The 115,343-nt window shown below is 41.9% G+C and carries 130 protein-coding genes and 1 riboswitch; of the genes, 29 read left to right on the plus strand and 101 right to left on the minus strand.

What is annotated here, in order from left to right; translation table 11 throughout:
* Positions 1-46: 46 nt before the first annotated feature.
* The 3 genes from SLH55_RS09690 to SLH55_RS09700 all read right to left on the minus strand — a co-directional run bounded on the left by SLH55_RS09690 (position 47) and on the right by SLH55_RS09700 (position 3,329).
* Positions 47-1,543 (minus strand): FAD-dependent oxidoreductase, encoded by a 1,497-nt coding sequence (locus SLH55_RS09690; RefSeq protein ID WP_219168187.1) that lies wholly within the window; start codon positions 1,541-1,543, stop codon positions 47-49.
* Positions 1,544-1,621: 78 nt separating this feature from the next.
* On the minus strand, positions 1,622-3,061 hold the full coding sequence (gene panF / locus SLH55_RS09695; RefSeq protein WP_219168188.1) for a sodium/pantothenate symporter: 1,440 nt from the start codon (positions 3,059-3,061) through the stop codon (positions 1,622-1,624).
* Complete coding sequence (locus SLH55_RS09700) at positions 3,054-3,329, minus strand: YhdT family protein (protein ID WP_219168189.1); 276 nt, start codon at positions 3,327-3,329, stop codon at positions 3,054-3,056. Before SLH55_RS09700 ends, panF begins: the two co-directional genes overlap by 8 nt.
* A gap of 336 nt (positions 3,330-3,665) precedes the next feature.
* Here SLH55_RS09700 and SLH55_RS09705 point away from each other — a divergent pair, with 336 nt between their 5' ends.
* Positions 3,666-5,216, plus strand: coding sequence for a hypothetical protein (locus SLH55_RS09705; protein ID WP_219168190.1), 1,551 nt, complete (start codon positions 3,666-3,668; stop codon positions 5,214-5,216).
* A gap of 43 nt (positions 5,217-5,259) precedes the next feature.
* Here the strand turns inward: SLH55_RS09705 and SLH55_RS09710 are convergent, their stop codons facing one another.
* Both SLH55_RS09710 and SLH55_RS09715 read right to left on the minus strand, forming a co-directional pair.
* Positions 5,260-5,925, minus strand: coding sequence for a phosphatase PAP2 family protein (locus SLH55_RS09710; RefSeq protein ID WP_219168191.1), 666 nt, complete (start codon positions 5,923-5,925; stop codon positions 5,260-5,262).
* A 34-nt stretch (positions 5,926-5,959) separates the two neighbouring features.
* Positions 5,960-6,790 (minus strand): Ku protein, encoded by an 831-nt coding sequence (locus tag SLH55_RS09715; protein ID WP_219168192.1) that lies wholly within the window; start codon positions 6,788-6,790, stop codon positions 5,960-5,962.
* 140 nt (positions 6,791-6,930) lie between these two features.
* Here SLH55_RS09715 and SLH55_RS09720 point away from each other — a divergent pair, with 140 nt between their 5' ends.
* Positions 6,931-8,769 (plus strand): DNA ligase D, encoded by a 1,839-nt coding sequence (locus SLH55_RS09720; protein WP_320323308.1) that lies wholly within the window; start codon positions 6,931-6,933, stop codon positions 8,767-8,769.
* Between the two features lie 53 nt (positions 8,770-8,822).
* Here the strand turns inward: SLH55_RS09720 and dapF are convergent, their stop codons facing one another.
* The gene (dapF, locus tag SLH55_RS09725; protein ID WP_320323309.1) at positions 8,823-9,818 is read right to left on the minus strand and encodes a diaminopimelate epimerase; all 996 of its coding nucleotides are present in this window, start codon (positions 9,816-9,818) and stop codon (positions 8,823-8,825) included.
* Between the two features lie 112 nt (positions 9,819-9,930).
* Between dapF and SLH55_RS09730 the strand changes: the two genes are divergently transcribed.
* Positions 9,931-10,287: a hypothetical protein gene (locus SLH55_RS09730; protein WP_320323310.1), complete on the plus strand. Its 357-nt coding sequence runs from the start codon at positions 9,931-9,933 to the stop codon at positions 10,285-10,287.
* Position 10,288: 1 nt separating this feature from the next.
* Here the strand turns inward: SLH55_RS09730 and SLH55_RS09735 are convergent, their stop codons facing one another.
* The 7 genes from SLH55_RS09735 to SLH55_RS09765 form a co-directional block, all read right to left on the minus strand.
* On the minus strand, positions 10,289-11,536 hold the full coding sequence (locus SLH55_RS09735) for an EAL and HDOD domain-containing protein (RefSeq protein WP_219168196.1): 1,248 nt from the start codon (positions 11,534-11,536) through the stop codon (positions 10,289-10,291).
* 333 nt (positions 11,537-11,869) lie between these two features.
* Positions 11,870-13,159: an NCS2 family permease gene (locus SLH55_RS09740; protein ID WP_320323311.1), complete on the minus strand. Its 1,290-nt coding sequence runs from the start codon at positions 13,157-13,159 to the stop codon at positions 11,870-11,872.
* Positions 13,160-13,615: 456 nt separating this feature from the next.
* Positions 13,616-14,086 carry a 6,7-dimethyl-8-ribityllumazine synthase gene (gene ribE / locus SLH55_RS09745; protein WP_219168198.1) on the minus strand — a complete coding sequence of 157 codons (471 nt, stop codon included), beginning with the start codon at positions 14,084-14,086 and terminating at the stop codon, positions 13,616-13,618.
* Between the two features lie 12 nt (positions 14,087-14,098).
* On the minus strand, positions 14,099-15,292 hold the full coding sequence (locus SLH55_RS09750) for a bifunctional 3,4-dihydroxy-2-butanone-4-phosphate synthase/GTP cyclohydrolase II (protein ID WP_320323312.1): 1,194 nt from the start codon (positions 15,290-15,292) through the stop codon (positions 14,099-14,101).
* 16 nt (positions 15,293-15,308) lie between these two features.
* Positions 15,309-15,965 carry a riboflavin synthase gene (ribE, locus tag SLH55_RS09755; RefSeq protein ID WP_320323313.1) on the minus strand — a complete coding sequence of 219 codons (657 nt, stop codon included), beginning with the start codon at positions 15,963-15,965 and terminating at the stop codon, positions 15,309-15,311.
* Positions 15,966-15,988: 23 nt separating this feature from the next.
* Positions 15,989-17,074: a bifunctional diaminohydroxyphosphoribosylaminopyrimidine deaminase/5-amino-6-(5-phosphoribosylamino)uracil reductase RibD gene (ribD, locus tag SLH55_RS09760; protein ID WP_320323314.1), complete on the minus strand. Its 1,086-nt coding sequence runs from the start codon at positions 17,072-17,074 to the stop codon at positions 15,989-15,991.
* A gap of 173 nt (positions 17,075-17,247) precedes the next feature.
* A riboswitch (FMN riboswitch) is annotated at positions 17,248-17,391 on the minus strand.
* A 149-nt stretch (positions 17,392-17,540) separates the two neighbouring features.
* Positions 17,541-17,702, minus strand: a complete 162-nt coding sequence (locus SLH55_RS09765) for a four-helix bundle copper-binding protein (RefSeq protein ID WP_320323353.1) — start codon at positions 17,700-17,702, stop codon at positions 17,541-17,543.
* Here SLH55_RS09765 and SLH55_RS09770 point away from each other — a divergent pair.
* Positions 17,676-17,828 carry a hypothetical protein gene (locus SLH55_RS09770; protein WP_320323356.1) on the plus strand — a complete coding sequence of 51 codons (153 nt, stop codon included), beginning with the start codon at positions 17,676-17,678 and terminating at the stop codon, positions 17,826-17,828. The two genes, SLH55_RS09765 and SLH55_RS09770, sit on opposite strands and share 27 nt — an antisense overlap.
* Before the next feature lie 89 nt (positions 17,829-17,917).
* Here the strand turns inward: SLH55_RS09770 and SLH55_RS09775 are convergent, their stop codons facing one another.
* From SLH55_RS09775 to SLH55_RS09815, 9 genes are all read right to left on the minus strand, one after another.
* Positions 17,918-18,613, minus strand: coding sequence for a hypothetical protein (locus tag SLH55_RS09775; protein ID WP_320323315.1), 696 nt, complete (start codon positions 18,611-18,613; stop codon positions 17,918-17,920).
* Positions 18,614-18,750: 137 nt separating this feature from the next.
* Positions 18,751-19,623 (minus strand): patatin family protein, encoded by an 873-nt coding sequence (locus tag SLH55_RS09780; protein WP_320323354.1) that lies wholly within the window; start codon positions 19,621-19,623, stop codon positions 18,751-18,753.
* A complete protein-coding gene (locus SLH55_RS09785) occupies positions 19,595-20,029 on the minus strand; it encodes an NUDIX domain-containing protein (protein ID WP_219168203.1) in 435 nt (144 codons plus the stop codon). Before SLH55_RS09785 ends, SLH55_RS09780 begins: the two co-directional genes overlap by 29 nt.
* Positions 20,026-20,904 carry a GNAT family N-acetyltransferase gene (locus SLH55_RS09790; RefSeq protein ID WP_320323316.1) on the minus strand — a complete coding sequence of 293 codons (879 nt, stop codon included), beginning with the start codon at positions 20,902-20,904 and terminating at the stop codon, positions 20,026-20,028. The genes SLH55_RS09785 and SLH55_RS09790 overlap by 4 nt, the downstream gene beginning before the upstream one ends.
* A 102-nt stretch (positions 20,905-21,006) precedes the next feature.
* Positions 21,007-21,783, minus strand: a complete 777-nt coding sequence (locus tag SLH55_RS09795) for an ABC transporter permease (protein ID WP_320323317.1) — start codon at positions 21,781-21,783, stop codon at positions 21,007-21,009.
* On the minus strand, positions 21,780-22,682 hold the full coding sequence (locus tag SLH55_RS09800; RefSeq protein ID WP_320323318.1) for an ABC transporter ATP-binding protein: 903 nt from the start codon (positions 22,680-22,682) through the stop codon (positions 21,780-21,782). The genes SLH55_RS09795 and SLH55_RS09800 overlap by 4 nt, the downstream gene beginning before the upstream one ends.
* The gene (locus tag SLH55_RS09805; RefSeq protein ID WP_219168207.1) at positions 22,679-22,894 is read right to left on the minus strand and encodes a PLDc N-terminal domain-containing protein; all 216 of its coding nucleotides are present in this window, start codon (positions 22,892-22,894) and stop codon (positions 22,679-22,681) included. Before SLH55_RS09805 ends, SLH55_RS09800 begins: the two co-directional genes overlap by 4 nt.
* Positions 22,895-23,008: 114 nt before the next feature.
* The gene (locus SLH55_RS09810) at positions 23,009-24,007 is read right to left on the minus strand and encodes a helix-turn-helix transcriptional regulator (protein WP_219168208.1); all 999 of its coding nucleotides are present in this window, start codon (positions 24,005-24,007) and stop codon (positions 23,009-23,011) included.
* Between the two features lie 126 nt (positions 24,008-24,133).
* A complete protein-coding gene (locus SLH55_RS09815) occupies positions 24,134-24,457 on the minus strand; it encodes a DUF4870 domain-containing protein (RefSeq protein WP_320323319.1) in 324 nt (107 codons plus the stop codon).
* Positions 24,458-24,669: 212 nt separating this feature from the next.
* On the opposite strand from SLH55_RS09815, the gene SLH55_RS09820 reads away from it, so the two are divergent.
* The 4 genes from SLH55_RS09820 to SLH55_RS09835 all read left to right on the plus strand — a co-directional run bounded on the left by SLH55_RS09820 (position 24,670) and on the right by SLH55_RS09835 (position 28,095).
* The gene (locus SLH55_RS09820) at positions 24,670-25,449 is read left to right on the plus strand and encodes an undecaprenyl-diphosphate phosphatase (RefSeq protein WP_320323320.1); all 780 of its coding nucleotides are present in this window, start codon (positions 24,670-24,672) and stop codon (positions 25,447-25,449) included.
* A gap of 10 nt (positions 25,450-25,459) precedes the next feature.
* Positions 25,460-26,059, plus strand: a complete 600-nt coding sequence (locus SLH55_RS09825; RefSeq protein WP_320323321.1) for a DedA family protein — start codon at positions 25,460-25,462, stop codon at positions 26,057-26,059.
* 63 nt (positions 26,060-26,122) lie between these two features.
* Complete coding sequence (locus SLH55_RS09830; RefSeq protein WP_320323322.1) at positions 26,123-27,253, plus strand: amidohydrolase family protein; 1,131 nt, start codon at positions 26,123-26,125, stop codon at positions 27,251-27,253.
* Positions 27,254-27,537: 284 nt separating this feature from the next.
* The gene (locus SLH55_RS09835; RefSeq protein ID WP_219168213.1) at positions 27,538-28,095 is read left to right on the plus strand and encodes a GNAT family N-acetyltransferase; all 558 of its coding nucleotides are present in this window, start codon (positions 27,538-27,540) and stop codon (positions 28,093-28,095) included.
* Positions 28,096-28,157: 62 nt separating this feature from the next.
* On the opposite strand, the gene SLH55_RS09840 is transcribed toward SLH55_RS09835, so the two are convergent.
* From SLH55_RS09840 to SLH55_RS09870, 7 genes are all read right to left on the minus strand, one after another.
* Entirely contained in the window at positions 28,158-28,733 is a 576-nt protein-coding gene (locus SLH55_RS09840; protein WP_219168214.1) for a hypothetical protein, read from the minus strand.
* A gap of 260 nt (positions 28,734-28,993) precedes the next feature.
* Positions 28,994-29,143, minus strand: coding sequence for a DUF2639 domain-containing protein (locus tag SLH55_RS09845; RefSeq protein WP_206848948.1), 150 nt, complete (start codon positions 29,141-29,143; stop codon positions 28,994-28,996).
* A gap of 72 nt (positions 29,144-29,215) precedes the next feature.
* Positions 29,216-30,286 carry an undecaprenyldiphospho-muramoylpentapeptide beta-N-acetylglucosaminyltransferase gene (locus SLH55_RS09850; RefSeq protein WP_219168215.1) on the minus strand — a complete coding sequence of 357 codons (1,071 nt, stop codon included), beginning with the start codon at positions 30,284-30,286 and terminating at the stop codon, positions 29,216-29,218.
* Between the two features lie 119 nt (positions 30,287-30,405).
* Entirely contained in the window at positions 30,406-31,887 is a 1,482-nt protein-coding gene (locus SLH55_RS09855) for a phytoene desaturase family protein (protein WP_320323323.1), read from the minus strand.
* Positions 31,884-32,978, minus strand: coding sequence for a glycosyltransferase (locus tag SLH55_RS09860; protein ID WP_219168217.1), 1,095 nt, complete (start codon positions 32,976-32,978; stop codon positions 31,884-31,886). The genes SLH55_RS09855 and SLH55_RS09860 overlap by 4 nt, the downstream gene beginning before the upstream one ends.
* Before the next feature lie 13 nt (positions 32,979-32,991).
* A complete protein-coding gene (locus SLH55_RS09865; protein ID WP_219168218.1) occupies positions 32,992-33,702 on the minus strand; it encodes a lysophospholipid acyltransferase family protein in 711 nt (236 codons plus the stop codon).
* On the minus strand, positions 33,699-34,466 hold the full coding sequence (locus SLH55_RS09870; protein WP_320323324.1) for a carotenoid biosynthesis protein: 768 nt from the start codon (positions 34,464-34,466) through the stop codon (positions 33,699-33,701). The genes SLH55_RS09865 and SLH55_RS09870 overlap by 4 nt, the downstream gene beginning before the upstream one ends.
* A 153-nt stretch (positions 34,467-34,619) precedes the next feature.
* Between SLH55_RS09870 and SLH55_RS09875 the strand changes: the two genes are divergently transcribed.
* Positions 34,620-35,981 carry an MATE family efflux transporter gene (locus SLH55_RS09875; protein WP_219168220.1) on the plus strand — a complete coding sequence of 454 codons (1,362 nt, stop codon included), beginning with the start codon at positions 34,620-34,622 and terminating at the stop codon, positions 35,979-35,981.
* A 37-nt stretch (positions 35,982-36,018) separates the two neighbouring features.
* On the opposite strand, the gene SLH55_RS09880 is transcribed toward SLH55_RS09875, so the two are convergent.
* From SLH55_RS09880 to SLH55_RS09895, 4 genes are all read right to left on the minus strand, one after another.
* Entirely contained in the window at positions 36,019-36,792 is a 774-nt protein-coding gene (locus SLH55_RS09880; RefSeq protein WP_219168221.1) for an SDR family oxidoreductase, read from the minus strand.
* A 334-nt stretch (positions 36,793-37,126) separates the two neighbouring features.
* The gene (locus SLH55_RS09885) at positions 37,127-37,924 is read right to left on the minus strand and encodes a CAP domain-containing protein (RefSeq protein ID WP_320323325.1); all 798 of its coding nucleotides are present in this window, start codon (positions 37,922-37,924) and stop codon (positions 37,127-37,129) included.
* A gap of 318 nt (positions 37,925-38,242) precedes the next feature.
* Positions 38,243-38,602 (minus strand): hypothetical protein, encoded by a 360-nt coding sequence (locus SLH55_RS09890; RefSeq protein ID WP_219168223.1) that lies wholly within the window; start codon positions 38,600-38,602, stop codon positions 38,243-38,245.
* An 85-nt stretch (positions 38,603-38,687) separates the two neighbouring features.
* Entirely contained in the window at positions 38,688-38,975 is a 288-nt protein-coding gene (locus SLH55_RS09895; RefSeq protein WP_320323326.1) for a hypothetical protein, read from the minus strand.
* Between the two features lie 70 nt (positions 38,976-39,045).
* Between SLH55_RS09895 and SLH55_RS09900 the strand changes: the two genes are divergently transcribed.
* A complete protein-coding gene (locus SLH55_RS09900; protein ID WP_219168225.1) occupies positions 39,046-39,291 on the plus strand; it encodes a DNA alkylation repair protein in 246 nt (81 codons plus the stop codon).
* A gap of 48 nt (positions 39,292-39,339) precedes the next feature.
* Here the strand turns inward: SLH55_RS09900 and SLH55_RS09905 are convergent, their stop codons facing one another.
* The 4 genes from SLH55_RS09905 to SLH55_RS09920 form a co-directional block, all read right to left on the minus strand.
* Positions 39,340-40,959: an MDR family MFS transporter gene (locus SLH55_RS09905; RefSeq protein ID WP_219168226.1), complete on the minus strand. Its 1,620-nt coding sequence runs from the start codon at positions 40,957-40,959 to the stop codon at positions 39,340-39,342.
* A gap of 153 nt (positions 40,960-41,112) precedes the next feature.
* Positions 41,113-41,538, minus strand: a complete 426-nt coding sequence (locus SLH55_RS09910) for a MarR family winged helix-turn-helix transcriptional regulator (RefSeq protein WP_308807568.1) — start codon at positions 41,536-41,538, stop codon at positions 41,113-41,115.
* A gap of 78 nt (positions 41,539-41,616) precedes the next feature.
* The gene (locus tag SLH55_RS09915; protein ID WP_219168227.1) at positions 41,617-41,985 is read right to left on the minus strand and encodes a DUF2085 domain-containing protein; all 369 of its coding nucleotides are present in this window, start codon (positions 41,983-41,985) and stop codon (positions 41,617-41,619) included.
* Positions 41,986-42,313: 328 nt separating this feature from the next.
* A complete protein-coding gene (locus SLH55_RS09920) occupies positions 42,314-43,234 on the minus strand; it encodes a CobW family GTP-binding protein (protein ID WP_219168228.1) in 921 nt (306 codons plus the stop codon).
* Between the two features lie 232 nt (positions 43,235-43,466).
* Between SLH55_RS09920 and SLH55_RS09925 the strand changes: the two genes are divergently transcribed.
* Positions 43,467-44,192 (plus strand): ATP-binding protein, encoded by a 726-nt coding sequence (locus SLH55_RS09925; protein ID WP_320323327.1) that lies wholly within the window; start codon positions 43,467-43,469, stop codon positions 44,190-44,192.
* Here SLH55_RS09925 and SLH55_RS09930 read toward each other — a convergent pair.
* The 5 genes from SLH55_RS09930 to deoD all read right to left on the minus strand — a co-directional run bounded on the left by SLH55_RS09930 (position 44,180) and on the right by deoD (position 49,264).
* Positions 44,180-45,106 (minus strand): LCP family protein, encoded by a 927-nt coding sequence (locus SLH55_RS09930; protein WP_219168230.1) that lies wholly within the window; start codon positions 45,104-45,106, stop codon positions 44,180-44,182. The two genes, SLH55_RS09925 and SLH55_RS09930, sit on opposite strands and share 13 nt — an antisense overlap.
* Positions 45,107-45,234: 128 nt before the next feature.
* A complete protein-coding gene (locus tag SLH55_RS09935; protein ID WP_257475070.1) occupies positions 45,235-46,695 on the minus strand; it encodes a S41 family peptidase in 1,461 nt (486 codons plus the stop codon).
* A 117-nt stretch (positions 46,696-46,812) separates the two neighbouring features.
* A complete protein-coding gene (locus SLH55_RS09940) occupies positions 46,813-47,400 on the minus strand; it encodes a YitT family protein (protein ID WP_219168231.1) in 588 nt (195 codons plus the stop codon).
* A gap of 170 nt (positions 47,401-47,570) precedes the next feature.
* Positions 47,571-48,410 (minus strand): D-alanyl-D-alanine carboxypeptidase family protein, encoded by an 840-nt coding sequence (locus SLH55_RS09945; RefSeq protein ID WP_219168232.1) that lies wholly within the window; start codon positions 48,408-48,410, stop codon positions 47,571-47,573.
* 149 nt (positions 48,411-48,559) lie between these two features.
* On the minus strand, positions 48,560-49,264 hold the full coding sequence (deoD, locus tag SLH55_RS09950; RefSeq protein WP_219168233.1) for a purine-nucleoside phosphorylase: 705 nt from the start codon (positions 49,262-49,264) through the stop codon (positions 48,560-48,562).
* A 131-nt stretch (positions 49,265-49,395) separates the two neighbouring features.
* On the opposite strand from deoD, the gene SLH55_RS09955 reads away from it, so the two are divergent.
* Positions 49,396-49,518 (plus strand): hypothetical protein, encoded by a 123-nt coding sequence (locus SLH55_RS09955; protein ID WP_257475071.1) that lies wholly within the window; start codon positions 49,396-49,398, stop codon positions 49,516-49,518.
* Between the two features lie 17 nt (positions 49,519-49,535).
* On the plus strand, positions 49,536-49,679 hold the full coding sequence (locus SLH55_RS09960) for a hypothetical protein (RefSeq protein ID WP_320323328.1): 144 nt from the start codon (positions 49,536-49,538) through the stop codon (positions 49,677-49,679).
* Between the two features lie 69 nt (positions 49,680-49,748).
* Here the strand turns inward: SLH55_RS09960 and SLH55_RS09965 are convergent, their stop codons facing one another.
* From SLH55_RS09965 to SLH55_RS09975, 3 genes are all read right to left on the minus strand, one after another.
* Entirely contained in the window at positions 49,749-50,069 is a 321-nt protein-coding gene (locus tag SLH55_RS09965) for a YodL domain-containing protein (protein ID WP_219168235.1), read from the minus strand.
* Positions 50,070-50,165: 96 nt separating this feature from the next.
* Positions 50,166-50,936 carry a sporulation protein gene (locus SLH55_RS09970; protein WP_219168236.1) on the minus strand — a complete coding sequence of 257 codons (771 nt, stop codon included), beginning with the start codon at positions 50,934-50,936 and terminating at the stop codon, positions 50,166-50,168.
* A 16-nt stretch (positions 50,937-50,952) separates the two neighbouring features.
* Positions 50,953-51,750, minus strand: coding sequence for a protein kinase family protein (locus SLH55_RS09975; protein ID WP_320323329.1), 798 nt, complete (start codon positions 51,748-51,750; stop codon positions 50,953-50,955).
* 301 nt (positions 51,751-52,051) lie between these two features.
* Between SLH55_RS09975 and SLH55_RS09980 the strand changes: the two genes are divergently transcribed.
* Positions 52,052-53,143: a DUF2515 family protein gene (locus SLH55_RS09980; protein ID WP_320323330.1), complete on the plus strand. Its 1,092-nt coding sequence runs from the start codon at positions 52,052-52,054 to the stop codon at positions 53,141-53,143.
* Between the two features lie 119 nt (positions 53,144-53,262).
* On the opposite strand, the gene SLH55_RS09985 is transcribed toward SLH55_RS09980, so the two are convergent.
* A complete protein-coding gene (locus SLH55_RS09985) occupies positions 53,263-53,439 on the minus strand; it encodes a YozD family protein (RefSeq protein ID WP_219168239.1) in 177 nt (58 codons plus the stop codon).
* A gap of 124 nt (positions 53,440-53,563) precedes the next feature.
* Here SLH55_RS09985 and SLH55_RS09990 point away from each other — a divergent pair, with 124 nt between their 5' ends.
* Positions 53,564-53,734 carry a hypothetical protein gene (locus SLH55_RS09990; protein ID WP_219168240.1) on the plus strand — a complete coding sequence of 57 codons (171 nt, stop codon included), beginning with the start codon at positions 53,564-53,566 and terminating at the stop codon, positions 53,732-53,734.
* On the opposite strand, the gene SLH55_RS09995 is transcribed toward SLH55_RS09990, so the two are convergent.
* From SLH55_RS09995 to SLH55_RS10035, 9 genes are all read right to left on the minus strand, one after another.
* Positions 53,718-54,377: a hypothetical protein gene (locus tag SLH55_RS09995; protein ID WP_219168241.1), complete on the minus strand. Its 660-nt coding sequence runs from the start codon at positions 54,375-54,377 to the stop codon at positions 53,718-53,720. The genes SLH55_RS09990 and SLH55_RS09995 overlap by 17 nt on opposite strands.
* A 257-nt stretch (positions 54,378-54,634) precedes the next feature.
* The gene (locus SLH55_RS10000; protein WP_206848990.1) at positions 54,635-54,859 is read right to left on the minus strand and encodes a YozE family protein; all 225 of its coding nucleotides are present in this window, start codon (positions 54,857-54,859) and stop codon (positions 54,635-54,637) included.
* Between the two features lie 102 nt (positions 54,860-54,961).
* On the minus strand, positions 54,962-55,246 hold the full coding sequence (locus SLH55_RS10005; RefSeq protein ID WP_219168242.1) for a YokU family protein: 285 nt from the start codon (positions 55,244-55,246) through the stop codon (positions 54,962-54,964).
* Positions 55,239-56,666: a lysine 2,3-aminomutase gene (ablA, locus tag SLH55_RS10010; protein WP_219168243.1), complete on the minus strand. Its 1,428-nt coding sequence runs from the start codon at positions 56,664-56,666 to the stop codon at positions 55,239-55,241. The genes SLH55_RS10005 and ablA overlap by 8 nt, the downstream gene beginning before the upstream one ends.
* Before the next feature lie 96 nt (positions 56,667-56,762).
* Complete coding sequence (ablB, locus tag SLH55_RS10015) at positions 56,763-57,596, minus strand: putative beta-lysine N-acetyltransferase (protein WP_219168244.1); 834 nt, start codon at positions 57,594-57,596, stop codon at positions 56,763-56,765.
* 208 nt (positions 57,597-57,804) lie between these two features.
* Positions 57,805-59,070 carry a peptidase gene (locus tag SLH55_RS10020; protein WP_320323331.1) on the minus strand — a complete coding sequence of 422 codons (1,266 nt, stop codon included), beginning with the start codon at positions 59,068-59,070 and terminating at the stop codon, positions 57,805-57,807.
* A 13-nt stretch (positions 59,071-59,083) separates the two neighbouring features.
* Entirely contained in the window at positions 59,084-59,746 is a 663-nt protein-coding gene (locus SLH55_RS10025) for a 3-oxoacid CoA-transferase subunit B (RefSeq protein WP_219168246.1), read from the minus strand.
* Entirely contained in the window at positions 59,725-60,423 is a 699-nt protein-coding gene (locus tag SLH55_RS10030) for a 3-oxoacid CoA-transferase subunit A (protein WP_219168247.1), read from the minus strand. The genes SLH55_RS10025 and SLH55_RS10030 overlap by 22 nt, the downstream gene beginning before the upstream one ends.
* Entirely contained in the window at positions 60,424-61,731 is a 1,308-nt protein-coding gene (locus SLH55_RS10035) for an aspartate aminotransferase family protein (protein WP_219168248.1), read from the minus strand.
* 340 nt (positions 61,732-62,071) lie between these two features.
* Between SLH55_RS10035 and SLH55_RS10040 the strand changes: the two genes are divergently transcribed.
* The gene (locus tag SLH55_RS10040) at positions 62,072-63,862 is read left to right on the plus strand and encodes a methyl-accepting chemotaxis protein (protein ID WP_219168249.1); all 1,791 of its coding nucleotides are present in this window, start codon (positions 62,072-62,074) and stop codon (positions 63,860-63,862) included.
* Between the two features lie 68 nt (positions 63,863-63,930).
* On the opposite strand, the gene SLH55_RS10045 is transcribed toward SLH55_RS10040, so the two are convergent.
* Entirely contained in the window at positions 63,931-64,080 is a 150-nt protein-coding gene (locus SLH55_RS10045; RefSeq protein ID WP_098350289.1) for a YjcZ family sporulation protein, read from the minus strand.
* Between the two features lie 165 nt (positions 64,081-64,245).
* Here SLH55_RS10045 and SLH55_RS10050 point away from each other — a divergent pair, with 165 nt between their 5' ends.
* Positions 64,246-64,827, plus strand: a complete 582-nt coding sequence (locus SLH55_RS10050; RefSeq protein ID WP_219168250.1) for a DUF502 domain-containing protein — start codon at positions 64,246-64,248, stop codon at positions 64,825-64,827.
* A gap of 261 nt (positions 64,828-65,088) precedes the next feature.
* Here the strand turns inward: SLH55_RS10050 and SLH55_RS10055 are convergent, their stop codons facing one another.
* The 4 genes from SLH55_RS10055 to rsgA all read right to left on the minus strand — a co-directional run bounded on the left by SLH55_RS10055 (position 65,089) and on the right by rsgA (position 67,836).
* Positions 65,089-65,589 (minus strand): PTS glucose transporter subunit IIA, encoded by a 501-nt coding sequence (locus SLH55_RS10055; protein WP_219168606.1) that lies wholly within the window; start codon positions 65,587-65,589, stop codon positions 65,089-65,091.
* A gap of 107 nt (positions 65,590-65,696) precedes the next feature.
* Entirely contained in the window at positions 65,697-66,119 is a 423-nt protein-coding gene (msrB, locus tag SLH55_RS10060; RefSeq protein WP_320323332.1) for a peptide-methionine (R)-S-oxide reductase MsrB, read from the minus strand.
* Positions 66,112-66,657 (minus strand): peptide-methionine (S)-S-oxide reductase MsrA, encoded by a 546-nt coding sequence (msrA, locus tag SLH55_RS10065; protein WP_320323333.1) that lies wholly within the window; start codon positions 66,655-66,657, stop codon positions 66,112-66,114. The genes msrB and msrA overlap by 8 nt, the downstream gene beginning before the upstream one ends.
* 180 nt (positions 66,658-66,837) lie before the next feature.
* A complete protein-coding gene (gene rsgA, locus SLH55_RS10070; protein ID WP_219168607.1) occupies positions 66,838-67,836 on the minus strand; it encodes a ribosome small subunit-dependent GTPase A in 999 nt (332 codons plus the stop codon).
* Between the two features lie 350 nt (positions 67,837-68,186).
* Here rsgA and SLH55_RS10075 point away from each other — a divergent pair, with 350 nt between their 5' ends.
* Positions 68,187-68,927: a DUF4397 domain-containing protein gene (locus SLH55_RS10075; RefSeq protein ID WP_219168253.1), complete on the plus strand. Its 741-nt coding sequence runs from the start codon at positions 68,187-68,189 to the stop codon at positions 68,925-68,927.
* Between the two features lie 54 nt (positions 68,928-68,981).
* Here SLH55_RS10075 and SLH55_RS10080 read toward each other — a convergent pair whose 3' ends face one another.
* The 3 genes from SLH55_RS10080 to SLH55_RS10090 all read right to left on the minus strand — a co-directional run bounded on the left by SLH55_RS10080 (position 68,982) and on the right by SLH55_RS10090 (position 71,558).
* Positions 68,982-69,569: a YpmS family protein gene (locus SLH55_RS10080; RefSeq protein ID WP_219168254.1), complete on the minus strand. Its 588-nt coding sequence runs from the start codon at positions 69,567-69,569 to the stop codon at positions 68,982-68,984.
* Positions 69,566-70,396 (minus strand): SGNH/GDSL hydrolase family protein, encoded by an 831-nt coding sequence (locus tag SLH55_RS10085; protein WP_219168255.1) that lies wholly within the window; start codon positions 70,394-70,396, stop codon positions 69,566-69,568. Before SLH55_RS10085 ends, SLH55_RS10080 begins: the two co-directional genes overlap by 4 nt.
* A 100-nt stretch (positions 70,397-70,496) precedes the next feature.
* Positions 70,497-71,558 (minus strand): nucleoside hydrolase, encoded by a 1,062-nt coding sequence (locus SLH55_RS10090; RefSeq protein ID WP_320323334.1) that lies wholly within the window; start codon positions 71,556-71,558, stop codon positions 70,497-70,499.
* Positions 71,559-71,699: 141 nt separating this feature from the next.
* Here SLH55_RS10090 and SLH55_RS10095 point away from each other — a divergent pair, with 141 nt between their 5' ends.
* Entirely contained in the window at positions 71,700-72,185 is a 486-nt protein-coding gene (locus SLH55_RS10095) for a PCYCGC motif-containing (lipo)protein (protein ID WP_320323335.1), read from the plus strand.
* Positions 72,186-72,264: 79 nt separating this feature from the next.
* On the opposite strand, the gene SLH55_RS10100 is transcribed toward SLH55_RS10095, so the two are convergent.
* The 3 genes from SLH55_RS10100 to SLH55_RS10110 form a co-directional block, all read right to left on the minus strand.
* Positions 72,265-73,107: a DegV family protein gene (locus SLH55_RS10100; protein WP_219168257.1), complete on the minus strand. Its 843-nt coding sequence runs from the start codon at positions 73,105-73,107 to the stop codon at positions 72,265-72,267.
* Positions 73,108-73,297: 190 nt separating this feature from the next.
* Positions 73,298-73,549 carry a DUF2535 family protein gene (locus SLH55_RS10105; RefSeq protein ID WP_219168258.1) on the minus strand — a complete coding sequence of 84 codons (252 nt, stop codon included), beginning with the start codon at positions 73,547-73,549 and terminating at the stop codon, positions 73,298-73,300.
* Between the two features lie 94 nt (positions 73,550-73,643).
* Positions 73,644-74,306, minus strand: coding sequence for an SOS response-associated peptidase (locus SLH55_RS10110; RefSeq protein WP_320323336.1), 663 nt, complete (start codon positions 74,304-74,306; stop codon positions 73,644-73,646).
* Positions 74,307-74,490: 184 nt separating this feature from the next.
* On the opposite strand from SLH55_RS10110, the gene trhA reads away from it, so the two are divergent.
* On the plus strand, positions 74,491-75,129 hold the full coding sequence (gene trhA / locus SLH55_RS10115) for a PAQR family membrane homeostasis protein TrhA (protein ID WP_219168260.1): 639 nt from the start codon (positions 74,491-74,493) through the stop codon (positions 75,127-75,129).
* Between the two features lie 50 nt (positions 75,130-75,179).
* Here trhA and SLH55_RS10120 read toward each other — a convergent pair whose 3' ends face one another.
* The 13 genes from SLH55_RS10120 to SLH55_RS10180 all read right to left on the minus strand — a co-directional run bounded on the left by SLH55_RS10120 (position 75,180) and on the right by SLH55_RS10180 (position 87,307).
* Entirely contained in the window at positions 75,180-75,902 is a 723-nt protein-coding gene (locus SLH55_RS10120) for a lysophospholipid acyltransferase family protein (protein WP_320323355.1), read from the minus strand.
* A 116-nt stretch (positions 75,903-76,018) separates the two neighbouring features.
* Positions 76,019-76,504, minus strand: coding sequence for a dihydrofolate reductase (locus tag SLH55_RS10125; RefSeq protein WP_219168262.1), 486 nt, complete (start codon positions 76,502-76,504; stop codon positions 76,019-76,021).
* On the minus strand, positions 76,501-77,295 hold the full coding sequence (locus tag SLH55_RS10130) for a thymidylate synthase (protein ID WP_219168263.1): 795 nt from the start codon (positions 77,293-77,295) through the stop codon (positions 76,501-76,503). Before SLH55_RS10130 ends, SLH55_RS10125 begins: the two co-directional genes overlap by 4 nt.
* A 22-nt stretch (positions 77,296-77,317) precedes the next feature.
* Positions 77,318-78,007, minus strand: coding sequence for an anthrax toxin lethal factor-related metalloendopeptidase (locus SLH55_RS10135; protein ID WP_320323337.1), 690 nt, complete (start codon positions 78,005-78,007; stop codon positions 77,318-77,320).
* Positions 78,008-78,166: 159 nt separating this feature from the next.
* A complete protein-coding gene (locus SLH55_RS10140; protein ID WP_320323338.1) occupies positions 78,167-78,757 on the minus strand; it encodes a YpjP family protein in 591 nt (196 codons plus the stop codon).
* A gap of 275 nt (positions 78,758-79,032) precedes the next feature.
* Complete coding sequence (locus tag SLH55_RS10145; RefSeq protein WP_226675198.1) at positions 79,033-79,809, minus strand: class I SAM-dependent methyltransferase; 777 nt, start codon at positions 79,807-79,809, stop codon at positions 79,033-79,035.
* 98 nt (positions 79,810-79,907) lie between these two features.
* Positions 79,908-80,342 carry a BrxA/BrxB family bacilliredoxin gene (locus SLH55_RS10150; RefSeq protein WP_219168267.1) on the minus strand — a complete coding sequence of 145 codons (435 nt, stop codon included), beginning with the start codon at positions 80,340-80,342 and terminating at the stop codon, positions 79,908-79,910.
* A 21-nt stretch (positions 80,343-80,363) separates the two neighbouring features.
* Positions 80,364-81,491, minus strand: a complete 1,128-nt coding sequence (locus SLH55_RS10155) for a conserved virulence factor C family protein (RefSeq protein WP_219168268.1) — start codon at positions 81,489-81,491, stop codon at positions 80,364-80,366.
* Between the two features lie 78 nt (positions 81,492-81,569).
* Positions 81,570-83,456, minus strand: a complete 1,887-nt coding sequence (locus SLH55_RS10160) for an ABC-F family ATP-binding cassette domain-containing protein (RefSeq protein ID WP_219168269.1) — start codon at positions 83,454-83,456, stop codon at positions 81,570-81,572.
* On the minus strand, positions 83,453-84,097 hold the full coding sequence (locus SLH55_RS10165) for an HD domain-containing protein (RefSeq protein ID WP_219168270.1): 645 nt from the start codon (positions 84,095-84,097) through the stop codon (positions 83,453-83,455). The genes SLH55_RS10160 and SLH55_RS10165 overlap by 4 nt, the downstream gene beginning before the upstream one ends.
* Positions 84,098-84,195: 98 nt before the next feature.
* Entirely contained in the window at positions 84,196-85,044 is an 849-nt protein-coding gene (locus SLH55_RS10170; protein ID WP_320323339.1) for a DegV family protein, read from the minus strand.
* Between the two features lie 45 nt (positions 85,045-85,089).
* On the minus strand, positions 85,090-85,587 hold the full coding sequence (locus SLH55_RS10175) for a hypothetical protein (RefSeq protein ID WP_219168271.1): 498 nt from the start codon (positions 85,585-85,587) through the stop codon (positions 85,090-85,092).
* Between the two features lie 28 nt (positions 85,588-85,615).
* Positions 85,616-87,307 (minus strand): formate--tetrahydrofolate ligase, encoded by a 1,692-nt coding sequence (locus tag SLH55_RS10180; RefSeq protein ID WP_320323340.1) that lies wholly within the window; start codon positions 87,305-87,307, stop codon positions 85,616-85,618.
* Positions 87,308-87,506: 199 nt separating this feature from the next.
* On the opposite strand from SLH55_RS10180, the gene SLH55_RS10185 reads away from it, so the two are divergent.
* A complete protein-coding gene (locus tag SLH55_RS10185) occupies positions 87,507-87,830 on the plus strand; it encodes a hypothetical protein (protein WP_219168272.1) in 324 nt (107 codons plus the stop codon).
* Positions 87,831-88,102: 272 nt separating this feature from the next.
* Here SLH55_RS10185 and SLH55_RS10190 read toward each other — a convergent pair whose 3' ends face one another.
* A complete protein-coding gene (locus SLH55_RS10190) occupies positions 88,103-88,777 on the minus strand; it encodes a class I SAM-dependent methyltransferase (protein ID WP_219168273.1) in 675 nt (224 codons plus the stop codon).
* 207 nt (positions 88,778-88,984) lie between these two features.
* On the opposite strand from SLH55_RS10190, the gene SLH55_RS10195 reads away from it, so the two are divergent.
* Complete coding sequence (locus SLH55_RS10195; protein WP_219168274.1) at positions 88,985-89,203, plus strand: DUF3892 domain-containing protein; 219 nt, start codon at positions 88,985-88,987, stop codon at positions 89,201-89,203.
* A gap of 82 nt (positions 89,204-89,285) precedes the next feature.
* Here the strand turns inward: SLH55_RS10195 and mntR are convergent, their stop codons facing one another.
* The 5 genes from mntR to SLH55_RS10220 form a co-directional block, all read right to left on the minus strand.
* Positions 89,286-89,702, minus strand: coding sequence for a transcriptional regulator MntR (gene mntR / locus SLH55_RS10200; RefSeq protein WP_219168275.1), 417 nt, complete (start codon positions 89,700-89,702; stop codon positions 89,286-89,288).
* A 79-nt stretch (positions 89,703-89,781) separates the two neighbouring features.
* Positions 89,782-90,657 carry a metal ABC transporter permease gene (locus SLH55_RS10205; protein WP_219168276.1) on the minus strand — a complete coding sequence of 292 codons (876 nt, stop codon included), beginning with the start codon at positions 90,655-90,657 and terminating at the stop codon, positions 89,782-89,784.
* Complete coding sequence (locus SLH55_RS10210; protein ID WP_219168611.1) at positions 90,654-91,946, minus strand: metal ABC transporter permease; 1,293 nt, start codon at positions 91,944-91,946, stop codon at positions 90,654-90,656. The genes SLH55_RS10205 and SLH55_RS10210 overlap by 4 nt, the downstream gene beginning before the upstream one ends.
* 15 nt (positions 91,947-91,961) lie before the next feature.
* Positions 91,962-92,708 (minus strand): metal ABC transporter ATP-binding protein, encoded by a 747-nt coding sequence (locus SLH55_RS10215; protein WP_226675229.1) that lies wholly within the window; start codon positions 92,706-92,708, stop codon positions 91,962-91,964.
* 18 nt (positions 92,709-92,726) lie between these two features.
* On the minus strand, positions 92,727-93,662 hold the full coding sequence (locus SLH55_RS10220) for a metal ABC transporter solute-binding protein, Zn/Mn family (protein ID WP_320323341.1): 936 nt from the start codon (positions 93,660-93,662) through the stop codon (positions 92,727-92,729).
* 361 nt (positions 93,663-94,023) lie between these two features.
* Between SLH55_RS10220 and cspD the strand changes: the two genes are divergently transcribed.
* Positions 94,024-94,224: a cold-shock protein CspD gene (gene cspD, locus SLH55_RS10225; RefSeq protein ID WP_219168279.1), complete on the plus strand. Its 201-nt coding sequence runs from the start codon at positions 94,024-94,026 to the stop codon at positions 94,222-94,224.
* Positions 94,225-94,275: 51 nt separating this feature from the next.
* Here the strand turns inward: cspD and SLH55_RS10230 are convergent, their stop codons facing one another.
* Positions 94,276-94,473 (minus strand): zinc-finger domain-containing protein, encoded by a 198-nt coding sequence (locus tag SLH55_RS10230; protein ID WP_219168280.1) that lies wholly within the window; start codon positions 94,471-94,473, stop codon positions 94,276-94,278.
* Between the two features lie 64 nt (positions 94,474-94,537).
* Entirely contained in the window at positions 94,538-95,194 is a 657-nt protein-coding gene (locus tag SLH55_RS10235; protein ID WP_219168281.1) for a reverse transcriptase-like protein, read from the minus strand.
* Between the two features lie 95 nt (positions 95,195-95,289).
* On the opposite strand from SLH55_RS10235, the gene SLH55_RS10240 reads away from it, so the two are divergent.
* Complete coding sequence (locus tag SLH55_RS10240) at positions 95,290-95,970, plus strand: queuosine precursor transporter (RefSeq protein ID WP_320323342.1); 681 nt, start codon at positions 95,290-95,292, stop codon at positions 95,968-95,970.
* A 54-nt stretch (positions 95,971-96,024) separates the two neighbouring features.
* The gene (locus SLH55_RS10245) at positions 96,025-96,411 is read left to right on the plus strand and encodes a reverse transcriptase-like protein (RefSeq protein WP_219168612.1); all 387 of its coding nucleotides are present in this window, start codon (positions 96,025-96,027) and stop codon (positions 96,409-96,411) included.
* Positions 96,412-96,536: 125 nt separating this feature from the next.
* Here SLH55_RS10245 and SLH55_RS10250 read toward each other — a convergent pair whose 3' ends face one another.
* Together SLH55_RS10250 and SLH55_RS10255 are read right to left on the minus strand one after the other, a co-directional pair.
* Positions 96,537-96,803: a DUF6123 family protein gene (locus tag SLH55_RS10250; RefSeq protein WP_320323343.1), complete on the minus strand. Its 267-nt coding sequence runs from the start codon at positions 96,801-96,803 to the stop codon at positions 96,537-96,539.
* A gap of 34 nt (positions 96,804-96,837) precedes the next feature.
* Positions 96,838-97,326, minus strand: coding sequence for a divergent PAP2 family protein (locus SLH55_RS10255; RefSeq protein ID WP_320323344.1), 489 nt, complete (start codon positions 97,324-97,326; stop codon positions 96,838-96,840).
* A gap of 108 nt (positions 97,327-97,434) precedes the next feature.
* Here SLH55_RS10255 and sspL point away from each other — a divergent pair, with 108 nt between their 5' ends.
* Positions 97,435-97,572 carry a small, acid-soluble spore protein L gene (gene sspL / locus SLH55_RS10260; protein ID WP_219168285.1) on the plus strand — a complete coding sequence of 46 codons (138 nt, stop codon included), beginning with the start codon at positions 97,435-97,437 and terminating at the stop codon, positions 97,570-97,572.
* 57 nt (positions 97,573-97,629) lie between these two features.
* Here the strand turns inward: sspL and SLH55_RS10265 are convergent, their stop codons facing one another.
* The 6 genes from SLH55_RS10265 to SLH55_RS10290 form a co-directional block, all read right to left on the minus strand.
* Positions 97,630-98,529, minus strand: coding sequence for a 5'-3' exonuclease (locus tag SLH55_RS10265; protein WP_320323345.1), 900 nt, complete (start codon positions 98,527-98,529; stop codon positions 97,630-97,632).
* A gap of 109 nt (positions 98,530-98,638) precedes the next feature.
* On the minus strand, positions 98,639-99,469 hold the full coding sequence (locus SLH55_RS10270; protein ID WP_320323346.1) for a sulfurtransferase: 831 nt from the start codon (positions 99,467-99,469) through the stop codon (positions 98,639-98,641).
* A complete protein-coding gene (locus tag SLH55_RS10275) occupies positions 99,466-99,645 on the minus strand; it encodes a hypothetical protein (protein ID WP_320323347.1) in 180 nt (59 codons plus the stop codon). Before SLH55_RS10275 ends, SLH55_RS10270 begins: the two co-directional genes overlap by 4 nt.
* A 23-nt stretch (positions 99,646-99,668) precedes the next feature.
* Positions 99,669-103,286 (minus strand): dynamin family protein, encoded by a 3,618-nt coding sequence (locus SLH55_RS10280; RefSeq protein ID WP_320323348.1) that lies wholly within the window; start codon positions 103,284-103,286, stop codon positions 99,669-99,671.
* A gap of 437 nt (positions 103,287-103,723) precedes the next feature.
* The gene (locus SLH55_RS10285) at positions 103,724-104,287 is read right to left on the minus strand and encodes an isoprenylcysteine carboxyl methyltransferase family protein (protein WP_413787088.1); all 564 of its coding nucleotides are present in this window, start codon (positions 104,285-104,287) and stop codon (positions 103,724-103,726) included.
* Positions 104,288-104,289: 2 nt separating this feature from the next.
* Positions 104,290-105,360, minus strand: a complete 1,071-nt coding sequence (locus SLH55_RS10290; RefSeq protein WP_320323350.1) for a type III polyketide synthase — start codon at positions 105,358-105,360, stop codon at positions 104,290-104,292.
* A gap of 188 nt (positions 105,361-105,548) precedes the next feature.
* On the opposite strand from SLH55_RS10290, the gene SLH55_RS10295 reads away from it, so the two are divergent.
* Positions 105,549-105,998, plus strand: a complete 450-nt coding sequence (locus SLH55_RS10295; protein ID WP_219168291.1) for a chemotaxis protein CheX — start codon at positions 105,549-105,551, stop codon at positions 105,996-105,998.
* A gap of 56 nt (positions 105,999-106,054) precedes the next feature.
* Here the strand turns inward: SLH55_RS10295 and SLH55_RS10300 are convergent, their stop codons facing one another.
* Positions 106,055-106,825 (minus strand): SDR family NAD(P)-dependent oxidoreductase, encoded by a 771-nt coding sequence (locus SLH55_RS10300; protein ID WP_219168292.1) that lies wholly within the window; start codon positions 106,823-106,825, stop codon positions 106,055-106,057.
* 588 nt (positions 106,826-107,413) lie between these two features.
* On the opposite strand from SLH55_RS10300, the gene SLH55_RS10305 reads away from it, so the two are divergent.
* Positions 107,414-107,890 carry a cytochrome c oxidase subunit II gene (locus SLH55_RS10305; RefSeq protein WP_219168293.1) on the plus strand — a complete coding sequence of 159 codons (477 nt, stop codon included), beginning with the start codon at positions 107,414-107,416 and terminating at the stop codon, positions 107,888-107,890.
* Positions 107,891-109,537 carry a b(o/a)3-type cytochrome-c oxidase subunit 1 gene (locus SLH55_RS10310; RefSeq protein WP_219168294.1) on the plus strand — a complete coding sequence of 549 codons (1,647 nt, stop codon included), beginning with the start codon at positions 107,891-107,893 and terminating at the stop codon, positions 109,535-109,537.
* A gap of 75 nt (positions 109,538-109,612) precedes the next feature.
* On the opposite strand, the gene SLH55_RS10315 is transcribed toward SLH55_RS10310, so the two are convergent.
* The 5 genes from SLH55_RS10315 to SLH55_RS10335 all read right to left on the minus strand — a co-directional run bounded on the left by SLH55_RS10315 (position 109,613) and on the right by SLH55_RS10335 (position 115,293).
* Entirely contained in the window at positions 109,613-110,080 is a 468-nt protein-coding gene (locus SLH55_RS10315; protein ID WP_219168295.1) for a GyrI-like domain-containing protein, read from the minus strand.
* Positions 110,081-110,102: 22 nt separating this feature from the next.
* Positions 110,103-111,617: a carboxypeptidase M32 gene (locus tag SLH55_RS10320; protein WP_219168296.1), complete on the minus strand. Its 1,515-nt coding sequence runs from the start codon at positions 111,615-111,617 to the stop codon at positions 110,103-110,105.
* A 172-nt stretch (positions 111,618-111,789) separates the two neighbouring features.
* Entirely contained in the window at positions 111,790-113,715 is a 1,926-nt protein-coding gene (locus SLH55_RS10325) for an ATP-dependent DNA helicase (protein WP_320323351.1), read from the minus strand.
* A 177-nt stretch (positions 113,716-113,892) separates the two neighbouring features.
* Complete coding sequence (locus SLH55_RS10330) at positions 113,893-114,060, minus strand: hypothetical protein (RefSeq protein ID WP_206849142.1); 168 nt, start codon at positions 114,058-114,060, stop codon at positions 113,893-113,895.
* Positions 114,061-114,156: 96 nt separating this feature from the next.
* Complete coding sequence (locus SLH55_RS10335; protein WP_219168298.1) at positions 114,157-115,293, minus strand: THUMP domain-containing class I SAM-dependent RNA methyltransferase; 1,137 nt, start codon at positions 115,291-115,293, stop codon at positions 114,157-114,159.
* Between the last annotated feature and the right edge of the window lie 50 nt (positions 115,294-115,343).

Here is a 115,343-nt window from a genome sequence, read left to right on the forward strand (position 1 = left end):
TATCACCCCAACACAACATTCGACATGTTCTATGATAATTCCTGCTTTATTCAGGAAGCTTTTTCCCGGTAATGGAGTGAAAGACATGGTAACCACTGACAGATACTCCGATGGTCCCTGCACCAGGAAACACGGAATCACCACAAACCCAGATGTTCTTAAGTGGCGTCCTGTGGGAAAGGCTCTTGAAGAGGGCATACTCATTGGTTTGGGGGAATCCACCAACAATTCCCCCGGGTCGACCTGTGAATCGTTCCCACGCCTTAGGCGCACCTGGGTAGAGTTCTACAATGCCTTTTCTGATAGAAGGTATGACCGCCTCTATTGAATCCAGCATCTTCTCTTGAAGCTGCTCCTTATAGCAATCATACTTCTCTTTCGTATTCCAATTGTTTAAACTCGTATGTGTGGAAACGGTCAAGGTCCTGAATCCTTCTGGGGCACGATTCCGATCTTCCGGATGCGACCATGACAAAAATAGATGGTCCCCTTCCGTCATATTCCCATTTTGAATAGTACAAACTTGTGAAAACAATGGAAGATCATCCGGCAGCACTTCTTCTTTCAGTAATATGTAAAGTGACATCGTCCCCCACACCGCTTCGAGATCTTTTCCTTTCAGATAGTTTTTCAATTTTGCACCATATTTTGAAGGAAACAGACTTTCAAGGGCTTGCACCGGTACGTTGCATATGACGTGTTTTGCCCTGTATTCATTGCCTCTATGATCACTTACTACCCACTGTTGATCTTGATCATCGCGGTCAATATCGACCACCTTCCTCCCCAAAGAAGCGTTGACACCGACAGATTCTGCTGCGTTGACAAGCTTATGGGCAATCTGGTAAAGCCCGCCTTCGAGGTAAAAGGCACCTTCATGATAGATATCCAGGGCCAGGCATCCCAACAACAATGAACAATGATCGCTCCCCACCTGCATACTGTCAATCAGCTGCCCATCAATAAAGTGTTTAAAGGAAGAATGATCATGTAGATTGTATTTCTTCAGTAAGTGAGACATCGATTCTTTAAAAAATGGAAGAAGGGTCAATGATCTTGGACGCAGACTTACAACGAGTTCCAACCATTCTCTCATTGTTTGAGGCGGTAAAGCCGGAAGCGCACCCATTAATTTCCGTATTTCCTTTGCAATCCTGTACACTTCCCTGAAAAAATGGCTGATTTGATTTGCTATTTCTGGGAATGCTTTCTTTAATTCATTCACATGAATTTCCCGGTTCCGATGAAAAGTCAGGGTATGATCAGGAAGATGGACTTCCATCACCCTCTCAAGCAGCAAATGAGGCGGGAATTCAATTCCCAGGTATGTAAAGATACGCTGATGAATACCCCCTTTTTCAAATCCCATGCCAAGGGTCGCCCCGACAGGAAACAGTGCTTTCCCCCGTTGGAACTTACCTGCACATCCTCCCCATTCCCGGGAGGCTTCAAGTAGTTGTACATGATAACCTGCACTTCCAAGGAGGGCTGCAGCGGTCAGCCCCCCAATCCCTCCTCCGACAACGACAACCGTGTTTTCCATCCTTCTTCACCCAATCCGTCATTTGTTACTATCCAATGTACTCTTTTGTCGTTGTAAACACAAAAACGGATGGGTCGGTTAAACCCATCCGTTTTTATGTTTCGATTGAGTGGCCAGAGATACCGATACGTACATGAAGAAGGAGATGATAATCGGAAAGATGACCGTATGCATATCCAGATAGTTCGGGGCAAAGCTATGGAATGAAACATATGCCAAAAGCCCGGAAATCATGGAAGAAAGCGCTCCCGGACCATTTCCCTTTTTCCAGTACAGGCCTAAAACAATTGGCCAGATGAACACCGCTTCAAGCCCCCCAAACGAAAACAAATTGAGCCAAATGATCAATTCAGGCGGACTTAATGCCATAAGAAAAACCAGAATCCCTGTTACACTCGTCACCCAGAAGCTAATTTTCTTAATCTTTTTCTCTTCTGCATCCCTATTGATGAAATTCATATATACATCTTTTACGATCGCTGACGATACAATCAATAGCAAAGAATCCACCGTCGACATGATCGCTGCCATTGGGGCTGCCAGTACAATCCCCGCAAGCCATGGTGGAAGCACTTCAAGCGCAAGTAGTGGCATGACTTTGTCCGCCACTTCAATTCCCGGCACGACCGCTCTTGCAAGTACACCGATGAGATGCATGCCAAGCATGATCGAACCAACGACAATCGTACCGATGATCAAAGCCCTGTGCAGGGAACGTGAATTTTTATAACTCATGGCCCTTACAGCTACTTGAGGAAGTCCAACGACACCCACTCCCACTAAAATCCAGAAGGAGGAAATATACCTGGCACTCAGTTCACCGTTCGGTCCATGAGGACTTAATAAATTTGGGTTTTCAGCCTGCAATTCAAGCATGATCTTTTCCATGCCCCCACCTGCCACGATGGTAGCAACGAGCAGGATGATGGTCCCTCCTAGCATGACAACTCCCTGGATTGCGTCAGTGATGGCAACTGCACGGAAACCGCCTATTATGACATACACAAGCACAGAAACAGCAAAAAGGAAAAGTGCCGCTTCATAGCTCAATCCCGTCAACGATTCAATAAGCCGTGCGCCCCCTACCCACTGGGCAATCATGGCTGAAAATAGAAATATGATGATACTGATTGCAGACAGGATCGTAATCTTATTACTCCCATACCGCCCCTGTAAATAATCGATTAATGTAACGGCTTTATACTTTCGTGACATGATGGCAAACTTTTTCCCCAGAATGAGGAGGACAAAGTATCCAGTCACCACCTGACTCATGGCAAGAAGCACCCATGATAAACCATATGTATATGCAGCGCCCGGACCACCGATGAAGCTAGAGGCACTTCCGTATGTGGCGATCATCGTCATCGCAAGGATGAATCCTCCGAGTTCACGGCTCCCAAGGAAATACTCCTGTACAAATGATTCTGATTTACTAACATTTCTTGCTGTATAGATTCCTACTATGAAAATCAAAATTAGAAAGGCAAATAAAGGTATCAAAGCCATACTATTCATGATCATCATCCTCCTCGTCAAAAGGAATATCAGTCAGAAGGAATTTAACGACAACGATCACCAATATGACCATAAGGAGAAATCCCATGATGCAGCTATAGAAGAACCATGCAGGCATACCAAGGATCCAATCGTAATCTGAAACAGGCTGCTCCCCGATCCCGAAAGCAAAGCCATACCACCATAAAAAATTTATAAGAACGAGTGCAATACCAATCAATGCTTCGTGGTTGGCAATCCGAAACCGTTTATCGTCTTTATCGTTCACTTCCCTTTTTCCCTCCTTTAAATAAACATCCTCTAACAATTTACGACAGGATTATAGGAAATGCAAGAAAAAGACAGGCCTGAAGCAACTGCTTCAGGCCTGTCTTTACGAACTAATAAAAGGGGGGTTTTCATGAACCATTCTCTCTAGTATGAAAGAGGGGGAACTCTTTTGTTCAATGAGAATGATTTTCAATATCATTGTAATGTCTGTATTATTAAAAGTCAACAAAAAAGAATGAATGTTTATAGGAAAATTCTGGTGAATTGCAAAAAGAATTGTGGTAAAATTCTAAATTGTACTCACTCTTAAAGAGATAGAAAAGGGGGAATCATTGTGAGAACAAAATTAAAAGCTTTTGGAATACCAATCGTCTTAGTTCTACTATGCATAGGAGCGCTTTTCTTCCATCAGCTGCAGAATGTCAAACAACAGCCGGATCCCGATTGGAGCAGGTCCATTCCATTGGACTACAGTTCCGAAGTGCGTCCGCTTACTTTTTTTGGTGAAGAAGGACTATTCCTTGCAAGCAACGGGGAGGTCGTTCAATATTCTTTCGATGAGAGTATGAACCCTAAGAAAGAAAGCACCCTTCACACCAGTGTAACCCGTGGTAAGCCGTTCTGGACAGACGGCCAAAAGGTTATACAAGTAAAAGGGGAAGAGTTAACTTCCATTGAGAACGGTAAAGCAAGAACCATTGATGAAGAAGTGACAGGAATCAGCACGTCACCTAATTCCATTCTTTACTGGAAGGGTGAGGTCCTTTATTCTCTTTCTCCTAAAGATCTAGCTACCAAGGAAGTTTTCAGGTTCAAAGGTGAGGTAAAGGATGCGTTTATTAATAATGGCGGAAGTGCCATCATACAGATCATGAAGGATGATACACACTCTCTCCTTTACTTCATGAACGAAGGATTACAATTGGTGAAGAGTCCCTTCTCCTTAGTCAATTCAGCAACGAACCAACATATGACTGGCCTGTCTTTTTCAACGGCAGATGATCAATTAATCGTTTTATACAATGAAGAGATGAGGTCTCAAGGAACTCTTTCCTATAAGATCTTTAAATTGAAAACACCGATTGAGGAAATTGGAACTTCGATGATCAAGCCTTCAAAACTGGAATTCACGAACGAACAATCAGGATTTAAGTTGCAAAGCCCGAGATCGGTACAGTTCGCTTCCATTGATGAAAAGCCATCCATCCTCTTTACATCCGAGAGTCATAGGGTCGGAGGGCAGAATGCCATCAGCCTATATGTAGCTCCATTCAACGATTCTACTGAAATTGTGGCTTCGCCAGTCAGTACAACCAAGCATTTTACCTATTCACCCATCCAACTGTCAGACGAGAGTATCTCATGGCTGGACTATGACGGTGATTATTACGAGTTATTCGGTGCATCAAAAAATGAACAAGCGATAGCCAAGAGTACGGAGTGGTCAAAACGAAGTGTCAAAGAAGCGATAAATAATGCTGTACTTATGCTATTCAGCAGCTTGATCACCGTTTTGGTTTCGTTTTATTGGGTTCTTCCTTCCCTTTTTGTACTGATTCTTCTTTATATGTTCAAACCGAATATTTTTGAAAAGGAAGAAATCAATTGGGTGGAATATGCTTCCATCATCCTTTTCATTCTCATGCCTTTGACGTTCATCAGTAAAGCCATGGGGGATTATTTCTATTTTTCTGCTCCGGCTTACCTCACCTTCTCTGGAAGTGAGTACGTTCTGTTATTGGTCATAAGCGTCCTCACTGCGCTGCTTTGGAAGGTGGGGAGAGACCCTGATTGGGGGACATTCGGAGGTGTCTTTTACTTTATGGGGATTTATATTCTCCTTTATGTAACCTCCATCGGACCATATATTTTTAATTTGTTTTAATAGTAAAACGCTCAGGTATAGGAATCCTGAGCGTTTTTACGTTCTATTCTTCTTCTCTCCAATGTTTCCGTTTGTAGAAGTACATATAGATCGTGATGCATAAAGTCAACCATGCACCCCCGGCAGTGAATCCTCCAAGTATATCGCTCGGGTAATGGACTCCAAGATACACCCTGCTCAGTCCTATTAATAAGACGAGGATCGCCACGACGATCACACTTACCCATTTGTATCGTTTACGATCAAAGGCACGGAACAGAATGAATGCAAGTGAGCCATAGAAGATAAATGAGCTCATGGAATGCCCACTTGGAAAGCTGTATCCTCCCTGTTGGATCAACGCCTCGATATCAGGTCGATCCCGTTTGAATATCCACTTTAATAACCCATTGAATCCGGCCCCTGTAACAATCGTAATCGCTACGAACAAAGCAAGTGGATACTTTTTTTGAAACAAAAGGATGAGTACCACACATATGGTAAAAACCGTGATACCCTTTATTCCGCCTAAAAAGGTGATGGACGTCATGATCTCCGTTAATTTATTTGAAATCGTCCCCCTGACGATCTCAAATACTACATCATCAAATTGGGCGATTTCATTTTCCTTCCATTCTTCCACGATGGATACGAATCCCCACGTGAATATGATAAGACATAACAGGGATACAGCGACAAAGACGGTTTGTTCAATTCGTTTCTCCTTCAAAGCTTCTCCCTCTCTCTAATACTCGACTCCTTATCTACTGAGCTTTTTTCTTTGAAGTCGTTTTCTTTTTCGTTGTTTTCTTTTCCTTTTTTGGCTTGGACGAATCAATGGACGCTTGGAGCGCCGCCATTAAATCCGTCACATTTTCTTTTGGTTCTTTTTCTTTGGATGTGACCATTTTTTCCCCTGTTTGTTTGGATTCAATCAATAGACTCAATCGTTCTCGATACTTGTCCTTATAATTCCCAGGCTCAAATTCAGTCGTCAATTGATCGATGAGCATTGTGGCAGTCTGAAGCTCTTTATCGGTAATTTCATCTTTCTCAGGAACGTTCGGTACATCACCGGTCCCTCTTACCTCATCAGGATAATGTATGGTTTCCATGACGAGAGTCTGTTCATATACCCGAACAATTGAAAGCTGCTCCTTCGATCTCATGGTGATTTTGGCAATCCCTACTTTACCTGATTCCTGTAACGCCTTTCTTAACAGGGAATATGCTTTCTTCCCGCCATCATTGGGAGAAACGAAATAACTTCTATCAAAGAATATCGGATCGATTTCCTCTATTTTAATAAAGTCGACAATTTCAACAGCTTTATCACCGCTCGCTTCTTTCAGCTCTTTCAATTCCTCATCTTCCAGTACGACAAATTTACCTTTCGTCACCTCAAAGCCTTTCACTATATCGGTTTGATCCAACTCCTTTTCACACGCAGGACAAACTTTCTCATACTTGATCGGTGTATGACATTCTTTATGAAGTGATCTCAGCTTGATATCCCGGTCTTCTGTAGCGGCATGAAGTTTTATGGGGATGTTCACCAGCCCAAAGCTGATGGAACCCTTCCAAATGGTATGCATATCTTTCAATACCCTCCTTTATATAAACTAATCCCTTATTCATATCATTTAGTTACCTAACTCTCTTCATCCCCCTAAACATCTGGAAATAAATCACTACAAATAAGGACACACTACTACTAAAAATCAAGGTGACAAATATGAAACCGATGCTCCCTACTTTACGTCCTGATTTACCAGCGGAAGGAACGTGGCATTACGAAGTGAAATATGATGGATTTCGAGGGATTCTTTCCATACTCTCCCATGATGAGATCACTCTTGAAAGTCGGAATGGAAAAGATCTTCTTCACCATTTCCCTGAAATCAAAGAACAAGTCCAATCATTACTGAACAATAAGAATTTTCCCGCTCCCCTTATTCTGGATGGTGAGATCGTGTTATTACGCTCTTCCTTCAGTACCGAATTCCATGAACTTCAAGTGAGGGGCAGGATGAGAAATACTCAGAAAATACATCGCGAAGCTACCAGGAGACCTGTTACATTTCTAGCATTTGATTTGCTTCAGTTTAGACAGGATTCCTACATTAATGAGCCATACCTAAAGAGAAAAGAGAAACTGAGAGAAGTGTTTGTACAACTGAAATTACCTTTGGAACCCTCTCCTTCTCAGCTTTCCTCCATACAGATGGTCCCTTATTTCAGAGACCTGAGTGAGATCTGGGAACGTGTAGAAAAGGAAGAAGGGGAAGGGGTTATCGCCAAAAGGAAAGACAGTAAATGGGAATCAGGAAAACGAAGCACGAATTGGATCAAAAGTAAAAATTGGAAGAGGTGTCAATGTTTTATCACTGCACTGGACGAGGATAATGATTATTTTCATATTGGTGTATTCCATGACCAACATATCGTGTCGATTGGATTATTTCACTTTGGTCTCTCACCTGAAGAGAAAAGGATCGTAAAAGCAAGCATTAAACAAAATTATACAGAGAAGAGACACTCCCTGATGTATATAGATCCGGCCATAACCGTGGAAATCTCCTATTTGAACTATCATGAAGGACAACTCCGGGAACCACATTTTAAGCGGTTCCTATTTTCCACTGCACCGGAAGATTGCACATTCGAACAATTTAAGAAAGACGAAGCCTCACTTCCCCGTGAAGTGGATATCACCCACCCTGAGAAGGAATTGTTTCGGGAAGTTCAAATGACAAAGCTGGATTACATCCGGTTTCTTCGAAAGGTATCACTGATGATTTTACCATTTATGAGGGATCGCCCTTTGACCTGCATTCGGTTTCCACATGGTATCTTTGGTGAATCCTTTTACCAAAAAAACACTCCCGACTATTCCCCTGAGTTTGTCGAAACATATGAAGAGGATGGAATTCACTACACCCTATGCAATAATCTTGAAACGTTGATATGGCTTGGAAATCAACTGGCACTTGAATTTCACATTCCATTTAAAAAAGCGAATGAGAACACTGTCAGTGAAATAGTATTTGATTTAGATCCTCCAACGAGAGACCATTTTCAACTTGCGGTCAAAGCAGCAAAAATCATGAAGGAATTATTCGACGGATTGAACTTGCATAGTTTTGTGAAAACGTCTGGCAACAAGGGGCTTCAAGTCTATATCCCCCTTCCTGCCGGCTACACATGGGAAGACACCGGTCTATTCACTGAATTCATTGCCCACTATCTGGTGACCAATTACCCCGATGATTTCACGATTGAACGTTTAAAGAAGAATCGGAAAGGCAGACTGTATGTTGACTATATTCAGCACGGGGAAGGCAAAACCATCATTGCACCCTACTCATTAAGGGGAAACGAAAAGGCCTTAGTCGCCACTCCCCTATGGTGGGATGAAGTAAACGGGGATCTTCACCCTGAACATTTTACGATGGATGTGGTTTTGAGGAGAATACAACAGAAGGGATGCCCGTTTAATCGGTTCGAGACGGTAAAAACAGACCAGCCATTTCAGAAGGTGATCGACTTCTTGAAGAACAGGGCCAAACATTAAGAAAGAGGGTGCCCCTATCTAATATGGGGAACCCTCTTTACTATTTTGGAAAGTCATGCACTCATGAACACTTTGCTTTCAACGATGGATTTAGCATGATTTTGAAGAAGTTCATAAGTTGCTTCTTCCGTAAATGCCTGTCTGGACACTTCATGAAAATCCTCGGGATGTGAAATCGACAATTCAATTTGAGATTGATACAGATACGTTGCATTCCCGATTAACTCCATATTGTATTGTCCTTCACCCAATTGGTTCACAATAACACGGACTTTCCCTCCGTTATTGTATACTTCGATCTCTTTACCGAACTCATTCTGTTCCAGCAGGCACGTCACCAGACTCGAAGCAGACATTGCTGTTCCACATGCGTTTGTAAAGCCAACGCCTCTTTCAAACGTCCGCACATAGATGGAACCTTTTTCCAACGGGTGAACAAAGCTCACATTGACCCCATCAGGGAAAAGGTTGTTTGGTCCATTCACCGTCTCAGAAATGTTCTTCTGCTCATTCGAGAGAATATGCTCTGTGCCAACAACACTGATTAAATGAGGATTCGGCACTGCCAGGGCAGAGAATGTCAAGCGATCTGATATCTCTGGAATGCTCTCATTTAACAATGTTTCACGATCCATATTCATCGGCAGTTGATTTAATCCAAAAAGGACAGGAGAAATTTCCACATTATACGTCGGGATGTTTTCAAATATGGACTCCTGTGATGACACCCGGAGATTGGCTTTCATCGTTTGGATAATAATGGATTCCTTGTCCAGGAGTTCGCATACATAGCGTCCCACACACCGCAGGCCATTGCCGCACATCGATGCCTCGGAACCATCTGCATTAAAGACCCGCATTCTGGCATCGCAATTCTCGCTTGCTAATACAAATAGGATGCCATCAGCCCCAAGAGACGATCGGCGATCACATAATGCAAGGGCAAGGTTTTGTCTTGCTTCATCGGTAAAGTCATAGCCATTCGTCATTTCATCAATAAGTAGAAAGTCATTCCCAGATCCATGACATTTAATTAGATTCAAGTCCATCGTGAATCCCTCCACGGTAATTTACTAGTAAACTATTCATAATAGTCTTAGCTTGCCACAAACAAGCTCATTTCGCAATCATCTTCCTCTTAATTTGATAAAAGAAATAAACATGGACGATTATCAGTTGATTTCCCAACTTTCTTTCGAGACAATGAATATGGTGATGTTTATGAAAGAAGATTACCATTTTCGCTTTCAGGTCCGAGAGGTAGTTGAAGCCTTGGATGAATACCAATCCAGGGATGTGACCGTTTTAGCACGGATACGGAATGACAAAAAAGACCTCATCCATGAAGGTCTCTTTAGAGTACGCTTTAATAGCATCGGGGTTTACCCATCCCCCGCCGATGTAGCGGGGCAAATATCTTCCAGGCATCTGCAGCGCGTTCTTCTGGTTGAGCTGAAGCGATATATCAAACCTCAGAGGAAATATTTGTCTCCAGGGAAGTATAAACCCGTATGGTAAGCTATCTCAACTCCGATAATTCATGTGTCAGGAGCTCTTCCGTCCATTTGCAGGAGTGATGATAGCTTTCCATCACTACCCTCTTGTCTAACTTCAATTCTTCCATAATGGTTTCGGTCCCTGCCCAGTCCGCCTTCTCTATATAGACGACGAGTTCGAGTATCTCTTTTAGATCATTCCGGGAACCGGTTAAAGCATCACAGATATCATCGTTCAAAGGAAGATCCTTTAGAATTTGATCGATTGGCATGGATAAGATGGTTTCCATTAAAGAAAACATCCCCGTCAGGAAATAACTCGATTTCAAGGGTGCACGATCATGTTTTTCTGCCACTAATTCACACATTTTAGCCCTCGTCAAACATAAGGTGATGACCTCATTTTCCAGCTGCTCTTTTTTACGCGCCTGTTCCCTGACTGCCAATACATAGATCCAGCGTTTGATTTCAACAAGTCCTAGCAAGACAATGGCCTGACGAATCGAGTGGATCTTATGTTTCGGTCGATAGGCAGGAGAGTTGATCAGTTTCAACAGTTTATACGATAGTGAAAGGTCCTGCTCAATCAACTGACTGATCCTGTCAATGCTCGGTTCAGACATTTCAAGGCTCTGAATGATCGAGTAATAAGAATGAAAATAAGTTGGTACATCATGAGTGGCAATGATCTTCGGCTTACTGAAGAAATAACCCTGAAAGTAATGATATCCCTTCCTCATCGCTTCTTCGTAATGGTTCATGGTTTCCACTTTTTCAGCAAGAAGCTTATAATGAAGTAAATGGGAGAGTACCTCGATACTTCCCCTTTCGTACTCCGTTGTATTCATGAAGTCCACCTTCACATAATCTGCGAGTTTCATCAATTCCCTGCAAAAAGGGTTGAATTCATTAAATATGAAATCATCTAATGCAATCATATAGCCTAAGTCTTTTAACTGCTGACAAACCAACACCACTTCGGCACTCGGAACTACACTCTCAAGAATCTCAACGACGACCTCCCTCGGGTTAAAGTAAGTCGGAACTCTCAATTTAAGAAGATTTTCTGTAAAATTAATAAAGCAGGGCTTACCGGCTGATAAGCTTTCAAGCCCGATATTCAAATAACTGTTTATGATGACATCCGCGGTTGCCTGATCCCCGTCGATATCAGGAAATATATTCAATTCATTGTTTCTGTAAAGAAGTTCATAGGCGACCGTTTCTTGATTACGATCAAAAATGGGCTGCCTGGCTACAAATACTTCCATCAAGATCACCCCTGCTTTACTCCTGATCAACATATCATATCAATAGTCAAAAAGATTCATATTTCCCTACAATAGTAACAAGAAACGTGCGGAAAGTCCATGTAATTTGACAATAGTTGTAAAAATATGCGGGTGAGGAGGCTCGCCCGAACGTCCGTGGAAAGCAGGTCAGTTCCCTTCACCCTCCTGCACCATACTTAAATGACAGAGCATCGTAAATCTTAGTTTGTATGCGAATAGCAACAATCTTTGCGAAAACAGTCAAACAAAAAAAGCCCATCAACATGATCTGCATCATGTTGATGGGCAACTCCACTTGAATCCTTATCCGCTTCAATGAATTGAATGTACAAAGAAATTCATAAGAAACAGTGCAGCAATGATATATAAAGGAATGGATACTTCCCGTGCCTTACCTGTAGCCATTTTCAACACCGGATATAGAATAAAGCCGATGGCGATACCGTCCGCAATACTGTACGTGAACGGAATCATCGCAATAATGAAAATAGCAGGAAACGCCTCTGTCAGGTCACGAAGATCCATATGTCGGATATTTTGGATCATCAAGCCTCCGATGATGATAAGGATCGGAGCGATGGCATGATCCGGTATCCACTTTAAATACGGGATGAACATCACAGAGCCTAAAAATAATACTCCCGTTGTCAAACTCGTCAATCCCGTACGGCCTCCAGCCGTCATGGCTGCAGCGCTTTCCACCGTTGAGACTGTTGGACTCGTCCCGAAGAACCCCGAGGTAAATGCAGAAAATGCATTAGCTTGAAATGCTTTGGGATATTTATGAGGTTGACCGATCATATCCGTATGCCCGTGAATGAGACCGATGTTTTCAAATACCAATACCATCGTCACTGAGAAAACCGCAATCCAGAACGGGATTTCCATTATGGCACTGAACGATATCTGGCCGAAAACTTGGCTGTATTCACTCAAATGAAATGAGTTCGATTGTATGGACGGCTCGATTCCAAAGATGAATCCAAGTAATGTACCAAAGGCAATACTCCATAAAAATTGCCCTTTTACATTGCGGATGAAAAGAAAAATCGTCACCAGAAATGTCAGCACGGTCGCCAACACCTTCAATTCCCCAAAGTCACCAATCATGATAATGGCACTGTCCCCTCTTTGGATGAGACCACCCTTTTCAAGACCGATAAACATCAAAAACATCCCTAAACCAACTGTAATGGCTTCTTTTAATGTTTGGGGAATGGCTTCCGATAATACTTTTGAAAGCTTGGTAAACGCAATGATCATAAAGAGTATTCCTGAAATAACGATAACCGCTAAAGCTTCCTGCCATGAAAGGCCAGAAGATTTTACGAGCGTAAATGTAAACATTGCATTAATCCCCATGCCTGGAACCAGAAGGATCGGTGCATTCGCCCAAAAGGCCATCACCAAACACCCTACGAAGGAAGCAAGTATCGTTGCCATGACCGCTCCTTCAAATGGAATTCCAGCTTCTGAAAGAATTAAAGCATTCACAGCGATGATATAGACGATTGTAAAATAACCAATCGCACCAGCCATCATCTCCTGTTTCATCGTGGTACCGTGATCCTTTAACTGAAAAATACCTCCACGTGCTTTCATATAATAATCTTCCTATAAAACTGCCCTCTCCCTACCCGCTCCTCCCGATATTAGGGGAGCCACAAAATACTATTTTAGCAAAAGGTCTGACGTTTGCCAATATGTATTTTTGTGGGTAAATGCATGTTTATCTTTAATTTTTAACAATACATGAAGTGTGGGTGTTCATATCTAGCTGGAATCCAGCTGGATATGTTTTTACTCCATTAAGGGGAATCCGGCCGAAACTGGAAAGAATTAAGCGACTTTTAGTAGAAATCGAGCCTGTTTCGTGAAGAAACCAGCCGAATTACCTGTTAATCCAGCCGTTCCCGAGTATAATTCAGCCAATTAACAAATTATCCCACGATCTCCACTCACTGAAACACTTCCAACTTTTCTGACAAAACCAAAACACCACCGACAGGTCCGTCCCTCAAAAAAAGCCTCCCATAAAGGAGGCTCATTAATGAAGTCTTATTTGTCTATTTCACGGATGAGGTTTGCCATTTCGATTGCTGATACTGCAGCTTCCCAACCTTTGTTCCCTGCTTTAGTGCCGGCTCTTTCAATGGCCTGCTCAATTGTGTCTGTCGTTAAAACACCGAATATGACTGGAACATCTTCCTGCAGGCTTAGGTTTGCCACTCCTTTTGCTACTTCACCGCTTACATATTCAAAATGCGCGGTGGCTCCGCGGATGACGGTCCCAAGTGTAATGACAGCGTCATATTTTCCTGACCGTGCAAGCTTCTTGGCGATCATAGGTATTTCAAATGCACCGGGAACCCATGTGACAGAGACATTGTCTTCTTCCACTCCATGTCGCTTTAACGCGTCTTCCGCCCCGCCTAAAAGTTTCGAAGTAATGAATTCGTTGAATCGTGAGACGACAATCGCAACTCTTAATCCTGACCCTACTAAATTACCTTCATAAATGGTTTTCATTTTATTATCCTCCTAAAATTTAAGTAAGTGACCCAACTTAGCGTGCTTTGTTTTTAAATACTTTTCGTTTTCGAATTTCGCCGGCATTTGAATCGGTACACGGTCCACGATTTCCAGGCCATATCCGTTGATCCCGGCAATTTTTCGCGGATTATTGGTCAATAGGCGCATCTTTGTTAATCCTAAATCCCTTAAAATCTGTGCCCCGATTCCATATTCCCTCAAATCATCGCCAAAGCCCAGTTTTTCATTGGCTTCGACGGTATCGTAGCCTTCTTCCTGGAGCTTATAAGCCTTTAATTTATTGATCAAACCAATTCCCCGGCCCTCTTGCCTCATGTATAGGAGTACTCCTTTACCCTCTTCCTCAATTTGTGTGAGAGCTGTGGCTAGCTGGGGACCGCAATCACATCGATTGGAGCCGAATACATCACCTGTCAGGCATTCCGAGTGAACGCGAACGAGCACCTCTTCGTCCTCAGTCCATTCACCCTTTACAAGAGCGATATGCTCTTTCCCGGTAATGTTTTCTGTATAAGCGACTGCTTTAAAGTTTCCGAATTCGGTTGGAAGTTCAATCTCCACTTCCCTTGTCACAAGTTTTTCGTTTTTTCTTCGATACCGGATCAGATCTTCAATAGAGATGATCTTTAAATCCCATTTATCGGCTAGCTTCATTAATTCAGGAACCCTCGCCATCGTTCCGTCCTCATTCATAATCTCACATATGACACCCGATGGTTCTGCACCAGACAGAATAGCCAGATCGATGGCGGCTTCTGTATGGCCGGCCCGCTTTAAAACGCCGCCATTTTTGGCAACAAGGGGAAATACATGCCCCGGCCTTTTGAAGTCTTCAGGTGCTGACGCTGGATTCAATAATTCCCGGATGGTCGCCGATCTTTCGTAAGCACTGATCCCGGTCGATGCCGATTTATGATCAACCGAAATAGTAAATGCAGTTCCGTGCGGATCGGTGTTTAACGTCGTCATCGGTGAGAGCTTCAACTTTTGTGCAAGATCTTCGTTAATCGGGGCACATATCAAGCCCCTTCCTTCCTTCGCCATGAAATTGATGACATCTGGTGTCGCTTTATCGGAGAGTGCAATAAAGTCCCCTTCGTTTTCCCGATTTTCATCATCGACGACAATAACGACCTTACCAGCCTTCAAATCTTCAATTGCTTCTTCAATCTTGTTAAACATGGGGCAACCCCTCCTATTAGTCAGCAAAACCATTTTGTGACAAGAAATCGTAACTGATGTTGTTTGACGTGCTCTTCACTTGCTCCTTCGCTTCATAAAAGCGATGAAAGTACTTTGCCATCACATCACATTCAATATTGACGATATCCCCTACTTTTTTTTCACCCAGGACCGTGTCTCCTCTCGTTTGAGGGATCAATGATATGGTTATCTTATTGCTATGTACACCAAATACGGTAAGGGAAGTACCATCAATTGCGACAGAGCCTTTCATGATGAATAAATGGCTCTGATGTTCAGGAATGGAAATGTCCATGTACCATGCATTTTCCACTTTTTCCACTCTTACGATGCTGCCAATCCCGTCTACATGTCCATTGACGAAATGGCCGCCGAATCGGCCGTTGGCAGCCATGGCTCTCTCAAGATTCACTCTTGAACCCCGGGATAGTGTCCTCAACGTTGTACCCTCAAATGTCTCAGGCATTACGTCCACTTGAAATTCCCCCCGATTGAAAGAAGTCACGGTCAAACAGACGCCATTTACACTGATGCTGTCACCGACCTGCACATCTTCGAGAACCCGTTCGGCTGAAATGGTGAGTTCCATGGAAGAAGATGATTTCCTCATGCTTTCAATGGAGCCGATTTCTTCAATAATTCCAGTAAACATCTTTTCCATCCTTTCATAAAAGCTTAAATAGTAGGCACTGCAACAATCTTAATATCCTTACCTACACGTTCCAGGCTCAAAATCTCCATTTCAAGACCTTCTGCTATGGTCGGAAATCCGTCCCCGCCAAAGCTCGTGTAGGCAGAGCTTCCGCCTATCAACTTCGGAGACATGTACATGATTAATTCCTGAAAGGCTTTTTCCTTTAAGAAAGTAGCATGGATTGTTGATCCACCTTCCACATAAAGGGATCCGATATGCCTGGCACCCAGTTCTTTCAACACGGAATGAATGTCGATTTCTTCATCAGAAAGGGTGACGACTTCACAGCCTTTTTCCAAGAAGGGCTGTCTCTGTTCTTCATTGACAGAATTCCCTGTGAAAATGACCGTCGCACTTTGTGAGTCTTCCACTACATGGGAGTGGAGTGGTGTTCGTAAATGGGTATCCAGAATAATTCGAATGGGTTTTTTTCCACCTTGGGGCAAACGGGTGGTCAGGTGCGGGTTATCTTGTATAACGGTATTGACTCCTACTAATATCGCGTCATGCCGGTGACGATCATAGTGGACTTCGGTTCTTGATTCTTCTGATGTGATCCATTTGCTGTCTCCTGATACAGAAGCGGTTTTCCCGTCTAGAGTGACAGCTGTTTTAAGCGTAACAAACGGGGTTCCATTTTGAATGTAGTGAAAGAAATGCTTATTGAGCTCACAGGCTTCTTCCTCGAGCTCCCCTACCACTACATCAATGCCAGCATCCCTTAATTGTTGAATTCCACGTCCCGAGACATGTGGATTGGGATCCATGGTTGCCACATGCACAGTCTTTACACCGCTTGAAATAAGAAGCTCTGAGCATGGAGGTGTTTTCCCGTGGTGGGAGCAAGGTTCCAGAGTGACATAAACGTCGCTTCCTCTCGCCTTTTCGCCTGCAGCCTTGATTGCAAGCACTTCTGCATGACCTTCACCTGCTTTCAGATGGGCACCCATCCCAACTATTTCTCCATTGTTCACTACCACCGCCCCCACCATCGGGTTTGGTGATGTCTGGCCATGGGTGGACTTTGCCATCGAAAGAGCAAGCTTCATATATTGAGAGTGATTCAAAGAATTGACCTCCTTTCCTAAATAAATATCGTAAAATAAAGAAACCCCAAGTATTATTTCTACTTGGGGGAAGTTGGCATGACTAAATAAAGCATCCAATCAATCGATCAAAAAGAAAAAATACCCATAAGAATGTGGTATATGCTCCTATCAAGATCATCAACCAGATACTGCCGTTCCTTCTCCCATCCAGACTTTCACTGTCGGCTTTGGAGTTTCACCAAATCCACCGTCTAATATTCATTAGCCGGGTCACGGACTAAGAGCATTTGCTCATCACCGCCGGTAGGGAATTTCACCCTGCCCCGAAGGAAACCTATTCGATTAACATTATTCTATCATAGTTTCCTTGTTGAAATCATCTAAGGCGCTTAAAAAAATTATTTTTGTATTAATTTTTAGAAAGCTCTCTATATAACAATAAAAAAGAGGAAGCCGCTACTTTATAGAAGCATCCTCCATTTCATTATGGTACGAGCATCCTGCATTCTTCAGCACATTTAAAACAGGCTTCGGCACAATCCCTACAATGTTGCTGGTCATGCGAATGGCATTCCGCCCCACACGCATCACAGATCTCTGCACAGAGGGAGAGGATGCGTTGCACAAATTTACTGCTCCGTTCCATGGCATGAATGGTATAGGCACAAATGTCAGCGCACTCTCGATCGAGTTCGATACACTTCATCATCGGTTTCTCTTCTTTCAGGCACGCATGATAGCACACATTGCATGCTTCCCTGCAACGTTCTAAAGCCGACAAACATGATTTGTAGTCAGCATTCATCTTACCACCTCCATCACTGTCCTTTTAGTGTACCCATTTCCAGTGAAAAGAATAAATCAGGAAGTGAGAAAATAATCACTATCTACGTACCACAAAAATATCAGGAGCCAATCCTTCTCATCACTGTATGTCTCATAAAATGAAACGTAACTATGGTGAGAGTCAAACAGTCTTTGTATACTCTGGGGAAGATACCCTTTTTGTAAAGATAGATGATTTTGCTCCTGATAATTCAAGATCCATCGCTTATTCCCTTTATAAATGAGGACAGTGTCCCCTCCCTCACTCTGCCATTCTATTGCGGTGGCACTTTGATACTTCAATTGAAACGTCATTTTCGACTTTGGGTGGTCAATCTTAATGGTCCGACTCCATTTTGAAAATGACAAAGGTCCTTTATTCCTCCGGTGTAGCTGGTATTGCTTGGGATTATTGATCATGGATGTCCGTTGAATAAAGTAGTCAGACCAGCCGTTGGTTTTCAGGTAATAGGAGCCTTCTTTCGTGTGAACACCTACAAGTGAATGAAGAGAAACAGGCATTTTTTCATAAAATATTCGGTTGGCCTTTTTCAATTCTTTCTTAATACTATAGCTAAGGTAAAGATTTGAACAAGCAGGGATGAAAATCAACAGAGGAAAATAATACAATTGTTGTGTCACGACAAGCATCCCCACACCAATGAGAAAGTACATGACACTTCGAAAAAGTAACGTATACTGTTCATTTTTGTATATTTGATAGAGGTTCATGAAATGCTCGTCCTTTCAAGGAATCTCTATCATATTTATGTGAAAAAATGATAAAAAGACCTTTAGAAAGGAAAAGACGAAGAATTTACGAAACTCTCATCACTGAAAGAGTCGTTCTGTAAGTCCTTCGCCTTGTTTTATAAGTGCAGTAGTTCACCTGACTGGTTCCATTCGACCAACTGTTTCAACTTCGATTCTGCATCATGATAGCCCTGCCAGTACAATTCGTCCAATTTCCGCGGATTTTTTTCAATCCGGCTGACTTTAAGGGGATACTGGGGCTGGATAATCAAAACGTCCCCCTTTTTTTCTTTCACTTCTATTTCCTCAATTATCTGATTGTAACGCAAATATCGGTTCATCAATGTTTTATGAAGCTCTGGATATTGGGGATACTTTTTTCTCACAAGAAACGAAAACCTAGAAGGCTTTTTATAATATCCCCTATTACGGGTCAGGATGACCACATTTTTCTTGAATCCGTCCTGCTCGGCTTTTTCGATGGGAACCGGATCACTTATCCCACCGTCAAGGAGATGTCGTGAATTGAATTCAACGACCGGTGCGACAAATGGGAGAGAACTTGATGCACGAATTATGGTAAGTAGATCTTCTCCATAGTCATTCCTTGAGAAATAGGCCGGCCTCCCTGTATGACAATCCGTGGTACCGACAACAAATTCCGTTCCGTTCGAATGGAAAGCTTTGTAATCGAAGGGGACCAGTTTGTTTGGGATTTCATCAAAGACATAGTCCATTCCAAATAATTCGCCCGTTTTCCAATAGTTCCGCCATGATAAGTATTTTGGGTCGCGGATGAAATCCACATTGACCTTTTTATTCCGCCCGTTTTGCTTGGATAAAAAGGAAGCAGCATTACATGCACCTGCGGAGACTCCGATGACATAAGGGAATTCAATGCCGTTCTCCAAGAAATATTCCAGGGCACCTGCTGTATAAATCCCTCTCATTCCGCCTCCTTCAAGAACGAGACCCGTCTCGTTTATCATCATCTTCTTGAACACCCGCCTTCTGCTGTAGTAAATAGTGTTTTACTTCATGAGGGTAGAGATCCATCCCGTAGAGTTTTTCTATAGGTATCCAGCAGGGGATATAGTTTCCTCTATTCCGGAAGATATCATATTCTTCTCCCTTTCCTGTACCAAATAAACCATTATATTTTCCCACAAAATAATAAGAATGTGTATCAATCTGCCTGAAGGTCATTGCGAATTTCAGTTCCGAAACGTTAATCCCCAATTCTTCCTTCGCTTCCCTGGTTGCCGTTTCGATTTCGGTTTCACCTTTCTCCATGCCTCCACCTGGAATGACATAATAAACGGAGTCATCCCTTATTCTCTTAATGACGGCTACCTTTTCATCGTCAATCAGAATGATGCCAACACGATGCTTCATTTCCAATCCTCCAAGGGGATCAATTTTGCATTGCACGTTTGTTCATAAAATTCAATTGGGCCAGCTTCTTTTAACACGACATACATATATCGTTTCTCTTTCATACTTTGCAAAGCAGCATAGAGGAGCTTCCTTCCCACTCCCTGATGCCTGGCGGTTGGCAGTATCCCCATCGGTCCAAATACCCCCTTTTTGTTCATATAGACATCATACGCTGCAAAACCCACCATCTCTCCTCCCATCTTTGCTTTTAAGATTGGGATGTGAGGTGCCGGGGACTGAAAAGCACACCTTAGCGTCTCGGACCAATTCTCTCCGAAATGACGTTGCGACCAGGAAAGGAGGGCATCTTTCTCCTTTATGTCAACGAAGCTTATTTCAACCTGACCGTCTTCTTTAAAAGACCAATCTCTATTTAATAAATCCACGGTTAAATCCCTGGATGATGTGACAGATTGCATAATGCTCTCTTTACGGACAACCTTCAACCCACTTTCCAACTCTGGGTGATCTGAGAGAAGCGAGTAAAAGGCCTTTATGATGTGTCCTTCATTAAGGAACGTTTGGTTATATCGCTTCATGATATCAATTGAGGCATTCCATATTTTCAGGGTATTTAATGATGGTGGCTTGGAAAATGATTCAATCCAAATCCCTGAGGATGCTTCAGGAGAAAGTGATTTAATCAATCCTTCTATCTCATCCAAATTCGGTTCAATAAGGTCATGCATTTCTCTTAAAGTCCCTTTTCTCACGAGGGCCGCTCCCATGAATAGGTCAATACTTTGAATGCTCGCATGCTGATTTCTCTCAGCCAGCTCATGTGCTTGTTGGATCATTTGTTGTACTTTGTGTGTCAATCGGGGAGCTTTCATTGATTTCCCTCCTCCTTATACCACCATTCGACATCAATCGCTGAATTCCTTTTACATTATTCGTGAGGTCCGTCCCTCTCCCACAAGAGTTGCGTCATGCCGTCAGCTCAGTTCTTTTTTCTTGGAGATGGTCGGAGTGATGAGGAGGATGGTTAAACATATGACCACGGTAAAAATGATGGTTACGGTTAAATTTTCATTCCAGCGTGAATACAGTATCAGATCATGAACATAATTGGTCAGCTGGCCAGGTGACCATTTTAAGGTTTTTGTCATATACCCTGAAAGAAAGGTGATCAACATGGTGCATCCGAGGGTATAAAATGCAGTTAGACCCGGCGATTGAGAAAAACTGCTGAAGAAAACGACCAAAGTCATGATAAAGATCAGCCATAACCCGTAAACGAGAGACCCCTTTAGCAATGGATAGAAGGAAATACCGTCAAATAAAAGGTGGATGTAATAGTAACCCGATAGCATCCCAAGGCTGTAGGAAATCCATACAAGCACAAATGCAGCAGACCATTTGGAATAAATATAAGACGTGTATGGCACAGGTTTCACAAGAACCATGACAGCGTTGCCGGATCTCCTTTCTCCAGAAACCGTCCCCATAAATCCTAAAACGATGACCAGAACACCGAAAGTACTGAATTGACCCATGATCGATAATACTACCTCAGCCGATGATGGGGTCGGGATGGATATGACCGTCCCTTCCGGAAGATCCCCCACCGATTGCAGAATCTCAGGCATATAATAAGCCGTTAACGGTTCAGTCAACCCGAATAGAATGAACACGGCAGGCATCCAAAGTACCTTATAATTACGTAATAGCTCCAGCATTTCCTTTCTGAATAAAACCCAGCCTATTTTCATCTATTCATTACCTCCATGAAGACTTCTTCCAAGCTTTGTTCATGGCTCTCGAACTTGGTCACGCCCCACCCATGTGCAGAGATTAAGGAAAAGATCCTGGATCGGTCCCTTTCAAGGTCGGAAACTTCAAAGGATAGCTGTTTTCCATTGGAAATGATGTTGTGGAGCCAGTCTTTCTCCTTTAGAAAATGAAAGAACTTCTTGCTATCTTCATTAAAATGCAATTTCATCTTTAATCTGTGGTGTCTTGCCTTCACTTCTTCGATTGCCCCCCCTTCTATCAGTTCACCTTCATGCAAGAATAACACTTCATCACAAACTTGCTCGGCGTCGTTTAATATATGGGTTGAAAACAAGATCGTCGTTTCTTTTTTTAACCCCTTTAATAATCCCAATACTTCCCTTCTGCCGAAAGGGTCCAGTGCCGAAACCGGTTCATCGAGGATCAGGAGCATAGGCTTATGAATAAGGGCTTGAGCAATTCCTAGACGCTGCTTCATTCCCCCTGAATATTGACCTATCTTTCGACCTTTCCCTTCCAGTAAGCCGACCATACCGAGAAGTTTTTCTGCACGCTCCTGTGCGTCACCTTTTGTCATTCCTGAAATTTCACCTGAGAATACCAGGAACTCTTTTCCCGTCATCCATTCAAAAAAGGATGGATATTGTGGTAGATACCCGATTATTTCTCGGATATCTTCAGTCGGGACCGTTGTTTGGATGGAACCTCTTGTTGGTCTTATTAATCCAGCAAGCATATTTAAGATCGTCGTTTTCCCTGCCCCGTTTGGACCTAGGAGAGCTGTACACGCCCCTTCTCTCAAACCAAATGAAATGTTTTTCACTGCAAGCTTTTCTCTGTATCTCTTTTCCAGATTGGCCACTTCCAGAACGTTCATCGGGTATGTCTCCTTCCAAAGACGAAATAGATGACAGGACCGATGATATTAATGAACAGAATGATCAATAACCAAAGCCATTTCGGTCCTCTTGTTGACTTTATTCGTATTAAATCAATCACCGCCACCAACATGAGAATGAATTGAATGACTATTACCGGAGCAATAAGCCCCCAGTTGACAGACTGCAATGCTTGTTGTATTTCGCTCATTATCCTCTTCCTCCTTTTGCTTTACTTTGATTAGACGCACGAAGAAGAAATTCGTTCAATTACATTATTTTTCTCAAAAAAAAAACTGACCGCCAACCGTTCGGGGATCAGTCATCACGTTATGTCATTGTATAATGAATGCAGTTTATTCACTTCTGATTTAACAGTGTGTTCGAGTGAGGATGGGGATATCACTTTCGCCCCGCTTCCAAAGGAGAGTATCCAGTTTACGAGACCGGTGCTTACCCGCGCTTTTGTTGATAATATAAAATGATCTTCACCTGCCCTTTGAATACTGACCTCTCTCCCAAACTTGTCGATGATCACATTAATGAGGGAGTTAAGAAACTTGATCCTGATCCACTCCTCGTCTCCCGCAAACATGTGAAATGTTGATTGTACATACTTGGATACATCAAAAGCTTCATATGGGAAGGTTTCAGTAAGAGCTTCAACATTCCGGAGTCGATCAACGCGGTAGTGACGTATTTCAGCTGCATCGAAATAATAAGCAATGAGATAATAGAAATCATTCGCCCACGTAAGAGCGTATGGTTTCACTTTATAAAGACTGCCCTCGCGACTAAGATTGAACTGTTTATTCACATCGAAACGACCATATTGGAAGGTGATCATTCTGCGTTCTGCAATGGCCTCATGGATATCATGGATGGTGCGGCGGATATAGGGACTGTCACTCTTTATGGAAGAGTCGATTTGGATTTCATTATGTAATAGCTTTCCTTGCCGGTGACTGGTCAACTGTCTGATTTTCCCTGTGAGTTGAACCGTTTCTTTTTTCGAGATGAATTTGGCGGAGACGACCGCATCAATAAGCATCCTTAATTCATATAATTCGAACAGCCGATACTGATGGCTGTAATACTTTGGCAGACCATCCTTTTCCTGATTAATCGTGACATCGAACCCTTGCCGGATAAGGTGATCAAGGTCATCCTTTAACGAATTCTTGTTCAATTTCAGGTCTTGCCCGTACGTCTGCTTAAAGCGGAGAATGATATCATCCAGACTCAGTTCGTGATCTTCGTCCGTTTCTTCTTTCAATATACTCATCAGTTTCAATATTCTCTCTTTATTATCGATTCTCAACATGAAAGTGGATGCTCCTTTCAGAAATGATCATTTTATAAAATTATAAAGTGAAAGAATTTTTTGTCAACTCTACAAGTACCCCTGACAAAAAAAGAACCCAACGAGCCGTTTGGGTTCTTAGTCTTGTTATTTCAGTATTCTAAAGACTGTCGGGATTTGGTAGTGTTCACCCTCGTAGGCCTTTACCGCTCCCAGGATGGTAAAGATCAAGGCAAGTATCCCTACGAACGGTGCCAATACAAATCCGATCAGGACGACCATTAAAATCGAGCTAACCAATCCGTAAACGGCATAGGAAATAAGAAAATTGAAATATTCCTTGCCGTGAAAGTCCACAAATTCCGATTCGTCTTTCTTGATGAGCCAGATGACCAATGGCCCTATGAACGCTGTGAAGAAGCTTAAGATATAAATTAGAGCTGCCATCATTCTTTCGTCTTTTGTAGGCATGTCAATTCCTCCCTGTTAAAACTCTTTAGCAGATACGTCTAATGTATCCTCCTCTATATTTACGTACTCACTCTCATAAAGTTTCATCCATTAGAATGATTTTCTTTCATGAATTTGCTTGTTACTTATGGACATCCCTCATGAAACAGCAAGGACCGGAATATGTATAAAAGAGAGTCTGTCCCGGGACATGCAGAAAGGTCGTGATAAACTTGAGTAATTTGGAAGCTTTCATACTGGGGATCATTCAAGGTTTAACCGAATTCCTGCCCATATCAAGTACTGGGCATCTCTATCTTGGAAGATTGACGTTTGGACTGGAGGAAGCCGGGCTCTTCCTGGATACGATGCTTCATATAGGAACATTGATTGCTGTTCTCGTTGTGTATCAAAAGGAACTACTTTATATGATTAGGCATCCGTTCAGCAAATTATCCTGGATTCTCATCATTGGCACCATTCCTGCAGTGATTGTTGGATTTTCATTCGAGGATTTTTTTGACTCCATCTCGAAGACCGGTTCCACGATCGGTTGGGAATTCCTCGCAACTGGATGCATCATGTATTGGGCTGATGGCGTCAAGGATGGCTATAAGAAGTTGGAAGATCTTTCTTACACGGATGCTGTCGTGATCGGAAGCTTTCAAGCTGCTGCCATATTCCCGGCACTTTCGAGATCGGGCTTGACGATAGCCGCAGGGTTATTCAGGAAGCTCGACCGGGAAACGGCTGCCTATTTTTCATTCCTCCTGTCCACACCTGCCATACTCGGAGGAATTGTGCTTCAAGGTAAAGAAATGTTCGGGGGACATATTGAAGCGATTTCTTTCCAAAGTCTGGCCATTGGTACGGTGAGTGCAGCCGTTTTCGGTTATTTCGCCATCATCACCATGGTGAATTATTTAAAGAAGCACTCATTAAAAATATTTTCTTATTATGTATGGGCATTAGGGTTACTGATCCTTATTCTTCAATACTCTGGATTTATGTAGGAGGAAGAAAATGAACCATGAATGGGTTTTACAGATCCTTACTCTTCTAACCGATTTAGGATATGCAGGGATTTCACTTGCACTCATGATCGAAGTCATTCCTAGTGAACTGGTCTTAAGCTATGCAGGCTTTATGGTCAGTACAGGAAAACTTACATTTATCGGAGCATTCTTGAGCGGGATCATCGGAGGGACCGTTGCACAATTATTCCTTTATTGGTTAGGTTATTATGGAGGGCGACCGTTCTTTGAGAAATACGGAAAATATCTGCTCATCCATCCAAGGCACATCCATGCCTCTGAGAAGTGGTTCGACAAGCATGGAACCATCGTGATTTTCACAGCTCGTTTTATTCCGATCGTCCGTCATGCCATCAGTATACCCGCTGGCATCAGCCGCATGCCCATTTCGACATTCAGTCTCTATACCTTTGCCGCCATGCTTCCCTGGACATTGTTATTTATGATCATAGGAATGGAGCTCGGTACTCATTGGGAACATATTGAGGTCATTGGGATACGCTACATTAAACCACTCAGTTTAATTGCTTTATTCACAACGATTCTATATCTGATCTTTTCCAATAGAAGAAATAAAAGGATGGATTAACTTCTTTTTTTATACAAAATTGTTTAGAATAAGAAGCAAACAAGCCTTACGAAAGGATATATTATGACATCCATACTTTTAAAAAACGTAACCATCTACCCCATTACATCCAAGCCCATCCAAAACGGCTCTGTACTAATAAAAGACGGAATAATTAAACAGATACTCCCTCATGAGGCAAATGGAGATCAATATACGACCGTTTATGATTGTCATGGGAAGTTTCTATTCCCAGGCTTCATAGACTGTCATACCCATTTAGGTCTTTATGATGAAGGCACCGGCTGGGCGGGTAATGACGCCAATGAAACGATAGAACCTATGACACCTCATATCCGTGCCTTTGATGGGGTGTATCCTTTGGATCCGGGTTTCAAGGATGCCCTTAAATATGGGGTCACCACCGTAAATGTCATGCCGGGAAGCGCGAACGTGATCGGTGGAACTACCTCCGTCATTAAAACCCTGGGTTCCAACATTCAATCCATGATCATAAGGGAAACATCCGGATTGAAGATCGCATTGGGAGAGAACCCGAAGCGGATTCATAGTAATGGTAATAATGATTCCATCACAAGAATGGGAATTATGGGAATGCTCAGGGAAGCATTCTTTTCGGCTAAATATTGTGATCAACCGGAGGACCTGCGAGTGGCACCTCTGGTATCTGCATTAAAACGGGAAATTCCGGTTCGAATACATGCTCACCGCGCAGACGATATACTATCCGCCGTACGTTTTGCAGAGGAATTCAACCTGGACCTGCGGATTGAACATTGCACGGAGGGACACCTTATTTCAGAAGAACTTATAGGAAAAAACCTCAAAGTTTCCGTCGGCCCGACATTTACAAGACGATCGAAAGTAGAGCTTAAAAACAAGAGCTGGCTCACTTATCAAAAATTGACGGAAGCCGGTGTCGAAGTGTCAGTCACGACTGATCATCCATACACACCCATTCAATACTTGAATATGTGTGCAGCGATCGCTGTGCGTGAAGGGTTGGATGAACAAAAGGCTTTGGAGGGCATCACCATTCTTCCAGCCAGAAACCTTGGTGTGTCTGACAGGATCGGTAGTATTGAGGTAAATAAAGATGCTGATTTGGTCCTATGGAGCCATCACCCATTCCACTTCATGGCAAAGCCTCTGGTGACATTTGTGAATGGGGAAATCGCTTATCAAAACGTGTAGAAATTTGGTAAAAAATTTTATCAAAAATTAGCTTTTTACCTATTTCCTTTTTGAGATATTTCGTATATGATACAGATGGATAATATATTTCCGATTACATTGTTCTTAAGACGCTGTTTTTTCATATATGAGCGACTGTAATGAAGGGAAGGCAAAAGGTGCGCCACCAGTTTCTTGACTGGTCTTAGTGGGTTCGATTCCCACCCCGAAATTTTTTAGTTACCATTTAAAAATTTCGAGGGTGGGATCGTACGCAAGTAGACTGCCCTCTAGGAGGGTCTACTATGATCAAGAAACGTGAATTACATGAGTGTCATGAACTTTATGACCTGATGGTGCACCCGGATGTCTTCCCTTTTGTTCGCCAAAAGGCACATTCTTATGAGGAACTTCTCTTCCTTACAAAACAGACAATCGAAGCAGAGGAACGGGGAGAACTGATCTCCCGGACAATTGTGGACGAGTGGGGCAACCCTATCGGCACGATCAATCTCTTCGACATTCAGGAAAATGCCGGCTTCCTTGGCACATGGCTGGGTAAGCCATTCCATGGAAAAGGGTATAACCAGCCTGCCAAGGATGCTTTCTTTTCCGAGCTGTTCTTTGAGCTTGGTATGGAAACCATTTTTATGAGAATCCGTAAAGTGAATACCCGTTCTCAAAGAGCTGCTGAAAAGCTTCCCTATGTTGTGAAGGCAAATGATACGAGAAAATCTCTTTATGATCAACTAAATGCTCAGGAAGAGGTTTATGATCTTTATGAAATCCCGAAAGATTTGTATACACTTTATCTATATCAGTTGCAACAGTCACCAGAGGAAGAACAGGCTCTTGAAGCTTAGTCTGCATGAAAAAAGTTATCACGCAAAGGCACCCACCTTTCGTGATAACTTTTTTTGTCAGATTAAAATGACGCATGAATCATAAACAATACCGTAAAAGCGACGGCAAGCTTTAAATGCCATGCACCATCCTTCCTCTTAAACCGTCTGAATCCCATAAAAATAAGAAAGCCTAATACCATACTCGTGAGGATCCCAGTGATGTTTGTAAAATCCCAATGAAAGTTAATCATCACTGCAAGAATCACATGAAAAATAACAACTGCTGTCGCCAGTAAAGCAAGTGGGACATGCCATTTTCTTAATAGCTTTCCTGCCTGTTGGACAAGACCTTTAATCTCAAGATTTCTCCATTTCACCCCTCTTAGACCTTTCCATTTCAACAATTGGAAAACAGGAAAGATACTCAGGACAATGAAATAGATGATTCGTGAAACAGACCCGAACTGCTTGAAAAACCCTTTATACGTGTCCTCATCGACATGCAGAAAGCTTTGGTAATTAAGGGCGATTAGAGCTGTGCCTGCTCCAACGATACTCGCCGTTAAAACTAAATACTCGATAATTCTTTTCCGCTCTTTTGGATTTGGGATTGTATTGGATAAGAATGACGGATATTGTTTGATATTTGATTTCATGTGCATACCCCTACTATCATAATATACCGATAGTATAAGCCTTAAAGATGAAAATTACATGAAAATCAAATGAAAGTATTCTCTTTTCAAAAGGCTGTTTTCGTAAAGATTGTTGCTATTCGCATACAAACTAAGATTTACGATGCTCTGTCAATTAAGTTATGTTGCAGGAGGGTGAAGGGAACTGCTCCGCTTTCAAAAAAAAGAAACTGTATCTGGTGGCTTAATCAAAATAAGCATCACCAGCCCAGCTCCTATTCTCACTTCTTTTTCGACAGCTTTTCAAAATACAGATTTCGAACAACAAAGGTTTTATAATTCTCCAGTTTCCTTTTTTCAACGGGATGATGGTTGATTCCCATCTTTTTAAGCTCCTGCAGATACCAACCTTTTGAATATTGATATGCCATGCCCCTACTCCCCCTAAGTCCATTTATATACTATATGCTTGAAGGGGAATCCAATGACTTTTCAATGACTTCTTATCTGGACATTGTTGATAGTTCATTATACATGTCTTGTATGGTAAACGCTTTTTCTCCCTTATCCATATGATGGATCATCGACTCCCTGTTTGCCTTCAGTGCGTTTACGCTTGAAAGGAAACTCTCTTCGTTCAGTTCTTCCTCCTCTAACTTCATTGCATAACCGTGTTTCACGAAGCTATTTGCATTGAGGATTTGATCACCACGGCTTGCTTCTCTGGATAGTGGAATCAATAACATCGGTTTCTTTAAGGCAAGAAATTCAAATATTGAGTTGGAACCTGCGCGGGAAATCACGAAATCGGTCATCGCCAGGTAGTGAGGTAGTTCACCTTTGATGAATTCATATTGACGATACCCCTTTTGGGTTAGGGAGTCATCAACATTTCCCTTCCCGCAAATATGAATGATCTGGAACTGTGAAAGCAGTTCTTGAAGATTCCCTCTAACTGCTTCATTGATTTTCCTTGCTCCGAGACTTCCTCCCATGATCATCAGTATAGGCAATTCATCATAATATCCCGTTAACCTCTTTCCTTCGCTGGCATCACCCGTAAACAATTCTTCCCGGATGATGGCACCGGCGCATAATGACTTCTCACTTGGGAGAGATTGGACCGTTTCAGGAAATGTAGTGAATATCTTTGTGGCAAATGGAACCGCCAGCTTATTTGCGAGTCCAGGCGTCACATCCGACTCATGGATCGCCACAGGAATCTTCGCTATTTTAGCTGCCATGACAACGGGCACTGAAACAAAGCCCCCTTTTGAAAAGATGATATCGGGCTTTACCTTTCGTATGATGGATAGTGCATCAAACACCCCTTTCATCACACGAAAAGGATCCGAGAAATTCTTCCAGGAAAAATATCTTCGAAGCTTCCCGCTCGAGATACTCTTATAAGGAATATGGGGAAACTGCTCAGTAATGATTTCCTTTTCGATTCCGTCCTCCGAGCCTATATATGTTATATCCCACCCCTCACTTTCAAAGTATGGGATCAATGCTGTATTGACCGTTACGTGACCTGCTGATCCTCCACCTGTAAATAAAATGCGTTTCGTCATATGTACTAAACTCCTAACTCCATAATCTCATATTCATATTACTAACCATTATACACTTTACCAAAAATACAGGCGGGATAGAACTACGAAAATTTGACAACCGGAATGAAAGCATCCTTTTATCCCTGCACCTTGAAGCTTTTATCACGTTTCAAAATATAATCGGCTACATTTCTACCGCTGATTGTGACCATCGGTGATCCTCCCCCGGGGTGAGTCGTTCCCCCGACGTAGAAGAGGTGTTCAATGTCCTTGCTTACGTTTGAAGGACGAAGGAAAGCTTCGGTCATACGGTGGGAAGCGAGACCGTAAAGAGACCCTTTATAGGCAGAGAATTTACGCTTTATTGAGTTCGGGGTATAGATCCTCTCCACTTCTAAGGAATCACGGATGTTCAGGCCCTTTGTTTCCAAGATATCATAAATCTTGTCTTTATAAGATTGAATTTCTTCAACGCTCATTTCAATTGCAGGGGCATTGATTAGGATAAACAAGTTACTACCCTTGGTTATGGTTGGATCAGTTGCTGCCGAATGGCTGATATAGATGGTTGGATCACTTGGGAGAGATTTCTCTTTAAAGATTTCATTGAACTCTTTCATGTAATCCTCTGTAAAATACACTTGATGATGATGAACGGATTCCTGGAAGGTTTTGAGACCTGCCAGAATCACAAAGGCAGAAATGGAAGGTTCATAGGAATCAAGTTTACTGTCGGGATGGCTCGGACGATGTTTCTCATGAATAAGGTGCTTCGTAGCCGTGATGAAATCTCCATTCACGATTACATCTTGAGCAGGCATCATTTCGCCGCCCGAGGTAATGACACCGACGGCTTTTTCTCCCTTCACAATGATTTCCTTCACTCTCACTCCCAAGTGCACTTGTCCCCCAAGCTCTTTAAAGAAGGAATAAAACCCTTCCGCAATCCTCGGATTCCCACCTTTCGTATAATACACCCCTTCATTCATCTCCAGATGACCGATCAATGAAAAGGTAGCAGGGCATTCGTACGGCGACGAACCAATGTATGTGGCATACCGGTTGAACACCTTCAACACATCCTCATCCTGAAAGAATCTTCTGTGGAAATGATTCATCTTCTCTAAGGGACGGACCTTCATGAAGCGATAAGTAAGAGACGGGGAAAGGTAATCTTTCCATGAACTGAAAACACGATGAAAGAAGCCTTTCTCAGCCTGTTTATAGAGCTTTTCAACTTCCTTTAAATACTCTCTGTAATGAACTGCTCCATATGAATCGATGGCTTCAAGTTCTTTCACCATCTCGTCGGTATCCGCCGATTGATAAAGAATCTTTCCATCTGGAAATATGTTTTTCGTGTGTTTTATCAGTCTTTCAAACTCGAAATAACGGGACGAGTCCCCCCCTGCATCATTGATCACTGATTGAAAGACATAAGGCATCGTAATAGTATTCGGACCGAAGTCAAAGGAATATCCTTCTATGTCAACAGACATCATTTTCCCACCTGGGTGAAGGTTTTCTTCTACAATCGTAACATGATACCCTTTGCTTTGAAGAGAGATTGCGGCCGATAACCCTCCTAATCCCCCTCCAATGATGATAATATTCTTCATGAGTAGGTTCTTCCTTTCCAAGTGTATCCTTGTTTTTTCAATCCTCTCATCATTGACGCCCACATGATGACGATAAATGCCAAAGATGCCAAAGGGATCAAGAGAAAATGCCATTTGGATTGATTGGATGCAAGATCAATCATGAACGTTTGTAACCAGATCGAAAGTAACGGTATAGAATAGCTCCACTCCCCTTGCACCAAACCAAAAAGAGCCAAAGGCAGTGGGGTTATGTAGAAAATAGAGTAAAAAAGCGTGAGGAGGACTACCGAGACCGGACTCCTTCCTGTCCCGATGAATATATTCTTCATAAAACCTTCCCAAACCTCCTTGTCCGTATCGTACATATGACAGGTCACGTCAAAACTATTATTGACAAGAGTCACCTTCCACCCTTTTTCCTTTACCTTGCGTGAGATATGAACATCTTCCAATAGGGACGATTTCACAGCCTCGTGGCCTCCGCAATCATCATAAGCCTCTTTCCTGAAAAACATAAATGCTCCATGAGCCGCTGTAAATGCTCGTTTGGTTGTATGATTAGACACGAATAGCGGCAGGTGGAAATACACGAGAAAATGCTGAAAAGGCACAAGCATTTTACTAAGGGGGGTCGGTATGGGAAAGCGGGGAAACCCTGTTACCAGCCCGGATCCATATCGATTCATCTGATATAATACCTTTTCGATAATGGAAGGAGACACTCTGACATCTGCGTCAAGATAAAGGTAGTATGATCCGGAAGCATGTCGACTCAATTCCCTGCAGGCATGTACCTTTCCTACCCAGCCTTCAGGAAGGGGTGTTCCGTCGATGATCTTGAAACGGGGATCGCCTTTCGTACATTCGATCAGAAGTTCTCTCGTTCGATCCGTCGATCCATCATCCAGCAGAATGAATTCCACAGGTGAATGGGTGATCTCACGTATACTTTCAACGAGGCCCTTCACATTTCTTTCCTCGTTTCTCATCGGAACCATGACGGTAACCAATTCATTTGTGTTTGATTTATGTGACAACTTCGGTAAAAAAAGAAGGTTGATAAACGTAGCCAGCACAAAGAGGAGGGTTATCAGTATAAACAAAATCATGCCTTCTTCACCTCTACTTTCTTCCCTTCCAAAAGCTCAGCCACTCACTATTGGTCGGAAAACCTTTCAGCATTTGTACAAAACCTGAAATATCTTCTTGAATAATGTCAGCTTTAAGATGATCGATCCTTGTTTCCAAAAGAACTCTAAGCATATTTGTACGTTCTTCCCTTGAAGAAGTCTGACCCGTTTCCTCATCGCAGACCCGAATGAATAACTCCGGTCTTTGATCATGACGAAAAGTATAATAAAACGTTACCGTGGTGATGGTGATGCCTGGATTTCGTTCGCATAAATAACCCGGTCCGCTCATGAAGGAAATGGGCCGCTTTTCAAGATGCTCTTCCTTCCCTTGTGGAAAGATCCAGACCGTTTTCTTTTCTTGAAGGCATTTTTCAGCAAACCGTAATGAAGTGACTAAATCTTTGGGCGAATCCGGATTCACTGAGAATGCTCCTATTTTGCGAAAAAAAGGGTAATCCTCCATGCCTTTCTGACTCATCATGGCATAGCTGTCTTCCTGGATGACTTTATGATTTAAGTAAAAGACCAACAAACCATCCCACCAGCTGGAGTGATTCGCAAGTACCAGATGACCGGAATCGGGCTTAAAAGAAGTTCTCCTGTCATCTATCCATACTCGATAGAAATGCTTTTTCAGCTGATAGGAAAGATAACCTGAAAACAGCTGTTGAAATCTTTTACTTTTTTTTGGCTCAATCATGCTACCTTCTCCATTCGTGTTCTAATAACCAGAGACACCGTGTAAAATACGAAAGTGACCATAACGGCAAGCCATAACCCTTCTACTATTGCCGTTACCACAAACATAAAAATAACCAAGAAATATAATCTCCTCATCCTGCCGCTCCATGTAGTAGAATACATTTCCTGCTTGATCAGCACATATAAGATGCATTGTATGAAAAATGAAACGAAAAACCATCCTAAGAAATTTTGAGTGGGAATATCATAATATAGCCCCCCCTGATCCCATACCCAATATTCGCGTCCTTTATATGCAACAGGGTCGATGATCAAATCCATCGTGACAGCTAAAAGTGAGGTAACCGAACTGTATAGTACGCCCCCCATCACCGTTTTTCTTCTACTGAGGAGAAATTCAAAGTGGGACATACTCGTGAATACTACCATGACCCAGGCAAAGCCAATTGTCACTGGCACTCCGAACATTTGAATTCCAAAATCTCTTTCATAATGGTAAGACCCGAAGATAAAACCATAATGCACGCCTAAACTTTCAGCGAGAATCGTAAGGAGCATAATACTTAAGGAAATAATAAGCCCCTGGAAGTCCCTGAACTTCTTGATTGCATAAAGAATGGCCAAAAACCCGGCTAAATATAAGAAAACGGCATTTGCCCACTGCAGGGCATCGGGAAGCATGTCCAATGAGACAAGGATGACCCCCACTCCATACCATATTAAGAATACAATCCAGATCCAGTCCTGCCACTTCTTAGTCATTTTTCATCTCCCATTCAGTTCGTTTTTATCCAATCAGCGATAAATATCATTGCTTCTTACGCACATTCCACTCTCTATCCCTTTTAAAATATGGTACAGTATGATAGTAATTCATCATGCAGTATCCGTAGAAATTCTGGAGGAGTTCAATATATGAGAGAAACCCATACAATCAAGGAAAAGATTTCACAGCTATCCATCATACTGATTCCCATCCTTGTCACACAGCTCGGCATGTTTGCCATGAATTTCTTCGACACAATCATGTCAGGGAAGTATTCTCCCGCAGACCTTGCAGGTGTGGCCATTGGTTCATCCCTTTGGGTACCGGTTTTTACAGGTTTGAGCGGGATTCTCCTTGCCGTCACCCCCATCGTCGCTCAATTGATCGGAGGAGGGAAAAAGGGGGATGTACCTCATACCGTCCTCCAAGGTGTATATGCAGCTATTGCATTATCCCTGATGGTAATGGTGGTGGGAGGATTCATCCTGAACCCTGTGCTCAACGGAATGAACATAGATGATGAAGTACGTATGATTGCAAAGCAGTATCTGATAGCCTTGTCATTCGGCATGATCCCTCTATTCATCTATAATGTTTTGAGATCATTCATCGATGCACTGGGAATGACGAGGACCACCATGTTTATTACACTCCTTTCACTGCCGATCAATGTGATATTTAATTATCTTCTCATTTTCGGTAAGCTTGGATTTCCTCCACTTGGAGGAGTTGGTGCAGGTGTTGCGTCTGCCATTACTTACTGGCTCATTACACTCATTGCTTTTTGGGTCGTTCATACGAAAATACCATTTAGCCAATATAATGTTTTCGGTACCATGCACAAGCCTGACATTTCGAAATGGAAAGAACTTTTTGTAATCGGGGTACCCATAGGCTTATCGATCTTCTTTGAAGTAAGTATATTTTCGGCTGTTACCTTGTTAATGAGCAATTATGACACCTTCGTCATAGCCGCTCACCAGGCAGCCATCAATTTCGCTTCGTTTCTCTACATGATCCCGCTTAGCATTTCTATGGCTTTAACCATCGTTGTAGGGTTTGAGGTTGGTGCCAACAGGCTTCGGGATGCAAAGGTTTACAGCTGGATGGGTGTCGGCTTCGCTTTGCTCTTGGCCGGCATATATGGTGTAATATTACTCGTTTTCCGTTCAGAAATTGCTTTCCTGTATTCCGATGATGTGTATGTATTGGAACTAACGGCTCATTTCTTATTGTATGCCGTATTTTTCCAGCTCTCCGATGCGATACAAGCCCCTGTACAAGGAGCACTAAGAGGTTATAAAGATGTGAATATCACCTTTATGATGGCCCTCATTTCCTACTGGGTGATTGGCCTGCCGTTAGGATATTTTCTTGCTAACTACACTGACTTTGGACCCTATGGCTACTGGCTTGGGCTTACATCAGGTTTAACTGCAGGAGCCATTACGTTGTCCGGCAGGCTCCTATTCATACAGAAAAAGTATAGAAAACAATATGAAAACTTTTGAATGAAAGAGCCACGGCCTTATCCACTGCCGTGGCTCTTTATTGATGAAATACCTTCCCCAGAACATCCTTGCCTCCTGTAACAGGAATGATGGAACCTGTGATGAAATCAGATTCTTCTTGGCACAGGAAGGAAATGACCCTTGCTAGATCCTCCCCTGTACCAGGCCTCCCGATTGGAGTGTTTGGATCCTGATGTTCTTTCGCACTGCTGATTTCTCTTTCCTTCCACTCCCCTACGATATCTCCTGGGCATACCATATTCGCGGTTATTCCATTATGCGCTTCTTCGATTGAAATTGTTTTTGTGAAGGAAGCAAGGCCAGCCTTTGCCGCCGCGAACGCAGAACGATAGATCCAGCCCGGTGCTGATTCGACACGGTCATATCCAAATGTGATGATCCTGCCCCATCGCTTTTCCCTCATTTTAGGGATCACTAACCTTGATAAGTAAAATACACTATTTAAATTCCCATTCACTATGTAATTCCATTCTTCCGGAGAGTAATCGGCAAATGATTTTCTCTCTTTGACATATGGACCTGCGTTATGGATTAAGATGTCGACGCTTTCCACCTTTCTCCAGATTTCTTCGGCCATCTGTTCACATTCTTCCGGTACAGAAATATCCCCTTTTATAGGGATGATGGTATTCGTATATTGATGGGCTAAGTCAGAAACCAGGTTCTCAACAAATCCATCATTTTTTCTGTAGTTCAGGATAACGGTGTACCCTTTTCGGGAGAACTCTTCGACCGTTTTCCGCCCGATCCCTTTTGATCCACCCGTTATTAGTACCACTTTTTCTTTCATCAAGCTCAACTCCACGTCCTCGTTATATTTCAATAGTAAGAAGGATTATGCCGAAATGCAAATGTAAGCTCTTAATTAGTGTATGAATAATCCAATATCGTTATCATTTTGCTGAGGAGGCTCGGCCGAACGTCCGTGGAAAGCGGAGCAGTTCCCTTCACCCTCCTGCACCATAACTTAATTGACAGAGGATCGTAAATCTTAGTTTGTATGCGAATAGCAACAATCTTTGTGAAAAGAGCCTTTTAAAAAGAATCCAGAATATCATTTCATAAATAATGAAAGAATAAAAAAAGCAGTCTCTCAATGAGAGACTGCTTCGGTGCATAAAGAATTATTTACCGATGAATTGTTGAGTCCAGTAGTTACCGTTTTCTACATAACCTACACCGATGTGAGTATAGTTTGAGCTCATGATGTTTTTACGGTGACCTTCACTGTTCATCCATGCTTGTACCACTTCTTCAGGAGTCTTTTGACCCATTGCGATGTTTTCACCTGCAGAGCTGTACTCAATGCCAAACTGCTTCATCATGTCGAATGGAGAACCATACGTAGGGCTTGTGTGAGAGAAGTAGTTGTTCGCTTGCATATCACGAGACTTCTCACGTGCCACTTTGCTTAGTTCTGCATCTACTTTAAGCGCAGGAAGTCCTTGTTTTGCACGCTCTTGGTTTGTTAACTCTACTACTTGCTGTTCGAACTGGCTTAATTGACCAGACTGTTCCGTAGCTTGTTCTGATGGTTGCTTCTGCTCATTTGCAGCAGGTGCTGGTGCCGGTGCTTCAGCTTCTGGAGCCGGTGCTTCAGCTTTTGGAGCTTCAGACTTAGGTGCATCCGCCTTTGGTGCTTCCTTAGCTGGTGCCGGTGCAGCCGCTTCTGCTTTTGGAGCCTGTCCCTTCAATAACTCTTGTACATTAATATTCTGACCGTTGATTTGATATTTTGATAGAACATCTTGTACAAATTTATTAAGATCTTCTTGATTTCCATTATATTTAAATGCGTTCGCTTGTTGAACGACCTTATCTGGTGTTGGGCATGGTGCTGCAGCGTCAGCTTTCCCTGCTGCGAATGGAGTTGCTAATAATGTTAATGCTGTTGCTGTTGAAACCATCATTTTCTTATTCATAAAAATGAATTCCTCCTTGGTAAATGTGTTTTTCTTTGCTGCACATTCATCATACCACCCTGTTTTTGTTACATTTACGGGAGAACTTGGTAACTGGGAATCAATTGTTCTATTTTGAAAGACAATTTTCTATAGTACTATAGTAACCACTGATTCTATCAGGGAGAAAAGCATTCTTATTTGATTTACTTACATTTCCAACAGCTGAATGATTTGGATTCAGCAACTAATTATTACCGGTATATGATTCTTGACAGGTTTTGAACAGCTTATATAATGTAACGGATATTACAGAAACGTTTCAAAGAATGGGTGGATTCACCCTAAAGAAAGGTATTCATTACATTTTTTGTCAGAACCGATGATCAAATACCCTTCTACAGTGAATCCCAACCGTGTTAATTGCCTCACCGCTACATTACACTCGACTTGATTGCCTCCCATTACAAGAAGAGGTCCTTCAGGAATGTCGCTGAAATATCTTCTAATGTACCCACAGGGCAAGGCAACAACATCATCACAAACTCCTTTGGAAGAGTCTTGATAATCCCTGACGTCCACTACAATATATCCGGACGTAACTTCTTGAGAAAACCATTGTTTTATTCTTACTGGAAAATAACGATAGTACATCATATATAAAAATACACTGGCCAGTAATAAGAGAAGAACTAGCATATTGGCATCATCCCTTTAAATTAATCTTTCTCCATTATATACCTACACAGGTATGCAAGAAAGGGAAATGCTCAAATTTTCCTCATTAGGATTCCATCGAGTCTTTATTTAATTGTTCAGCAATCTCTATATGTAGTTCAATCAATCCGACTTTATGTTCATTTGAAATGCCGGACTCCGCTACTCTCTTAGTAGCACTATAATATTTATCTTTCCACGATTTACGGATCCGTGGATGGCTATTCGCATCTTCAAGTTCACGTTTGATGGCTTCTTTCAATACTTGTTCCGCCGAATTATCATGTTCGGTCAATTTACGGTTATTCCATATCTGCCTATAAGATTTCAGCAGATCAATGAATACATCCGACATATTCAAACATCCTTTACATAAAAAATTGATTTATTAAGCATACTAGAAAAAAAGAAGAAAGGTGATCCCTATGACTACACCGTATCGTTGCCCTGGATGTAAAACGAATCGCACTCGATTCAATATTATACAACAAGTGCCTCAGAGTGTGAAACTTGATCCTGCTTCCGGAGAAGTCGTTCAAAGTTATGAACAAGGACAACTCGACCCATTTCATATGGCTTACAACGGACCGGAATTGAAAGTTCAATGTGCCGCTTGTGGACTTGTTGAAGATGAAATGACCTTCAAGAAATTTGGAGAAAGCACTATGTAAATGAACGAAAGGACAGACCCCGACTGATCTGGGTCTGCCCTTTTCATTTTATTGATTCGAAGCTTCTTTTAGCTTTGTTTCTTTTTCTTCTTCGGTCATATCTTTATTCGACATTCTTAATGGTATTTCCTTCATAAAGAAGGTTAGTACGAATCCGACAAGAAGAATGATGGCTCCTATAAAGAACACATTCGTTAATGCATAGCTTAAAGATTCCCTGACTCCATCCAAAATGGAGGCATAAACACCCTGGAATTCTTTCGGTAATGTGGATTGAAGCTCTTTTAATTTTCCTGAGTTCATGATGTTTTGAGGATCTTGGAGCTGCTTCATCACCCCGCTGGTTTTAGGATCTGTCAGCAATGGTGAATCTTTCACTGCGGACATTTTCTCCGTCATTTTGGACGTCATGGAAGAATTCATCACCGTTCCCATGATGGCCACACCGATTGTCCCCCCGATTTGTCTGAATAACTGTGTAGCTGCCGTGGCAACTCCGAGGAACTTATGCTGAACGGCGTTTTGAACAGTAAGGGTAAACACAGGGAAGCTGAGCCCAAGCCCTGTCCCCACTATAATGATATTGAATAACGCTCTTGCATTGGTCGTGTCTGTATCCATGAAGGATAACAGAATCATCCCCGTACTCATGACAAACAAGCCGATCAGGGCAAGAAACTTATATTTACCAGTCTTTGTAATGATTTGTCCACCGATTGTACTTGCGAATACCATGCTCAATGTCATCGGCATCATGACCAGTCCTGACTTAGTGGCGGAAGTCCCCATCACGCCTTGAATAAAGAATGGCATATACATGATGGCACCGAACATTCCTGCTCCGAGAATGAATCCGATAATATTTGAAAGGGTAAAGATCTTATTCTTAAATAATTGCAGTGGAAGCACAGGGTTACTTGCCCGTTGTTCCGTAATGATAAATAATACAAGTGCTACAACCGAGGTTGTCAGTAATCCTATGATCTGAAGGGAAACCCACTCATAATCATTTCCACCCCACGTAAAAGCGAGTAATAATGGAATGATCGTCAAGGTTAACATGACTGAACCTAAGTAATCCACTTTCAGTCCTTTATTTGGCTCCTGAGAAGGGAACATTTTATATATCATCCCGAATGCGATGAATCCTACCGGAAGGAATACCCAGAAGACCCAGTGCCAATCGGCATTATCCACAATCCAACCTCCGAGTGTCGGACCGAATACACTAGCCAAACCAAAGACACTGCTCATTAACCCCTGCCATTTCCCTCGTTCACGAGGGGAGAATAAGTCTCCTACTGCAGTAAATGCCGTGGACATAATCATCCCTGCCCCAAATCCTTGGATACCTCTGAAAATGATTAACTGGATAATGGAAGCGGAAAGTCCGTTCAAGAAAGAACCAATCATGAAGACGGCAATTCCAAGTAAGATGAAAGGCTTCCTTCCATACATATCGGATAATTTACCTACCAGAATGGCTGTTACCGAACTGGTTAACATGAAGATGGTAAATACCCAGCTATAATAATCCATACCTCCAATTTCAGAAATGATCTTGGGCAATGCAGTCCCAACGATGGTTTGATTCAATGCTGCGAATAACATGGCCGACATGATGGCAATCATGATCAATACTTTCTTGCGATGTTCTAAGTGCTCCATATTTTCTGTCTCCCTTAATATTTATAGTATGAATAATTAACCAACTTAAGTAAATGAGCATAATAGAAGGGATGACCCTTTTTATGGTCAACCCTTTTCCACTCCTACTACACTTTTGTTCCAAGTATAAAAGGATCGTATCTTCACAAACGATTACTTGCGTATTGATGAACTTAACAGTTTCTCAAACAATTCTATCAAATGGTTGATTTCGTCTTTATCAAAGGTCTGGAATAACTGTTGAAAATAGTGTGATTTTTTCTCTTCACACTGTGCCAGCACTTCCACCCCTTGAGGTGTGAGCGTCAACTCTACGACTCTACGATCTTCACTTGACCGCTGTCTTGTGATATAGCCTTTTTCAACTAATGTATCCGTAATGGATGTAATATGACTCGCAGATACTTCCATACGCTTAGAAATCTCAGAGGATTTCAATGCACCATTTTCCCTGATAAGTTGAAGCACCCGAAATTCTCCATTAGAAATGAATTCTCCAAAGATGGTTCGAATATCTGATTTCATCATTCTAAAAACGGATCTAAATAATCCTTCTAACTCGAACAATTCTTTTCCCACAAAAAATCGACCTTTCTTACACTCGATAAATACTTCACTAAGTTAACTATTAAATCATAAACATTTTACCCGATATTGTCAATGGTTTGAACTCGTTAATAACATAATGATGTTTACTCCCCATTTAGAGGATAACACGATCATCAGTGATAACCCTAAACCGCAAAGTAGCCCGGTTAGTAATCGAAGGGGGTTCGTACTTTGCCTCCACCCCCATTTTTGAGTGAATCCATCCATTAGAAGTGTACTTATGAAAATACCTCCCAATAATAGATGAACGACAGACAAGAATTGGACTAACCCTGATGCGAAAGGGATTCCGATGATAATCCCCAACAGGATCCCCATACATCTGTAGCATAACGGAAACTGTTTTCCCCATAAGATCATCGATCGTTCCTGCATTCTGTGACATGGCATAAAGGAGAGTGTAATCCATTCTTTCACTTCATTTCCCCCCTAAGGACTACAATCCGGAGTACAGTCACAGTCCGGTGAATCACAGTCAAATTTATTCCCTCGGAGAGTCGGAAGACAATCAGGTGAATAAATGGCGCAGTCCCAACAATCATTCGTCCTTTGTTTATTTTTCTGTTTTCTCTGATAGGACACGATCGTCCAGATGAACAATAGGATGCTGATAACGATTAATCCGGTAAATATCACTAACTGAAGTTTCGTTTCATACATACTCAACCCGTATACTCCAGTGATAAATAATATGAGTTCCACACTAAACAACAGAAACACCAAAAGGATTCCCCCACCCCGTGTATTACTTCATCAAATCGATTTCTTGTAATGACTGTATTATTTCTTTTTTATGTAAATTTTCTCCAATTATGACAAAGTTGGTTGGGTAATTCATTTCACCAGGCATGAAGAGGGGCATCCCATATGAATACTGAAATAATGTTGGGTGTTTCCTTCCCTGCAGCGGTACATACCCCTTCATCCTATAAATGGTATCAGATTGTGCTTTCACCCATTCCTCAAAGGCTTCTCCATTAACCTTTCCACTAAAGGTATAGACGACCGCCTGCAGAGTTAAATGATCACCGAGGGGGGCCCGTTCGTGGGAAACCGCCACTCGATCTGCCCTAAGAGAGAGGATATCTTCCATAGATACTCGGGAATAATTCGTTAAATACACTTTGGCATTCTGATTGATTTGCTGTAACTCATATGAGAAAGTTCCCTGCTCCATTTCAGTTAGCAAGTCCATTTTATTTGCAACTATGTACTGGGCATGGCGAATTTGTTCCCTCATTAAATGTAAGACTGCCGGACTGAAGTCTCCCCTGTTTCGCCACTGCAGACCATCCACCACTGTGATGATGCCCCTGAATTCGAATCGATTGGCAAACAGCGGGGACAGAATGGAGTCGACCACTTCAACCGGATGTGCCGCACCCGTCGTTTCAATGATCAGAACATCAAATTCTTCATTCAATAAAAGTTCCTGAAGCTGAGACTCCAATTTTTCCGATATCGTACAACATATGCAGCCATCCAGAAGCTCCCTTAACGCTGTATCATCATTAACTGCATCACTGTCGATTGATACATTACCTAATTCATTCATCAATACTGCCGGTTTTTTATTTTGATCCTTCAAGGATTGCAATAATTCTTTCAGTAAAGTCGTTTTTCCACTGCCAAGAAATCCTGATAATATGTATACATCCTTTTTCATGCAATCTTCCTTTCCATAGATTCCTAACAATATTCTATTAGAAAGTTAATTAGAACACAACGGACATGACCATTAAAACATCAACCTATTCACAAGAATTATTCGTCTAAAGAGCGTTATCCCTCTCTATCCACGCATAGAATGTAATATGTAATATCAGTGCAAGCTTACCGTTGAATAAACCGTTTGGAAGAAAGAGTTTCGTGATGATTCATCAAAAGGTGGGAAGAACATGTATTATGAGAAGATTGTTCCGTTAAAGTTAAGAGATTTCCTGAAGAATCCTTCTCATGAAACATTGAAGGATCTATTGCTTCATAACACCGGTGAGACGGATTATGTGGACTTTAAATCTGATTGGATCGAATTCACCAAGATGGCGAAACATATCCTGGCGATTTCCAATACAGGAGGAGGATGCATCATCATCGGTGTCATGCAATTCGATGATGGATCCATTGATCTGAAAGGGTTGACCGATGAAGAGTTTTTGGATAAAGCAGATGTTGACAATAAACTGCAACACCTGCTGCCTAAATATTTACGATATAGAACAGAAGACTTCATTTTCCCTGAAAGGACCCACCCGCTCATGAGTCTTAAACGATTTCAAGTCCTTATCATCGATTATGATCCAAGATATGTTCCCTATACTTCTATTGTCACCAGAGGGGATTTGAGATACGGTGCCATCTATGCACGGCAAGGAACAAAAACAATTGAAGCAACACATGATAAGCTGGTCGATGTCATTCTCCGCAAAGTTCAGTCTGGTGGCTCTGACAGTGATGAACGAACATTAAAGGAACATCTCGAGCATTTAAAGATCCTTCATTTGGAACATGATCAGGCGGAAGACCAGAAGTATAAGAACTATCTTCATGATTTGATCATTAGAAAAATGAAGAAGATTGAAATCTTCCTTGACCTTGATTCTTCTGAATTTCATTCTTGGTGATTGGAACTGAGAAATTCCCTAATGGCTTCTCGATTCTTTTGTTCATTCATATCCAGAACTAATCCTGCGTGTGATGTCGAAAGATCCGTGAAGCTTCCTTCTACAGGGATTCGAAGGGTTTCCACATTATCTATAGGATTTAACAAGACAGACATTCCGTATTTTATTACCTCGCTTGTTGAAGTAGAGGTTTCAACGTTATCCAGTCCTTCTCTGATTAAGGAAATGACGGTCGTAACCCCTTCACCCGATTGGATATCTTCCATGAGATTCTTTTCAGCCAGTTGAATGATTTCCTGCTGTCTTTCCACACGTCCGAAATCGTTGTCACCATCTCCCCTGAACCTTACATACTGCAGGATTTCCTCTCCTTTCAACACTGCTTTCCCGGGTTCTTTCTCCCATTTCCAGTGATTGATCATCGGCTGGGTTATCGTAACCCCGATTCCTTTTGGAAATACAAGATCCATCATATTGGTGAAATGTTGAAAATCAATCTTTACAGTATGATGAATCTTCAGGTCGAAGTTTTGTTGTATCGTTTCAGCCAGCAGTTCTTTTCCTCCCCATGAATAGGCATGATTGATTTTACTCTTCTCATATCCGGGGATATCTACGAAAGTATCCCTCATGATGGATACCAGCTTCATCGTTGATGATTGGGGAGTGTATTGTGCCACCATCATGACATCAGCACGAGATGCTTCATTCTGGCGCTGATCAGAACCGATCAACAGGAAATTAATCGGATCCTTCATCTCAATAGGAAAGGTTTCACCCTTATCACTTAAAAGGCTTTCAGGGGACGGACCTTGATCCCTTACCGGTAGACCACCATCTTTCCAAAAAGGAGAGCAGCTTATTACAACAAGGGAAGAAAGCATGATGGCAAGGAGTAACACTATCTTTTTCATATCATCACCTCATATATACTTTCATTGTTGGTAACGAATGCTTTTTCTATACGAGGTATCCGCGTCCAATTGAGCTCTCAGACATGATATAAAAAAAAATCCCAGGTTGAATTACCTGGGATCTTTTTTTATTGTTGCTTATTTAAAACTTCAATTGCTTTTTTCAATTGGGGATCGTTTTCTTTCAGCTTTTCTCTAAGGTCAGTCATAAGCTTCAGGATGGTTTCCCCATTTAGTGTACCCGTTACTTCAAGATCATTATTCCCTTGGAAGTCTTTAACAGCTTTCGTTGTTTCTTCATCGTAATAACCGTCTACTTTTCCAGGTTCAATATCCAATGCTTTTAGCATTTGCTCAGCTGTTTTAACCCCGTCGGATAAATCTTCTTCTTTCATTTCCTTATCGGGATTGATATAAGGAAGCTGTGCATAATCGGGCTGTTTTACTTCCACATCCGGTTTGATTCCCTTCTCATGAATCCAGTTACCCTTAGGTGTGAGCCATTTAGCTGTCGTGAATTTCATGTTCGATCCATCTTTGAACGTCTCAGCCGTTTGGACAGTCCCCTTACCGAATGTCTTCGTTCCAATGAGAGGAATATCATTGGATTCGCTCACAGCAGCTGAAAGAATCTCAGCGGCACTCGCACTACCTTCATCAACAAGAACGGCTGTTGGAACGTCTACCTTTTGACCTGATTCTGAAACATACTTCTCAACTTTACCTTTACTGTCTTCCACCTGGAATAATACTTCTCCTTCGGGAACAAAAAGGTTTGAAATCTTGACCGCTTGATCCAACAGACCACCTGGGTTTTGTCTAAGGTCGAGAACAAGTTTCTTCATACCTTTATCGTTCATTTCATTAAGAGCTTCTGTCAGTTCTTTGTACGTATTTTCGGAAAAACTGGTGATCTGGATTTCTGCCACACCATTATCCTTCATCTCTGCATATACCGTTTCAATCGGGATCTCATCCCTGGTGATGGTCACTTCCATCGGCTTATCCTGACCCGGGCGTTGAATGGTAAGCGTTACCTTTGTGCCTTTTTCTCCCCTGATAAGAAGGACCGCATCTGTCACTGACATACCCTGAATGCTTTTGTCATCTACCTTTGTGACGATATCGTTAGGCTGCAAACCGGCTTTTTCTGCTGGAGAACCTTTAATGGGAGAAACAATGGAAATATAGCCTTCCTTTTCCTGAATCTCCGCTCCGATCCCTTCGAACGAAGAAGAGATGCTTTCCTCAAATTTTTTCGCTTCTTCCTCATTCATGTAATCAGAAAACGGGTCTCCGACACTGTCAATCATGCCGTTGATCGCTCCGTTGACAAGAGTATCCTCATCAAGATCTTTGTAATAATTCTCATTTAATTTGTCATAGGCTTCATAGAGTTTTTGAAACTCCGAACGTTCCGTAACTCCGACGTTGACCGCTTTTTCATCGCCAAACGCCAGTGCGAACGTAGTAATCCCTGCTGTTAGGAAAACAAGGAAAAAGAGGAGCATGACAAATTTGAATTTTTTCATTTTTATGAAACTTGAATGCGTTTCCTGTTGAGATTGTTCTGTCTTATCTTGTTCCAAAGCTTCCACCACTTTCGTTGCTATGTAACTCCTGTAAATTTTCGTTTAGAATATCATGAAACATGCCACTGAGCAATCTTAAGCTCATAGCTTCTTCATTCTATCAGCTTTTCCAGCTTAGTGAAAGGAAAATCCATCGTCCCCATTATGATGTGTCAAAATCGTTGTAAAAAAACCTACTGTGCTGACAGCCAGTAAAGAATAAAGAAATGCCTCGGTCCCAATGACCGGAAAACCAACCAAAAGAACGATACTATCGAAAACAAAGATCAATTTGCCCACATTCAAGCCGAAACTTTTCCCAATCAACTGCGCCAATAAGTCTGATCCACCTGTGGCAGAATTCCCCCTCAGCATAAGACCAATCCCGATCCCGACAAACGTGCCGCCAAAAAACGCACTTATGAGCGGGGGGAAATCGACGGCCGTATGCCATTGATAAAAAAAGTCGATCATCAAGGAGGACAGCCAGAGACCGTGAATACTATTGTAAAAAAGAGCTCGGTCTTTCAGGAAAGCCAGGAAATAGAGTGGCACACTTAGTAGGATTATGGTAAGTCCCGGTTTAAAGCCAAACCAATAATGGGCAATTAGGCCGATTCCGATCATACCTCCGTCCAGGAAATGATGAGGGACGAAGAATAAATTGATGCCTATTCCAACAAAAACACTTCCTACAACAATGATGCTGAACACCCTCATCATAAACTCCACCCACCCGCTTCAAATTGGACAGCCCTATTATTGTTTTATGTGGGGTTACATGAATTCAGAACAAAGGGCGCAAGGAGTCGGCCAAGAGTTGTACATGAGGGGATTTTTCTTCTTAACTACAACCCAAAAAGGTCAGGTACCTGTGGCCCTGACCCTTTTCATTAGATTTTCTTTACATTTTGAAAGTACTCTTCCAGTGTCCAATCGTTTTCATGAATCACTTTCGAAGCGTCGCCGCCGACATATCTAAAATGCCAAGGCTCAAATTGATATTGAGTAATGGCAACCTTATCCTCAGGATAGCGAAGGATGAAACCGTATTTATACGCGTTCTCAGCAAGCCACTTTCCTTCTTTCGTTTCCGCGAACTCAATATTCACTTGAAATTGGTTGCTTTCACTAGAAATATCCATTGCTAATCCCGATTGGTGCTCACTTTGCCCAGGCGGTGCTACGGCCATGACCGCTTTTTCTTCACCATATTGTGCGATCTCCCTTTCAAGGAGCATTTTTTGGTACTCGTAGGAACGGTAACCAGAAATGGCAGTCAAAAAAACACCTTGCGCTTTTGCATCAGCGAACATTTTCTCAAGGTGCTGTGCGGCTTCTTTGCGCAGATGTGCCTTTTCGAGTTCCTGATTTCCGAATACGAAAGGCACGTTTGGTCGGACTAAATCAGCAGGTTTGTATTCGTCTAACGCGTATTCTTTATTCACAAGTGCTAATAAATTGGCTGGGTTCTGAATGACCTGCTTCCCATCCACAACCTTTACATCATTGAAGAATTGGGATTCCAACTGCAGTTCTTCAGGAACACTTTCTTCAGGTGGTTGTTCCGGTGCTGCTTGTTCATCCTGCTCTTCATCCGGTGTCTGGACCTCTGGTTCTTTCTGTTTCTCTTGCTGTTTTTGGCCAAATAAATCGTCTGACCACTCTTGTACTTGCGAGCACCCTGATAACATCACCAGAGAGGCAGCAGTTACGAAGATGATCTTTTTCATACTTTCACCTAGTTTCTCTAAAATGGTTCCATCCTCCATCTTACCATGTAAAAGGCTAGATGTAAGCAGGAGAAACTTCACAAAAATAAAAAACTGCCGATAATCCATTAAAGGATTATCAGCAGTTTCTACGATCTTACAGTTATGGATTACTCCTGAATGGCTGCTTCCAGGGCCACTTCGATCATTTCATTAAAAGTGGTTTGACGCTCTTCCGAAGTCGTTTCTTCACCTGTCAGGATATGGTCACTGACAGTGAGGACGGATAGTGCATTACGGCCATATTTGGCTGCTAACGTATAAAGGGCGGACGTTTCCATTTCTATGGCAAGAATACCATATTGAGCCCACTTTTCATGCTCTGCATTATCATTATAGAACATGTCAGCGGTGAATACGTTTCCAACCTTCAGGTTAAGACCTTTCTCAACTCCTGCATCATATGCACGTTTCAGCAGATCAAAGTTGGCTGTTGGCGCGTAATCGATTCCATTGAACGTTAATCTGTTCATTTGTGAATCAGTCGATGAAGTCATGGCAAGAATGACGTCGCGTACTTTCACATCCTTTTGGATGGCTCCACACGTACCGACACGGATTAAGTTTTGAACGTTGTAGCTTTGCATCAATTCATTGATATAGATGGAAATGGATGGAACACCCATTCCTGTTCCCTGAACGGAAATTCTTTTTCCCTTATACGTTCCTGTATAACCGAACATATTTCGGACTTCATTATAGCACGTCACATCTTCCAAAAATGTTTCGGCAATGTATTTCGCCCGTAGTGGATCACCAGGTAATAGTACCGTTTCTGCTATTTCGTTTTCTTTTGCATTAATATGTATACTCACTATCCTATTCCTCCTAACAAGAGTGTTGAAACACCATTGTAATCCTTTTTCTTATCATATGCAACGCTAGTAAATGGATGGATAGAACGCTTGATGAGAGGTCAAAATATAGTTAGAAGGAGTGATTGATCATGTCTAAAGAAAAAATGAGCAAGAAGCTGAAACAAGCGGTACAGCATGCAAATGAAACTAACCCTTCTACGCGATCCGGGACCCAGCCTAACTCTTCAAGAACAGAAAAACTTAAGTCATAAAAGAGGGGGATCCAGAAATGGGAAAAAAACATCGAAACAGAATTAATGCCCCTAAGAAAAATAATCATATCCCTAAAGAAGCATTAGATGCCGAGCATAATGCACACGGGAAAGAGAACACAGGGCGAAACAGAAAAAACGGTCCGGCGCACAATTTGTAAAAAATCATAACAAAAGGAAAGAATTCTCCCTAAGGGAGATTCTTTCCTTTTTAGTAAGTTTCGGTTTATTTAATGGATGACGATCCGATTCACTCTCTTCCATCCATTTGGCTGCAGACGGTAATAGAAATGCCCCCTCCGTCCCTCATCTATAAAGACGATGTCACGTGTAGCGATATACCTGCCCTCATAATCCTTTGGTACCAAATCCGGTACATTAAACGTTCTGAAGGTTTGATACAGGGCTTCATCATGATTATTTGCTTCTATAGAGATTCGATACACCTCTTCGTAACCTTTATCCTCCCCGTAATTCGGGGTTTGGAATATAGTCATGTCATATGTCGATCTCAAGAGCTTAGGACGAATGATTTTTTCAAGTAAAGGCATGAGTACCCCTCCATCAATATGTTGTACTCATACTATTACACAAACACTCTGTCGAATCCTTCAAAGAATCATAGGAACCTTTGTCGAATGTTACCATTATGCAAATTTATCTATAGCGTGCTGCAGTTTTGAAGCCAGTTGTAAAACATCTGAGGATTTGATTGTCATCTTGACCATGGATTCATCCATCTCGAGAGCCTCAGTCAGGAATCCACCCAAGCCCCGTGCACGTCTGTCGACTTCCAAAAGCAATTCAACCTGGTCTTCAGTTTGATTCAGGAACATGACTTCAAGTTCATCCAATTTACGCTGATAGGGACCATTGACAGGCACAAATTCAAATTCCTGGATGAATGGATATCTCCCCCTGTACCTGCGCGGTGCTTCTTCACATTCCACTTCTCGAATTCTGAAGCCAAGGTCCTGGACGGCAGTCAGGATGGAGTTAGTCAACGAGTTCGGTACAATCTCAATATAATCTTTATCTTTTGGATCGACAGCATTTTTAATATCGACCCCTGTAGCTACCCAAACCCTCGTATTGCCATAAGTAATCGGGGTTTCAAAAGGTAATACGAACGTAAAAGGGAACTCTTTTTTCTCCTGCTCCAACACAGTGAATGGATTTGAGATTTGTACCTTTTGAATTGGGGCATAATCTGTAAATTTTTTATCATCGGATTCTCGTATATATGTAGCGAAGAGAGTAAGATAGATGGCGTCTATACTCTGTTCCGTGCTTCCCCCTGTAATCTCCACAACCCCGTTGACCGTTTCTCCAGCCTCATAGCTTGACTTCTCCAATTTAGTATCGACCGTCGCAGCTCCAATTCCAATTGAAGCAAAAACTTTATTAAAAAATGACATATTACATCCTCCTCGTTTATCGTGCTTTTAATCTGCCGAGCACCCTTTTTAAATCCTCTATAAGCTCGGAACCCTCATGATATTCTTCTTCAATCTGCAGAAGCCTCCTTAGCACACCTTTTGTAGCCTGATGAATCGCTAGCTCCTCTTCCCAGCTTTTTTCCTTATTACATCTTGACTCATAAGATGAATATAGTAAAAATAACAGGAAATGACCGATTGCGTAAAAATCACTTTTCTTCGACTTTTCCCTCATATGATCCCTATGCTTCTCAAGGCTTTCCGACCCTGAGGACATTTCACATACGAGACCAAAATCGATGATTTGCAGGCCACTATCACCAAGCAGGATATTCGGAATTCTTAAATCCCGGTGTACATACCCTTTATGATGAATGCAGTCCACTAATTTCACTAACTGTAAAACGATTAGTAAGGATTCTTCCTCTGAATACTTTTTTCCTTCCTGAAATATCAATTCCTCAAAGGTCCGACCATTCATCTTCTCCATTAAAAGATATGGAATCCCCTTATGCTCACCAGCCCTTAGAAATGCAGGGAAGCTTGGATGAGATAAAGTTTCTAGTGCATCCCTTTCATTTCGGACATATTGGACGTGATCGCTAAATAACTTTTTGTAAGGGCGTATTCGTTTCAAAATCGCTTCTTCACCATTTTGAAGTGTAACCGAGTAGGTTGTGCCATAACTACCCTTTCCCACCAAATGGTTGATTTGAAACCCATCGATGATGGTACCTGGTTTCCAGGTGTATTCAAATGCATTAATCAACCTCTGAAAAAGCGTGGTGATCATATATGCTTCATCTCCCTGTCAGCTGCTAAAGAAACTGGAGAAAAAGCTTTTACTCTTATGCTTTTTATAGTGGTGATGTCCAAAATGTTTATGTTTTGATGATTTATACTTTTTCCAGGAGTCACTGGAACTGTAGTGATGATGCCTCGGGGATCTTATTAAACTTTTAATAATCTTCTTCAACATAAGCTAACCTCCCAAGAATGTTTCATGGAATATCGTATTAATATATACGAATTATTTTGAAATTAGTTTCATCATAGGTAAATATTTTTCACTATATATTGAGAGGCGGGATCACTTGGGTTATTCACCGTTTCTGAAGATTTTAAACCTATTTAAAAAAGGGAATCAAGATCATTCATCACCACTTCTTGACAAACATGAGATTAGCCGGTTATACGAGCAGATGAAGGAGGAACCGTTTCCAAAGGTTTACTTCCCTGGTGATCAGTCATTATATAAGGAAATTACCAACAAAGTAAAAAAAGGGAATGTTAATAATCTGACAAGAACCTCTTTCTATCTCGATTTTTTCAAGAAGCATCCTGAACTTCACTGGGCCTTTCTAGCCCATATGGTATCCAGGAATGCCGGTTATCATATGACAGATCTCCGGAGCCCTTTATTTTCCCATGTATTAGGTGCAGGTGAACACCGATCCCTATTCTCTTTTCTTGAAAGATGCAATGCAGCCATCTTCAACGACGCATATCCACAGTTGTTATTGTATGAAAATTGGAAATTAACCCGGGAACCTCCTTTTCACCTCTTAAAAAAATTCAAAGTTTCAGTATTCATGCATAAGATGTGGGACGAATTTATTAAAACAGGGAATCAACACGTAATGACCATTGCCCTTATTATGAATGAGCAGCACATGATTCAAAAGCGGATCTTATCAGACCCGAATTTGAATATCGGCATCGATAGGTGGAAATTCTTTTTGCAGGATCGTCTGGAGTTCACTTCCATACTCTTCCCTTATGGAAAGTACCTTCCCTATTCCCTTGCCGGACTTTCTGTTTCCCACTTTGAAAAAGTGGATCGCAGGATATTGTTAGGTAAGAGGTTATATAGTATTTTATTCCGTCCCAGCATCTTGCCTACTGCAACTACATTTTCCAGCCGCCATCCTCACACCGGATCCCGTGTTGATTATTGGCCGCATCTTTATTCGAAAGAAGAGAAGAAAAATCGTCTATTCAGCCCTATTTTAACGTCTGCATGGGAGAACGAGCCTGCAATACACTTCTCATCGCAGGATTGGTTTAGTGATCAAACTGTTGATGTGATGACACCCCTTCTCTCTATGGTCACCCCCCAGCATTTCTCTATGACCCGTAAATGGAAGACGCGTACTACTATCCTGGTTAATCTAACGAGGGATTAACTCAAAATAAAATGCCTCCATGCTTCAATAAGAAGGCATGAGAGACATATAAGAGTTAATCCCTGTTATATGAATGGTCGTTCCAGACTTTATGAATTCCATATCGATGGTTGAAAAGACTATACGTCATCTTCCCATTCTTCATCAATGATACATTTGGCAATCAGATACTCGAATGTGATATCCGCTATTTCTTCCAGCTCATCTTCTGACGGTACATATCCTCTTTGAATGAGTTCTTTCATAAAGAACTCTGCAATTTCCTCGGTGTCGATAAACACTTCTATCTCCCGCATGTGATCGCCCCCTTTGATTCTCAATTTATGACACTACGCTCCCGGTTATGCCAGGAGAAAAAAGTTTTCATAAGACTTTAAAGACAAGCATAGACTTTATCATCAAAGGAAGAGGAGCGATAATATGTTACATACGATTGCCCAAAAAACGAAATCAATGTTAAAAGATCTTGAAAACGGTGAAGGGATGATGGTTTCGGGCATGCAATGGATCCTTCGTGTCATCCTTCTGTCCTTCTTGGTTATAAGCGTTCCTGTTTTTCTTTATATTATGTGGCTTATTCCTTCTCTTTAACGATAGATTGTGAGTTAGTGTGGTTTTTCAACTGTTCTAACACATAATCCATCTTATTCTTGTATTTACTATCCTGAAATAGGAGATAAAGTGTTTTATAATCATTGTAATGATCGAGTAGCTGATCGATCCAGGTTGGCTTCGGGTGCGCAGGTGAATGGAGCCCTTTGGATTTCCCTTCCTTTTTTTGTGGGAAGACGAACCCATACTTCTTTATAAATGCTTCTGCCTGCTCTTCATCTGCAACAAGGGTAATTTCATCTTCATCTGCCTCGAGCCATTCTCCATCAGTGATCCTCATCAATTCATAGATAACGTCTTCCCAGGCATCATCCTTATACCGCCATATTTCTGTCCTGAAACCGACTACTTTAAAGAGATCCTCTTCATATCCCTTCACAATCACAAGATCGCCAAACAGAAATTTATATTCAATATCGATCTGTTCCTGTTCAAAAATGTATCCATCATAAGAATCCAGCAGTTCCAATGCCTTCTCCTTGAATAATCCTTCACTTTCGTTAACCTCATATAAAAACTCTCCGTCAAGCTTTTTAATATCGGTAATCTTTCCTACAGTACCATAGATTGTAACGACTACTGTTTCCCCAACTCTGAATCTAGGCTCTTTTCGTTTCTTCATTCTCCCCTCACCCTTAATCGCCTTTTTTATATGATATGCAATAACAATCATAACGGTATACACGAAATCCCTGACTACCTTTTCTTTCGGGTAAGAAATATTTTCATGTTATGGCCATAAAAGAGTCAAATAGCTTAAGATAAGGTTTATCCAAGACAGTTTATGCTTTTCACCTCTCAAAGGAAAGTGCTGGTTGATTAAAAAGGACCGACGTTTGTGAGGTACAAATGTCAGTCCGATGGCTTAGGGTATTTAGATTAATCTTTTTCTTCTAATTGATAATGGTCCCATGCACTGTCGAAAATGGACATGCTTTCGAGGTAATGACCATTCATTTCCAGGTAAGAGCTGATTTCGTGATACTGCTCTGATTGTTTAGGGAAACTGTGATCATCATAAGCTGAATTTGCGAATTGGGTAATATCATCCTTGGCAGTAGGTTGCCTAAATTTCATTAAGTAATGATAAAAGGATTTTCTCATCTCTTCCACCTGCCCTTTTTGTTTCTTTTTTAAAGGATAGCGGAAGATAAAGAATTCGTAAAGTATTTGCCATGAATGGAAGCATACCCAGTATTGCACCATTTAAAAACGAAAATAATTTTTCTTTAACAAGCGGGGAAGGTTCATTAATTCTTTATAGGGAATCACTTTGTCTATCAATCTGGTATCAATCAGCATCAGTTGATCTTCAATCTCATTGATGACGGATTCTTCCTGGTACTCCATTCCACAATGACTGCAGCTCATGCCCGGTACATCTGCAATCTGAATCGCACGTGAGCCATCTGGCAGTTCCCAGTACACACTGGTCAGATGTGCGTGTGCCGAGTTCTCTTCGCACCATTCGCATGCTTTATGACTAACCATTGATCTTTCCTTCCTTTTCATCTTTTTTATCTTCATTCATTTTTGAAAGCATCGCTTTATGTTTCTTTTCCTTCAACTGATCCCTTTTTCCCCGGAAGTCCTTAAGGGAATTGTGATCTGGATTCTCTTGATATTCCTTGCGGCGCTCCAGGCGTTTAAGTCCTGCTGGTGTAAGTGATGAATGGGTCTGGTTCATCAATCCGGCAATTCCTATGGTCGGTTCTTTGATTTCTTCATCATGATACACTTCCTTGAAGTACTCATCCGCCCTTCCTGCGACGTATTCCTCCGGTTCCGGATAAGTGGAAATGACTCCTTCAAAATTACGGACAACTACCTTCGACGCACTTTGCGAAATGAGATAATTGGGTTGAAGGGAAATCTTCCCTCCCCCTCCAGGAGCGTCCAGTACAAAGGTTGGAACAGCGTAACCAGATGTGTGCCCCCTCAACCCTTCTATGATTTCGAGTCCCTTACTGACAGGTGCCCTGAAATGACCTATTCCTTCAGATAAATCACATTGATAAATATAATATGGGCGCACTCGAATCTTGACCAGGTCGTGCATAAGTTTTTTCATGATCGGGACACTGTCGTTGATGCCTGCCAGGATCACTGCCTGGTTTCCGACGGGGACCCCTGCATCCACAAGCATCTCACAAGCCTTCTTGGATTCTTCGGTTATTTCAATCGATGTATTAAAGTGGGTATTTAACCATACCGGATGATACTTTTTTAAGATATTACAAAGGTTTTCCGTGATCCGCTGCGGGAAGACGACGGGTGCTCTTGTTCCAATCCGAATGATTTCGACATGGGGGATGTCCCTAAGGTTCTTTAAAATATACTCAAGAATCTGATCATTGATCAAAAGACCATCCCCACCAGAAAGCAGTACATCCCTTACCGCCGGTGTCTCCCTGATATAGTCAATGGCTGCATCAAGCTGTTTCTTGGGAACTCCCATCCCGATCTGTCCCGAGAATCTTCTTCTAGTGCAGTAACGGCAATACATCGAGCATTGATTGGTGACAAGAAACAACACTCTGTCAGGGTACCGGTGTGTCAATCCGGGAACGGGTGAATCTTCATCTTCATGTAATGGATCCTCTAAGTCATACTTCGTTTTATGGATTTCCTCTCCGATCGGTACGGACTGCATCCTGATCGGACAGCGCGGATCGTCCTCATTCATGAGCCATGCATAATACGGGGTAATATTCAACGGAATGGTCTTGGTTGAAATTCTGACGCCTTCTTCTTCCTCTGGAGTCAGATTCACCACTTTCTTCAAGTCATCAAGAGTTCTGATTGTGTTCGTAAGCTGCCATAACCAATTATTCCATTGTTCATCTGTGACATCTTTCCAGAGCTCAATATCCTTCCAATCCCTCTTTGGTTTATAGAGATTCATTTTCATCTACTCCACCAACTTTCAAAAAGTTTGTTTCCACCAGACTAAATTGGTCCGCTTTAGAACCCCCTCTGCATGACGATTAGATCTCTTTAGGCACCGTTACAGTTCACTTAAATCCCTTTCCCAGAGATTCATGTCTTCCATTTTGTCAAAGATGATGCAGTTATTCGCCAACCTTCCTCTGTACCTGTATCCGAGCTGATGAAAGGCTGCATTCATGCCAAATGAAAGCGCCCTTGCAATGGTATAGGCACAAAAAATATTTTGTTGTATTAATTCGTTTTCCAATCTACGTAATAAGTGCTTCATGTATCCTCCCTTTCGATGAGAAGGCCTTGTCGCACAATCTGTCAGTTCGGCATTTTGATTGGATGCTGATACCTCTGCTGAGGCGGCACTGATAATCTTGCCATTCTCTTCGATGCACACAAAGATTGTCCCATTTTTCATGGATTCTTTCACATAGTCGGGATCATGCAAGGGGACGGGATAAAGCTTGAACACCTCCTGATACAGATCCGCTAATTCGTGAGCATGATCAACGCTTGCAAGAGTAATCGATCCAGTCACATCCACTTCTTTTTTATCAAGTTTTTGAACGGCTCTGAGAATATCATCTTCTTCTTTCCAATAAGAGCTATTCCTTCTTTCATCTGTCAGAAATCCACTCATAAAGAAAGCCCGGTCCCCACTAAAGTAACCGTTTACTCCCCCTTCCAGAACAAACCCCTTTTCCAGTAGATAAGAGACCTGATTGAACCTTGCCTTCACCAAGATCTTTTCAAATCGATGAGTAACTGCCTCATCCATCACGTATTCCCAAAGCCTGGCTACGTTGCCGTTGAACCCATCCACCCTGAGTCTGCGATTGTAACTGTCTTTGTAAACAGTCGCTTCGAGTTTAGGTTGTTTAATATACTCGTATATTTGCATTCTGCAAGCCCCTTTTTAACAAACATATGAGCAGATGAGATAAGTTATGAAACAAACAACCATAAAAAGGGAACAACCTCAAATGTCATGTGAGTTGTTCCTTCCCGATGCGATATCTACAAAACAGCTTATAATGGTGGAAGTACCTTTAGGGGAAGCGAAGAGTACTATAGGCAACCTATTACCCTTTACCCAAAATTGCAATCAATTATCTCGATTGATTACACCAATCCATCATAAAGAGTGCCAGTATTTCGGCAGTTTGATACAGCCTCTCTAATTCAATGTATTCGTTTGCATCGTGTGCGACTTCTGTTGTTCCCGGCCCGAAAATGACTACAGGTATACCTCCACCTTGTGATAAAATACCGCCATCCGTTCCCCATGGCGAGGCTTCAATGACAGGAACCGCTCCCATCACCTGTTTGGCATGCGCTGACAGGGTATTGACCAGTTCATGGTCACTTGGAAGATTTCCGGGCTGCCAACGTCCTCCAAACCATTCTACCTCAACAGGATGCTCCAGAAACCAGGGATCAACTGTCTTCAGGTTGGATACCGTTGATAGAAATTCTTCTTCTACATCCCTCATTGTTTCCCAAGGACCGACTCCGATCCTTCCTTCTATGACAGCCATATCCGGGACTGAAGATGGCCATTTCCCACTCTCTATCCTACCGATATTCACTGGTAATGGAATCGGGATATTGCTATATAATGGATCATCGACTCTGTCGTTACGTTGTTTTTCCAGTTTTTGAAGAGCCTGAACGACCGTATATGCTTTATCTATTGCATTTATCCCTTCATACCTGGTTCCCCCATGGGCAGATTTCCCCTTAACCCTTAAACGAAACCACATGGATCCTTGCTGTTTGGGGAAAATCTTCATATTTGTCGGTTCGGGAATGATGGCAGCATCCGCTTTATAGCCCCTTAATAACGCAGCTAAGGTCCCTGTTCCACCACTCTCCTCCTCGATGACACTTTGAAAGATGATATCCCCTTTTAAAGGGGTATCGAGTTCCTTTACGACTTCAATGGCAAGCAGCAACGCTGCGGACCCGCCTTTCATATCCGTAGCCCCCCGGCCGTATAGCTTCCCATTCTCGATGATCCCGCTATAAGGATCATGGACCCAGCCCTTCCTATCCCCTTCAGGTACAACATCGATATGTCCGTTTAAAAGGAGGCTCCTTCCTCCCCCGGTTCCTTTCAGGACTCCGACTACATTTGGATTTCCTTTAAAATCTTTTCGATCACATCGATAAAACGGATGATGTTTTATATCATTTTCACTTATCTCCCATATATCAAGCTCCAGCCCAAGCTTCCTGCACTTTTCAATGATGATGGCCTGCGCCTTTGACTCATTCCCCCTGACGCTATCCTCCTGGACTAGCCTTTGCAGAAGCTTGATTGTCCGCTTCTTTTTATCTTCAATTATTTCTTTGATGAGACGATGGGTCTCCATTAGTTTTCCTCCCCTACCTTATATATCTGATCTCAGGGCTCAAGCTGAAACGGGCTTCTGTTGACTCCTCTATATCCTTAATCGTGAATGGATGAAAAATCTCAATCAGGAATAATTGATTTTCTTTAATGGTGAATACAGCTCGATCGGTGATGATCATCGAAACACAGCGGCCCGCTGTTAAAGGCAGGGTACATTCCCTTACCACTTTGCTACCGCCTTGTTTGTCCAAATGCGTCATCAGTACAATGACCTTCTTGGCTTTCGAGGCAAGTTCCGTCGCGCCCCCCATACCAGGAACTTTTTTACCCGGTATGATCCAATTTGCGAGGTCCCCCTTCTCACTTACCTGCAGTGATCCAAGTATGGTCAAATCGATTTTGCCCCGACGTATCATGGCAAAGGCAATGGAGCTGTCTGTGTAGCATCCCCCATCCATCAGTGAGACAGGGAATCCTCCTGCATTACATAAATTCTCATCTTCAGCACCTGTCACTGGCGCAGGTCCGATGCCTATAATTCCATTCTCAGATTGAAATACGACAGGGAATTCCGGGGGGAGGTGATTGGGGACGAGGGACGGTATGCCGATCCCTAAATTGACAATCATATTTTCTTTGACTTCCTTTGCTGCTCGCATGGCCATCTTATCCTTTAATTCGTTTCCCAGGCCCATTTCCAATCGACTCCTTTAGACAAAACGATATGATCCACAAATACACCTGACGTAACAATTTCTTCTGGATCCAACTCCCCATAATTTACGATTTCAAGAGCCTCAACAATCGTAACGTCAGAAGCCATCGCAATGAGCGGATTTGTATTCCTTGCGCTCTTATCATAAATGAGGTTTCCAAAGGTATCTGCTTTTCTTGCGTAAACGATGCCAACTTCAGCAACCAGTGCGCTTTCGAATACATAACGACTTCCATCCATTTCAAGGAAGGTCTTCCCTTTATTCAAATATGGATCATCAACCCCAATATCGCTTACAATTCCTTTCAGGCCCACTCCACCTGCCCTGATCCTCTCAGCCAATATACCTTGTGGGGAGAATTCAACTTCAAGCTTCCCCTCACTCATTAACCTTCCCGCGATCGGATTCGAGCCGATATGGGAGGCGATCACTTTCTTCACTCGATTCTGTGCCACTAATTGTCCAATTCCGATATGTGGAAATCCTGTGTCGTTTCCAATGATCGTAAGGTCCTTCACACCCCATTTCAACAAATGATTTATAATGGTAGGAGGAGATCCGACTCCTCCAAAACCGCCGAACATCAGTGTCATTTCATTTTGAAAAAAATGCCGAATTTCTTCATAATCACTCATTTTATTGTGATGGGAGGACATTTACTTCACCTTCCATTTCTCTGTAACCATTTGAAAGGTGTTCCTCAGCCGTTTTGCCATTTCTTCGATCTCCCTTTTCGTACTGTTTAAAGGCGGTGCTACCATAATGGCCGAGCCCTTTCTGCCGTCTATCCCTGCAGCTGCAGGATATAGTAAAATGCCATTATCAACACCGGATTGAACGATAAACGAAGTGAATTCGCCACCACGTTCGGTAAATTCAATTCCGAGCATGAGACCCCTTCCCCTTATATCTTGAATAAATGAAAATTCACTTTTGTATCTTTCAAGCAGATTTCTTAAATACGTCCCTTTCTGTTCGACGCCTTCAATGATGTTTTCAGAATCGATCAGCTTAAGGACGGCGAGTGCAGCAGTTGCAGACAAGGGATTGCCACTAAATGTATGGCCACTCATGATCACTTTACTTCCATGTAAAATCGGTTCCATGATTTTCTCTGAAATGAGGGTCGCTGCAATGGGCGCATATCCTGCGCTAAGGCCTTTCCCGATCGCCACGATATCAGCTTCGACTCCCCATTGCGAAAGTGCCAGAAAGCTCCCTGTCCTGCCGCATCCGGTCATCACTTCGTCTGAAATAAACAATACGTCATGTTTATCACAGATCTCCTTTATTCGTTGATAATATCCTCTAGGTGGGGTGATAGCACCGCCTGCTGCTCCGATAATCGGTTCTGCAATAAACGCTGCCACATTGTCAGATCCAATCCTTGCAATCATTGTATCCAGTTGGGACGCACATGCCAGACCGCAAGAAGGGTGAGTCTTACCAAATGGACAGCGTGCACAATAAGGTGGCTCGATGGTCGGCCAATCACCTAAAAATGATTCAAAACGTTCCCTTCTTGCAGGGTGACCTGAAGCAGATAAAGCCCCAAATGTTATTCCGTGATAACTGAGCCACCTGGATAAGATCTTTCTTTTCATCGGTTTCCCCTGCTCCTGCCAGTGTTGAATAGCGATCTTGATGGCTGTTTCCACTGCCTCGGATCCACTATTCACAAAGAAGGTCCATGGATAACCTGTTTTGTCATTCAGAAAAGCCGCTAAATCCTCTGCAGGCTGATTACTGAACTGTGATCGATAGACAAATGCCACTTTGTTTCCCTGATTCACGATAGATTGCAGAATATCTTCCATACCATGTCCCAAATTTGCCGTCACCGCTCCAGAACAGGCATCAACATACTCACGTCCTTCTGTGTCATATAAATAAACACCCTTCCCATAATCAATCGTCGGATAATGTTCTCCAATCAATGGCTTTATTAAATGCGAATGAGGCATTGTTCACCCTCCTGAAAGAATCAGATTCGTACTCTCTTTCGATTCGCTAATCTGGATGCTCATCAAGATTTCCCTTACCTTATTCATATGTATGAAAAACCGAATCTTTCTTTCTTTATAAAAAAACAACCTTTCGTTGGATAATTTCGCACATTGTGATGTTCGAGATCGATTTTCTGAAAATATGGATTCTACTTTCTATGATTGAAATATACTAAAATTCTTAAAAATTCGACAGAAATTACTGAAATTGACTAGATATATTAGGTCGATATGTATAAAATAATGGTAAGTTCATCCTATGATGCTACTTTTTGCTTATCTTCAGGAGGGGGAAACGGTGAAAAAGATTAGAGAAAAATGGCCAAAAGCACCAAAAAGAAAGAAAATAAAGAAAGAGAGAACGAAAAGCAACTTCGGTGTCTTCTCTTATTTTCGTACCATACGAGGGAAAGTGGTATTATCATTTGGGTTATTAACGATTGTACTATTAATCCTCTCAGCCACATCCTACTTCAATATGATGAAGCTGGAGAAAGAAATCGACACGCTGATCACCTATGATATGAAAGTGGATACGAAGTTAAAGGATCTTTCCAAAGTATTGAATGACATCGAAATCGGGGAACAAGGATTTGTCATAACTGGGGCTACAGGGTTTTTAGCACCCTATCAAAATGGGCAAAAAGAAGTGGAAGGTCAGATCGAGGACTTGAATAAGCTCTTGAAAGATGATCCTGACCAGCTTGATAAGATGGGTAAGATTCAGGCCCAATACGGTTTCTGGATGCAATTTGTAGACCGGGTGATCGAAACCAGAAAAGATGATGGTCTCGAAAAGGCGGCCAAGCTCGTAGAAACAGGCGTGGGTAAGAAGTACCTGGATGGAATTCGTTCGTATGTCGATATGATCGTCGTTGATCAGGAGAAAGATTTGAATGACCGGATCGACTCCCTCAACCAACAGGTGTATATGTCTAAGATCGTCACCATCGGATTAGCGGCATTCGCCGTTCTTTTAGCGGTTTTCTTTGGAATCATTTTATCTCATACCATTAAAACCAATACAAAGAAAATTAGCACATCCATTTTAGAGATCGCGAATGCAGGCGGGGATTTGACGAAACGAATCAAAGTCAAATCCAAGGATGAGCTGGCTGGACTTGCATCTGATACGAATCAGCTCATTGGCGGGATCGCCACCCTTGTAAAACAGGTTTCTGAAATGGCCGAAAATGTGTCGGCAAGCAGTCAGGAGCTTCTTGCTTCTGCAGAGGAAACCTCACGCACAATCACTTCCATTGCGGAAACCAGCAGTGAAATTGCCGCGGGAAGCGAACAGACCACCCATCGCATGTCATCGTCATTAGAGAAAATGAATAGCCTTGAGGAAGCAGCACGCTTTTTATTCAATCAGGCGGAACTCGTAAGGGAAACCGCACGTGATATGAGAGTCGTAGCGGAAAAAGGCGGAAAAACCGTCCAAGCTTCTTCATCTAAGATGATGCGTATCGAAGAAACCATGTCCAACACGAGTGAAACCGTTGAAGCACTGGGTCAGCGTTCATCGCAAATCACCACCATCATCGGAACTATTACGGACATTGCCGAACAAACCAATCTTCTGGCACTGAACGCTGCCATTGAAGCAGCACGGGCTGGTGAACATGGACGAGGGTTTGCAGTTGTGGCGGATGAAGTCAGAAAGCTAGCCGAACAATCCCGACAAGCAGCCAAGGGAGTGACGGAAATCGTCCACAGTATCCAGGAAGAAGTCAACATCATCATTAAGCAAAACTCAGACGGCGTAAAAGAAGTGATTGCAGGAGTAGAGATCACCAACGAAACCAATGCATCACTTGAAGATATATTAAGTCAAACAACGAAAACAACAGTTGTAGTGGATGAAATGGTGGATCATATTCAAGAAACTCTTTCTCTCAGTCAAGAAGTGGCCACTTCATTTGCCCATGTAAATGAAATCGCAGAATCCACCGCTTCTAATACCGAGACCACTGCGGCGGCTTCTGAAGAAGGGTCTGCTGCCATGGAACAAGTCACTGCAAGTGCATCAGAGCTTTCCCAACAAGCTGAAAAACTGAAAGAGTTGATTTCAAGCTTTAAAATCTAATCCAAAAAGAGCTGCCGAATCGGCAGCTCTTTTTTTCATCATTATTTTCAAAGAATCGAAACCACAGATTAATGTCCGCAGTAACAAACGGCTCCAATAATAATCAACAGGATGAATAAAACAACGATCAACGCAAAGCCATTACCGCCACATCCAGCAACCGGATAAGCATACCCACCTTGATAACATGGATCGCAGCAACCATATCCATAGTTCATACCTATCACTCCTCAGGGAATTTATTTATTTACCTTATACTCTATGTCATACACCTAGAAAGTGTTTGTGCATTCGCCCATTTAATCCGGAGATACTCCTTTTCTCCATGAACATCTTTCTATATAATGAGGAGAGTTTATAGAAAAGGCAGGAGATATGGCTGTATGAAATGGTTTTTCAAATCATTTATTAACGGGGTCCTGACGATTGTTCCAATCGCGCTAGTTGCCTACGTTGTATACAAAATGTTCTTATTTTTCGATGGGTTGTTAGGAAATATCCTAAAACCGTACCTGGATGAAAACTACATTCCCGGAATCGGGCTCTTTACCACCATCATACTGTTAACGATTCTTGGATGGTTGTCAACTAAATTTTTCACAGGGACCATCATACGGATAGTGGATATCCTTCTACAAAAAATCCCTTTTATCAAAACAATTTACTCGGTCATCAAAGATACCATTCATTCTTTCCTCGGTGAAAAGAAGTCATTCTCAAAAGTGGCTCTCGTCACTATGCCCGGTACCTCAATGAAATGTTTGGGTTTCATTACGACTGAAAACCTGGAAGAGTTACATGATGAACTAAATGATCACGTAGCCGTTTATATTCCTCAAACTTTTCAGGTGGCCGGTGTGACCTTCTTAATTCCGAAAACAGATATTGAAATACTGGATATTAAATCGGAGGAAGCGATGAAATTCATTTTATCAGGCGGGATGACGACGAAGAGCGATAAATAGTGGGAGAAGGATTGTACAGGTTATGTCATTTCAGGGTTATAACCTCTATTATGAAAGAGCGCGGTTATATTAGGGCTATTTCCTTATTGAACTCCTACCCTACATACCTATATGACTTTGCCATCAGATCTAATTTCATCATTTATCAAGTTAATTACGCCATTAACCATTAAATGGAAATCGGACGTTTGATCTCATAACAAAAAATCTATTGACATCAAATAAAAAGACCGGCTTCTTCGCCGGTCCTTCCATTTTTTATTATTTTGCAGAAATCTCAAACACGTCTTCCTGTCCTGCTGTAACGCTATTCACGTCTTTTTTCAATAGGTCACCCATGTCATCCCCGTTCGTGATGATGATTGGTGTGATCGTGCTCTTCGCTTTTTCCCGTACCAATTCTAAGTCATACGTAATCAAAGGATCACCGATACTTACTTTTGAACCTTCTGAAATATGCGCTTCGAAACCTTCACCATTCATTGAAACGGTTTCAAGTCCGATGTGGATGAGAATTTCAGCGCCGTTTTTCGCTTTGATTCCAACGGCATGTTTTGTAGGGAAGAGCTGCATAACCTCACCATCGACTGGAGAAACGACCTTACCGATTGTCGGATCAATGGCAATTCCATCTCCCATCATCTTTTGAGAAAACACAGGATCCGGTACCTCTTCAAGGGGTTTCACAGAACCCGATAATGGCGCGACGGCAGTGACCGTTTTAGGTGCTTCTTCTTTTTTACCAAAAAGTTTTTTAAGCATCATTTTCACCTTCCTATTCATTTTTTATATACACATATGTAACTCATTGTAAACATGAGAAGTATATTTTAGCACATATGTGAATGCTTTCACAGCAATTCATTATGTTAGAATAACTTCTTGTATGTCCCATACCCTTCTTCCTCCAATTTCTCGACCGGTATGAACCTGAGAGCGGCGGAATTGATACAGTAACGAAGTTTAGTCGGCCCGGGACCGTCATTAAACACGTGACCCAGATGTGAATCAGCTTCTTTGCTTCTTACTTCGGTACGTACCATAAAGTGACTTCGATCTTCCTTTTCTGAAATTTCCTCATCATTGATCGGTTTGGTGAAGCTTGGCCATCCACAACCGGCATCATACTTGTCTTTGGAACTGAAAAGAGGCTTCCCGGAAACGATATCCACATAGATCCCATCTTCGAATGTATTCCAGTACTCGTTCCAGAAAGGTGGTTCCGTCCCATTATTTTGAGTGACATCATATTGTTCAGATGTTAACTTTTTCTTTAGATCCTCTTTACTCATTCTTTTCCCCCCAATGGTTTTCAATAAATGCAACTCTGCCGGATCCCCTGCTGTAACGGTTATAATGTCCGGGATTCTTCTTATAATAATCCTGGTGGTATTCTTCCGCAGGATAAAATTCGGTAGCAGGCAGAATCTTTGTGGCGATCGGCTTAGAGAACTTCCCTGAATCTTCCAGCCCCTTTTTTGATTCCTCTGCCAGTCTTTTCTGCTCTTCATCATGGTAAAAGATGACGGTTTCATATGATTGGCCCCTGTCAAAAAACTGGCCGCCGGGATCTGTCGGGTCGATTTGCTGCCAGTATACTTCCAATAACTTCTCATAAGGAAAAACAGCAGGGTCATATTCAATCTGAACCGCTTCATAATGTCCTGTCGTTTCGCTGCAGACTTCTTTATAAGTCGGATTTGGAACGTGTCCACCTGTGTACCCGGATGTCACACTGCCGATTCCAGGCTGTTCATCAAACGGTTTCACCATGCACCAAAAACATCCACCGGCAAATGTAGCTCTTTTATAGTCTGAGGTACCTGACATAATTCATCATCCTTTCTGAGATCATTCTCTTTCACTATTCCCTCTGTATGAGATTTTAACGCATTCCCATTCAAAAGGGAAAGGATTAAGCTTGCTGGGACGGTTTCATCACCGGTAGGTATTTCATTTTCATTCAGCCACCATCAAAAAAAAGAGCGCCCTTAAAAGGGCACTCTTCCGTCAATATTTAAGCTTCCTTTGCTTCCCGATGTTTTTCCATTTTTTTCGTTCCAATGATTCCAACCGTTTATTTCCCCGTCTTTCCATATATGCGATTTCTTTTTGAAGCTTCTGGAAATGTTCGAGCCTTTCTTCTGAGAGGGTCCCCTCATCAATTGCCCCGCGGATTTTACAGCCGGGTTCATCCAGATGGCGGCAGTCAGTGAAACGGCAATGAAGGGCTAATTCCTCTATATCATGATATTGTGTGGATAAGCCTTCCTGCCCCTGCCACAATTGGATTTCTCTCATACCCGGTGTATCGATGATTGAAGCACCATTTTCTAATAAAAACAATTCACGATGAGTGGTTGTATGGCGACCTTTATCATCAGACTCCCTTATATCCTTCGTCTTCTGTACATCAAATCCTACAAGAAGATTCGTTAGTGTAGATTTCCCCACACCTGAAGAACCGACCAGTGCAACGGTTTTCCCCTCGGACAAATAAGGCATCAATTCCTCAATCCCATCCTGATTCACAGCACTTATCGTTACGACTTTCGCACCAATTAATATATTTTCCACTTGGTTTTTCTTCTCTTCACTATCCGTGCACGTATCGGATTTCGTCAAGACGATAACGGGGTTTGCCCCGCTTTCCCAACAGAGAAGCAAATACCGTTCCATCCTTTTACTGTTAAGATCGTCATTTAATGAAGAAAGGATGAACACCGTATCAATATTTGATGCGATAATTTGCTCCTCTGCTTCATTACCTGCTTTTTTCCTGGAAAATTTGCTCGTCCGAGGCAATACTTTTTCAATGATTGCTCCATCCCCGCTTAGGAGAACCCAGTCTCCTACTGCAGGCAGATCTTCCCGTTGAACGGTTTCAAACCTAAGCTTTCCGGAAATCTTGCTTAAACTTTCACCTGTCTCCGTCATGACCATATAGGCTCCTCTTTGTTCAGTCACAACCCTACCCAAAATGAAGCCTTCTTCTGCCATATGATTCATTAATTTAAACACTTTTTCTCTATTATTCAACTTGTTTCCTCCCAAAATAAAAAATCCATTGCGTGGTTTCACACGTCAACGGATTTTTTTCGGAAGAAATGAAAAATCAAAGAATCCCGTTAAAAGTGAGTTGACGTGCAGAACCGATAAAATGTGTACATACATTAGATAAGACAATTAATGATCGACTCATATGACATCACCCACTTTCTCAATTAGTACTTTCATTATCCAATATTTTCATTTGTTTGGCAAGTGATATTTCAGATTTTTATAAAAAATAGGTACTTTCACCATTTTTTCTCCCCGGCATATTCTATTGTGTTAATACAGATAAAGGAGAGATACGGATGAGCCAACATGATTATTTAACGAAAGCGGCGATGTATGACTTATTATCCGGTTATTATAAATATACTGATCCAGCCATGTACGTTCATTATTATCATAAACACCTTAAATACATGAGGCTTGCATTGCAGGCACAGAGAGCTGACATGACCACTTCCGCTCAACCGTCTTACGTTAGGGTGCTGCATGCCGTACCAGATGCTCCGAATGTAGATGTATATGTAAACGGGAACCGGGTATTACGGGATGTGGCCTTTAAAGATGTGAGCGATTATTTGACACTTCCTGCCGGTAAATACCATATTGATGTCTACCCTGCAGGAACGAGTGTGACGACGGTCATTAGTAAGAAAGTAAAAATTGATCCCGGTAAGATATACACACTGGCAGCTGTTGGAACTCTTAATAAAATGCAATTATTGCCCTATCTCGATGACCCAACAGTTCCAAGCGGCGAAACAAAGGTGAAATTCATTCACCTTTCCCCTGACGCCCCTGCTGTCGATATTGCGGTCAAGGGAGGGGATGTCATCTTCCCTGATATATCTTTTAAACAAGCGACCGATTATCTTGGGCTAACCCCAATGACCGTAAATCTGGAAGCCAGGGTTGCCGGGAGTAAAAACAGTGTGCTGAGCGTTCCTAACGTTAAGTTCGAGCAAAATCAAGCGTACACGATTGTAGCCGTTGGATTAGCCAATGGAACACCTGAGCTGGAAGCTATCTTATTAAAAGGATAAAATCTTCAATGAAAGTACAAAAAAAGGTGGCTTCTGAAAGAAGCCACCTTTTTCTTATTGGGCACGGTCAACCGGGACCAGCAATCTGAATGAAATTTGATCTTCCTTCAAATTGAATTCATTTGCCCGAACCTTCACGTCACTTTTCAATTTCATATCCTGCAGTGAAACGTAAATCAATTCATCATTAGGCTGTATTTTCACCCATTCAGGGAAATTATAAGAATCCCTGATTACTTTGAGCACATAAGAGACCGGAAGATTCAGAGAACCCACTGAAATAGATTTCTGTTTCAACAGAATGTCCCCATTCTCAAGAGCCTTCGGTTCGAAATCAAGCTTAAAGTCAAGGTTTGAAGTGAAGACAGGAACGGAACCCAGCAGTTCAACGTCATCCTTCAGTTGAACATCATAATCGACCGGTCCTCTCATTCCTTCTTCCTGGATATAATGTTCAATGATAAGGTTTAAGTCATCTTTGTTGGTTTCCACATTAAATCCTACTTGTTGATCTTCATTTTCGTTGTTTTCAGGAAGTGCATCATCCTTAATAGGCATAAAAATCATGGAGACGATGATGACGAACCCCAATAACACCGTGCCTAAAAGGACAAAAAACCCTACCTTCCATTTGTTCTTCATGACGGCTGCTCCTCTTCTTCAACAGAATCTCTTTTCTCTGTCAATGTAGCTAATGTTTTCCCTTTTGCAAGATCCGTAAACATTCGATCTGCGATCAATTTATACCCTTCATCATTCGGGTGGAAGTAATCTTCATATAACAACGTATCTCCTGCATCAATAAATAAGTCCTCGATCTTAACGAATAATGTCCGATCATAGTCGGTCAGGACACCAATGCTTGCTTCATTCCAATTATGAATCACCTGGTTCACTTCATCAATATCCGAAAACCATGTGTTAAAAGGATTATAAAGGCCGACCAGCACAATGCCTGAATCCGGATTATAGCTTCGGATCGTTTCAATTATTTCTTGTAACCGGAGTTGATACTGTCGTTTCTCCTCCTGGAACACTTCTAACTTCAGATGTGATAGGTTCTCACGAAAAATTTTCATAACATCGTTTCCGCCAATGGTGATCATCACTAAGTCAGACTCCTCAATGGATGACTTTACATCTTCCTTCTTCAGTCTCTTTAGTAATTGATCCGTCCGGTTTCCCCTGACTCCGTAGTTATGAAACTGGGCATCCTTTACACCGTCCAATGATTCTAGACTTTTTTCAAGATACGGAACATACCCACCTTTTTTCGTACTGTCACCGACACCTTGGGTCAGCGAGTCCCCTATTGAAACCACCTTTAAGTTTTTAGGTATGAAAGTTTCATTGGGACTTTCTTTCTCCCAGTTGGATACTTCTCTTGTAATATGATCAGCAGCATCTTCTAACGAACATCCTGAAAGGAATATAACAAAAGCGAGCATGAGAATGGATATTTTTTTCATATGCATCACCTCGCTTACTCTTTTATATATTATATCACGGTTATCCACCGGTAAAACATTAATACACTTAACCATCAGTCTGGACGGGCTCTACCTTCTTTCATCGGCTCGGTCCTGATTGCAAAGTAGTAAATACCTCTGAAATGAATTGACCGTAATGGAATTGCTTGGCGATTTTATGAACCGGCCACGGAGCTTTATCCGGGGACTTCCTGAAGTCACCTATGCTCTCACCAAACGTACAGCCTGTATTGACGGCAACACGTATTGGAACCTCCTCAAAGACCATTTTATCCCCATCTGCCAGTGCCCACATAGCCAATAAATCATGTAGGGGGCTGCCTGAAATATCTGGATAGGTCTTCTTATAGAATTCATAATAATAATCGACCATCGGTTTGATGATCTGACCGACTTTATCATTGGATTTCACGTAGAAGTCATGAAGTCGATCAATCATCGCTGGAGTGATGATTGCAAACATCGTGACGTCCAACGGTATGAGATGAATTTTCTTCGGAGACAGCTGAAGGAGGATATTCGCAGCATACGGGTCCCCGTAAAAATTGGCTTCTGCCACAGGGGTAACATTTCCAGGCACAAGGAAAGCCCCTCCCATTACATAGAATTCTTTCACTTTTTTCATTGTTTCAGGATATAAAACAAACGCAGTTGCAAGTGAGCTTAACCGTCCGGCGGAGTATATATAAATTTCTCCCGCATATTGATTGATGATTTCCTTTATTTCATAGAAATTTTCACTGATGTCAGAAGGATCGAAGTCGATTTCATCAGGTATGATCGGTCCTAGACCAGCCACACCGTGGACTTCCGGATAAAACTGGGGTTGTGTTCCCGTTAAGGCAGAAACCGCTCCACCTATGACGGGAATATCCGTGATCCCCGTAAGGCTTTGGAGATATTTCACATTCTTAAGTGCAGCTTCTCTTGAAACATTCCCATAGTCCGAGACAATACCGACAATTTCAATCGTATCGCTATAGTAAGCATACAGTACCGCGACGATATCATCGATTCCAAAATCTGAAAACACCAATACTTTCTTTTTATCGGGCAACGACGCACACTTCCTTTCTTCCTGAATCCTGCATAATAAGGAAGGACTGATGTGATTCATGTCAATTACAGTAGATTGAGCCATTCTTTCCTACTATATTTCTATGATATGATTAATTCGGTTATGAGGTCGCAAGAATATTCATAAAATCAACAAGAACTGGTACGAACCATCCTTTATGAAAATGGTACAATACGTTTAAGATTAAAAGGAAAGGTGATGGATATGTCGAAAAACATTTTACTGTATTTCATACTTGTAATCGGTTTACTTGGAATGATTGCCGGTTGCTCGGATGATCAAAATGAAGAAGCCCATCATGATCATACTGCGGCTAATGGGGATATTCGGGAAGAAACTGCCTCTGTCGAAACCCTTCCGTCTTTTCTTGACGATAAGGATGACAATATGAGACTCATCTATTCTTCTGCAGCAAAAAACCCCGAACTCCTTGAGTACATTCCATGTTATTGCGGCTGCGGTGATTCAGCCGGTCATGAAAGCAATCTTAATTGCTTCGTCTATAAAATGGAGGGGGAAAAAGTGGTTTGGGATGACCATGGTACGAGATGCGAACTTTGTCTAAAGATTGCAGCCGAATCCATTGTAAAGTATAAGAATGGTGAATCCATCAAGGAAATCAGGAATTTTATTGATGAGCAGTATAAAGAAGGATACGCAAAGCCTACCCCAACGCCAATGCCTTCCTGACTGACAGCAGGTTTTCCTGTTGTCTTTTTTTAGTCACACCAAAAAAGACGAAAGGATAGCATCCATTCGTCTTTTTTCATTAATCTGTGTAATACATAAAGCCAATAGCACCAATGCCTGTATGGGTGCTGATGATCGGAGTTGTCGGAGTGATGTCGATTTGATCATATCCGGTTTTTTCGATAATCTTGGCTTTCAGGCTTTGTGCAAGATTAAGTCCATCCGCATGGACAAGTCCGACTCCCCGGATGGTCTTGCCTTTGACATCCTCAACAAACTGTGCCGTCAAATACTTCACTACCTGTGAATGGCTTCGGACCTTCGCAACGGGAGTATACTCTGCTCCTTCCAGGGAAGCAATCGGTTTAATATTAAGCAGGGAACCAATCATGGCGCGACCTTTTCCGATCCTTCCACCCTTCACAAGGTTTTCAAGGGTATCAACCACAACAAACAGTTTCGTATTGGACCGAATCTCTTCGATGGCTTCAAGGATTTGTTGCATCGACTTTCCTGCCTTCGCAAGCTTGGCCGCCTCGATCACCTGAAACGCCAGCCCTTTCGAAATAAAACGGGAATCCACAACCGTCACATCAGACGATGACATGTCTGCAGCTGACTCTGCCGAACGGACGGTTCCGCTCATATTTCCTGTCATATGTATAGACAAAACGGATGAACCGTCTTTTCCCAGTTCATCATAAAGTTCAACAAATGATCCTGCAGGAGGTTGAGAACTTTTAGGAAGTTCCTTGGAAGACTTCATCTTTTCTATGAAGCTTAAAGGGGAAAGGTCCACTCTATCTAAGTAGGTTTCTCCGTCGATTGAAATGGACAGAGGAACCACATGAATATCAAGCTCTTTTACAACTTCATCTGTTAAATCTACTGTCGAGTCTGTTACTATCTTAATTTTGGTCAATTTTGCCACATCCTATCTCCCATATCATTAGTATTATATCGTTAAACGCTAACGATTTAAATAGATAGACAGCATTTAACTTCCATGCAAACTCAATTGGCAGGGAAAATTGTCCGTTCCAAACCTGCCTTACATAAAAAGTTCTGATCCTGCACAAACTTTGCGCAAAAGGATCAGAACCTCGGAAAACTTATGCATTATTCTTTAACTCTTCTGATTGATATATTTCTTCGTACTCTGACCATTTCGTCGTTCTCTTTAAATGTTCTCTAAAGCTGAAGATGGTCTTAGGCTCATTTTGGTTGATGACCATGGTAATGAATTGATTCAGCCTAAGATTTACCCTTAAGTAGAGCGGGCTATCTTTCTTCAATACAGGAACTTCTGAGATTTTGACCTTCCGTCCATACTTTGATTTGAACTCGATGGTTTTTGTCAGCAAAGTATCAATCCTCTTTTTCACCCGTTTATGCTTCTATTATACCCTATTTACCCTCGCATAAATTGTCAAATCATGAAAAAGTGCGAATATTTTTTCATAATTGTGGTGACACAGGGACGACGCATTCAGAACGATCGTTTTTAGGGGAATTCACGATATCGGAAACTTGATATCCCTTCATCCTGTCATCAGGGAGGAACTTTAAAACAGAAGCAGCTTCTTTAAAGGAGTATTCTTCTGTATTTAGCCATTTCTCAATGGCTTCATTGTTTGTAAGCATGACCGGCATCCTTGCATGAACGTTCCCTACGAGGGGATTGGCTTCAGTTGTCAGGATAGTGGATGTGGTGACATCACCGTTGCGGTCCCATAATCCGGCAAACACAAAAGGCTCTTCCCCCTTTAATTGGAACCTCACCGGAACCTTACTTGATTTAACCTTTTTCCATTCATAAAAACCATCTGCAAAGATCACCATTCTTTTTGAATGAACAAGTGTTTTAAAACTGGGCTTGTCAAGAAGCGTTTCACTCCGGGCATTAATCAATGGTTTCCATTTAGAACGGTCCGCCCAATGTGGAACAAGCCCCCACGTTATTTCACCTGCTCTCCGACTCCCCTTATGGGAAATAAGGGAAAGGATCCTCTGCGAAGGGGCAATATTGTATCTTGGCTGCCACTCTTCAATAAATTCGTCAATCAGGTATTGTTTCACCAATTCTTCTAAAGGAGTCGTCAAGGAAAATCTGCCACACATTGTTCCCACCTCTTCATTGTCTCTTTACATAGGAATATACATCATTTGAACATTGAATCCAAACGTAATACTTTAACCCTTTACTATGTTAATGATTGCACAATAGTGAAAAGAAGATTATCATGGATATATAAATCGCTCGTTTACTATTCAATGAATTGATTTAAGAAAGGAATGAACTTCTTTGACATATGATTTCGATTTTTCCAATTGGAAAGAAGAAGTTGCGAATGCCATTACCCATGGTATCGGATTGATCCTGAGCATTCCTGCTTTAGTCATGCTTATCATCTTTGCCGTTCATGAAGGATCAGCCTGGCATATTGTGAGTTTTTCCATTTTCGGGGCTTCCATGATTCTTCTTTACCTATTTTCAACCCTTTTACATAGCTTTAAGCCTTCAAGGGTGAAAAATCTTTTTGCGATACTGGATCATTCTGCTATATATGTCCTGATTGCAGGAACTTACACACCCTTTATGCTTGTCAGTGTAAGAGGCGCGCTTGGATGGACGTTGTTCGGAATTGTTTGGGGCCTTGCCGTTGTGGGGATTGTATTCAAGTGTTATTTCGTTCAACGTTATCAGGTGGTATCCACCCTCTTCTATCTGGTAATGGGCTGGCTCGTCATCATTGCCATTAAGCCGTTATATGCAAGTTTAACTGGAGCGGGATTCGGACTTCTCTTGACGGGGGGCATCATGTATTCTGTTGGTGCCATCTTCTATGTATGGAATAAACTCCCATACAATCATGCGATCTGGCATCTATTTGTCCTTGCAGGAAGCAGCTTTATGTATTTCTGCATTCTGTTCTACGTATAAAAGTCATATTGCATAAAAATAGAGTCCAGCCTGTGGCTGGACTCTTTCTATTAGGATGCATTCTTCATCTGGTCCAATGAAGATTGAATGATTCCTTGAACCTCCATGGAAAGCTCTTTCACTTCTGTATCTGCTACATACTGGGCTGACAATGACGGAAGGATAGCGACAAATATGTCACAAGGTTTAATGCCGCGACGCTGATTCTCAAACATATCCGCAGTTCCAGTAATGACGACAGGAATAATCGGAACACTGGCATCCTTTGCCATCCGGATCCCACCGGTCTTAAATTCCTTCAGCTCTCCCCCTTTGTTACGGGTGCCCTCGGGAAAAATAAGAAGTGAGTGACCTTCTCTTAACATCTTTCCACCTTCTTTGATCGACTGGACCGCCTGCCTGCGATTTTTACGATCAATGAAAATGCATGAAATCATGATCATCCAGTCACTTATGATAGGCAGTTTCTTCACTTCCATCTTAGAGATGAATCCAAATGGTTTTGGAATGGAACCCAACAGGACGGGAACGTCAAAGTCTCCCGCATGATTGGCGGCGAACAGGACCGGACCTTCGGGAATGGATTCCTGCCCACTAATTTGAATGTTGCTTCCCGTTCGTTTCATGATGCCCCTTGACCACCTTTTAGGCAGCTCATGAATGATATGATCCCGTATCTTGACTGGCATAGAACTGTCCAGTTTTTTAACCTTTTGAAGTGTAGGGATACTATATAGAAGATACACCCCCATATAGATCAATACATAAATCATTCTTAGCACTTGTTAATCCTCCTTGATTTTCCTTTTCTCATTATACAGGAATCCTTTTGCCTGGAAAATAAAAAAAGATGAAGCTGATTGTTATGAGCTTCATCTTAAGCTATCATCTATTTTCTTTTATACACTTTGAATTCATAATCGTAAGGGTTTTTGTCATCTTTAATACCTTTTTCCGTAGAAATGCAATTGAATTCATTCCATGGGATGGGAGGCATGGTTGTATCCCCTTCAAATTCATGATGGATTTCAGTGACATAGAGTTTATCTACATGGGGAATGAACTGTTTATATATTTCCCTGCCACCCATAATGAAGATTTCGCCATCTCTTTCATCTGACCACTTTATGACTTCCTCTACAGAATGTAGAACCTGACACCCCTCGTGGACGAAATTTGTGTTTCTCGTCAGAATGACATTTTCACGATTTGGCAGGGGCTTACCGATGGACTCAAATGTTTTTCTCCCCATTACAATCCCATGTCCATTTGTCGTCCGTTTAAAGAACTTCAGATCCTCGGGCAGTCTCCATGGCAACGCATTATCTTTACCGATCAGTTGATTCTGATCCATTGCCCATATAAATGAAATCATACGCTCACGACTCCTTTGATGTGAGGGTGTGCATCATAACCTTCCAGCTTGAAGTCTTCAAAGCTGAATCCGAAAATGTCTTTCACTTCAGGATTGATTGTTAGGGTAGGCAATGCTTTAGGCTCCCTTGAAAGTTGTAACTTTACTTGATCAAGGTGATTCTGATAGATATGCACGTCTCCGAATGTATGAACGAACTCACCTGCTTCCAAATCACAAGCCTGAGCCACCATCATCGTTAATAGAGCATAAGAAGCAATATTAAATGGAACACCAAGGAACACATCTGCAGAGCGCTGATACAACTGGCAGGACAATTTCCCATCAGAAACGTAGAATTGGAACAGACAGTGACAAGGCGGTAAAGCCATATGGTCCACATCAGCTACATTCCACGCGCTGACGATCATTCGTCTTGAATCCGGATTATGCTTGATCGTTTCGATGAGATTTGAGATCTGGTCGATGGTTTCTCCATTCGCACCGGACCATGATCGCCATTGATGTCCGTATACAGGTCCAAGCTCCCCCTTTTCATCGGCCCACTCATTCCATATGCGTACACCGTTTTCCTGGAGATATGCTACATTCGTTTCTCCTTTTAAGAACCAGAGAAGTTCATGGATGATCGATTTCACATGCAATTTTTTCGTTGTAACGAGAGGGAATCCCTCCTGCAAATCGAATCGCATCTGGTAACCGAACGTACTGATTGTACCTGTACCCGTCCGGTCCTCCTTCTTTGTACCATTTTCCAGTACATGTTTGCACAAGTCTAAATACTGCTTCACCTTGACCACACCTTTTATAAGTTTATAATTCTTTAAAAAATTGATATGTTGCGGGTGCTTTTTCCTTTAGTAGATTCCTAGTTTCAGCATTCAAGTAATACATAGCGAATGTTTCTGCAAAATATTCTTCTTTGTATTGGGTGAAGTAGGGTTCATCCGGGAATAAAAGTGGTGCCTCCCTCTTCCATATGGGGAGGAATTCAAGTTTATAGGATAGATCTGATAAGACATAACGGTCTATACTGTGGGCAGTCTCATGAAGTTCCAAATTATATGAGTTGTGACCCCGCCCCTTCTCACTATGACCAATCTTGACCAATACAAGCTTGGAACCACCTATTCCGGGGACATCATCCCACGTAATACTTTTATTAGTGTACCCTCTGGGGGTCACTCCTTTCAAGTGACTTGTCGTAGAAAAATCGGTTAATTTGTTTTGGAACAGCCTTATTTTAATGTCTTTCGATTCTGCAGACTCCAACAATGGTGTCGGAATATGATCCAGTCTCTTGATCATATCAACCGCATCTTGTTTATCATAGGTTGATTCGGGTAAGAGAATCATATTTTCCAACTGCTTGCCTGATTGAAGATGTATATACGCTTTAAGAGGAGATTGTTTTAGGAGGGTACCGTTGTAATCGGCTTGTGTGTGGGTCCAGAGAATCAGAAGAGTGATTGGAATCAGTAGGATGATGAAGGTTCGTTTCACTATAATCCTCCCTTCCTGTAATAAATATCCCTCGTCATATTCATTACTATTTTACCATAATGATAGATGGGTTTATAGGAAAGGTTGTTTCCAGTATCCACACGGAGACATAAAAAAACAAGCACGTTCAACCACGTACTTGCTTTGTTCTGGAATAGGTCAGGAGACGCTCATCCATTGAGGAGGGGTATTTTTATCCCAATAAATGCTTCCCAGTTCATGGTGTGCCAGGAATTTGTCGTGCACTGTATGATAGTGAAAATTGAAATAATAACCATCCTTTGGAGGATGATCTTTTCTTACATGAAATCGAATGACATCTTCACCTGAGCGCTCGTCATATATATGAAAGATCTTTTCGGTTTTGGCATATTGAGGTACTTCTGATATGGTAAGTGACGTTAAGTCTTCTTCTGGAAATTGTGCTGCTGTATCCGCTATCGCTCTTTCGATATTCGGAAGGATCAATGATCTGAACTCATCTTCAATGATCGGCTTGATCTTTGTTCCAAACTTTTCATATGCATTTTTCTCAGCTTGATCAAGCATAGTCTCTATGAACTCATCATGGGTTAGGACCGATTCTTCTTCCCTTGCTTCCTCGGGGGTCGCTTCAATGGAAGAAGGCTTGCCATTATTTTTCGCAAGGGCATGATTTTCTTCGTTCAGAAATGGTTGTGTAGGAGATACAAGTCCAAATGTCAGAATGGATAGTAGTACAAAAAACGATTTTTTGAGCCAGATCGACATAGATAACGTCCTTTCCTATGTATTACGTCTATTATTATACTACTTCTTACGAATAAAAAGTGAAAAAGGTTTCATTTTTTTGTAGGATATAAAAATCTTTCTGTGGTAGTATATTAATGAGGATACTTTGTAAGGAGGATAACTAAATGGATACTGGAATTATGATCAATATCGGATACATACTTCTGTTAGGTTATTTTATTGTACTAGGGTTCACTGATTAATACTTATGAGATTAGACAGGCCATAGATGCCTGTCTATTTTATTAGGTCCTTTATAACCGGATTACTCCAAAATGAAATTTGGCTGAGGGTCTTTTCAACACTTCGAACCCCATCTCTTCAAAAAGTTGGGACTGATAGTGTTCTTTCAATATTACACGTTTTTTGGCCACTCTCTTTGCTTCTTCAATCCCCTCTGTTGTCACTCCAGTATAACTTGCCCATCGCCTGATGGGGTTGATGCCTTGGGAGTCGGTCAACGCCTCCTCGAACATAGGATCCATATACACGACATCGAAAGCGTCATCTGGCATCTTCTTTAATTCTTCCTGAAATGGTCCGTTGAGGACGTCAATCCGATTCATCGCCCTATTCAGTTCCTGAAGAGGAGAAATCCATTCCTTCAGCCCATGAACAAGTATATGAGAAATATACTTATTGGCTTCAATGCCGGTTACTTTCCCCGATTGCCCTACAACATGACTGGCGATGATACTGTCTGAAGCAAGACCCAGTGTACAGTCCAGGAAGCTCATTCCTTCTTTCAATCCGGCCGCTTCAACGAGGGGGTCTACCTCTCCCCTTAATAGCCTTTTGATTCGGAAGGAGGCTGAATTAGGGTGAAAAAAGAATGGTTCGACATCCCCTTCCCTCGTATGCAGCTCCAACCGCTCTTTGCCGATGACGAGGCAATCCTGGCCGGTGTTCTCCATATGATAGCGGATCGATCTTTTTTTCCTGGGTACATAAGGAACGGAAAGAGTATCCGCTGCCTGCTGCGCTTTTTCTATGACGATCTGATTTGCTCTTCCACAAGTCGTGACAAACACTTGGTGATTCTCCTTTTATCAAACATTTTTTCATTTCCTTCACTACCACTATAAAGGAGCGGGCGAAAGAGTCACCCGCTCCTAATTAAACGATTCATTTAGCAGTGTTCGTTAAATGCAGTTACCAGATTCGAAATGATAGAGGAAATATCGTGGTCTTCGATTTCTTCCCTCGGAATGAAGTGAGCGACTTTGTTTCCTTTAAGTACGGCCATGGACGGTGAAGAAGGCTCATACCCCTCGAAATATTCCCTCATCTTGGCAGTCGCTTCTTTATCCTGACCGGCGAATACCGTGACAAGATGATCCGGGGTTTTATCATTATTCATGACAGATTGAGTTGCAGCTGGTCTTGCAAGTCCTGCTGCACATCCACACACAGAGTTAACGACAACCAGGGTCGTACCTTCTGCTTTCTCCATAAAGTTCGTAACTTCTTCTTCAGTGCCAAGCTCCTTGAAGCCCGCTTGTGTCAGTTCCTGCCTCATTGGCGTAACCAACTGTCTCATATATTCTTCATATGCCATAGACATGCATCATCATTCCTTTCCTTTTTATTGGTTGCGTGCTTCGGTCATTTGCTTCCAAACAGACCCTTTTGCTTCTTCGCCGCCTTCGATTCGTTCAATCGCCATTTTAACCTGAAGCTTCACTTCAAATTCAGGATCATTTTCCGCCTCTTTTAATCCGGTGAGTGCAGATTCATCCCCGACCTCGTATAGGAACATGGCCGCACGCCACCTAACCAGTTTACTCTTATCTTTCAAGGCTTGAATCATTTCCGGAATGGCATCCGGAAACCCTAAATCGGATAGACAATCTCCAGCTGTTCTTCTCACAGTTACCGACTTATCATGCAGTCCCTTATACAATAAGGGAAGGACTTTTACATCTTCTATCATTCCCAAGTACACCACAGCCAATCGGCGGATGGAGACTTTCTCATCCTCAAGTGCTTTCTCTAATAAAGGCAAGTCAGCCAAAGTCGGATCCTCCATGGAATCAAGCTTTTGATACCTTGTTTGCCAGTCAGGTGCTGTAAAGTCCGACACGCTCACCTTTTGCTTTCTCTTATAAATGATCGGTCCCTTTGAGTCGGTCGTCTCCTGTGCCTCACTGACTAATGCTGCCAGCCGTTCTGAAGGGTACGCCGCAACAAGTTCTTCCGTCACATTATGACCGATCTCATCTAAATCACCATACCTGATGCCATAATCCATCCACTTCCGAAGAAGGACAACATTATCCCCCTCTTTTTGTACATCTTTGATTGCTTCAAGGAATGGGGCTGGAAGTGAAAAGCGCTTCTCTTGTTCCCCGTCAGTCACTTTGACTTGCATCGGGACCCCTTTGAACATTTGCACGCTGACATTCACTTCACCAAAATGTTCTTCCATAGGAGATTCATTTTCCTGCTTTCCAGCATCTTCACCGAAGGCTACCCTTACCTTTGGCAGAAGCTCTTGCCAATCAAATTTAGCGTTTCTTTCAACGGCTAAGAAATCCGCAACATGGTAGACTCCCTTTATACCGTCAATGGATAGAATATCTTTAATGACGGGAGGAGCTCCCTCAGCTTCATCTTTTTTATAATTATTGCTCTTCCCGGCCTTCAGCTCCTGATCAAGAAGAACTTTCATCGTATTAGGACTTGGAGTCGGTTCAATCGATAATATCTTCAAGCTTTTTACCCCTTTCAATTAACAATTCATATACTGTTCATTCTAACACAGTATGTCTGATGCCTTAAATGAAGAGCCCTATTCGGCAAATTCAGAGAGATACGTCCAACGTTCAATGAGCTTTTCCAATTCCTCATTTAGCCTCTCACTCTCGTTCATCAACTCTTGTGCCCGTTCGAAGTTGCTGCCGACACTTTGTAACTCTGAATTTGCTTCTTCAATCCTTTGTTCAATATCAGCCATCTTATCGTCGATTTCATCCCACTCTCTTTTCTCCATATAAGAAAGTCGTTTTTTCTCTTTTTCCTTCACTTCTTTCACAGGTATGGACTCCGCCTTCTTTTCTGTTTCCTGCTTCTTACTTTTCAGTTCATTTTTTTCAAGATATTCCGTGTATTCTCCGTAGTATAAATCGATCTCCGCTTCCCCGTTGAAAACCAGCAATTGTTCTGCCGTTTTATCTAAAAAATATCGATCATGGGAAACGGTCATCACTACTCCGGAAAATTCATTGATATAATCTTCCAGAACTGTGAGGGTTTCTGTATCTAAATCGTTCGTAGGTTCATCAAGTAAAAGTACGTTGGGTTTTGACATTAAAAGCTTCAGCAAAAAGAGCCTTCTTTTCTCTCCGCCGGAAAGCTTTCGAATCAACGTCCCATGAGAGCTCATGGGGAACAGGAACCTCTCTAGCATCGATGTAACGGAAATCTGTTCTCCCTTATCCGTTGTAATATACTCTCCTGCTTCCCTTATATACTCAATCATACGCATATTCTCATCAAGTTCTTCATGACTTTGAGTATAGTAGGCAATCTTAACGGTTTGCCCTTTTACTAACTCGCCATCTGTAAGCTCATCGGTGCCTGCAAGGATATTAAGGAACGTAGATTTCCCGCTTCCGTTTTTCCCTACTATCCCGATTCGGTCTTTTGGCTTGATCAGAAAAGAGAAGTTATTTAGAATCTGCTTGTCTTCAAACCGCTTTGTTGCACTCTTAAACTCGTAGACCTGTTTTCCTAAACGATTACCACCGATCGACATCTCAACCTGCCCGTTGGATGGTCCGGAAGTCATCGTATCCTCCAGGTGTTCAAATCGTTGGATACGGGCCTTTTGTTTAGTGGTGCGGGCTTTTGCTCCCCTTCTCATCCAGGCAAGCTCTCTTCGATATAGATTCTGTTGTTTTTCAGATAATTGTCGCTCGGCCTCTTCCCTTGAGGCTTTGGCTTCGATGAATGAAGCGTAATTCCCTTTATAGGAATACAGACGGCCTCCATCCAATTCGAAAATTCGATTCGTGACTTTATCAAGGAAATAACGATCATGGGTTACGACTATGACAGATCCATTATACTTACCTAAATAGTCCTCAAGCCATTTGATGGATTGATAATCCAGATGGTTGGTAGGTTCGTCCAAGATTAATAAATCAGGAGTCTCTATGAGAACACCAGCAAGTGCCACTCTCTTCTTTTGGCCACCGGATAATTCTTTCATTTTCTTACCGAAATCATGAATGCCGAGTTTGGTTAAAATGGCTTTAGCATTTGCACTTGCATCCCATGCGTTAAGGACATCCATTTGTTTCTGGGCTTCGAATAATCCTTCTTGCACCCTGGGATTTTCGGGATTTTTCTCCATATCCATAAGCGCCATTTCATAGTTCCTCATAGCTCCAATGACCTTGGCTTCACCCCGGAAAACTTGCTGCAGCACGGTTAATTCACCGTCAAAGGCAGGTTCCTGTTGAAGGTAAGAAATATGGTAGTCGTTAGGCATTGTAAGTTCCCCGGTATCATATTCTTCCATGCCGGCAATCAGTTTCAATAAACTCGATTTACCCGTACCGTTCACCCCGATCAGTCCGACTCTTTCCTTTTCTGTAATAGAAAACGATATATCTTTGAACAGAGTTTTCTCTCCATAGGTTTTAGAAAGATTCTCAGCTGTAAACATTCTCATTCTTGACCAGTCCATTCTCTATTAAATTGCTCCAGAAACCGCAGCAAGAAATCATGGCGTTCTTCAGCCAATGCCTTCCCTGTTTCTGTGCACATCAAGTCTTTCAACTTCAATAATTTTTCATAAAAATGATGGATGCTCGAACTATCCCCATTTCTGTATTCTTCGATGCTCATGTTCGTTCTTTCCTCGACATCAGGATTATAGATTGATCTTCCTTTTCTGCCTCCATATGCAAAAGTTCTGGCGATACCTATGGCACCAAGTGCATCCAGGCGATCAGCATCCCTTACAATTTTTGCTTCTATGGAAGTCAGCTCGGCTTCATGGCCACCTTTATATGAGATGGAATAAATAATCGATTTCAGTTGTGATTTCTCGCTTTCAGTAAGTGATAGGCGTGATAGGATATGATCGAGCTTTTTCTTACCTTCCATTTCTTCTACGAATTTCTCGTCAGGCACATCGTGAAGCAATGATGCCAGTTCAATGATATATGTACAGGAAACCTGCTCTTCCCTGGCAATTCTTAGTGCCTGTTTCCTCACTCGATCCAAATGGTACCAATCGTGTCCCGTTGCCTCACCAAGGTACTCATGTTTTAAATATTCTATTATAAGGTCCAGCTCTTTTCGATCCATATTTCCACCCTTTCTTCCATTGTACCAAAGATGTATTATAATCAGAATAAAAAGGAGTGGATGCCTGATTCTTCACATCACTCCTTTTTCAATTCAGATCATTCGTTTTCCGCGAGCCAGCTTATCCCTATCGTGTTTTCACCAGCATGTACCCCAATCACTGCCCCGAGTGGGTATGCACCAAATTCAATTCCTGGATACTTGGCTTGCAGTTCTTCCATCCACTCCGTTGCCTCTTCACGATTCAACCCATGTAATACGGATACTTTCCGAACGTCTTTCTCTGCAAGAGCCATCTCCAAACGTTGACTCATACTGGAAAGACCTTTCTTTATGCTTCTTACTTTGTCTTTTACGTTAAGTTTTCCATCTTCAACGGAAAGCATCGGTTTTACTTTCAGTACGCTTCCCAGGAAGAATGAGAGACCGCCCATCCGCCCACTTTTATGAAGCTGTTCAAGACTTCCCACCATCACGAAGGTTTCACAAGTGGTGATCCTTTCTTCAATGGCTTCCTGGATCTGATGCGGTTCCTTTCCTTCCCTATGTAACCGTTGACCAAAATGAATCAATTCTGTTAAAGGATTGGAGAGGATTTTCGAATCAATACAAATAATATTTGGGATCGTGCCCTTTAATAATTCCGCTGCCTGGTGGGCAGAGGAGAAGGTTCCGCTGAAATGGGATGAAACATGGATGGAAAAGATATAATCATAGTCCGCTGATAATTGTTCATATAGTTCCTTAAATGTTCCGATTGAAGGCTGGGAGGTTTTAACCTCCACCTTCGAATCTCTTAGTTTTGCAAACAAGTCCTCGGGTGACAGGTCTATTCCGTCCTGATACTCCCTCTCCCCAAAGATGATGCTCATTGGTACCACAAAGATGTCATGTTCTCCGCTGTCAGGAACATAAGCAGTGCTATCCGTTACCCAGGCTATCCTCATTATTAAAAATCCCCTTTTCTATATTTATATGAACTCTTTTCCCCTCTAGAAGTCCTTTCGGTCAAGCTGTTTCAGCGTGTCAACAGAGAATGATATCATCTGTAGAACATCATCGACCATTTCCTCTGTTATCACCCGGTCAAAGGTTAATACCCCCTCGTATGTAGTGGGGGTATTAGAGGAAGTCACTTCTTTCCATTCCCAATGTTTGTCTTTCCCCCAAACTTCCATGAGGTGCTGTCGATTATGATGAATTATCTCCTCACCTTTGTAAACGACTTGGATATCCGCACCTGCTGTGTTCTTTTTTGTCATCTGATGCCTTTCTGCAAGAAAATGTCCCATATCAGCCCTCAAATGAAACTCTATAACACATGATTTCTTAAATGGTAAGGAATAGTGGATCTGATAGCATCGTTCATATCGTGCGAAATCAAACAAATCCTTGCGATCCACTATTTGAACTTCACCTGTCAGATCAAGATCATATACTGCCCCTTCAAACACTACCTTTAAGTTATCAAAAGCTGTCGGGTCAAACATATTTTCCTCTCCTTTCTCTTACCTATCGTTAGAATAGACCGATTGCCCGTCCTTCATCATCTACATCCATTCCATAGGCTGCCGGTTTCTTTGGCAGCCCCGGCATTGTCATCACTTCCCCTGTCAGTGCCACGATGAATCCTGCTCCGATTTTCGGCTTCAGTTCCCGTATCGTAATGGTGAAACCCTCAGGTCGTCCAACTTTTGCCGGATCATCAGAAAGGGAATACTGGGTTTTAGCCATACAGATAGGAAGTACGCCCCAGCCGTGGCCTTCAAACTCTTCCAGCTGCTTTTTCGCTTTGACGGAATAGTCTACACCGCTAGCACCATATACCTTTTTCGCAATGGTATCAATTTTAGATTGAAGAGAATCAGACAGCTCATAAAGGGGGGTGAACTCACCCTTATTTCTTTCTATTTCATGTAATACCTTCTGTGCTAAATCGATTCCACCCTCACCACCTTTAGCCCAGACATCGGTCAGTGAAACCTCAACTTCCTGGTTTTCACACCAGTTGATCAGGGTGTCGATTTCCAACTCGCTGTCTGTCACAAACCGGTTGACAGCAACGACAAACGGAACATTGAAATGTGTCAAAGTTTCCATATGCTTTTGTAAATTAGATAAACCTTTTTGGAGAGCTTCTAAATCTTCTGATTGAAGTTCTCCTTTAGGTTGCCCCCCGTGCATTTTCAAAGCGCGGATGGTCGCAACAAGAACAATGGCATCAGGAGCTATGTCTGCAGCCCTGGATTTGATGTTCAGGAATTTTTCCGCTCCCAAGTCTGCACCGAACCCTGATTCAGTCACTACATAATCGGCCAACTTCATAGCAGTCTTCGTAGCGATGATGCTGTTGCATCCGTGGGCAATATTTGCAAAAGGTCCCCCGTGAATAAGGGCAGGCGAATGCTCGATCGTCTGTACGAGATTGGGCTTCAATGCATCCTTCAACAATAATGTTAATGCGCCTTCGACTCCAAGGTCCTCCACGGATATAGGTTGTTTTGAAGTGTTATAGGCAACCACCATCTGACCCAGTCTTCTTCTTAATTCTCCGAGACTCTCCGATAAACACAGTACGGCCATTATCTCAGACGCTACAGAGATATCAAATCCGTCTTCCCTTGGAACCCCTTGAACAGGGCCGCCCAATCCAATAATGATTTGACGAAGAGCACGATCATTCATATCGACGGCCCGTTTCCAAACCACTCTTCTTTGATCGATGTTCAATTCATTTCCTTGATGAATATGATTGTCCACTAACGCAGCCAGTGCATTGTTTGCTGTGGAAATGGCATGTATGTCCCCAGTGAAGTGCAGGTTAATATCCTCCATTGGAAGCACTTGTGAATAACCACCACCTGTTGCGCCGCCTTTGATCCCCATTGTCGGGCCCAGGGAAGGTTCCCTCATGGCAATGATGGTATTCTTATTTAGTTGGTTTAGCGCATCCCCCAGCCCCACTGTCACCGTAGACTTCCCTTCACCCGCAGGCGTTGGATTGATTGATGTGACAAGGATTAATTTTCCTTCGGAATGGTCTTTCAGCTTATGTATCGCTTCAAAGGAAATTTTCCCTTTGTATTTGCCATAAAGCTCAATGTCATCTTCTCCAAGCCTAACTTTCTTTGCGATGTCCAGGATGGGCTTGATCGTGGATCCTTGAGCTATCTCGATATCTGTTTTCACTTTTTTCTTCGTGGTTGTCACGTTCTTTCACCCTCTGATTCTTATATTTAGCGTTATCGGAATACCCGGCGCAGCTAGTTAATTTTTACAAAAAAGCATGTTTAACCACAAACACTCTTTACAATCTGTTTGTAATCTAATAGTATAATGTTTCTTTATTTTACACTAATTCTTCTGCTCTAATCTCACCACTATTTTGCCTTTGATTGGGGGAATACAATTGAGACACGAGAAGCCCATTCTCATATTGACTGCACATTTTGGAGAAGGACATATCCAAACAGCCGAAACCCTTGCTGATACGTTTAGAAAACAAGGGAATCGCGTGTACATCTGTGACTTATATGGAGAAGCCTACCCTGCTATTCAAACACATAATGACTTCCTGGAGAACTTATGGCGTTGTTTATACGATAAAAATATCAGAAATTCATTGTCCAGCAAAGTATATTCTCCCTATTATGAGCACACTCACACTTTCATCATAGATGATATCCTTCAGCATGATCGTAAGAATGAGTATTCATTGGAAAGGGGGATGTGAGATGGAAACATCTACTCACATCTTTTTCGGAATCGGCATTGCGTCAGTAGCCTCCTGCGATCCAGCATTACTATCTCAACGTGTCTATTTATCTTATTTTTCGCTTTTACCTCCACTCCTTTATATACCATCAACTATCTACACACTTCCTTGAAGCAAAGAGAATTAAAATCATCCCAAACAATTTGACCTTATTAAAACGGAGATGGCTCATGAATTGAATAAATAATAAAAAAATAATCGATCCAAACTAATTTGGATCGATCTTAACCTTATTTTTGAAACATAAACAATGTTGTAAATGTCAATGCCTGCTTCAATTCATTTGAAAGAGTATCTGCCAATGAAGGTTTCACCATTTTCTTGTAGATCCAGTCTTCACTTATTTTCTTCCACCCTTTGTCATGTGCCAGTTTCTCCAATTCCCATGGCATCATCGTATTACAAATCACTTCTTCACCATGGAGACGGGGATATGCATTTTCCCTCGGGTGAGCTGTGGGACCCAAGATGCCAATACAGATATAACCATCATTGGAAACCACCCGTTCAATCTCATTCAGTGTATGCAAAGGATTCTCCGTCCATTCTACTGAATTAATCGCCATCACCGCATCAAATTGCCCATCCTGAAATGGAAGTGAACGCAAATCTCCTTGTACGAATGACAGGTTTTCCCTTGCCTGTTTACTCGCAATTTCAATCATGTTTATCGAGAAATCCATCCCTGTCACTACGTACCCTTTTTCATAAAGAAGAAAGGAACCATATCCGTCCCCACAACCTAAATCCGCAACCGTTTGAACATCACAAGTATGCTTATGGAAAAAGGGGATGACAGCTTTTCTGCTTCCTTCTGTCCACATGTCTACACTCTTTGAATGCCATTGATCAGCATTATCTTCCCATCTGGTCTTGGCACTAGCATGCCATTCTGAACTTTTCATATGTACACCTCAACATTTTTTCTATACTGTTCTATATTCTCATTACATCCTGCTGAGTCCTTCTTTTTATCAAGATTTTTTGTGATTTTCAATGTGATAGATAATATTATTATGTAAACCTCATTTGGTTCTGCAAGATACAGCTTATGCTTTTCTTCTGATTTGTTCATACTAACTCTATATACAGAATGTGAAGGGTGATATCTTATGGATGGAATTACAAAGGTCCAACGAAACTTTCATGGGGACATAATCAGTTTCCAAACTACTTCCGGCAGGATCATTTCCTATCGAAAAGCAGTATTGGAAGCTTCTGAAGGGTTACTGCACGGCGTTACACTCCATGAAAATGAATGGGGTGAAGCGGAATTGACAAGTATGTCAGTTGATGACGGTAGTTTTAATGACTACCCCACCATTTTTTAATCCTTCTTCATCAAAAAAAGGCCTTTCACATGTGAAAGGCCTTTAGCATGTCTCTGGAGATATCAGGTAGTGAACATGTACGCTACTCACTTCTGTTTTGGATTGTACGCAGGTCTGCTAACCGGTTTTCTTCTTCTTCAAAAAATTGGACAAGATCTCCGATGCGGTCAATAGAATCCCAACTCAAGTGGTGTTCGATCCCTTCAACATCTTCATAAATATGCTCTTCTTTTACTCCAATTACACGAAGGAATTGTTCCAATAGTTCATGTCTGTATACTAAACGTTTTCCCACTTTGCTTCCTTTTGGAGTCAGAACCAGTCCCCGGTATTTCTCATAAATGAGGTAATCATCTTTATCTAACTTCTGCACCATTTTGGTAACTGAGGAGGGGTGGACAGATAAAGCTTCTGCAATATCCGATACTCTGGCATAACCTTTGTTCTCAATTAACATATAAATCTGTTCTATATAATCTTCCATACTTGGTGTAGGCATTCTGTACCCTCCAAATTCCCATAAATATCATTAAAAGTTTACTATAACTACAGAATGAATACAACCCAAGCACTTTAAATTACTCCTCCATCAATCGTGTATTCAGGAACCTGGAAATCAACCCGTATTTTGGCGATAACATCCATACGATGAAAAAAACAAGTCCGGCGGCCACTGCCATTGCACCTGAAATGGACACATCGAACATCTTTGCCCCGTAATATCCGATGATGCTATCAAAGACTCCAATGCCCCCGCTTAAAAGAAGCATTACTTTATAACGGTCAGTAAGTAAATATGCAGTAGCTCCAGGGGCAATGAGCATCGCTACCACGAGAATCGCACCTACACTATCAAATGCCGATACGGTCGTAACGGATACCAGACCCATTAATATATAATGAACCGCAAGTACCGGGATACCGATAGCCGCTGCCATACTTGGATCAAAAGAAGTTAATTTAAACTCTTTAAACAGAAGGAAAATGATGAGAATATCCAATAGCAACACAGATCCCAGCATTACAACTGATTTAGGAATGTCCCCAAGTATTGGCAATGACAAGGTATTCCAAGGGACGAATGCAATTTCACCCATTAAGGCATGCTCCACATCCAAATGAACATTCTTAGCAAACAATGAAATGAGGATGACCCCTACAGCGAACAGGGAAGTAAACACTACACCTATTGCAGCATCCTCCTGGATACCGCTGGAATTCAATAACTGAACCATAAAGGTAGTCAACAATCCAGCCACTGCTGCACCGATCAACATATAAAATCCATTCATACTTTGGCTGACAATGAAGGCCATAACCAATCCTAGGAGCACGGTATGGCTGATTGCATCTGCTAACATAGACATCTTTCTCAGGATTAAGAAGCATCCTACGATTCCACAGGATAAACCTACTAAACTACCAGTCAGAAGAATCCATAATTCATAACTCATATTCTTGCCCCTCCTCTTCTCCTTGACATCTTTACGTTTAAGAAAGGATATTGCCTATAAATATCGGACATTTTCATTTGCAGCTTTGTGAGTTGTTCTCTTGATAATGCCTCTTTTTCTTCCTTTTCAATCCACTGGATATCAAGTGATCCCAACTCACTCGGGTACATTTCTTTCAGTTCCATGATTTCATCAAAAAAGCTGAATTGCTCTGCTTTCATTTGCCCTGATTTTGTAATCGTCACTATTCCATCCTTTTCATTCAGGTAACCTTGTTTCATTAAATGCTTCAATACCCGATTAAATCTTAAGTTAGAAATATTGCTTTGTTGAAATAAATGATCTACATCTATCGTTTGCTTACCGTATTCATACATCTTTTTCAGTAGAAAACGCATAGCCAATCGATCATCATTCTTCACTCTTTTCAATATAATCGATATTAATCCGCGCTTCGGAGAGAACAGTATGGATGTGATGAAAATAACTGTAGCCGTCAAGACAATGAATGGGCCGGTAGATAAACCTTTACCAAGAGTACTGATCAGCGTTCCGACTGCCCCAGATAAGCCTCCGACAATTCCGGAAATAAAGACCATTGTCGACAATGAATTCGTCCAGTATCTTGCTGATATGGCAGGAGTGATCAGCATAGCCGCCATCAGGATGACACCCACTGCCTGAATTCCGATGACAACCGTAATAACTAATAAGGAAACAAAAAGAAAATTCAAGAAACCTACAGGAAGCCCGATTCCCCTCGCGAATTGAGGATCAAAGGTACTTACCTTAAATTCTTTGAATAAAAGGGACGTAATAATGATTAAAGCCGTTGCCGTTAACCCCATAAGCTGAACATCTCTCCCCACAAGGGAAGCTGCCTGCCCAAAGATGAAATCATCCAAACCGCTTTGGTTACCAGTAGGCATTTGAGCAACTTTTGTTAAAAGGACGATCCCTAATCCAAAGAATACAGATAATACTAAACAAATAGCCGTGTCTTCCTTGATTCTCGTTGTGTTTGTAATGAGTTGTATCGTGTAAGCTGCAAGAAGACCCGTGGCGGCAGCACCAATCAATAGTACAAAGAAATTTTTCTCCCCCATGAACATAAATGCAAAACAGATTCCCGGCAATGCTGCATGGGCGACCGCATCCCCTATTAAGCTTTGTTTCCTTAGTAAAGCAAAACTACCTAAAACTCCGCTCGCAATTCCCAGTAACAATGTACTCAATAATACCCATTGTGTATTTCCGTCCGTTAAAATCGATTGCCATAAATGATTCATCATTTTCACCTCTTTCTATGGATGAATCAGCATTTTATCCTTTTCCAGGAAAGATAGTTTCCCTCCATAGGTTAGTTGTAAATTCTCTACACTAAACACATCTTTTGTTGGACCATAGGCTATCGTTTTTCTATTCAGTAACAGCGTCCAATCGAAATACTCTGTAACAGTTTGTAAATCATGATGAACAACCAGTACAGTCTTTCCTTGTTCCTTTAATTCATTCAATAACGAAATGATTGCTTTTTCCGTTGCAGCGTCCACTCCTACAAATGGTTCATCCATGAAATACACTTCCGCTTCCTGAGCCAGTGCCCTCGCAAGAAAAACCCTTTGCTGCTGCCCTCCTGATAGCTGACTGATTTGTCTTGATGCAAATTGAGTCATTCCTACCTTATCGAGACACTCCATTGCAAATTGAACATCTTTTTTTGATGGTCTCTTGAACCATCCTAAATGACCATATCTTCCCATTAATACGACATCCAATGCATTTGTAGGGAAATCCCAATCTACAGATCCACGCTGGGGAACGTACCCAACTACTTTGCTTTTAGGAGAATAGGCTTTTTCAAAGATTTTGATATCACCGGAGGAGCGGGGAATCAACCCCAGAATGGCTTTAATTAATGTCGATTTCCCTGCACCATTAGGACCGACAATTCCGATTAACTTACCCTTTGGAACAGAAAACTCTACGTCCATCAAAACCGGTTTTCTATGATACGCAACGGTTAGCCCCTTAATATCAACTGAATTCATGGTATCGCCTCCTAAGACTTACTTTAGTCCCTTTACAATCGTATCAACGTTATGCTTATACATACCAATGTACGTTCCTTCTTCTGTTCCTTCTTTCCCCATAGCATCTGAGAATAATTCCCCGCCTTTTTCAACTTCATGACCTTTATCCTCTGCCCCTGCTATAACGGCGTTGATCGATTTTTCAGAGATACTTGATTCTACAAACACAGCTTTAATGTTTCTGTCTACCAATGTATTTACAAGAGACTGCACGTCTGCTAAACCATATTCAGCATCTGTACTCAGACCTTGTAATCCCATAACTTGAAGATCGTATTTTGCTCCGAAGTAATTAAATGCATCGTGAGCTGTTACAAGAACTCTTTGTTCTTTTGGAATCTTTGACATTTCTTCCGTAGCATATGCTTTCAGTTCATCTAATTCCGCAAAGTACGTTTCAGTATTTCGAATGTAGTCTTCTTTGTTTTCAGGATCTTTCTCGATCAATCCGTCCCGCACTTGCTCTAATGCAATTTTCCATAAATCAATATCGAACCACACATGTGGGTCAGTTGCCGTATTATCTGCCTGATCTTTACGCAGTTTATCTTTAGGTATGCTATCAGCGATGGCATAAGTTGGTTTTTCTTTATTCATTTTTTCAAATACCTCAAGCATTTTCCCTTCTAAATGGAGACCGCTGTAGAAAATAATATCTGCTTCCTGAAGCTTACCAATATCCGACTGTTTAGCTTTGTATAGGTGAGGATCCACCCCGGGTCCCATTAAACTTTGAACCTCTACATGTTCTCCTCCAATATTTTTAACCGCATCCCCTATTTGCCCAATTGTTGTCGTAACGACTATTTTATCGTTTTTAGTACCCGAGGTGGTTGCTCCACAGCCTGATAGGATGAGGCCTGTCGCTAAAATAATGATCATCCCGGTAAGAGCCATTAATCTTATTTTCATGTTTAATCTCCTCTCTAACCCATAAGTTTTTTGTTTTCTAATACATCTACCTTATTCTTGAAACTTGTATATGTTCACTTTTTTTTGAATAAGGAATTTATTTTATGTATGACTATAAAAGTTTCCTTAATGCAAATTTTATTTCCTCACTCAAAAATTGTCAACACATATTAACCAAATTGGTTAAACGTTTCCGTGAAAAAAGAGGAAATGTTGACTCGAAAATCGTCATATTGTATAGTAAAGACATCATTGAAATGGACGGTTTTCATGCTTATTTTTAAGCATTGGGATCATTCATTTCGTGAAAACTATTTTCCATAGGCACAACTGTGCTTGAACGATTTAGGAGGATTCTAACATGCAAAATGGTAAAGTAAAATGGTTCAATAATGAAAAAGGTTTTGGATTCATCGAAGTTGAAGGTGGAGATGATGTATTCGTTCACTTCTCAGCGATTCAAGGTGAAGGGTTCAAATCATTAGAAGAAGGTCAAGAAGTTTCTTTTGAAGTTGTTGAAGGAAACCGCGGACCACAGGCAGCAAACGTAGTTAAATCATAATTGTACAAAACAATAGATCAAACATAAAAGGCAGCCATTCCTGGCTGCCTTTTATGTTTGATGCGAATCGTTCCTCTTCAATCGTGCTCCGTACTGTCGGATTTGTTCGCCAATGGTGCATTGTTCTATACAAAAGCGATGAGCATAAGTTTTGCCGTACTCCTTGCGAAAATGCGCTTTAAGTAAGCAATCGTTACAGTAGGTGTCAACGAGCTCATCCACTCTATCCACCACTTCTTTTCGATTCATGAAATCACTCCTAGATTTATAACAATGTTCGTTTTATTAATAGAGTATATAATACCCGGTGAAATTATTCTAACCGTTTGTTACTGTGTACGTTTGTTCCCTGTAATGCCTGGTTGGCGAGCTTGTCGGCTTCTTTATTGTCTTTCCTGCCCAGGATGACGAGCTCTGGCTTCAGTCTTAGCTTATGGATACGTGCTTCGATTCGGTCGAGCCACCTATTTAAGCCTTCTTCGTAGCATGGCCATTCTCCCTCCACCTGTTTCATCACCACCTGGGAATCACCCTTGATTGTACAAGGAACATTTTTTACACCGATTTCTTCAAGGAGGCCAAGGGCAATATGTAATGCTGCGTATTCTGCTTCATTATTATTTTCAATTCCTTCGAGAAGTTCATTTTTCCTGATTCTAAATGATTCCCCGCCCTTATCATAATAGATGACAATTCCGGCACCAGCATTCGACGTTTCCTTGTCATATCCGCCGTCAAAGAACAGAACAATATTTTCAGGTTCTTTCTCCAACTCCTGATTCAATTTCATGAATTCCTTCCTACTCCATGAATTCCCCATTTCATCAATGATTTCAAGATCAAGTACTCTTCCTGTTTTCATAAGGTCATCAATATGAATCAACGTTTCTTTTCGTGGAAAATAATCGGATTCAAACCATATATCAGAAACCGTTTTACTTTTGTATTTATATTTGATCTTCATATCCATTGTCATTCACTCCGTTTTCTCCATTTTATTGTTCAAAATCATTTTTCTTTGTATAATGAGGACTATTGTTTCATTTATGGTTAGGAGGATTTTTTATGTTTAATATATGGTTTGGATTTATTTTCGTACTAGTTACGTTCTCATGTTTACTGCTCATGTATAGAATGTTTGGACGGACCGGACTCTTTGTTTGGATCGGGATTTCCACCATTCTTGCAAACCTGCAGGTCGTTAAGACAATCGAAATCTTCGGAATGACAGCGACATTAGGAAATGCCATGTATGGTACCGCATTTTTAGTGACGGATATCCTGAATGAAAAGTACGGGAAGAAAGATGCCCAAAAAGCAGTATGGCTCGGATTCTTCACTCTTATCGTTATGACTATTATTATGCAACTGGTGCTGCAATTTCAACCACACCCTGAGGACTTCGCACAGGAATCCCTGGCGACGATTTTTGGCATTATCCCACGAATCGCCCTTGGAAGCCTGGCTGCTTACCTGGTCAGTCAGTTAACAGATGTATACATTTTCTCATATTTAAAGGAGAAATTCCCTACAGACGCACAGTTTTGGATTCGTAACAATGGGAGTACGATGGTGAGTCAACTATTGGATACACTTGTCTTTACAAGCATTGCTTTCCTCGGAGAATATCCAATGGATATTTGGTTTGAAATATTTATTACAACCTATCTCCTCAAATGGGTCATTTCCCTCATGGATACCCCTTTTGGCTACATGGCTAAACGATTTCCCAAGAATACGAACTAGAAGGGAATATGCTACTATATATTATAAATATATTGTTTGATGAGGTGAATAATGGTGATTGAAGTGAATGTTGATGGGGCAAGTGCCGGGAACCCCGGTCCAAGTGGCGCAGGAATCATGATCAAGAACAACGGATTAGTCGAAAAACATTCGATCCCTTTAGGAATGATGGATAATCACGAAGCTGAATTCACTGCATGCAGGATGGCACTTGAATTCTGTTTAGAGAAGCAGGCGGATATCGTGTGGCTGCGCAGCGATTCACAAGCTGTGGTTCAGGCGATTGAGAAGGAATTTGTCCGCAACAGTCAATATAAACCATTACTTGAAGAAATTTTGGGACTCACGAAGCAAATGAACCTTTTCTTTGTCAAATGGGTACCAAGTAAAGAAAATAAAGCAGCGGATGAACTTGCCCGAAAAGCCATCCATCTGAATTAAAGGGATTCTTTTGAAGTAAAATAGGAAATACAATGATTGTCCCTTAATTCCTTTAAGCTATCACGAAAACCACCGAAAAGGAGCTCCTTTTCGGTGGTCTTTTTTTACGTTCATCAAATTACTCCCTATGCCAACCCCTGCAGCTCCATCCATCTTAATGCTTCCTTTCTGGAAGAGATCTGTTGGGAGTGAAGTCTTTCCAATATGGACATATAGAAGCTGCTGTCAAATTGTTTCTGTGCTTTCAATGTGATTTCAATTGCGCTATTGACCAGTTCATCTGGGGCGTCAGTGTACTTTTTGCCAAAATAGATGAAGCCGATCGCGTCTTCTTGAAATTTGAATCCTTTGTTTTCCAAATCTATGAGAAAATCTTCTGTTGTCTTTTCCACGTTTCTCCTCACCTTATCACCACTTTGTCTTCTCTTATCTTACAGAAAATTTTTTCTTTTGCCTATCCTTTTTGGAAAACAAGAAGGCAATGAAGCCAAGTAGGGACCCGAGTATTGCTCCTCCCACCACTTCCTGGGGCTGATGTCCGAGCATTTCCTTCAGTCTCTTCGGTTTTTTCTCTTCGAATTCCACGGTTTCCTTTTCATGCGCTTTCCGGACGAGCTCATCCAGGCTATTTACTTTAAGGGTCAATTCACCGGTTTGCCGGCGGATCCCCTGGGCATCGTACATGACTATCAGACCGAATATGAAAGAAAGAGCGAAGTCGACCGTTCTAACTCCTCTCTTCAACGCAATGAATGTCGTCAAAGATGACACTCCGGCACTATGGGAACTCGGCATTCCTCCGGTCTGAAAAAACAGCTCAGGCTTCCATTCCTTCTTTTTCCAAAAGTGTAGTGGGATTTTTAATCCCTGGGCAATGGCTATACTGATCAATGCGGTTACAATTCCTTTATTCACCCTCACACCTCCCTTAACCATAGTTTGTCCCAAATATCTTTCTGTACATGGGATATTTGTATGTAACAATGACAAAATAATAAAGATCTATAAAGGAGGGTTTGTAGAATGACTAAAGGAAACAATAAAAACAAAGGGAAGAACGCAAAAAGCGTTAACCCGCAAGGAATTTCCCAGGATGCTGAATTCGCCATGGAGCCGAAGAGCACATTAGAAAATGCAGCTAAAAAGAAGAACACAAAATAATTTATTACACAAAAAGTGTCAGGGACTATTCAAGGTCCCTGACACTCTAATGAAGGGTTAGCTGGAAGCCATCATTACATTTGAACCTACTAAAAACCTTCTAAGAACTTTCAATTCCAGGTCGTCCACCAGTGAGAGCGTATCATGTGAAACGTTATTCCATCTTGCTTCCTCAACGGAAACAGATAATGGTACTTCACAGTGAATTTCGGCCAATTTCCTTGAAACATGCAGCATGTCCAGGTCTACTTCAATTTTCTTTCGTTGAGCAGGGGTCAACTCGTGCAGATTGGCAAGGATCCCGGATATATCATTATACTGTTGTATCAGCTTCATTGCCGTTTTCTCCCCGATTCCTTTAACCCCTGGATACCCGTCACTCGTATCTCCCATCAATGCTTTCACATCGATGAATTGTTGCGGGGTAATTCCTCTTTCTTCTTCAAAAATGTCTTTCGTATACGTTTGATAGTTTCCAAAACCTTTCTTCAGTAGCATGATTTCAATGTTATCATCAAGAAGCTGAAGAAGATCCTGGTCGCCGCTTAATACAGAAACTTTTCTCTCGGGTTGATGAAGCTTTGCCAGCGTCCCAATACAATCGTCTGCTTCATATCCGACCACTCCAACGTTGGAAAGATTGAACCCTTCAGCCACCTTTTTTGCAAGATCAAATTGAGGAATCAATTCAACCGGAGGTGCATTTCGATTCGATTTGTAATCATTGAATACTTCATTGCGGAAAGTCTGACTTCCCATATCCCAACACACAATGATATGGGTAGGTTTTACATGGTCAGCGGCCATCAGTAAATGCTTCATGAATCCCTGAACACCATTCGTTGGAAGTCCTTTTGAGTTCATCATGAATTGGCCGGTTACGGCTGTAGCAAAAAAAGATCGAAATAATAATGCCATGCCATCTATCAATAATAAATGCTCGTTTTTCTTTTCCAAATCAACCACTCCTCAATACTTCGTTCCGTTCACTTTTTAAAGTATAACATATACGAATAAATAGCTAATTGGAAAAGTGATGAACCTTTTCCAATTAGCTATCTTTAGATTATTCTTTCTCCACCTTGTGGTCTTCATAAGAAACCCAATCACTGTAGCTTCCCACATAAAGCTTCACATTAGTAAATCCAGCTTCCTTAAGAGCAATGAAATTTGGTGTGGCTGTCACACCAGATCCACAATAAACGATGATGGGGTCTTCCTTCTTCAGCTCTTTGAAACGCTTATTCTGCTCGTATTGGCCAAGGAAATACCCTTCCTTGACCCCATCTGTCCATGGGTGATTGATGGCACCAGGTATATGGCCAGGTATACGATCAATCGGCTCTTCAAGACCTTTGAAACGTTCCCTGCTCCGGGAGTCGATCAAAGGCGTATTTCTTTCCCCATTTGCAATCTCCTTTACTTCTTGCAAAGTGCCAATAATGTCTTCTTTGAAGTTGGGACGATAGCTTCTTGGGGGATACATGGGCACAGTTGATTCTCTTTCCCCTGAAGCCTCTTTCCAAGCGGCAAATCCCCCATTCAGAACATAGACGTTCTCGTGACCGATATAATGGAATAACCACCAGCATCGGCCCGCGAATGCCCCTTCCTTTTCATCATAGATCACAATGGTTGATTGATTGTCGATCCCTGCGTCCTCGACTTTACGAAGGAAATTTTTCATATTCGGGAGGGGATGGCGCCCCCCGTGCTTTTTCGCAAATCCGGATAAATCCTTTTCAAGGTCAAAAAAGACGGCACCCGGTATATGGCTATGATTGTAACGTTCCCGCCCTTCTCCGGGATTCCCCAAAGTAAAACGACAATCGATGACTCGTATATCCCCGTCATGAATATGGTCCATAAGCCAATCCACCTCTACGAGCACACTCATGATTTCATCCCCCTCTTCTTCATCAATTTCACCACTTCCTCCTTCGGTTCCCAACAGGAAAATTGATAAGTGGTTTTCGTTTCATAGCCAAGTCTTGAGCAATGATAGGTGGTCCTCCCATCCGACTTCATTCCTTCAATGTGAATGCATGTGGCACAGCAGTGATAAGGATTCACAGAGATTGTCCCCCTTCGCTTCTTTATGCTTGTTCGAGCTGTTCTAAATCCCGTTTCAGTTGATTCAGGTCCTGAACGTTCTCGAGGGCCTCAAGATTGGACGTGATCTGATCCATCACTTGACTACTCATTTCTTCTTTAAGTGCTTGGAACTCTCCTTCGAGATACGTTTTCCCCCATGTATCCATGCGTGAATGTTCCTGTGCCAGATAATGGTCGGCAGGTTCCTTAAGTATCGATTCCAGTTTTTCCTGAATCAGCTTTTTACCGCCTTTTTCAAAAAAATGCTTCGGATTTTTAAAGGTTGAAAAGGCTTCTTCCAACGGTCGGAGCTCCAATTGACTAAAGGCGTTCTCAAATTCAATTGTACTGTCATTATTATATTCCATCGGAGAAATGACCAGATCCCCTTCAATCCGTTGAATCTTCTCTTCCATAGCCATCCATTGATCCCGGAGCTGCTTTTGAATGAACTGCTGGATCCGCAGGGATGTAGCCCGCATTTCCTGAGCCAGATCAAAGCCGATACTCGATAGAAGTTCCTTCAACCCTTCTTGGATCGCCTGTGACTGAGTCGGGAATTGTAAAAATAATCCTGAATGGAATGCTTCTTTATAAAAGTCCGACAACCTGAAAAATACTCTTTGTTTTACATAGTAGACGAGCTCTTTCGATTCCTGCTGCATTTCTACCGTAAGGGGTTCTACAGGTTGTGAATCGATAAGGGAGAGAACCTCTGCCTTTCTTTCCACCAGTTCTTTTTTCCTTGCTTGTTTATAAGTCTTGTCACTAGAAGCTGAATGAAGATATTGGCTAAAACGCTGCAGCCCTCTATCCCATTCACCGAGAGCTGAATCTATGCTCATACTCACTAAATCATTCTGTATGAAGGTATGAAATTCCTCCTTGAATTCAGCAATACCTGACTTATGAGAATCTGTTTCTTTAAGCGCCTGAAGGGACGATACTCCGAAAATCCTTGGAAAGCGGATCCCATATTGCATCAGTTGACCTTCTACATAGTCAATGACTTCATTTTTTTCTTCCTCGTCACTGGCAAGATCGATGGCGTTGACGACAAAGAACATCTTATCCAATTCAAAGGTGTCCTTCACACGGCCCAATTGAATTAGGAACTCCCTGTCTGCTTTGGCAAATGCATGATTATAATACGTCACAAACAGGATCGCATCCGCATTCTTGATATATTCGAAGGCAACACCCGTATGTCGTGCATTGATAGAATCCGCCCCCGGTGTATCGACGAGGGTGATTCCCTGTCTTGTAATGGCGCAATCAAAATATAGATCAATAGACTCTACAAAGCAAGCCTTCTCCTCATCTGCTACATATCCCCTATATTCTTCAAGGTCTACCTTTCGTGTCTTGCCGAGATTTCCCTTAAAGGTAGGATACCCCTTAAGAAAGGCTTGCAGGAATGATAGGTGAACATTTTCTTTCCCGCTCCCTTCACTTGTTAACACAGGGATCAATTCCGCTGCTTCATCCAGGGATGAAACATTCTTATTAAAAAGCGAAAGGGAATGATTGATGTCAGAAAATAGTTGTTCATAGGTTTTAATCTGTACATTGGCCGTTTCGTGCTCATTATCCACTGATACGGGGTTGATACGGTTGATGGAAGCCGTTGTCGGATTAGGGCTCACCGGAAGTACTTTACTCCCTAACAGGGCATTGGCAAACGATGATTTACCGGCACTGAATGCACCGAACAAAGCTATTGTAAAGGATTGATTCGAAAGCCGGTCTCTCTTGCCTTCCAACAGATCTGCCATTTTCGTAAAGCCTTTGTACTTTCTGAACACACCCGTCATCATGTCTAATCGATCAATGACCTTTTCCATAGAAGTAGACGATTTCAGCTCATCCATAGAGGCTCTTATATTCATTTCCGGTTCACGTTTCACTTCCTGTTTCTGTTCCAGAACTTCATCTGAGGCAACAATATAATCTTCCTCCCGTTCTTTCCATTTACCGGTCCATTGTGAAATGACCGAATCAGCCCGCTTTTGTTCGATCTCCACATTCATTAACCTTCGAAGTTGTGCGATTTTCTCATCCTGAAGTAAATTCCATTGATAAATGATACCTGTCTTATTCTGAAGCTCCTTCAATTCTCCTTCCATGACTGATTGTTCATCTGTTGTTGAGGTCGCCATTTCAGCAATCAGTGTTTCAATCAGCCCATTGGTTTCATTTCTTGCCTTTTTCTTTAAAGCTTCAGAAAGATCCTCACAGTATTGCAGAACATAGTCACTCGTGACACCTGCCCCCTGTTTAACTAAATCCTCCAGAAAACGGTCATCTACTTCAAGACTCAATCGATCCCATTCCGGGCGAAGATTTGATGAAGGTAGATATTCTTTCATCATGTTTTTACCAAGGGTCTTTAGATGCCATTCCAATTGGGATTCTATCCGTGTGTTGATGTCTTCTTTAAATTTTTGGAGCCTTTTGGCCTTTTCTTCTTCTGTCTTCTGCCTTGAGAATAGGAAACCGACTTTAAAGTCCGGTTGCCTGCTTTCAAGATAGCCTTTCGCTAATTCCCTTGTTTCAAAAGGCATTAAGTACGCATTTTTGAGGATTTCCCTTCTCTCTTCCTCGAATTGATCTTTAATGGCTTTGACATCATTTTTGGCTAGGGTTTCAATCAGCTTTTTTTCCTGTTGAAGGAGGTCAGCTTTTTTCTCCCATTCTATATCTGTAAGAATATCCCGAGCCTTATCCTCGATTTTCCCTAGCTCTTCTTCATACCATTTCTCATGTTCAGATTTCAATTGTGAAATGGCCGACACTGCCGAGTCTCCAATCAGTTCACTTTTCCTTTTCACTTGGTCTTCAATCAAGGCCTCTAGTTTTTTAAGATCATTGTGTGGATGACCAGGATTTTTCAAGGTTGTAAAGAAGATTCCATCGGGTACGACTCCCCACGTGGCGAATGAGTTCCTCACACTTTCCTGAAAATCGGTAAATGCTAATTCTTCATCCTGATGCTTATCGATTTGATTGACGATCAAATACAATTTGACACCATGACGAACCATCTCTTTGGTGAACTCGAAATTCACCTGTGATTGGACGTGATTATAATCCATCACATAGAAGACGGCATCAGCAAGGTGGATGGCAGACTCCGTTGACAACCTGTGTGCATCATCCGTGCTATCGACACCGGGTGTATCCAAAACAGACACACCCTCAGGCACATCACTTCTCTTTCGTCCGATTTCCACAGAGTACACATCTTCACCGTTTTTGCAAAATTCCTTTATGGCCTCAAAATCATATGGTGCCTTAAAGTACAGAGAACGTGATTGATGATAGTGAATTTTCGCGAAATCAGTTTCTGCATGATGAACTTTCACTAAATTCGCGCTGGTTGGGATCGGACTGGAAGGAAGGATATCCTCCCCCATCAAGCGGTTGATCATGGTGGATTTACCAGCGGAAAAATGACCGCAGAATGCCAGGATCAATTCATGTTTGTTCAACTTTTCGGCCAATCGTTCCACCTTGGAAGCCCGCTCTTCATCCCCACTTTGAAGGAAGAGATCGTAATATGCTGCCAGTTCTTGTAACGCATTATGTAAATGGATGCTCTTATGTTCAATTTGACTCATAGTCTAATTCCTTTCTGCTTTAAAAAGAATGATAACGTTTTTATTCTATCGTATTTTGATCAAATTCTCTATGAATTCATGTCGGCAAGGGAGAGCGGAGTTTAAAGACAGTATATGCGGAAGTGATAAAAGTGGAAAAAGACAAAATAAAAAGCCCTCTTCCGTGTAGAAGAAGGCCAGGATTATTTATCGTGTCGTTTCTGTTGCAATCAGATTTGAGTGAGCAAAAGGTTTAGTGTCTCTCTGGTATGAAGATATTTTCTTCCCTTGTACCGGATTCTTCATAACATTGGATAATACATACTTCATCATGAAGCCATACGCTACTACAGTAAATAATATCAAGAACCATACCATTTGAATCCCGCCCTTTTGAGAATAATTTTCATCTTCAATTAGAATCTTATCAAAATTGATAATCATTTTCAATAAGAAATTCATTTTTCTTTTTTAAACAGCGGGATCCAGCCTCTTGTTCTGACGTGGATCTTTTCATAATCCGTTTCTTCCTTCAAAGCGCGTTCCTCAAGGGGGATGCGGATAGAAAGGATGAATTGATTTAATAATGCAAAGATAAACAATGTCCAATAAGCGTTGAATAGGAGAGGAACAATCAGAAATTCCAATGTAACGATAAGGTAGTTAGGGTGCTTCAAATGCTTATATGGACCTTTTGCCACAACTTCAGCTTGCGGGAGGACAATGATCTTCGTATTCCAATACTTCCCGAGTGAAGCGATCGCCCATACTCTCCCAAGCTGAGTCAGGATAAAACCACCAAGTAAAAACGGCCAGTAGTGTTTGACTCCCGAATGAAGGAGTCCCCCTTCAATGAGCAGGGAAATGAAAAAAGCGATGTGGATAGCGACCATCATTCGATAATGGGACTGTCCGTATTCCTTGGCCCCTTGAGACTTCATCCACTTTTCATTCGATTTGGCTATGAATAATTCTACAATTCTTTGGATCATCAACACGGAGATAAAAAGGATAAAATACAGCATTATTCCCACCTCATCAATAGCAGCTCAGAACTGAATCCCGGCCCGAGAGCCGTGCCTAAGCCAATGTCCCCGCGTTCGCAGCCTTTATCCATAAATTCTTTCAGGACATATAGAATCGTCACTGAGGACATATTCCCATACTCCTTAAGGACTTTCATGGATTCATTAGTCATACTTTCATCCATTCCCAATGCTTCCCTGTATGCTTCAATCACTTTCTTCCCACCTGGATGGGCGACAAAGTGCTTTATATTTCCGAGCTCAACCCCATTTGCCCCGATGAATCCCTCAACATTCGGTCGCAGCCAATTTTTCACCAGTGTCGGAATATCTTTGGAGAAAACTACATGCAGTCCATTTTCCTTGACCTCCCACCCCATGACATCCAATGAATCCTCAAGTAGCGTCGACTGGGTGGCGAGGATAGTTGGCAATGGCTGTGACAATCCTTTTATGGCCAGGCTCTTGTCCCCACACACAAGGGCGCATGCCACTCCGTCTGCAAAAAGCGATGTCCCAATCAAATTACTCTTTGAACGATCACCGTGTTGAAAGGTCAGCGAGCATAATTCAATTGATAGAACAAGAACATTTGACTCAGGAAACGCCAGGCAGTATTCATACGCCCGTGATAATCCACTTGCTCCACCTGCACACCCCAACCCCCAAATCGGTATTCGTTTTACATGAGGAGAAAAAGGGAGCCGGTTCATTATTCTTGCTTCAAGACTTGGGGTTGAAAGACCTGATGTGGATATGGTTAGAATGGCATCTATGTCTTTCAAGGTGAGGTTTTGGCTTGATAACACCTTATGGACTGCTTTCGTACCCAATTCAACGCTATGGTGGATAAATTCATCGTTTTTTTCTTGAAGGGAATGTTCCCTGGAAAACCATTCGAGATCCTTCACGAAATAGCGATTTTCTATTTCACCGTTTTGAAACACATTGATTAATCGGCCAATATCCCTAAAACTTGAAGAAAATAATTGTTTCGCAAATTCTGCCGCTTCGTTTTGCGTGATTTTCACAGGTGGGATTTCAGTTTCTACTGAGAGTATCTTCGGCATGTATGTCCACTCCTTACACTTCCATGTAAGGATAGCATTTCCATACATATCAAAAATATGTATGCAGAGTAATACTTCAAAAACAAATTGTAAAATAGTTCTTTAGTATGAAATAAATACTAAAATATCATCCTTTCAACCTAGTCTATATGGTATGATTATAGTGACAAAATACTGGAGGAAACGACATGATTTTAACGAAAAGTGTCACAGATATACTCAATAGTTCAGTAGAATCGATTAAAGGGGTCATTCCCTTGCACATTGACGTTCTTAAACCCTCATTGCTGACAGAGCCGTTCAGCCAGCATAAAATCGGTGTACTCATCGGGTTTACGGGGGATGTTAGAGGCAGAATGATCATTGATGGTGAAGAGGAGAGCTTTCAAGGTTTGGGTGCATCCATGTTTGGAATGCCTTTGGAGGGTGAAATGCTTGAATCTTTCGCAGGGGAACTTGGAAACATGATCGCGGGAAACCTGGCAACACTCCTTGCACAAGCCGGCCACTCTTTGGATATTACCCCCCCAACCGTCATTGTCGGTCAATCAAGGATGTATGGATTTGATAAAGCTTTAAAACTACCGATTAAGATTGAAAATGTAGGGGATTTCCTGGTGGTTTTAATGATTGAATAGAAGCATTCGAGAAAAGGCTGACCTTAAATAGAGGTCAGCCTTTTGTCTCGAGACAGTTAAAATCCATGAATCGTCATGCCGCCGTCTACAAAAAGGGTTTGTCCTGTAACATAGTTAGATGCGTCACTAGAGAGGAACACCGCAGGACCGACCAATTCTTCCAGTTCACCTATCCTTTTTAATGGAGTAACGCTCAATATATCGCTGACATACTCTTCATTTTGAAGCAATTCCTCGGTTAACGGCGTTTTGAAATACCATGGACCGATGCTATTCACATGAATATTGTATTTTCCCCATTCCATTGCCAATACCTTAGTCATTTGAATCATGGCAGCTTTCGTGGAAGCATAAACGACCCCGGTCCTGAGGGCAACATGACCAGCAACAGAAGCAATATTAATGATTTTCCCACGGTTCCTTTCTTTCATGTGTTTCCCCACATCCTGGCTCATCATAAAAGCGGATTTAAGATTCGTATCCATGATCTTCTGCCATTCTTCATCGGTAACCTCCAAGGCAGTCGACCGGATATTCATCCCGGCATTATTGATTAAAATATCAATGCACATGCCGTTTTCTTCTATGTAGGATATAACATTTTGAATGTCTTCACGGGATGTTACATCTGTCGGGAGGATATAAGCCTTTCTCCCCAGTTCCTCGATGACTCCTGCCGTCTCTTCTAAATCGCGCCTGGTTCTTGATAAGAGGACAACATCACAACCAGCTTCTGCCAACCCAATACTGAGGGCTCGTCCGATTCCGCGGCCTGCCCCTGTGACAACAGCCAATTTGTTTTTTAAAGAAAATGAAGGTAAATACATTTCTCCCCACCACCGTATCTATAAATTAAATCTTCTTAATATTAACACAGATACGGTCTCTCCCAAAGGTAAACCTCTCATTGATGACCTTTCTTGCCTTGGTGATAATGAACCTGGATATAAATCTCTGCTTCGACAGGCAGTCTGCATTGAGGACAAATCGTTTTATCAGAAAAAATTTGGCAGCACTGTTTACAATAAAATTTTTGCACCTGATCTTCTCCTTCCCTTTCCATTCCTACACTCTATGCAAGAAAGATTGGTAAATGAACGCTATAAAAAGCCCAAATTTGAATCGCTTCACAATTTCTTCACAAACTTACTCACCATGTGTGACTTTTATCACAGATTTTAGTCCATGTCCCCACTTATGATAAAAGTATCAAAGCAATCGTCCATTGACGGGAAGGAATGAGGGGAATGGGAAAACCGGAATTACGTCAAAAATCAGTGATGAAAGTGAAGGAATCCGATACATTAAAAGGTACCTTTACCTCCGTATTATTTTTAGGCGGTTTTTTAGTCCTTACATGGATTGGGGTATTCATATTATTTCTGAATCGTTTTTAATTTGAAGGAGTGGTCTACATGCATATGCATCGGTATGAGAAATGGTGGTTAACGTTAGGAACAGGGTCTCTTATATTATTTTTAATCATATTGGGAATCAGTGCTTTTCATCAAGGTCATCAGCCTCCAAGTGCGAAGGCATACGTCAACCCGGAGCAAGTGGACAAAATCGCACCATTTAATAAGCCTGGATTAAAAAAGGTGGAAGGAAAGTCTTGGGATTATGAGTTGGTGTTTGTTGCATCGGCTTTTAACTATACTCCAGGGGAGATTGATATCCCAAAGGGGTCAACACTGAAGATTACTGCCACAACCAAAGACGTTATTCATGGGTTTGAAGTGGCAGGAACGAATATCAATATGATGCTTGAGCCGGGATTTGTCAGTGAATACACGACAACCCTTGATAAGGCCGGAGAATACCTCATTGTATGTAATGAATATTGCGGAGTTGGGCATCACACGATGAAATCTATGATAAAGGTGGTGGACTAAATGAATCCTTTGATGAGAATCGATAAAAAAGATGCAACACTCGCCATGGCCCATATCTATGTTGGATTCTTCGCCCTGGCACTAGGGGGATTGGCAGGGTTATTGCAGGTTTTAGTACGTTCAGGCCGTTTCACTTTACCCGCTGGAATCGGATATTATCAAGTATTGACGGTTCACGGGGTATTACTCGGATTAGTACTTACGACATTCTTTATCCTGGGATTCCAGCATGCGGCCATTTCCCGAACGTCAGGTACCTATTCCAAGAAATCCCTTATGATGGGGTGGGCAGGATTCTGGATCATGCTCCTTGGCACGATCATGGCTGCCGTTATGATTCTATTAAATGAAGCCACGGTACTCTATACATTTTATGCTCCTCTGCAGGCACATTGGATTTTCTACTTAGGATTGACATTCGTGGTTGTTGGAAGTTGGTTTGGCGGTGCAGGGATGATCATGAAATACATGAGCTGGAGGAAGGAACATCCCGGACAGCCGAGCCCATTATTAACCTTCATGGCTGTTATCAACACCGTCTTATGGATCGTTGCCACCATTGGTGTAGCAGGAACTGTTTTATTCCAGCTTCTCCCCTGGTCCCTTGGTTTGGTGGACAGGGTCGACGTTCTTGTCAGTCGCACGTTATTCTGGTACTTCGGTCATCCACTCGTGTATTTTTGGTTGTTGCCTGCTTATATGGCCTGGTACGTGATCATCCCAAAAATCATAGGGGGGAAAATCTTTTCCGATTCATTGGCACGCCTATCTTTTATCCTGTTCCTTCTGTTCTCTATTCCCGTCGGTTTCCATCACCAATTGGTAGAACCTGGAATAGATGCGTATTGGAAGTTCCTGCAGGTAGTCCTGACGTTCATGGTTGTGATTCCTTCCCTGATGACGGCATTCTCGCTGTTTGCAACCTTTGAAATGTACGGACGTTCCAAAGGGGCTAAGGGATTATTCGGGTGGTTCAAGAAGCTTCCATGGTCTGATGCACGGTTTACTGTACCATTTATCGGGATGGTCGCTTTCATCCCTGCAGGAGCTGGCGGCTTGATCAATGCATCTAACCAAATGAATCAGGTTGTTCATAATACAATATGGGTGACCGGTCATTTCCATTTAACACTTGCCACGTCTGTCGTTTTAACGTTCTTTGGTATCTCTTACTGGTTAGTACCTCATTTAACTGGACGTGTCTTGACGAAAGCGATGAACAAACTGGCCATCGTCCAAGCCATCGTCTGGGCGGTAGGGATGAGCATCATGTCTGGTGCCATGCATGCAGCTGGTTTACTGGGTGCCCCAAGAAGGTCTTCTTATTCCACCTATGGTGATGCATCACAGGCAATGGATTGGATCCCCTATCAAATCGCCCAGGGTGTTGGCGGGACCATCCTTTTCATGGGAATCATTCTCGTTCTATACATCTTCATCAACCTGGCATTCTTTGCACCGAGAGGAGAGGAAGAATTTCCTGTAGGCGAACAAGCAGAAGCAGCCGATAGAACCCCAATGGTCCTTGAAAACTGGAAAATTTGGTTAACCATCTTAGCGGCTCTCATTCTTGTTGCCTACTCTGCCCCATTCATCGACATGATCCAAAATGCACCGCCCGCATCTAAAGGGTACCGTATGTGGTAACAAGAAAAGCTCCAGGGGCTTGCGCTGGGGCGACAAGCATTATAAGAGGCTGCTTCAAATGAAGCAGCCTCTTTACTATTTCTGTTTAATAGGGACAAAGAGCTCTAATTTCCGTTCATCTTCCGTTTCGTTGATTTCTCTATCCTGGGATAGATACTTCTCGACACTCAGTCTGGAGTAGTCCTTCTCAAACCCGTTTTCTTTAATCCAGTTAAAGATAGCAAAGTAGGCTTGCTCCACTTCCGTCGAAAGACCTCTATAAAGGGCGTGGGCATACTCTCCGGCAGGGAGTGACAGTTCAACCAGCCCCGGTGGAAGCTTCTCCACACGATCAACCTCCACGGTACAATAGTACGTAAAATCAGTCGCTCTGTCATGGAAAGGTGCATATATGCATTCATCTCCATTGATATGATGAATGGATGGGATCATCTGTTGAAATTTAGTGAATAGTCTTGGAATCTCGGAACCTCTTCCATATGGACCGGTCCAACCTATTCCAACAAGTAATTTATCCTCCAGTGATGCTACATTAATTTCCATGATTTTGCCTCCAATGTATTTGTTAATTCAAGGAATAAACCTTTGAATACTTCTCCGTCAGATAATCGGCCAAGTATTGGGCATTGAGCCCTTCCCCAGTCACTTCCCTGATAATTTCAAGCGGTTTTTTCATCTTGCCCCACTGGTGCACATTCGTCGTCAACCATTCTCTTACTGGTGTAAGGTTTCCTCGTTCCAACAGTTCTTCATAATGAGGAATATCCTTTAACATGGCACGCTTTAACTGTGCCGCATACATATATCCTAATGCGTATGACGGAAAGTAACCAAAGCTCCCCCCTGCCCAATGAACATCCTGCAGCACTCCTTCACCGTTATGTGAAGGACGTATACCTAAGTATTCTTCATATTTTTGATTCCAGATTTCAGGGAGATTTTCCACTTCGATCTCATCGTTAAATAATCCTTTTTCAATTTCATAGCGAATAATGATATGTAAAGCATATGTTAACTCATCTGCCTCGATCCGGATTAAAGAGGGCTTCGACTCATTGATCGCTCTGTAGAAATCACTTAATTCAACGGAATCAAATTGTCCTGTCGAGTATTCCTTCAGCAACGAATAATTCTGTTTCCAGAAAGCGTGCTCCCTTCCTACAAAGTTTTCATAAAACAGCGATTGGGATTCATGAATCCCCATTGACGTTCCCGTACAAAGAGGGGTACCCATCAAGTCTTTTGAAATGTTTTGTTCATATAGTGCATGACCACCCTCATGAATTGTACCAAAGACTGCTGTTCTCCAATCACTTTCGTCATATTTAGTAGTTACCCTCACATCACCAGGGTTTAAACCAATCGCAAATGGATGTACTGTTTCGTCCAATCTGCCGGAGTTAAAATCGTATCCCATTTGTTCAAGGATTTTTAAACTGAACTGTTTTTGTTTATCTTTAGGAAAGTTTTTATAAAGGAAATCGGTTTGTGGTTTATTTTCCAATTGAGAAATCTTATGTACAAGTGGAACGATTTGATCTCTAAGATCGCCAAAAACCCTGTCCAACACGTTTACTGTTACACCCGGCTCATACATATCCAGTAATGTATCATATTTATTTTCTTCATAACCCCAATAATCAATGAAGCGTTTTGTGAATGCCACAAGCTTCTCTAAGTAAGGCTTGAACATATCGAAATCCGCTTTTTCTTTTGCCTCTTCCCAGACACCTTCCGCTTTTGATTGTAATACTACGTATTCCCTATACTCAGAAGCAGGGATTTTTTTATTTCGATCATATTCTTTTTGACATTCTTCCAATAATTTCTGTGTCATTTCATCCAATTGATCCATCTCTGGAGAGAGTTTCGCCAGGTAAGCGGCCATTTCACTCGAAGTGGACATTTCAAATAGTTCTGATGATAGCATCCCGATGACTTCTGATCGCTGCTCAACTCCATTTTTTGGAGCACCCGTCCTTAAGTCCCAGAACATCAATCCCAGTGCTTCATTATATGCAGACATTTTTTTCACATAATCATTAAATTGATTTATTGTCTCTGTTACTGATTCTTTCATTTTATAAAGCCCCCTTTTTTTACATACAATCTATTTTATCATATTTTTCTGGAAACTTGGCTTCAGAAACGTTTGGGGATGAATGAATCATCGTTTTAGCTATTATCATCCATGCTAAAAGAACCTGGATCCAATAAAAAAGCCGCCCATCCAGGCGGCATCATTTCAATCTCTATGCATTCAGTACTTCAATTCCGACTGGTAAAACCGATTCTACCAGTCCTTTGAAGGATGTTTCAGTGTCATTCATTAGAACATGGATGCTTCCCTTGTCTTCACTCGTACGAATCAAGCGGCCGATCCCTTGTCTCAAGCGAAGGATCATATAAGGAATGTCTACTTCTTGCATTGCATCTGAGGCATGATTCCGTTTCGCATCAAATACCGGGTCCTTTGGCGGGAATGGAAGCGAGTAGATAACCACCTGCGAAAGAGACTCACCAGGCACGTCCAGACCTTCCCATAAGTGATAGGAACAAAGAACCGTAGATGTTTCCTGCTGGAACTGTTCTACCGTATCACTGATTTCTCTGTCACCTTCATAAATCACATCCCAGGCTTGATCCCCCTGTTGAAGTTGATAAGACCTGAAAGCATTCATTTCATTCTTGGATGAGAAGAGAATCAACGTTTTCCCTTGGTTACTCTTAAGTTGATCAAATGCATACTGACTCTTTGCGTTTGCCTCGGCATCCAGTGATGGAAGATAGGCTTTCATCATCTCTTCGTACTCATAAGGTGATTCCACTGAGAATTTTTCATATTGTTCGATCCCCAGCGACTGGGAAACATATGAGAAATCTTTATTATAAGACAGAGTGGCAGAAGAGAAAATGAATGGAATACTTTGAGAAAATACTTGTTCTTTCAGAATTTCCTCTACTAATCTAGGCATCACGACAAAGGTATGCTCTTCTTTTGATGTTTCCAACCAATAGATTCCTTTCTCGTCATCTAAAAATAGTTTCAAGGAATATTGAATTTGCTCCAGATATTCTTCCACAACCTTTAGTAAATAATCATCCATGACATACATTTCTGATTCAAATACGAGCTCATTCAATAGACTTTCGATTTTCTCAGTAAGTGATCTGCCCTGCTGTAATATTGATTCAGACCGGGTAATATACTGCCTTTCGGAACCAATCTCTGCTTTGGATTCCTTTTCCAATAAATCGAACCACTTTTCATTTTCCAACATGATGTCTTCAATGATATACAGTGTCTCTTCCCTCATATCCGATGATGATAGCTTTTCAAGAAGGCTTTCAAGTGTCTCCATTCTCATTCGGTACGTCATCGCTTTTTGAGAAGCGAATTCCAGCAGATGACCCTCATCAAATACGACGGAGCTCGCTTCCGGTAGGAGTGGAAGCTGTCCTTCCCGCTTTCTGCTCTCCTTTGTCCAGATATGCTCCATGTAAAAATCATGGGAGCAAATTATCAAGTCAGCCGCGTTCCGATAATGTTCACGATGAAGGGTTAGACCACAGCGGTGGCGATAGACGCATGACATGCAGTCCTGAAGGGAGTCCCAGCCTACATGATCCCATTCTTCATCTGACAACCCGGCATATTCTTTACGGTCCCCATAATGGGTGAAGCTTCGCATGGAGGAATTATCATGAACAAATCCCGGCAATTCTTCCCACATATCCAGATAGAGTTCATCATTCGAAACGTTCTCTTCCAGTTTTTTAATGCAAAGATACTGCTCCCTCGATTTTGCAAGTCTAACATCTATGTCTAAGTCAAGTGCGCTTTCAAGCTTCTTTATATCCCCTTCTTTTTTGACAATCTGCTCTATGAGCGTTTCGTCGGCACAGGCGATGATTGCAGGCTTCCCTGTATACCTCGCATAGGATAATGCATATAGAAGATACACCAGGGTTTTCCCTGTACCAACTCCTGCTTCCGCAAACATGACCTGCTTATTTTTATATGCTTGATTGAGCTGAAAAGCCATAAAGACCTGTTCATCTCGTAAATCAAATCCCTTTTCAGGCAATAAATCATAAAAAACATCACCGACCCAATCGGATAATGCTTCATAAAAGGATTGCTCCTTCGTAAGTTCAAATGGTAATTTTCTTCTCATATGGACCTCCTGCGTGACACAATATTTCTAATTTACTAGAATTTTTTCCTGTTGAAAAGGGGTAATGGACAAATAATCTGACGTCCCTCTATGGTAACAAACAAAAGAAAAGAGACTCTCCATACAAAGGGTGAGTCTACCATTTGTATGGATGTCCCTGGTCTTTCGAGACTGTACTCAGTCGTATATTCTCTTTTTTCTAAGCAATTCATATTGAAATGCTTGATCCAGATCTTTCGCAGCTTCATGCAAGTCTGCACCCGCTCCTTCTTCACCCGATATGGAAGAAATGGAGCTTTGTAAGGCTTGATAGATTTTGTGGAAATCGATGGAAGAATGGTCCATCCTATTCACTCCCCTAAAAATGATAGAACTATTATACGCAGGAAGTGAAAAGGATATTCTGAACTTCTTCATCTTTTTTTATTCAAACAGGAAAAATCATTTTCTCGGTGGACGCGGCCCCCAATATTGATAATAGTCTGTCCTTATGAATCCATTGAACAATTTACGTTTCTTGGTGGCTTGCTTCCCGTAGCACTGTTCAAAGTTCTCATGGGAAGTCAGCATGTATACAGACCAAGTATCCAGCTTTTCAAAGGCTTTTCCCATCTCCTGATACATATGCTCTACCTCTTTACGTTCACCTAAACGTTCTCCATAAGGAGGATTTCCAACGATGATTCCGTATTCTAAGTCTGAAGTGAAATCTCTGACTTGCATTTGCTTGAATTTCACCAGGTCGCCTAGCCCTGCTTCTAATGCATTTTCTTTGGAAACTTCGACCATTCTATGATCGATATCCGTACCGAGTATTTCAAGTGGTTGGTCATAGTTAGCCAAATCCTCAGCTTCCAGACGAGTTTTCTCCCATACATCATTAGGCATTAACGGCCATTCCTCCGACAAGAACTCACGGTTGAATCCAGGTGCAATATTCTGGCCGATCAGAGCGGCTTCAATCGCAATGGTCCCTGACCCGCAAAACGGATCAACAAACGGGCGATCAGGATTCCAGGTCGTTAATTGGATCAATGCCGCTGCCAGGGTTTCCTTTAATGGGGCTTCACCTTGACCGATACGGTATCCCCTTTTATGAAGACCCTGTCCACTTGTATCCAGTGTGATGCTTGCCACGTCTTTGTGGATGGCAACCTCAATTTTAAAAAGAGGTCCCGTTTCATCCAGCCAGGATGTTCTTTTGTAAGCAGTACGCAGACGTTCCACAATCGCTTTCTTGACGATCGCCTGGCAGTCAGGCACGCTGTACAGCTTTGATTTAACGGATTTACCCTGTACGGGGAACTCTGCATCTACAGGGAGGAAATCCTCCCAGGGAAGCTTCTTTGTATTCTCGAATAGCTCATCGAAGGAATACGCTTTAAATTCTCCCACAAGGATCTTGATTCTGTCGGCAGTTCTCAACCACATATTGGCCCGTGCAATCGCCGTTTCATCCCCCTTGAAGATGACCTTCCCGTTTTCAACCTGACAATCGTACCCCAGTTCCTTCACTTCTTTGGCAACAATCGATTCCAAGCCCATCGCTGCCGTTGCGATTAATGTATATGTACCCATAATGTCACCCCGCTCAAAAATATCACACTACAATAGTATGTACCTGTACT

Source organism: Rossellomorea sp. YZS02, from assembly GCF_033963925.1.
In the GTDB taxonomy this organism is placed as follows: domain Bacteria; phylum Bacillota; class Bacilli; order Bacillales; family Bacillaceae_B; genus Rossellomorea.

Bases quoted from the DNA above. Each gene is read 5' to 3' on its own strand.
- SLH55_RS09690 (WP_219168187.1), bottom strand. From the start codon at position 1,543: ATGGAAAACACGGTTGTCGTTGTCGGAGGAGGGATTGGGGGGCTGACC.
- panF (WP_219168188.1), bottom strand. From the start codon at position 3,061: ATGAATAGTATGGCTTTGATACCTTTATTTGCCTTTCTAATTTTGATT.
- SLH55_RS09715 (WP_219168192.1), bottom strand. From the start codon at position 6,790: ATGCATACCATTTGGAAGGGTTCCATCAGCTTTGGGCTGGTGAACATC.
- SLH55_RS09720 (WP_320323308.1), top strand. From the start codon at position 6,931: ATGAAACCGATGCTCCCTACTTTACGTCCTGATTTACCAGCGGAAGGA.
- dapF (WP_320323309.1), bottom strand. From the start codon at position 9,818: ATGGACTTGAATCTAATTAAATGTCATGGATCTGGGAATGACTTTCTA.
- SLH55_RS09730 (WP_320323310.1), top strand. From the start codon at position 9,931: ATGGACGATTATCAGTTGATTTCCCAACTTTCTTTCGAGACAATGAAT.
- SLH55_RS09735 (WP_219168196.1), bottom strand. From the start codon at position 11,536: ATGGAAGTATTTGTAGCCAGGCAGCCCATTTTTGATCGTAATCAAGAA.
- SLH55_RS09740 (WP_320323311.1), bottom strand. From the start codon at position 13,159: ATGAAAGCACGTGGAGGTATTTTTCAGTTAAAGGATCACGGTACCACG.
- ribE (WP_219168198.1), bottom strand. From the start codon at position 14,086: ATGAAAACCATTTATGAAGGTAATTTAGTAGGGTCAGGATTAAGAGTT.
- SLH55_RS09750 (WP_320323312.1), bottom strand. From the start codon at position 15,292: ATGTTTAACAAGATTGAAGAAGCAATTGAAGATTTGAAGGCTGGTAAG.
- ribE (WP_320323313.1), bottom strand. From the start codon at position 15,965: ATGTTTACTGGAATTATTGAAGAAATCGGCTCCATTGAAAGCATGAGG.
- SLH55_RS09765 (WP_320323353.1), bottom strand. From the start codon at position 17,702: ATGGAACGGAGCAGTAAATTTGTGCAACGCATCCTCTCCCTCTGTGCA.
- SLH55_RS09775 (WP_320323315.1), bottom strand. From the start codon at position 18,613: ATGAACCTCTATCAAATATACAAAAATGAACAGTATACGTTACTTTTT.
- SLH55_RS09780 (WP_320323354.1), bottom strand. From the start codon at position 19,623: ATGATAAACGAGACGGGTCTCGTTCTTGAAGGAGGCGGAATGAGAGGG.
- SLH55_RS09785 (WP_219168203.1), bottom strand. From the start codon at position 20,029: ATGAAGCATCGTGTTGGCATCATTCTGATTGACGATGAAAAGGTAGCC.
- SLH55_RS09790 (WP_320323316.1), bottom strand. From the start codon at position 20,904: ATGAAAGCTCCCCGATTGACACACAAAGTACAACAAATGATCCAACAA.
- SLH55_RS09795 (WP_320323317.1), bottom strand. From the start codon at position 21,783: ATGAAAATAGGCTGGGTTTTATTCAGAAAGGAAATGCTGGAGCTATTA.
- SLH55_RS09800 (WP_320323318.1), bottom strand. From the start codon at position 22,682: ATGAACGTTCTGGAAGTGGCCAATCTGGAAAAGAGATACAGAGAAAAG.
- SLH55_RS09805 (WP_219168207.1), bottom strand. From the start codon at position 22,894: ATGAGCGAAATACAACAAGCATTGCAGTCTGTCAACTGGGGGCTTATT.
- SLH55_RS09810 (WP_219168208.1), bottom strand. From the start codon at position 24,007: ATGTTGAGAATCGATAATAAAGAGAGAATATTGAAACTGATGAGTATA.
- SLH55_RS09815 (WP_320323319.1), bottom strand. From the start codon at position 24,457: ATGCCTACAAAAGACGAAAGAATGATGGCAGCTCTAATTTATATCTTA.
- SLH55_RS09825 (WP_320323321.1), top strand. From the start codon at position 25,460: ATGAACCATGAATGGGTTTTACAGATCCTTACTCTTCTAACCGATTTA.
- SLH55_RS09830 (WP_320323322.1), top strand. From the start codon at position 26,123: ATGACATCCATACTTTTAAAAAACGTAACCATCTACCCCATTACATCC.
- SLH55_RS09835 (WP_219168213.1), top strand. From the start codon at position 27,538: ATGATCAAGAAACGTGAATTACATGAGTGTCATGAACTTTATGACCTG.
- SLH55_RS09840 (WP_219168214.1), bottom strand. From the start codon at position 28,733: ATGAAATCAAATATCAAACAATATCCGTCATTCTTATCCAATACAATC.
- SLH55_RS09845 (WP_206848948.1), bottom strand. From the start codon at position 29,143: ATGGCATATCAATATTCAAAAGGTTGGTATCTGCAGGAGCTTAAAAAG.
- SLH55_RS09850 (WP_219168215.1), bottom strand. From the start codon at position 30,286: ATGACGAAACGCATTTTATTTACAGGTGGAGGATCAGCAGGTCACGTA.
- SLH55_RS09855 (WP_320323323.1), bottom strand. From the start codon at position 31,887: ATGAAGAATATTATCATCATTGGAGGGGGATTAGGAGGGTTATCGGCC.
- SLH55_RS09860 (WP_219168217.1), bottom strand. From the start codon at position 32,978: ATGATTTTGTTTATACTGATAACCCTCCTCTTTGTGCTGGCTACGTTT.
- SLH55_RS09865 (WP_219168218.1), bottom strand. From the start codon at position 33,702: ATGATTGAGCCAAAAAAAAGTAAAAGATTTCAACAGCTGTTTTCAGGT.
- SLH55_RS09870 (WP_320323324.1), bottom strand. From the start codon at position 34,466: ATGACTAAGAAGTGGCAGGACTGGATCTGGATTGTATTCTTAATATGG.
- SLH55_RS09875 (WP_219168220.1), top strand. From the start codon at position 34,620: ATGAGAGAAACCCATACAATCAAGGAAAAGATTTCACAGCTATCCATC.
- SLH55_RS09880 (WP_219168221.1), bottom strand. From the start codon at position 36,792: ATGAAAGAAAAAGTGGTACTAATAACGGGTGGATCAAAAGGGATCGGG.
- SLH55_RS09885 (WP_320323325.1), bottom strand. From the start codon at position 37,924: ATGAATAAGAAAATGATGGTTTCAACAGCAACAGCATTAACATTATTA.
- SLH55_RS09890 (WP_219168223.1), bottom strand. From the start codon at position 38,602: ATGCTAGTTCTTCTCTTATTACTGGCCAGTGTATTTTTATATATGATG.
- SLH55_RS09895 (WP_320323326.1), bottom strand. From the start codon at position 38,975: ATGTCGGATGTATTCATTGATCTGCTGAAATCTTATAGGCAGATATGG.
- SLH55_RS09900 (WP_219168225.1), top strand. From the start codon at position 39,046: ATGACTACACCGTATCGTTGCCCTGGATGTAAAACGAATCGCACTCGA.
- SLH55_RS09905 (WP_219168226.1), bottom strand. From the start codon at position 40,959: ATGGAGCACTTAGAACATCGCAAGAAAGTATTGATCATGATTGCCATC.
- SLH55_RS09920 (WP_219168228.1), bottom strand. From the start codon at position 43,234: ATGAAAAAGGATGTATACATATTATCAGGATTTCTTGGCAGTGGAAAA.
- SLH55_RS09925 (WP_320323327.1), top strand. From the start codon at position 43,467: ATGTATTATGAGAAGATTGTTCCGTTAAAGTTAAGAGATTTCCTGAAG.
- SLH55_RS09930 (WP_219168230.1), bottom strand. From the start codon at position 45,106: ATGAAAAAGATAGTGTTACTCCTTGCCATCATGCTTTCTTCCCTTGTT.
- SLH55_RS09940 (WP_219168231.1), bottom strand. From the start codon at position 47,400: ATGATGAGGGTGTTCAGCATCATTGTTGTAGGAAGTGTTTTTGTTGGA.
- SLH55_RS09945 (WP_219168232.1), bottom strand. From the start codon at position 48,410: ATGAAAAAGATCATCTTCGTAACTGCTGCCTCTCTGGTGATGTTATCA.
- SLH55_RS09955 (WP_257475071.1), top strand. From the start codon at position 49,396: ATGTCTAAAGAAAAAATGAGCAAGAAGCTGAAACAAGCGGTACAGCAT.
- SLH55_RS09960 (WP_320323328.1), top strand. From the start codon at position 49,536: ATGGGAAAAAAACATCGAAACAGAATTAATGCCCCTAAGAAAAATAAT.
- SLH55_RS09965 (WP_219168235.1), bottom strand. From the start codon at position 50,069: ATGCCTTTACTTGAAAAAATCATTCGTCCTAAGCTCTTGAGATCGACA.
- SLH55_RS09970 (WP_219168236.1), bottom strand. From the start codon at position 50,936: ATGTCATTTTTTAATAAAGTTTTTGCTTCAATTGGAATTGGAGCTGCG.
- SLH55_RS09975 (WP_320323329.1), bottom strand. From the start codon at position 51,750: ATGATCACCACGCTTTTTCAGAGGTTGATTAATGCATTTGAATACACC.
- SLH55_RS09985 (WP_219168239.1), bottom strand. From the start codon at position 53,439: ATGCGGGAGATAGAAGTGTTTATCGACACCGAGGAAATTGCAGAGTTC.
- SLH55_RS09990 (WP_219168240.1), top strand. From the start codon at position 53,564: ATGTTACATACGATTGCCCAAAAAACGAAATCAATGTTAAAAGATCTT.
- SLH55_RS09995 (WP_219168241.1), bottom strand. From the start codon at position 54,377: ATGAAGAAACGAAAAGAGCCTAGATTCAGAGTTGGGGAAACAGTAGTC.
- SLH55_RS10000 (WP_206848990.1), bottom strand. From the start codon at position 54,859: ATGAGAAAATCCTTTTATCATTACTTAATGAAATTTAGGCAACCTACT.
- SLH55_RS10005 (WP_219168242.1), bottom strand. From the start codon at position 55,246: ATGGTTAGTCATAAAGCATGCGAATGGTGCGAAGAGAACTCGGCACAC.
- ablA (WP_219168243.1), bottom strand. From the start codon at position 56,666: ATGAAAATGAATCTCTATAAACCAAAGAGGGATTGGAAGGATATTGAG.
- ablB (WP_219168244.1), bottom strand. From the start codon at position 57,596: ATGCAAATATACGAGTATATTAAACAACCTAAACTCGAAGCGACTGTT.
- SLH55_RS10020 (WP_320323331.1), bottom strand. From the start codon at position 59,070: ATGGAGACCCATCGTCTCATCAAAGAAATAATTGAAGATAAAAAGAAG.
- SLH55_RS10025 (WP_219168246.1), bottom strand. From the start codon at position 59,746: ATGGGCCTGGGAAACGAATTAAAGGATAAGATGGCCATGCGAGCAGCA.
- SLH55_RS10030 (WP_219168247.1), bottom strand. From the start codon at position 60,423: ATGTCCTCCCATCACAATAAAATGAGTGATTATGAAGAAATTCGGCAT.
- SLH55_RS10035 (WP_219168248.1), bottom strand. From the start codon at position 61,731: ATGCCTCATTCGCATTTAATAAAGCCATTGATTGGAGAACATTATCCG.
- SLH55_RS10045 (WP_098350289.1), bottom strand. From the start codon at position 64,080: ATGAACTATGGATATGGTTGCTGCGATCCATGTTATCAAGGTGGGTAT.
- SLH55_RS10050 (WP_219168250.1), top strand. From the start codon at position 64,246: ATGAAATGGTTTTTCAAATCATTTATTAACGGGGTCCTGACGATTGTT.
- SLH55_RS10055 (WP_219168606.1), bottom strand. From the start codon at position 65,589: ATGCTTAAAAAACTTTTTGGTAAAAAAGAAGAAGCACCTAAAACGGTC.
- msrB (WP_320323332.1), bottom strand. From the start codon at position 66,119: ATGAGTAAAGAGGATCTAAAGAAAAAGTTAACATCTGAACAATATGAT.
- msrA (WP_320323333.1), bottom strand. From the start codon at position 66,657: ATGTCAGGTACCTCAGACTATAAAAGAGCTACATTTGCCGGTGGATGT.
- rsgA (WP_219168607.1), bottom strand. From the start codon at position 67,836: ATGAATCATATGGCAGAAGAAGGCTTCATTTTGGGTAGGGTTGTGACT.
- SLH55_RS10075 (WP_219168253.1), top strand. From the start codon at position 68,187: ATGAGCCAACATGATTATTTAACGAAAGCGGCGATGTATGACTTATTA.
- SLH55_RS10080 (WP_219168254.1), bottom strand. From the start codon at position 69,569: ATGAAGAACAAATGGAAGGTAGGGTTTTTTGTCCTTTTAGGCACGGTG.
- SLH55_RS10085 (WP_219168255.1), bottom strand. From the start codon at position 70,396: ATGAAAAAAATATCCATTCTCATGCTCGCTTTTGTTATATTCCTTTCA.
- SLH55_RS10090 (WP_320323334.1), bottom strand. From the start codon at position 71,558: ATGGCTCAATCTACTGTAATTGACATGAATCACATCAGTCCTTCCTTA.
- SLH55_RS10095 (WP_320323335.1), top strand. From the start codon at position 71,700: ATGTCGAAAAACATTTTACTGTATTTCATACTTGTAATCGGTTTACTT.
- SLH55_RS10110 (WP_320323336.1), bottom strand. From the start codon at position 74,306: ATGTGTGGCAGATTTTCCTTGACGACTCCTTTAGAAGAATTGGTGAAA.
- SLH55_RS10120 (WP_320323355.1), bottom strand. From the start codon at position 75,902: ATGATTTATGTATTGATCTATATGGGGGTGTATCTTCTATATAGTATC.
- SLH55_RS10125 (WP_219168262.1), bottom strand. From the start codon at position 76,504: ATGATTTCATTTATATGGGCAATGGATCAGAATCAACTGATCGGTAAA.
- SLH55_RS10140 (WP_320323338.1), bottom strand. From the start codon at position 78,757: ATGTCGATCTGGCTCAAAAAATCGTTTTTTGTACTACTATCCATTCTG.
- SLH55_RS10150 (WP_219168267.1), bottom strand. From the start codon at position 80,342: ATGTCTATGGCATATGAAGAATATATGAGACAGTTGGTTACGCCAATG.
- SLH55_RS10160 (WP_219168269.1), bottom strand. From the start codon at position 83,456: ATGAGAATGTTTACAGCTGAGAATCTTTCTAAAACCTATGGAGAGAAA.
- SLH55_RS10165 (WP_219168270.1), bottom strand. From the start codon at position 84,097: ATGGATCGAAAAGAGCTGGACCTTATAATAGAATATTTAAAACATGAG.
- SLH55_RS10170 (WP_320323339.1), bottom strand. From the start codon at position 85,044: ATGAGGATAGCCTGGGTAACGGATAGCACTGCTTATGTTCCTGACAGC.
- SLH55_RS10175 (WP_219168271.1), bottom strand. From the start codon at position 85,587: ATGTTTGACCCGACAGCTTTTGATAACTTAAAGGTAGTGTTTGAAGGG.
- SLH55_RS10190 (WP_219168273.1), bottom strand. From the start codon at position 88,777: ATGAAAAGTTCAGAATGGCATGCTAGTGCCAAGACCAGATGGGAAGAT.
- SLH55_RS10195 (WP_219168274.1), top strand. From the start codon at position 88,985: ATGGATGGAATTACAAAGGTCCAACGAAACTTTCATGGGGACATAATC.
- mntR (WP_219168275.1), bottom strand. From the start codon at position 89,702: ATGCCTACACCAAGTATGGAAGATTATATAGAACAGATTTATATGTTA.
- SLH55_RS10205 (WP_219168276.1), bottom strand. From the start codon at position 90,657: ATGAGTTATGAATTATGGATTCTTCTGACTGGTAGTTTAGTAGGTTTA.
- SLH55_RS10210 (WP_219168611.1), bottom strand. From the start codon at position 91,946: ATGAATCATTTATGGCAATCGATTTTAACGGACGGAAATACACAATGG.
- SLH55_RS10215 (WP_226675229.1), bottom strand. From the start codon at position 92,708: ATGAATTCAGTTGATATTAAGGGGCTAACCGTTGCGTATCATAGAAAA.
- SLH55_RS10220 (WP_320323341.1), bottom strand. From the start codon at position 93,662: ATGAAAATAAGATTAATGGCTCTTACCGGGATGATCATTATTTTAGCG.
- cspD (WP_219168279.1), top strand. From the start codon at position 94,024: ATGCAAAATGGTAAAGTAAAATGGTTCAATAATGAAAAAGGTTTTGGA.
- SLH55_RS10230 (WP_219168280.1), bottom strand. From the start codon at position 94,473: ATGAATCGAAAAGAAGTGGTGGATAGAGTGGATGAGCTCGTTGACACC.
- SLH55_RS10235 (WP_219168281.1), bottom strand. From the start codon at position 95,194: ATGGATATGAAGATCAAATATAAATACAAAAGTAAAACGGTTTCTGAT.
- SLH55_RS10240 (WP_320323342.1), top strand. From the start codon at position 95,290: ATGTTTAATATATGGTTTGGATTTATTTTCGTACTAGTTACGTTCTCA.
- sspL (WP_219168285.1), top strand. From the start codon at position 97,435: ATGACTAAAGGAAACAATAAAAACAAAGGGAAGAACGCAAAAAGCGTT.
- SLH55_RS10270 (WP_320323346.1), bottom strand. From the start codon at position 99,469: ATGAGTGTGCTCGTAGAGGTGGATTGGCTTATGGACCATATTCATGAC.
- SLH55_RS10280 (WP_320323348.1), bottom strand. From the start codon at position 103,286: ATGAGTCAAATTGAACATAAGAGCATCCATTTACATAATGCGTTACAA.
- SLH55_RS10290 (WP_320323350.1), bottom strand. From the start codon at position 105,360: ATGCCGAAGATACTCTCAGTAGAAACTGAAATCCCACCTGTGAAAATC.
- SLH55_RS10295 (WP_219168291.1), top strand. From the start codon at position 105,549: ATGATTTTAACGAAAAGTGTCACAGATATACTCAATAGTTCAGTAGAA.
- SLH55_RS10300 (WP_219168292.1), bottom strand. From the start codon at position 106,825: ATGTATTTACCTTCATTTTCTTTAAAAAACAAATTGGCTGTTGTCACA.
- SLH55_RS10305 (WP_219168293.1), top strand. From the start codon at position 107,414: ATGCATATGCATCGGTATGAGAAATGGTGGTTAACGTTAGGAACAGGG.
- SLH55_RS10310 (WP_219168294.1), top strand. From the start codon at position 107,891: ATGAATCCTTTGATGAGAATCGATAAAAAAGATGCAACACTCGCCATG.
- SLH55_RS10315 (WP_219168295.1), bottom strand. From the start codon at position 110,080: ATGGAAATTAATGTAGCATCACTGGAGGATAAATTACTTGTTGGAATA.
- SLH55_RS10320 (WP_219168296.1), bottom strand. From the start codon at position 111,617: ATGAAAGAATCAGTAACAGAGACAATAAATCAATTTAATGATTATGTG.
- SLH55_RS10325 (WP_320323351.1), bottom strand. From the start codon at position 113,715: ATGAGAAGAAAATTACCATTTGAACTTACGAAGGAGCAATCCTTTTAT.
- SLH55_RS10330 (WP_206849142.1), bottom strand. From the start codon at position 114,060: ATGGACCATTCTTCCATCGATTTCCACAAAATCTATCAAGCCTTACAA.
- SLH55_RS10335 (WP_219168298.1), bottom strand. From the start codon at position 115,293: ATGGGTACATATACATTAATCGCAACGGCAGCGATGGGCTTGGAATCG.